The organism is Pseudomonas sp. TE3-3-F2023, from assembly GCF_036784815.1.
In the GTDB taxonomy this organism is placed as follows: domain Bacteria; phylum Pseudomonadota; class Gammaproteobacteria; order Pseudomonadales; family Pseudomonadaceae; genus Aquipseudomonas; species Aquipseudomonas pudica.
Window position 1 is genome coordinate 229,009 of the sequence record NZ_CP145113.1, and the last position, 114,984, is coordinate 343,992.

Below are 114,984 nucleotides of genomic sequence, written 5' to 3' on the forward strand. Positions count from 1 at the left end.
GCTGGAGAGGCTGTCGAGGCCTGAGCGCACATCTTGCCCGGCTTGCTCCAGCTCGCTGGCGAGCTGCCGGCTGTCATTGCCCAGGCGTTCACCCAAGTCGGCCTCCAAGGCGGTGACCGTGCTTCGGGTAAGCGCAACGGCGACCAGCACCTGCACCAAAAGAGCGATACCAAGGGCAACAAACACAGGCCGCAAAAGGCGGCTTCGTAACAGTGAGAGGATGGCAGACACGGTGTAACCCTCGTGTTTTCTGGCGCCACTATTTTGATGGCATCTTCAGAAACTTCTTACAGCAAGGGTTGTGCCGAGGGCAGCAGGGATAAACGCCAAGGTTCAGCAATGAGTTTTCCTGTACTGACCTCTTCGCGGGCTTGCCCGCTCCCACAGGTACTCCACATGTCTTGAGGCCTGTGGTGTACCTGTGGGAGCTGGCTTGCCGGCGATAGGGCCGGGACAGGCATACCCCACAAATGAAAACGCCGCAGCCCCTTTCAGGGCCACGGCGTCAGATCAGCCTGTATGGCGGATCAGGCGAACGGATGACGCAGCACGATAGTCTCGTTGCGGTCCGGACCGGTGGAGATGATGTCGATCGGCGCGCCGATCAGCTCTTCGATGCGCTTGATGTAGGCGCGAGCGTTGGCTGGCAGTTCTTCCAGGGCTTTCACGCCCAGGGTCGACTCGCTCCAGCCTGGCATCTCTTCGTACACCGGCTCCAGGCCGATGTAGCTGTCGGCGTCGGAAGGCGCGTCGATGACGGCACCGTTCTCGTTCTTGTAGCCAACGCAGATGTTGATGGTTTCCAGGCCATCCAGGACGTCCAGCTTGGTCAGGCAGATGCCCGAGATGCTGTTGACGTCGATGGCGCGACGCAGGATCACGGCATCGAACCAGCCGCAACGGCGCGCGCGGCCGGTGGTGGAGCCGAACTCATGGCCACGCTTGGCCAGGGTAGCGCCAGTCTCGTCGAACAGTTCGGTCGGGAACGGACCGGAACCTACACGAGTGGTGTAGGCCTTGGTGATACCCAGGATGTAGTCCAGGTACATCGGGCCAACGCCAGAACCGGTGGAGATACCGCCAGCGGTGGTGTTGGAGCTGGTGACGTACGGGTAGGTGCCGTGGTCGATGTCCAGCAGCGAGCCCTGGGCACCTTCGAACATGATGTCCTTGCCGGCGCGACGCAGGTTGTGCAGCTCGGCGGTGACGTCGAGCATCATCGGCTTGAGCTGCTCGGCGTAGGCCATGCATTCGTCCAGGGTCTGCTGGAAGTCGATGGCCGGCTCTTTGTAATAGTTCACCAGCTGGAAGTTGTGGTAATCCAGCAGTTCACCCAGCTTGGCGGCGAAACGCTCGCGGTGGAACAGGTCACCCACGCGCAGGCCGCGGCGTGCGACCTTGTCTTCGTAAGCTGGGCCGATACCACGACCAGTGGTGCCGATCTTGGCTTCGCCACGAGCTTTTTCGCGGGCCTGGTCCAGGGCAACGTGGTACGACAGGATCAGCGGCGCAGCCGGGCTGATGCGCAGGCGCTCGCGCACCGGTACGCCCTTCTCTTCCAGCTTGGTGATTTCACGCATCAGGGCATCCGGGGCAACGACCACACCGTTGCCGATCAGGCACTGTACGCCTTCACGCAGGATGCCGGACGGAATCAGGTGCAGAACGGTCTTTTCACCGTTGATCACCAGGGTGTGACCCGCGTTGTGGCCACCCTGGTAGCGCACTACGGCGGCAGCATGTTCGGTCAGCAGATCGACGATCTTGCCTTTGCCCTCATCACCCCACTGGGTGCCCAGGACGACGACATTCTTACCCATTACATTGGTCCTCATTCACGCAAACTTGGTTGCCGGCCTACTGCCGGCGCAGAAACTCACTGGGCCAGCGGCAGAACCTGCCAGCGCCCGTCTTGCTGAATCAATTGCCGATCACAATCCGCCTCGAGAGCAGCACTCAACGGCTGGCCAGGCAGGGCCTGGACCACACGCTGGCCCTCGTTGCGCAACTGGCAGACTTGCTGCCAGAGGGCCGCGTCGCCACTGTCCGGCATCCAGATGCCGCCAGTTGGCAATACGACCTCCGCTCGCCCCAGTGTGACCAGGGTCTTCAAATCCGTGGAGAAACCAGTGGCCGGGCGTGCCCGGCCAAAGTCGGCGCCGATGTCGTCATAGCGCCCGCCCTGGGCGATCGATTGACCTTCGCCCGGCACGAACACGGCGAACACCACGCCAGTGTGATAGTGGTAACCGCGCAGCTCGCCGAGGTCGAAGTACAGCGGCAGGTCCGGGAAGCGCGACGCCAGGCGATCGGCGATCGCCAGCAGGTCGTCCAGCGCCGCCAGCACACTGGCCGGGGCACGGCCCAGGCGCACGCGGGCTTCGGCCAGCACTTCGCGGCCACCGCACAGCTCGACCAGCGCGCGCAGCATGTTGCCCAGGTCCTTCGGCAGGTCGGCGGTCAGCACCTGAACTTCATCCACGGCCTTGCGCTGCAGGGCGTCGAACAGCTGTTGCTCGACCGCGCCGGACAGGCCGGCAGCACGAGCCAGGCCGCGGTAGATACCGACGTGGCCCAGGTCCATGTGCACATCTGGCACATCGGTAAGTTGCAGCGTGGCGAGCATCAGGCTGATGACTTCGACATCGCTGGTGGGGCTGGCATCGCCATACAGCTCGGCACCCAGCTGGATCGGGCTGCGCGAGGTGGACAGGGCACGCGGCTGGGCGTGCAGCACGCTGCCGGCATAGCACAGGCGGCTCGGGCCTTCACGACGCAGGGTGTGGGCATCGATGCGCGCCACCTGCGGGGTGAAGTCGGCGCGGAAGCCCATCAGGCGGCCCGACTGCGGGTCCACTACCTTGAAGGTGCGCTGATCCAGGTCCTGGCCGGCGCCGGTGAGCAGCGACTCCAGGTACTCGATATGCGGGGTGACGACCAGTTCGTAGCCCCAACTCTGGAACAGGTCCAACACCTGGCGGCGCGCGATTTCGATGCGCGCAGCCTCAGGTGGCAGTACTTCCTCGATGCCATCTGGCAGCAGCCAGCGGTCTACCGTTGCCATTACGCCATTTCCCCTCTGGTCCGGGCGGCTTGCCAGCAGGCGAGCCGTCAGTAAAGCCGGTATCGCGCACAGCAGCGGGCAGCACTGATCCCAGCGCAGCCACCGTACCCGACACCCTCGAATTGCCTTGCGACCTGACCAAACCGTCAACTGGCGGTTTGCCAATCAACCATGCAGACGCAAAAAAGCCGGGAAATTTCCCGGCTGCCTCATCATACACCCCTTTTCATTCAGGATGCACCCCGCCTGGTGTTTTAGCTGCCAGGCGGGGCGCCGCTGCATGAGAATCAGGGCTTGAGCATCACGGCCTGCTCTTGTCCAGGAAGCGGAAGAACTCGTTCTTCGGGTCCAGGACCAGCACGTCGCTCTTGCTCGAGAAGCTCTCGCGGTACGCCTGCAGGCTACGGTAGAACGCGTAGAAATCAGGGTCCTGAGTGTAGGCCTTGGCGTAGATGGCGGCCGCCTGGGCGTCACCGTCACCGCGGGTTTCCTCTGCTTCGCGATAGGCCTCAGCCAGCAATACGCGGCGCTGACGGTCAGCATCGGCACGGATACCTTCAGCCAGCTCGTTACCCTTGGCGCGGTGCTCGCGGGCTTCACGCTCACGCTCGGTGCTCATGCGATCAAACACGCTGCGGTTGACTTCCTTCGGCAAGTCGATGGCCTTGACGCGCACATCGACCACCTCGATACCCAGCTCTTTGGCGGCCATGCGGTTCAGCGAAGCAGTGATGTCAGCCATCAGCGCGTCACGTTCACCGGAAACCACTTCGTGCAGGGTACGTTTACCGAACTGGTCACGCAGGCCACTTTCCAGACGACGCGACAGACGCTCGTCGGCGATCTGCTTCATGCCGGACGTGGCGGTGTAGAAGCGTTCGGCGTCCTTGACGCGCCACTTGGCGTACGCGTCGACCATCACCGCTTTCTTCTCCAGGGTCAGGAACCGCTGGGTCGGGGCGTCGAGGGTCATCAGGCGGGCGTCGAACTTGCGCACCTGGTTCACGTACGGAATCTTCACGTGCATGCCCGGCTGTACATCCGCCTGGACTACCTTACCGAAGCGCAGCAATACCGCACGCTCGGTCTGGGACACGATGTAGAAGCTGTTCCAGGCCACGATGGCCAGGACAACGGCGGCGATCAGGGCGATCAGCGATCTGTTGCTCATCAGCGGCTCTCCCTAGTGCGCAGCGGCTGCTGTTGCTGTTGCAGGTCCTGCGCCGCACGGGCGGCCGCATCGTTGACCGATGGCGACACGCCAGTGGTCGGCGCGGACGGGTTGCGGCTGCCTTCGACCATCTTGTCCAGCGGCAGGTAGAGCAGGTTGTTCTGCCCGTCCTTGGTTGCCACCATGACCTTGCTCGAATTGCTGTAGACCTCTTGCATGGTTTCCAGGTACAGGCGCTGACGGGTCACGTCAGGTGCCTTGCGGTACTCGGCGACCAGCTTGGTGAAGCGGTCGGCTTCACCCTTGGCACGGGCGATGACTTCGTCGCGGTAACCGTTGGCGTCCTCGATGATGCGCTGGGCCTGACCACGGGCTTCCGGCACCACGCCATTGGCGTAGGACTCGGCCTGGTTGCGGGCACGCTGCTCATCTTCGCGGGCACGGATCACGTCGTCGAAGGCTTCCTGCACTTCACGCGGGGCTGCCGCGCTCTGGACGTTGACCTGGGTAACAGTGATACCGGTACGGTAGGTGTCGAGGAAGCGCTGCAGGCGTTCGCGGATATCCACGGCCATCTGCTCGCGACCTTCGGTGAGCACCTGGTCCATCGAGGTGGAACCCACCACGTGGCGCAGGGCACTTTCGGTCGCGTGCTGCAGGCTGACCTCAGGCTGGTCGACGTTGAGCACGAAGTCCTGCAGGTTGCTGATCTTGTACTGGACGGTCAGCGGCACCTCGACGATGTTCTCGTCTTCGGTCAGCATCTGGCCCTGCTTGGTGTAGGCACGCTCGCGCGTAACGTTCTCCATGTACTTGCGATCAATTGGCGGGAAGTAGATGTTCAGGCCGGGACCGACCGTCTCATAGTACTTGCCGAAGCGCAGCACCACGGCCTGCTCCTGCTCGTCGACCACGTACACGGCGCTGTACAGCCAGATTGCAGCCAGCACCGCCAGGCCGATGCCCAGCAGGCCCAGGCCACCGCCCTTGCCGACATTGCGGTCACCGCCGCCACGTTTCTTGCCGCTGCCGAACATGCCGTTCAGGCTGTCCTGCAATTTGCGGAAGGCCTCGTCCAGGTCCGGTGGACCTTTCTTGTCACCACCGCCGCCACCGCCATTACGGCGACCGCCCCAGGGATCCTGATTGTTCGAGTTGCCACCCGGCTCGTTCCAAGCCATAGCGCTCTCCATCTGATAAAGCAAAGACGCGCCCACGGCGCGCCGTCCAATGCTACAGAATGCCTGTCACTGCTGCCCGGCGACCTCGACGAGCATTTATTGCAAAGTGTGTTGCTCGACAAACACTTGCGGCTCCATGCCTTCGCGGCTGACCAGGCGATTCAGTTCGACCATGGGCAGTCGCACGCTCAGCAGGCTGCGCCCTTCTTCATCATGCTCTTCACTCTGCACGGCACCCAGGGCAAAGAATTGCGCGCGCAAGCGGGCAAAACGCTGCTCCAGACACAGGGTACCGACAAACAGATCATCCCCCAGCAACTCGGCAATCGCCTGGCCGACCAGCTCCAGGCCACGCCCATCGCGTGCCGATACCCAGACCCGTTCCGGCTTGCCATCGGCATTACGCTGGATCTGCGGCTCGACATCTTCGAGCAAGTCGAGTTTGTTATACACCTCGAGGATCGGCAACCCTTCGGCACCAATCTCGCCCAACACCGCCAGCACCTGCTCGATCTGCTCCATGCGCTCCGGCTCATGGGCGTCGATCACATGCAGCAACAAGTCGGAGTTGCTCGACTCTTCGAGCGTAGCCCGAAATGCCTCGACCAGCTTGTGCGGCAGGTGGCGAATGAAGCCCACGGTATCGGCAAGCACGATCGGCCCCAGGTCGTTCAGTTCGAGCCGGCGCAGGGTCGGGTCGAGAGTGGCGAACAGCTGGTCCGCGGCATACACCTCGGATTCGGTCAGGGCGTTGAACAGCGTGGACTTGCCGGCGTTTGTATAACCAACCAGCGATACCGACGGGATGTCCGCACGCTTGCGCCCGCGGCGTGCCTGCTCGCGCTGGCTGCGCACCTTCTCCAGGCGTGACTTGATCTGGCGAATGCGCACCCGCAACAGGCGGCGGTCGGTTTCCAGCTGGGTTTCACCCGGGCCACGCAGGCCGATACCACCCTTCTGTCGCTCAAGGTGGGTCCAGCCGCGCACCAGCCGCGTGCTCATGTGCTCGAGCTGGGCCAGTTCGACCTGCAGCTTGCCTTCATGGGTACGCGCCCGTTGGGCGAAGATATCGAGGATCAGCCCGGTACGGTCGAGCACACGACACTCGAACACACGCTCGAGGTTGCGCTCCTGACTGGGCGTGAGGGTGTGATTGAAAATCACCAGGTCTACCTGTTCGGCATGGACTAGGTCGTGCAACTCTTCGACCTTGCCACTGCCAATCAGGTATTTGGCGGAAGGCTGATGCCTTGCCACCGTGACCAGCGAGACGATGTCGGCACCGGCCGACAATGCCAGCTCCTGAAACTCCTGCGGGTCTTCGCGCGCCTCAGGGTTCTGACCTTCCAAGTGAACGAGCAACGCCCGCTCACCACCACCGTGGCGCTCAAAGAACAATGCAGGCTCCTATCAGGCGTTGCCTGGCTCGCTGTCGCCGTGTTCGGAATCGGACGGGCTTGGCAGACGAACCGGACGGGCAGGAACCACGGTCGAGATGGCGTGCTTGTAGACCATCTGGCTGACGGTGTTCTTCAGCAGTACCACGAACTGGTCGAAGGACTCGATCGAACCCTGCAGTTTGATGCCGTTGACCAAGTAGATGGATACCGGGACCTTTTCTTTTCTCAAGGTGTTCAAGTAAGGGTCTTGTAGCGAATGCCCTTTTGACATATGCCGCACTCCTGTAAGGATAAATAATAGAAAATCAAGAAAATCGATAAATTAGGCCGCCCCTTCGCAAGAATAGACGGCAATCAGCAGGGACTCAGCTCAATATGGAGATGGCCCCAAGGTATTTCAAGGTGCGGGACAGATTGTCGCAGGCCAGGCTGTCAAGCCAGTGTACTTCAGGCCAGCCACGCAACCAGGTGAACTGCCGCTTGGCCAGTTGCCTGGTGGCAATGATACCGCGTTCACGCATCTCATTCTCAGTCAGCTTGCCGTCCAGGTAATCCCAGACCTGCCGATACCCCACTGCCCGTATAGACGGCAGCCCGGCGTGCAAGTCACTTCTGGCTCGCAGCGATCGGACCTCATCGACGAAGCCCTGTTCCAGCATCTGTGAAAATCGTAACGCAATTCGCTGATGCAAAATGTGACGATCTGTAGGAGCAATCGCCAAACTCGCGACAGTATAGGGCAAATGTCCGCCAGCGCCTGCGTCTGCGCCGCGACTTTCCGCGAATTGACGTTGTCGATGTGCCGTCATGCTCTCGCCACTCACCCGGTACACCTCCAGTGCTCGGATCAACCGCTGCGGGTCGTTGGGGTGGATACGCGCCGCCGACTCTGGGTCAACCTCGGCCAATTGCCGGTGCAACTCGGCCAGGCCCAGCGCTTCGGCCTGGGCTTCCAGCTCGGCACGCACCACGGCATCGGCCGCCGGCATGTCGGCCAAGCCATCGATCAACGCCTTGTAATAGAGCATGGTGCCGCCCACCAGCAACGGGACCTTGCCGCGCGCGGTGATCTCGGCCATGGCCTCCAGGGCATCAGCACGGAACTGCGCAGCCGAATAGCTCTCGGCCGGGTCGCGAATGTCGATCAGCCGGTGCGGGTGAGCGGCGAGGATTTCTTTCGACGGCTTGGCCGAACCGATGTCCATGCCGCGGTAGACCAGCGCAGAATCGACGCTGATCAGCTCGCACGGCAGTACTTTGGTCAGTTCGATGGCAAGGTCGGTCTTGCCGGCCGCTGTCGGGCCCATCAGGAATATTGCAGGGGGCTTGCCGCTCATTTCATCGACCGCGCAGGAAGAGTTTGTCCAGGTCGTCCAGGCCCATCTGGGTCCAGGTGGGGCGACCATGGTTGCACTGGCCGCTGCGCTCGGTGTTTTCCATGTCACGCAGCAGGGCGTTCATCTCGGGGATCGCCAGACGCCGATTGGCGCGCACGGCGCCGTGGCAGGCCATGGTGCCGAGCAGCTCGTTGAGGTGCGCCTGGATACGGTCGCTGGTGCCGTATTCCATCAGGTCGGCGAGTACATCCTGCACCAGGCGGTTGGCCTCGGCCTGCTTGAGCAAAGCCGGGATCTGGCGGATGGCCAGGGTCTCGGGGCCCAGGCGCTGCAGTTCGAAGCCCAACCGCTGGAACCACTGCGCGTGCTCTTCGGCGCAGTCCGCTTCACGCTGGCTCAGGGCCAGGGTCTCGGGAACCAGCAGCGGCTGCCCGCTGAGGCCTTCGCTGGCCATGGCCACCTTCAGGCGCTCGTACATGATGCGCTCGTGTGCGGCATGCATGTCTACCAGCACCAGGCCGATGGCGTTCTCGGCCAGGATGTAGATGCCCTTGAGCTGCGCCAGCGCGTAGCCCAGCGGGGGAATGTCACCCTGGCTTTCAGGCAGCGCCGTTGTCGGCGCCGCGCCTTCATCCAGCGGCTTGTAAAATTCGCGATACACCGCCTGTGCCTCGGCGGCCGGCAGCGGTTGCGAGGGGCGCGGGGTGTACTGGTACTGGTAACCCGAGCCACCGCCGCCACTGGTAAACGACTGCTGCAGGGCACGCGGCTGCTCGAGCACTGGCGAGGCCAGGCGCATTTCGCCCTGGGGGCCGAATTCACCGGCCTGCTGGCCCGTGGGGCGGACCACTTCGGGCACGGCAGCAGGCGCTGCCAACTGGTCTTCCGGGCGCACATCGGCCAGGGCGCGATGCAGGGTGCCATACAGGAAGTCGTGCACCGAGCGCCCCTCGCGGAAACGCACTTCGTGCTTGGTCGGGTGCACGTTGACGTCTACGCCGTTGGGCTCCAGCTCAAGGAACAGCACGAAGGTCGGGTGCCGGCCATTGAACAGCACGTCGCGATAAGCCTGGCGCACGGCGTGGGCGACCAGCTTGTCGCGCACCGCACGGCCGTTGACGAAGAAATACTGCAGGTCTGCCTGGCTGCGCGAGAAAGTCGGCAGGCCGACCCAGCCCCACAGGCGCAGGCCATTGCGCTCCACATCAATCGGCAGCGCCTGCTCCATGAAGCCCGGGCCGCATATGGCGCCCACCCGCCGCGCTCGGGCGGTCTCATCGTGGGCCTCGTGCAGGCTGAGGATGCTCTTGCCGTTGTGACGCAGGTGGAAGCCGACATCGAAGCGCGCCAGCGCAAGACGCCGTATCACTTCCTGCAGGTGATCGAATTCGGTTTTCTCGGCCTTGAGGAACTTGCGCCGGGCCGGGGTATTGAAGAACAGGTCGCGCACTTCCACCGAAGTACCCACCGGGTGTGCCGCCGGCTGCACCCGCGGGGTCATGTCGCGGCCTTCGGTTTCCACCTGCCAGGCCTCGGTAGCGCTGGCGGTCCGCGAGGTCAGGGTCAGGCGCGCCACCGAGCTGATCGAGGCCAGGGCCTCACCACGGAAGCCCAGGCTCAACACCCCTTCCAGGTCTTCCAGCTCGCGGATCTTGCTGGTGGCGTGACGGGCCAGGGCCAGCGGCAGGTCGTCGGCGGAAATGCCGCTGCCATCGTCACGCACCCGCAGCAGCTTGACGCCGCCCTGCTCCACTTCCACGTCTATACGCCGGGCGCCGGAGTCCAGGCTGTTCTCCAGCAACTCCTTGGCGACAGAGGCCGGCCGCTCGACAACCTCGCCGGCGGCTATCTGGTTGGCCAGCCGCGGGCTGAGCAGCTGGATGCGCGAACCGCCACTCATTGCGAGGCCAACGTGGTAGCGGGGATATCGAGGCGCTGGCCGACCTTCAGCTCATCGGTCTTGAGGCTGTTGGTGCTGCGCAGGCTGGTCACGCTGACCTGGTAGCGCACGGCAAGCATCGCCAGCGTCTCGCCAGGGCGCACCGTGTGCTCACGCGGGCCAGCGGCAATCTTGCCGGTGTCGCGCAGCCAGGCGATGTAGGTGCCAGGCGGCGGATTCTGCTGGAAGTACTGGCGCACACCAGTGTGGATCGAACGGGCCAGGGCCTGCTGATGGCTTGCGGTGGCCAGCTTGGCGGCTTCGTTGTTGTTCGAGATGAACCCGGTTTCAACGAGGATCGACGGAATATCCGGCGACTTCAGCACCATGAAGCCGGCCTGTTCCACCCGCTGCTTGTGCAGCGAGGTGATGCGCCCCATGTTGCCCAGCACCTTCTGCCCGACATTGAGGCTGGAGCTGAGCGTGGCGGTCATCGACAGGTCCAGCAGCACGCCGGCCAGCATGCGGTCCTTGTCGTCGAGGCTGACGTTACCGGCACCACCGATCAGGTCGGAACGGTTTTCCGTGTCAGCCAGCCAGCGCGCTGTCTCGGAGGTAGCGCCGCGGTCGGACAGGGCGAACACCGAGGCACCAAAGGCAGCACGGGACGGCGCGGCGTCGGCGTGGATAGAGATGAACAGGTCGGCGCCCTTCTTGCGGGCGATTTCCGTACGTTTGCGCAGCGGGATGAAGTAGTCGCCGGTACGTGTCAGCTCGGCCCGGAAACCTTTTTCGCTGTTGATCTGGCGCTGCAGTTCCTTGGCGATCTGCAGCACGATGTCTTTTTCATGTTGGCCACGCGAGCCGGACGCACCCGGGTCTTCGCCGCCGTGACCGGCGTCGATGGCAACCACGATGTCACGCTTGCCGTTGGGAACCGGCGGCAGCTTGATGGCAGGCTGGGCCGGGGTCACCGGCACTGCTGGCGTGGTTGCGGGCGTTGGTGCCGGAGTCGGGGCCGGAGCCGGCGCGCTGGCAGCGATGGCGTCAGCTTCCTGGTCGTAGAGGTCGACCACCAGTCGGTTACCGTACTGGGCGTTGGGCGCCAGGGTGAAGCTTTTTGGGGTGACCGACTTTTTCAGGTCGACCACCACGCGCAGGTCGGTCGGGGTGCGCTGAGCCGAACGCACGCTGCTGATCGGCGTATTGGAGGTAGCCACGTTCAGTGGCGCGGCCAAGGTCGCACCATTGATGTCGATAACCAGACGATCAGGTGCGCTCAGGGTGAATACGCTGTGCTGCACGGGACCAGACAGGTCGAAGACCAGCCGCGTGTTGTCCGGCGCGCGCCACAGGCGCATGCTCTTGACTTGAGTGACGGCCAGAGCGTCAACGGTCACCGTTGTCAGCAGCAGCCCAACGATGGCGACCAGTGCGCGTATGCGCATACCTACCCCACTTACTGTTTATAGTGTTTGGCCAGTGCCACGCACCAAGCCTCGCCGCGAGCCCCCTGCGGCGAAAGGATCAGCGAGCGTCCGCCCGCTTGGGGGCTTATGGTAATGGTCAGGTCGGGCTTTGGCAAAACGCCCGCACCCTTTTGTGGCCACTCGAACAGGCACAGCGGGTCGCCCTCGAAATAGTCACGAATGCCCATGAACTCCAGCTCTTCCGGATCGACCAGGCGATACAGGTCGAAATGGAACGCCCGCACCTCACCGATCTCGTAAGGCTCGACCACGGTGAAGGTCGGGCTTTTCACTGCACCAGTATGGCCCAGACCACGAATCAGGCCACGCGACAGCGTGGTTTTGCCCGCGCCCAGGTCACCTTCCAGAAAAATCACGCCGTGACCGCCGGTCACCTCGGCCAGTTGTGCGCCAAATTTGACCGTGGCCGCTTCATCGGCCAGAAACAGGTTTAAGCCAGACACGCAGAATGCTCCTCCAACAACTCACGAATGACCGGCGCCAGATCACTGGCCGCCAGGCCTCTACCTTTTACGCCCAGACGCTCGCCGGCACAGGCGTGCAGCCATACCCCCAGCCCTGCGGCATGCCAGGCATCCAGGCCTTGGGCCAGCAGAGCCGCCAGCACGCCGGTCAGCACATCGCCAAGGCCAGCACCGGCCATGGCCGGGTGACCGCGTTCGCACAGCAGCAGCTGCCCGGCCGGGTCGGCTACCAGAGTGCCGGCCCCCTTGAGCACGCAGACGCTGTTGTAACGGCGCGCCAGCTTGCGTGCGGCGCCCGCGCGGTCCGCCTGCACAGCCTCGGTGGAAATGCCCAGCAGCCGCGCCGCCTCCCCAGGGTGCGGGGTAAGGATGCTGCCACTGGGCAGCGCCAACGGGGTGCGCGCCAGCAAGTTAAGGGCATCGGCGTCCCACACCTGCGGGCGCTCGGCATTGGCCACCGCCGACAGCAGGCTGCGGCCCCAGGCTGCCTGGCCCAGGCCGGGACCGACAACCAGCACCGAGGCGCGCTCCAGCACGCCCATCAGCTGGTTGGCCGAACTGGCGCCCAGGCACATGACCTCGGGCAGGCGCGCCAGGCTGGCAGTCACGTGTTCGGGCCGGGTCACCACGCTTACCAGCCCAGCGCCACAGCGCAGGGCGGCTTCGGCACTGAGCAGCACGGCGCCGCCGGTACCGAGGTCGCCACCGACCACCAGTACATGGCCGAAGTCGCCTTTATGGGCATGCGCAAGCCGTGCCGGCAGATGCGCGACAGTCACGCTGCTGAGCAATTGAGAGGTATGGCTGAGGTGTTTGGTCTGCGGCATGGGGTCAAAGGCTCCAATGTCTGGCAGAATTATACGCACCTGAGCCCGTATTGCCTTGCCCATCCATGTCCGCCTGTACGCCTGACCTCGCCCAACTGGCCCAATCGATCAAGATTTGGGGCCAAGAACTCGGTTTTGCCCATGTCGGCATCGCCGGGGTCGACCTTGGCGAACACGAACACCACCTGCAGCGCTGGCTCGACGCCGGCTACCAGGGCGAGATGGATTATCTGGGTGCTCACGGCAGCAAGCGCGCGCACCCAGAGCAACTGATCCCCGGCACGGTACGTGTGGTATCGCTGCGCATGGATTACCTGCCCGGCGACACGCAGATGGCCCAGCGCCTGGCTCAGCCGGAAAAAGCCTACGTGTCGCGCTACGCCCTGGGCCGGGATTACCACAAGCTGGTGCGCAAGCGCGTGCAGTTTTTGGCCGATCGCATTCAGGAAGCCATCGGCCCGTTCGGCTACCGCGCCTTCGTCGACAGCGCTCCGGTGCTGGAAAAGGCCCTGGCCGAGCAGGCCGGGCTGGGCTGGATCGGCAAGAATACCCTCCTGCTAAACCGCAAGGCGGGCAGCTACTTCTTCCTCGCCGAGCTGTTCGTCGACCTGCCGCTACCGGTTGATGAAGCCACCACCAGCGAACACTGCGGGCGCTGCCAGGCATGCCTGGACATCTGCCCGACCCAGGCCTTCGTCGGGCCGTATGTGCTGGATGCACGGCGCTGCATCTCCTACCTGACCATCGAACTGCGGGGGCCGATCCCTGTAGAGTTGCGCTCGAAGATGGGCAACCGGGTGTTCGGTTGCGATGACTGCCAGATCGTCTGCCCCTGGAACCGCTTTGCCAGGCACAGCCAGGAACAGGACTTCCAGCCACGGCACGGGCTGGAGAATGCCGAGTTGGCGGAGATGTTCCTGTGGGATGAAAGGACCTTCCTGCGCAAGACCGAAGGCGGGCCATTGCGCCGGGCCGGTTATGAGCGCTGGTTGCGCAACCTGGCGGTGGGGCTTGGCAATGCGCCATCGACGATCCCGGTGATCGAGGCGTTGAAGGCGCGGCGCGATGATGCATCGGAGCTGGTGAGGGAGCATGTGGAGTGGGCGCTGGCGCAGCACGGCGCTCGATAGCGACCCAGCCCCAGAGCTTGCGCCACCCTTGTGGGAGCGGGCGTGCCCGCGAATCGACAACGCGGTGGATGGCACCGGCTCTGCCGGTGTTCGCGGGCTCGCCCGCTCCCACAGGGGCCATGTTGTGCCGGAACTGCGTTACTGCTGGTCGTTGTAGTGGAACTTGGGCATTTCCCAATGGAACCGAATCGCCAGCAACCGCACAAGGAACCCGCCAAACAAGGTCAGCAGCATCGCCTGTTCCGCCGGCACCTTGAAATGCACGCAGCCCAGGTAGAACCAAGCCGCCGCGAATGAGACGCTGGCGTACAGCTCGCGGCGGAACACCAGGGGAATGTCATTGCAGAAGATATCCCGCAAGATCCCGCCGAATACCCCGGTGATCACCCCGCTGATCGACGCCACCAGCATGCCCTGCCCCATCTCCAGTGCGGTCATGCAGCCGATCAGGGTAAAGGCCACCAGCCCAAGAGCATCGAGCACCAGGAACAGCGAGCGTAGCCGGCGCATCATCGGCGCGATGAAAATGGTCAGCAGTGCTGCACAACTGGTCAGCACCAGGTACTCAGGGTGCTTCACCCAGGTCAGCGGGTAATGCCCGAGCAGCACGTCACGCACCGAGCCGCCACCCAGGGCGGTGACGCAGGCAATCAGCACAACGCCGAACCAGTCCATGCCGCGGCGGCCGGCAGACAACGCGCCGGTCATGGCTTCGGCGGTGATGGCAATGAGGTAGAGCATCAACAACATGGTGCGGGGTCCGTGCGGGCGTGCGAGAAAGGCGCGCAGTCTAACCAGTTGCCCATGGCACCAAAAGAGGGCGCAGATACAATATCCGCGCCTTTTCGGCTCACACCTTGATGAAGTGCTCGCGATAGTGGCGCAGTTCGGCGATGGATTCGCGGATGTCGTCCAGCGCCAGGTGGGTGTTGCCCTTCTTGAAGCTGTCACGCACATCAGGCGCCCAGCGCGCAGCCAGCTCCTTCAGAGTCGAGACATCCAGGTTGCGGTAGTGGAAGTAGTTCTCCAGGTCGCGCATGTGCCGGTACAGGAAACGGCGGTCCTGGCAGATACTGTTGCCACAGATCGGCGACTTGCCTTTCGGCACCCACTGCTCGAGGAAAGCAATGGTCTGCGCCTCGGCTTCGGCCATGTCGACCTTGCTCTCGCGTACGCGCTGGGTCAGGCCCGAAGCGCCATGGGTGCGAGTGTTCCACTCGTCCATGCGCGCCAGCACTTCGTCACTGTGGTGAATGGCGATCACCGGCCCTTCGGCCAGGGTGTTCAGTTCGCTGTCGGTGACGATGGTGGCCATCTCGATGATGACGTCGCTGTCCGGATCCAGGCCGGTCATTTCCAGGTCGATCCAGATCAGGTTCTGTGGGTTTTGCATGCGGGGGCTCCTCGTATAGGCCGTCATAGTAGCGTAGTGGTCAAGGCACGCCCATTCACGGCGCGAAGGTAAGCCAAATGGTCCGGCGCCTGGCGTGCTAAACTGCCTGCCGTTTTCAACCTGCCCCCACGCACGGAACCTTCATGGCCAAACGCCAGCTCAATCGCCGCCAGAACTGGCGCATCGAAAAAATCCAGAACGAGCGCGCCGCGCGTGCGGCCAAACGCGAACAACACGTGTTACAGGAACTGGAGGGTGGCGACCTGGGGCCGGAACAACTGGGCCTGGTGATTGCGCACTTCGGTGTGCAGGTAGAAGTGGAAGCCCAGGACGGTGAAGCCGCAGGCCAGGTGTTCCGCTGCCACTTGCGCGCCAACCTGCCGGCGCTGGTTACCGGCGACCGCGTGGTATGGCGTGCGGGCAATCAGGGCATTGGCGTGATTGTCGCGCAGATGCCGCGCAGCACCGAGCTGTGCCGGCCGAACAACCACGGTCAGCTGAAGCCGGTGGCGGCCAACGTCGACCTGATCGTGATCGTCTTCGCCCCCGCGCCCGAACCGCACCCCAACCTGATCGACCGTTACCTGGTGGCAGCGGAACATGCAGGCATTCGCCCACTGCTGCTGCTGAACAAGGCCGACCTGATCAACGACGAGAACGGCCCGGGCCTGCATGCGCTGCTGGAGGTGTACCGCGAGCTGGGCTACCCGCTGCTGGAAGTCTCGGCACATCACGGCGACGGTATGCAACGCCTGCAACAGATGCTCGACGGCCACATCAGCGTGTTCGTCGGCCAGTCGGGGGTGGGCAAGTCGTCGCTGGTCAACAGCCTGCTGCCGGACGCTGGCACCCGTGTCGGCGACCTGTCGGAATGGTCTGGCCAGGGCACCCACACCACCACCACCGCGCGGTTGTACCACTTCCCCAATGGTGGCGACCTGATCGACTCGCCAGGCATCCGCGAGTTCGGCCTGGGTCACGTCAGCCGCAGTGATGTGGAGGATGGTTTCATCGAATTCCGCGACCTGTTCGGCACCTGCCGCTTCCGCGACTGCAAGCATGATCGCGAACCGGGCTGCGCGCTGCTCAAGGCGCTGGACGAAGGGCGTATCAAGCAGCAACGGATGAACAGCTACCGCTCGATCATTGCCAGTTTGCCGGAAGACGCTTACTGACCCCCTGTGGACGCGAGGCTTAGCTGCAGCACGCGCCTGTAGGAGCGGCCTTGTGTCGCGATCGGGCCGCAAGGCGGCCCCCGGATTTCTGCTTTTTTGCAAAAATTGCCGGGGCCGCTCTGCGGCCCTATCGCGACACAAGGCCGCTCCTACAAGGACCGTGCAGGGCGCGCCAAGAACCTACTGGTCCTTGGCCTCATCCATCTTCAGCGTCCCCTCTTCGAAGATGTTCAGCTTCTGGCGCAGTTCACGCGGCTGCATGGGGGCCTGCCCGGCTTCCCCTGGCGCCGCCGGTGCCGCAGCGGCCGGCGGCGCAGGCTCGGCAGCCGGTGCTTCCGGCGCGCCCTGCTCGCCTTCGATATTGCGCTGGGCCTTCTTGGTCAGCACGATGATGTCGATGCGGCGGTTGACCGGGTTGAACGGGTCCTTGCGGTCGAACAGCGATGACGAGGCGTAACCCACCACCCGCGCCACCTGGCCATCCGGGTAGCCGCCGGCCACCAGTGCACGGCGCGCGGCGTTGGCGCGGTTGGCCGACAGTTCCCAGTTGCCGAACTCGCCACTGCCGGCATAAGGCTTGGCGTCGGTGTGGCCACTGATGCTGATCTTGTTCGGCACCGCCTTGATGGTGTCGGCCATGGCCAGCAGGATGTCCTCGAAGTACGGCTGCAGGCGCGCACTGCCAATGTCGAACATCGGCCGGTTCTCGGCGTCCATGATCTGGATGCGCAGGCCGTCCTGGGTGATCTCGAACAGGATCTGGTCCTTGAACTTCTGCAGCTGCGGGTTCTCTTCCACCTTGTTCTGCAGTTCCTGCAGCAGCAACTCCAGGCGCTCACGCTCGACCTGCTCGGCCATGGTCTCTACCTGGTCCTTGTCCAGCTGGATGCTGGTATCAGGCGTCGGTTCCGACTTGGCTTCGGGGTTGATGGTCTTCTCCGGAGCCAGCTGAGGCGAGCCCCCCAGGTCGATGACGTAGGGCGTTCCGCTTTCCGAGAAACCGATCGGGTCCTTGAAGTAGCCGGCAATGGCAATCTTCTGTTCCGGGGTGGCTGTGGACAACAGCCACAGCACCAGGAAGAACGCCATCATCGCCGTGGCGAAGTCGGCGAAGGCGATTTTCCAGGCGCCGCCGTGGTGGCCGCCGCCAAAGCGCTTGACGCGCTTGACGATGATGGGCTGATTGTTCTCCATGACTCAGCGACCGCGAACCGCTTGTTCCAGTTCGGCGAAGCTTGGGCGGTGCTTGGGATACAGCACCTTGCGCCCGAACTCGACCGCCAGCGAAGGCGGCATGCCCGAGGCCGAGGCCACCAGCGAAGCCTTGATCGATTCGTAGAGGTTCAGCTCTTCCTTGGCATCGTGCTCCAGGCACTTGGCCAATGGGCCGAAGAAGCCGTAGGCCGCCAGAATACCGAAGAAGGTACCCACCAGTGCCGCACCCACATGAAGGCCGATGGAGGCCTGGTCACCATCGCCGAGCGAGGCCATGGTCACCACGATCCCCAGTACGGCCGCAACGATACCGAAGCCGGGCATGCCGTCGGCGATGCCGGTCACCGCATGGGACGGGTGCTCCAGTTCTTCCTTCATGCTCAGCAGTTCCATGTCGAACAGGCCTTCGAGTTCGTGCGGGGCCATGTTGCCGGTGGACATGATGCGCAGGTAGTCGCAGACGAACGCGGTCATGCGCTCATCGGCAAGCACCGTCGGATACTTGGCGAAGATCGGGCTGGCGGCGGCATCCTCGATGTCGGCCTCGATGGCCATCATGCCTTCGCGCCGGCTCTTGTTGAGGATTTCGTACACCAGGCCCAGCACTTCCAGGTAGAAGGCATGAGTGAAGCGCGAGCCGAACATCTTCATCGACTTCTTGATGACGTGCATGGTCATGTGGCCGGGGTTGGCCTGCAGGAATGCACCAAAGGCCGCACCGCCGATGATCAGTACTTCGAACGGCTGGATCAGCGCCGCGATCTTGCCGTGGGAAAGCACGTATCCGCCGAGCACGCTCGCGAATACGACGATGATGCCGATAATTTTAGCCATAGGTTCAAAGCACTTGCTGTCGTGGTCAGGGGAAGAGACGGGAGCTTTAAAACTCTTCTTCTACTTATCGGCAGAACTGCGCCAGACTATAGCCACTCAATGCGAAAAGCCAGTTCGGACTGATGTCAAAATGCCAATTGAAACCAAGGTGCCCGCTCAGGCTCCACGTACGCTAGAGGCCTGGGTAAAGCTGCTCGAGAGTGTTCGCATCCCCGTGCCGAAGCATAGCTACGACCGGGTCATGGCCGCCATCCACGATAACCGCCGCTCGCTGCGGGATATCGCCGAACTGATGCAGGATAGCCCGGCACTGGTGCTGTCGGTGATGCGCGAAGCCAATCATCCCACCAATGCCAGCCTGGCAGAGCCCGCCGAAAGCCTGGAAGTCGCCCTCAACCGCCTGGGCCTCGAGCGTAGCGAACAGCTGCTCAAACGCCTGCCAGCGGTGCCCGTAGAAGAAATCCCACCGGTACTGTGCCAGTTTCAGCTGATCAGCCAGCACGCCTCGCAGCAGGCCAGCGGCCTGTTCGCCAGCCGTCTGGCACGGCTGTGGCAGGAAATCCACTGGGGCAGCCTGTTGTTCCTGTCGCCACTCTGGCCGCTGGCGTTGGCCTACCCCAAGCTGCTCGATACCTGGGAGCTGCGGGTTATCCACAAGGGTGAAGACGCCGCCCATGTCGAGGAAGAACTGTTTGGCGTGCGCATCATGGAACTGTGCCAGACCATGGCGGAGTACTGGCGCCTGCCACAATGGGTGACCCAGGGTTACCGCCTGCTGCTGGAAGAGCGCGAACAACTGGCCCAGGTGCTCAGTATTGCCCGCGACCCGGACCTGCTAAGCCAGCAACACCGCCTAGACGCCGAGCCTGGCCTGCGCCGCTGGTTCAACCAGCCGGCCAACACCGTGCTGCTGGCCAACAACCTGGCCCTGGCGGCACAAGTGGGCTGGGATAACCCGCACCTGTTGCGCTGGCAACTGTTGACCGCCCTGTACCTGCAGACCTCGCTGGACGACGTGCAACAGCAAGTGCACCAGCAGGCTGCGGCCAGCGCCCGCCGTCATGCCCAGCATGCCCTGTTCCACCCAGCCGAAGCGCTGATCTGGCCCTGGCACCAGCGCCGCCCGCACCCCGACATGCTGGCTCCGCCACCGCCCACCAGCGACGAATTGGCGCGCTGGCGCAAGCTGTGCCAGGACCTTCTGGCCCAGCCCAGCCCGTTCACCAACAGCGTGCACCTGGCCACCCATGTTATCGAGGCCCTTCTGGTCTCTGGCATGCAGAGGATCCTGCTGCTGAGCCTGGACAAGGCAAACGACCAGCTGCGCGTGCAGCAGATGGCCGGCCTGCCCAAGGAAGCCGGGGCGCTGGTACTGCCGGTGGCGCAGAACAAACTGCTGCAAAAGCTGCTGGCAAAGGCCGGTCAATTACGTATTACCCCGGAAAACCACAGCCAGTTCTCGGCCCTGCTGCCGGCCCCGCTGCGCGCCTTGTTCCGCAGCGAGCACGTGCTGCTGCGCTCGCTGGCGGTGGCGGACCAGGTACTGATGCTGATGGTGGCTGACCAGGGCTGCCGGCCGCTGGCCGATGTCAGCGTTCAAGCCTTCGGCAAGACCGCACAGTGCACTGAACGGGCGCTGTCGGTGTTTGCCAACCGCAAGGCCTGAGCCTTGCGCTACAATCGCCCCTCTTTCCACACTGGAGACCGTGGATGACTGACTTTTCAGGCCTGCCCCTGGTGATCGAAGCCGCGGACCTGCTACCGCGCCTGGATTCGCCACAGCTGATCCTGGTCGACCTGAGCAGCGCCAACCGCTATGTCAGCGGGCATATTCCCGGCGCACGCTTTGTCGAAGGCAAGCGTACCCAGCTCGGCCAGCCCCCCGCACCCGGCCTGCTGCCGGCCCTGGGTGAGCTGGAAAAACTGTTCAGCGAACTCGGCCACCGCGACGATGCCGTGTATGTGGTGTATGACGATGAGGGCGGCGGCTGGGCCGGGCGTTTCATCTGGCTGCTCGACGTGATCGGCCACAAGCGTTACCACTACCTCAATGGCGGCATCCAGGCCTGGCCCGCCGACAAGCTCTCCACAGAAGTGCCCGCCAGCGGCAACACGCCGGTGCACCTGCGCATCGACAGTTCGCCAACCGCCACCCGCGAGTACCTGCAAAGCCGCCTGGGCGCCGACGATCTGGTCATCTGGGACGCCCGTGGACCGCAGGAATTCAGCGGTGAGAAAGTACTGGCAGCCAAGGGCGGCCACATCCCCGGCGCGATCAACTTCGAATGGACCGCCGGCATGGATCTCAACGACCACCTGCGCATCCGCAAGGACATCGCCGAAGTTCTGCAGAAGCTGGGTATCACCCCCGACAAGGAGGTGATCACCCACTGCCAGACCCACCGCCGCTCCGGTTTCACCTACCTGGTGGCCAAGGCCCTAGGCTACCCGCGCGTCAAGGCCTACGCCGGCTCGTGGAGCGAATGGGGCAACCACCCGGACACGCCTGTAGAAGTCTAAGGAACCTGAATGAAATCCCGTTTGTTCATCATCAGCCAATACCTGCTGCCGCACCACCTGCTGTCGCGGCTGGCCGGCTGCATCGCCGAGTGCCGCGTGCGCTGGTTCAAGAACGCCTTCACCGCCTGGTTCGCCAAGCGTTATCAGGTCAACATGAGCGAAGCGCTGGTCGAGGACCTGAGCGCCTACGAGCACTTCAATGCCTTCTTCACCCGCGCCCTGAAGCCGGGTGCCCGCCCACTGGACGAGACCCCGGGCGCCATCCTGTGCCCCGCCGACGGTGCCGTCAGCCAGCTTGGCCCGATCGAGCACGGCCGCATCTTCCAGGCCAAGGGCCACGGTTTCAGCGCGCAGGAGCTGCTGGGCGGTGACCCGGCCATGGCCGCGCCGTTCATGGGCGGCGAGTTCGCCACCATCTACCTGTCGCCCAAGGATTACCACCGCGTGCACATGCCGCTGGCCGGTACCCTGCGGGAAATGGTCTACGTGCCGGGCCGCCTGTTCTCGGTCAACCAGACCACCGCAGAGAACGTCCCCGAACTGTTTGCCCGCAACGAGCGCGTGGTTTGCCTGTTCGACACAGAGCGCGGGCCGATGGCCGTGGTGCTGGTTGGCGCGATGATCGTCGCTTCGATCGAAACCGTGTGGGCCGGGCTGGTAACGCCACCCAAGCGTGAACTGAAGACCTTCCGTTACGACGAAGCCAGCCGCACACCGATCCACCTGGAGAAAGGCGCCGAACTGGGCCGCTTCAAGCTGGGCTCGACCGCCATCGTGCTGTTCGGGCCGGAGCAGGTGAAGTGGGCGGAGAACCTGGGTGCCGGTTCTGCGGTGCGCATGGGGCAGCAGTTGGCGGTGCCTGTACAGGCTTGATTGCCTGATGGAACATGGGGCCGCTTTGCGGCCCCGGGTTCTCGAATCAGCCGCGCGCGTCGCGGTCCCGCAGGCCCAGCAGATACAACACACCATCCAGCCCCAGGGTAGAAATCGCCTGCTTGGCCGACTGGCGCACCAGCGGCTTGGCACGGAATGCCACGCCCAGGCCGGCCAGCGACAACATCGGCAGGTCGTTGGCACCGTCACCCACAGCAATGGTCTGCTCCAGCTGCAAGCCTTCTTCGCTGGCCAACTTCTGCAGCAGGTCGGCCTTGCGCTGGGCATCCACGATCGGCTCCACAGCCACGCCGGTAACCTTGCCATCGACCACTTCCAGCTCATTGGCGAAGACATAGTCGATGCCCAGGCGCGCCTGCACCTGGCGGGCAAAGTAAGTGAAGCCACCGGACAGGATCGCCGTCTTGTAGCCCAGGCGCTTGAGCTCGGCAAACAGGTTCTCGGCGCCCTCGGTCAGGCGCAGCGACGCACCGATCTCGTCCAGCACGCTTACATCCAGGCCCTTGAGCAGGGCCATGCGCTCCTTGAAGCTGGCGCGGAAGTCCAGCTCGCCGCGCATGGCACGTTCGGTGATCGCGGCCACCTGCTCACCTACGCCAGCGGCCTTGGCCAGTTCGTCGATGACTTCGGCTTCGATCAGCGTCGAGTCCATGTCGAACACCGCCAGGCGGCGGTTGCGGCGGAACAGGTCGTCCTTCTGGAAGGCGATGTCGATGCTCAGCTCTTCAGCCAAGGCGAAGAAGTCGGCACGCAGCGCCTGGGCATCGCTCGGCACGCCGCGCACGGAAATCTCGATGGCCGCCTTGCCCTTGTCGGTATCGGCATCCAGCGCCACACGGGCCGACAGGCGCTCGATGCGCTCGATGGTCAGGCCGTACTGACTGATCACCGCACTCACCCGCTGCAGTTGCTCGGGGGTGATCTTGCGGCTGAGCAAGGTGACGATGTGGCGCGCCTCGCCGTGGCCATCGGCCCAGTGCTGGTAGTCCGCCTCGGAAATCGGTGTGTAGCGGGCCTGCAGGTTCAGTTCATGGGCCTTGGCCTGCACGCTCTGCAGCAGGGAGGTGGCCACTTCGTTGTCCGGGATATCGACCAGGATGCCGAACGACAAGGTACCGTGCATGACCGCCAGGCCAATGTCGAGGATGCTCACACCGCCCTGCAGCAGGACGCCGGTGATAGCCGCAGTGAGACCGGGACGATCCTCACCGGTGATGTTGATCAGGACGATTTCGCGCACAACCTGGCTCCGACTTCGATGAAAAATGCGCATTCTACCGATTTTCCGTGACCATCGGGCGCCAACGATACTTTGCCGACAAAACCCGGCTCGCTATACTGCCCCACACTTTCATGCCATTAAGAGCCGAGCTCAGTGAACCGGCCCACGCCCGTCAAAGCAGACAACTTCTTCCTGATGATCTATCGCGCCCTGAGTCAACGTCGCGTGCCACTGGCACTGCGCATCGCCTGCACCAACATTTTCCTGGTGGCGCTGGCGTTGGTGATCTACGCCTGCGTGATGGGCCTGCAGTTCAAGCAGGCCATGCACGAGCAGGCCGATGCCCTGGGCCAGAGCCTGACCACCCAGACCGCCACCTCGGCGACCGAGCTGCTGGTGGCCAACGACATCCTCAGCCTCAACGTGCTGCTCGGCAACCTGGTGAAAAACCCGCTGGTGGCCCATGCGGCGATCTACAGCGTGGACAACCGTATCCTCGCCGAGGCCGGCCAGCGCCCACGCAACAGCCTGCTGGGCGAGGCCGAAGGCCTGTACCAGACCAAGATCACCTTCCAGGACGTGACCGCCGGGCAACTGCGCATCAGCCTGGACATGAGCCAGTTCCAGCAGCCGATGCTGATCAGCCTGCAGAGCATGGGCATCCTTGCCGCCATCCTGCTGGTGCTGGCACTGACCCTGAGCCTGCGCCAGGGCCGCTTCATCACCCTGCCGCTGCTGCAACTGCGGGTGTGGCTGCGCGACCCGCAACCCTATACCCCGGCCACCGACCGCCAGGACGAGATCGGCGACATCGCCCGCCAGCTGCACGCGCGCCTGGCCCCGCCGCCGCCACCTGAGCCGGAGCCTGAAGAAGACGACGACGAGCAATTCGACGACCTGCACGACGCCATCCCGGCAGCCAAGGCTGCACCGCGCGCCAAGCTTGCCGCTCAGGCAGACGAGGATGACGACGAAGCCTTCGCCGGGCTGCTGGACGACGAAAGCGCGCCCAAGGCCGCCGTGGTCGAATCCGACGAGCCGCAGTACAGCGCAGTGCTCGCCGTGCAGCTGGGTTCGCAGGAGCAGCTGCGTCGCCTGCCGCGCACGCGCCTGACCGAACTGACCGAGCGCTACCGCGATTGCCTGGAGCACGCCGCCTCGCTCTACGACGGCGAAACTCACACACTCAACGACGGCAGCACCTTGGTGCTGTTCCACAGCCGCGACTGCGGCGAGGACTACCTGACCAACGCCATCTGCTGCGGCGAGTTGTTGCGCGCGCTGGGCCATGCCCTGCAGATCGAGGTGGCGGACAGCGGCATTACCCTGCAGTTGCAACTGGGCCTGGCCCTGGGCAACGACCTGCAAGGGCTGGAGCTGGTAGACCTGCTGATGGCCGAAAAGGCCCAGGACGCGTTGGCGCTGTCGCAGCACAGCCGCAACCTGTTGCTGGTGGAGCGGCAGATCAGCGATGACACCCTGATTCGCCAGCGCGCCCGCATTCGCCCGATTGCCAGCCCCGAAGGCGCCTGCTGCGTGGAGCGCCTGATGGAACCCTACCCGTCGATGCTGGAGCGGCAGTTGGCGCGGATGCACGAACGCCGGGCCTGATACCGGGCTGGCCCCATCGCAGGTCAACCCGCTCCCACAGGGCCTGCACCAACCTGTGGGAGCGGGTTTACCCGCGAAGAGGCCAGCACAGACAGTACAAAAACAGCAGATACGAAAAAGCCCGCATCATTGCGGGCTTTTTCGTATCTGGCAGTTCGATCAGAACCGATAAACTTCCATATCGGTACGAATCGGTGCCGCCATCGGGATCTTGGATTTCTCCGGCGCCTTCTTCACCTGCACCGGCGCAGCCGGCTTTTTTGGCGACTCTTCGGCGATCGCTGGCTGGTTGGCCAACGGCTTGACCGCAGTGCTCAGCTGCTCGGCCAGCTTCTGCAGCAATTGGCCCTGGGCCTGCACCTGCGACGCCTCGCTGCCCGCATGTGGCTGCTCGAGATGAACGATGCGGTTGTCACGCACATGGCCACGGCGATCCAGCAGACGCCATTGAGCATCCAGAATGGCCGGCTGGTCCTTGCCCGAGTCCAGGCGAGTGATCGATAGCAGTACTTGTACATCCGGGTTGAAACCGGCCGCTGCCGGGGCCAGCACCACGCGCTGGCTGTCCAGGCGCCATGCGAGCTGGCGTACCAGGAGCTGGTCGATATCCGACGAAAGGCTGCCGGCCCAACGACCGTCGGTCGCCGAACTCAGGCTGCCATCGGCCTGACGCTGCAGAAATGTCTCACGTTGCAGGTAATCGGCAACCGATACCGGGCCGAGCACCACGGCCATGCCCGCGCTCTGCGAAGGCTGGCCAGGATCACCACTGTCGAGCTGGTACAGGGCAACCGGCTTGTGCATGGTGCACCCGCCAAGGCCCAGCAGGCCAGTCATCAACAGCGCAAATGGAAGGCGCAGAAATTTCATCATCCCATCCAGGCGGTCGCCAAAAGGCCAACCGCAGTGATACACATAGATTCAAACGGGCACACGGCCACGCCGGCACCGCAAGGGCCATATCATCCGCGAAATAACCGTCCGACTCCAGCATTTCTGCCCGGAACGACGCTGAAATTGCCGTTCCAGACATTAAAACCGTTTATGTCGGCACTTCCACCTGCAATCCATCGACCCGCTGGAACCCGCGTGGCAGCTTGCTGCCACGCCGTCCGCGCTCGCCCTTGTAATGCTCCAGGTCATCCGCTTTCAGAGATAGGGTACGCTTGCCGGCTTGCAATACAAGTGTCGCACCATCGGCAATCACGGCAAGATCGGTAACAAATTCTTCACGGCTGGCTACCCGGTCGCCCGGTACCCCGATGATCTTGTTGCCCTTGCCCTTGCCCAACTGAGGCAGGTCGCTGACCTTGAACACCAGCAGACGGCCTTCGGTGGTCACCGCCGCCAGCCAGTCCTGCTCGCGGTTGGCCACCGGGCGCGGGGTCATGACCTTGGCACCGTTGGGCAGGCTGAGCAGGCCCTTGCCGGCCTTGTTCTTGGCCTGCAGGTCTTCACCTTTGACCACGAAGCCATAACCGGCGTCCGAGGCCACTACGTACAGCGCATCGTCGTCCGGCAACAGCACGCACTCGAAGGTGGCCCCCGGTGGTGGCGTCAGGCGGCCGGTTAGCGGTTCGCCCTGGCCGCGCGCCGATGGCAGGCTGTGAGCGGCCAGCGAGTAGCTGCGGCCAGTGGAGTCGATGAGCACGGCAAACTGGTTGGAGCGCCCGGCGGCGGCGGCCTTGAAGCCATCGCCGGCCTTGTACGACAGGCCGGTGGCATCGATGTCGTGGCCCTTGGCGCAGCGCACCCAGCCCTTTTCCGACAGCACCACGGTAACCGGCTCAGTCGGCATCAGCTCGTTTTCCGACAGCGCCTTGGCCTCGGCACGCTCGACGATAGGCGAGCGGCGGTCGTCGCCATAGGTTTCGGCATCCTTGATCAGCTCGCTACGTACCAGTTTGCGCAGCTTGGCATCGCTGCCCAGCAGGGCGAGCAGCTTGGCCTGCTCTTTCAGCAATTCATCCTGCTCGCCGCGGATCTTCATCTCTTCCAGGCGCGCCAGCTGCCGCAGGCGGGTCTCGAGAATGTAGTCGGCCTGGATTTCGGTCAGGTCGAATCGGGCGATCAGGGCCTGCTTTGGCTGGTCCTCGGTACGGATGATATGGATCACTTCATCCAGGTTGAGGAACGCGGTGAGCAAACCTTCCAACAGGTGCAGGCGCTTCTCCACCTTGTCCAGGCGGTGCTGCAGGCGGCGGCGGACGGTAGCGGTACGGAACTCCAGCCACTCCAGCAGCAGCGCGCGCAAGTTCTTCAGCTGTGGCCGGCCGTCCAGGCCGATGATGTTTATGTTGACCCGATAGCTGCTTTCCAGGTCAGTGGTAGCGAACAAGTGCTGCATCAGTTCATCGGCATCCACGCGGTTGGAGCGCGGGATAATGACGATGCGGCACGGGTTCTCGTGGTCCGACTCGTCACGCAGGTCGGCAACCATCGGCAGCTTCTTGGCCTGCATCTGCGCAGCGATCTGCTCCAGCACCTTGGCCCCGGAGACCTGGTGCGGCAGCGCGGTGACGACGATGTCGCCATCCTCGACGCGGTATACGGCGCGCATGCGGATGGAGCCGCGCCCGCTTTCGTACATCTTGAGGATTTCTGCCCGCGGCGTGACGATCTCGGCCTCGGTCGGGTAGTCCGGCCCCTGGATGTGCTCGCACAGCTGCTCGATGGTGGCCTTGGGCTCGTCGAGCAGACGCACACAGGCCGTGGCCACTTCACGCAGGTTGTGCGGCGGCACGTCGGTGGCCATGCCCACGGCGATACCAGTGGTGCCGTTGAGCAGAATGTTGGGCAGGCGCGCCGGCAGCACAGCCGGCTCCTGAAGGGTGCCGTCGAAGTTTGGCACCCAGTCCACGGTACCCTGGCCGACTTCGCTGAGCAGCACTTCGGCGTAGCGCGAAAGGCGGGCTTCGGTATAACGCATGGCGGCGAAGGACTTCGGATCGTCCGGCGCACCCCAGTTGCCCTGGCCGTCGACCAGGGTATAGCGGTAGCTGAACGGCTGCGCCATCAGCACCATGGCCTCGTAGCAGGCCGAGTCGCCGTGGGGGTGGAACTTGCCGAGCACGTCACCGACGGTACGCGCGGACTTCTTGTGCTTGGCATCGGCATCGAGCCCCAACTCGCTCATGGCGTAGACGATGCGTCGCTGCACCGGCTTCAGGCCATCGCCGATGTGCGGCAAAGCGCGGTCCATGATCACGTACATGGAGTAGTTGAGGTAGGCCTGTTCGGTGAAGTCAGCCAGCGAGCGGCGTTCAACGCCGTCCAGGCTGAGTTCCAGTGAGTCGCTCATGCGGGCCTCGTCATTTCAGGTTCTGGCGCAGCAGCATGGTGCCGCCGCGCTGGGAAAATTCAAGTTGTTTCAGGGCACTCATGCCCAGCAATACGGTTTGCCCGTCCAGGCCCGGCACCACGATGGCGCGCACGTCGCGCAGGCGGATATCCCCCAGCTGCAGGCTGGCCAGGCGCGTGCGGTAGCCTTCTGTACGGCCGTTGGCGGTACTGAGCTGCACCGGGCTGCCGCGCTCCAGGCCAAGCTCGCGGCCCAACGCCTCGGGGATGGCCACGTCGGTGGCACCGGTGTCGAGCATGAAATGCACCATCTGGCCGTTGATCGCGCCATCCACCACGAAGTGGCCCTGGCCGTTGCCCAACAGGCGCACCTCGATGAAGCCTTCGCCATGCGACGACTGCACCTGGGCATTGGGGTTGCGCTGGCTGTCTTCCCACTGGCCAAAGAAACGCGTTGCGAGGAACAGTGCCGCCGCCCAGGCGACGATCATCAATACCCTGCCCGCCCGCTTGCCCGGTGCCTGGCTCATGGTTTGGCGCTCCATCCGCCTTCCGGCGCATCGAAGCGCCAGACGATCGGGCGTGCCTCGCCATCGGCGCGGGTGCCGTTGTTGTTGTCGATACCGATCCAGGCGCCCTTGGCATCGATCACCAGTGCCTCGGCCAGGCCGAACGGCTGTTGATAGCGGCGCGACTCGACCAGGGCATCGGCAGCGAACGACCAACAGCGCTCGACCTTGCCACTGTCGGTATCCCGACGGCAGACCCGGTAGGCGTTACGTTCGAGGGTGAACAGCTTGCCTTCGAACCAGGCCAGGTCGGCGAAATCGCGCGACAGTGCCTGGGCATTGGGCATCTGCGCCGGCTGCATTTCGACGCCAGCCTCGCTCAACAGCACGCAGCTGCGGCCGCAGGTCCACACCGATTGCTGGCGCTCGATGGCCACCAGGCCCCGCCGCTCGCGCTCGGCGGCCAGCCACAGGCGGTCGCCCGCCGGGTTGATCGCCAGGCCTTCGAACAAGGCGTTGAAGTTCAGCAACATGCCGCTGGCACGGGCCTGGCGAACCATGGCCGGGTCGATCTTCAACCAGTTTGTCTCGCCTTCCAGCGGCAGTTGCAGCACTGCGGCATGCGCCTCGCTGACCAGGTACAGGTTACCCGCCTGGTCACAGCTGATGCCCTCGAAATCCAGCTCGCCACCACGGATATACGACGCCGCCCAGTTACGCGACTTCAGGCCCCACGGCAGGCCGCTTTCCGGCACTGCCGGCGGGGTGAAGGTAAGCGGCTGCGCGCGCCAGGTCGGGCTTTGCTGGTCGAAGCGGTAGATACGGTCGTCGTCGCGGTCGGACACGCCCCACAGCCCGCCCCGGCATTCCACCAGGCCAGACAGGTTGCCACCGCGCATGCCTTCGATCGGGTGCTCGGCGCTCAGCTTCAGCTCTGGCCAGTTGCCCGCCAGGCTCGGCAGGGAAACCAGCGCCAGGCAGGCAGCCAGAAGCCGCCGAATCAAACCATGACCTCGGCCAGGTTGCCTTTGGTTTCCAGCCAGCTCTTGCGGTCGCCCGCGCGCTTCTTGGCCAGCAGCTTGTCCATCAGCTCGCAGGTGGCCTGCACGTCGTCCAGGGTCAGCTGCACCAGGCGCCGGGTGTTCGGGTCCATGGTGGTCTCGCGCAGCTGTGGCGGGTTCATTTCACCCAGGCCCTTGAAGCGGGTGACCTGTGGTTTGCCGCGCTTCTTCTCGGCCACCAGGCGATCGAGGATACCGTCACGCTCGGCCTCGTCGAGGGCGTAGTAGATTTCCTTGCCCAGGTCGATGCGGTACAGCGGCGGCATGGCCACATATACGTGCCCGGCCTCGACCAGCGCACGGAAGTGCTGGACGAACAGCGCGCACAGCAGCGTGGCGATGTGCAGGCCGTCGGAGTCGGCGTCGGCGAGGATGCAGATCTTGCCGTAGCGCAGCTGCGCAAGGTCGGTGGCCCCCGGGTCGACGCCAATGGCCACGGCGATGTTGTGCACTTCCTGGCTGGCCAGAACTTCGCCACCGTCCACTTCCCAGGTGTTGAGGATCTTGCCACGCAGCGGCAGGATCGCCTGGAATTCCTTGTCGCGTGCCTGTTTGGCCGAGCCACCGGCGGAGTCACCCTCGACCAGGAACAGTTCGGCTCGCATCGGATCCTGCCCGGCGCAATCGGCCAGTTTGCCGGGGAGCGCCGGGCCTTGGGTGATGCGTTTGCGCTCGACCTTCTTGCTGGCCTTCAGGCGGCGCCCGGCGTTGCTGATGGCCAGCTCCGCCAGCTGCATGCCCAGCTCGGGGTGGGCGTTGAGCCACAGGCTGAAGGCGTCCTTGACCACGCCGGAAACGAAGGCAGCCGCCTCACGCGACGACAGGCGCTCCTTGGTCTGCCCGGAGAACTGCGGGTCCTGCATCTTCATCGACAGCACGAAGGTGATGCGCTCCCAGACGTCTTCCGGCGCCAGCTTCACGCCGCGCGGCAGCAGGTTGCGGAACTCGCAGAATTCGCGCATGGCATCCAGCAGCCCCTGGCGCAGGCCGTTGACGTGGGTGCCGCCCTGGGCGGTAGGGATCAGGTTGACGTAGCTTTCCTGGATGCTGTCGCCGCCTTCTGGCAGCCACAGCAAGGCCCAGTCCACCGCCTCCTTGTTACCGGCCAGGCTGCCGCAGAACGGCTCGTCGGGCAGGCGCTGGAACTCGTTGACCGAATCGACCAGGTAGGAGCGCAGGCCGTCTTCGTAATGCCATTCGACCTTCTCGCCGGTGGCCTTGTCCTCGAAGCTGACCAGCAGGCCCGGGCACAGCACGGCCTTGGCCTTGAGCACGTGCTTGAGGCGGCTGATGGAGAACTTCGGCGAATCGAAGTACTTGGGGTCGGGGCTGAAGTACACGCTGGTACCGGTGTTGCGCTTGCCGACCGAGCCGACCACTTCCAGTTCGCTGGCCTTGAAGCCATCGGCGAAGGTCATCTGGTATTCGTTGCCGTCACGTTTGACACGCACGCGCACCTGGGTCGACAGGGCGTTGACCACCGAGATGCCCACGCCGTGAAGGCCGCCGGAGAACTGGTAGTTCTTGTTGGAGAACTTGCCGCCTGCGTGCAGCTTGGTGAGGATCAGCTCTACCCCGGACACACCCTCTTCCGGGTGGATGTCCACCGGCATGCCGCGACCATCGTCGCTGACTTCCAGCGAGTGGTCGGCATGGAGGATGACCTGCACCGAACGGGCATGACCGGCCAGGGCTTCGTCGACACTGTTGTCGATGACTTCCTGGGCCAGATGGTTGGGGCGGCTGGTATCGGTGTACATGCCCGGCCGCTTGCGGACCGGGTCAAGGCCCGAGAGGACTTCGATGGCGTCTGCGTTATAGGCGCTAGCGCTGGGAGTGGCCATAGGGTCTCGTCGTCAGTCTGGTGAATGCAAAAAAGTCAAAATACAGAAAAATCGAGCGCTGCGTACTGCCCACGGGCAATGCCGGCGAAGGCCAGCAGAGCCGGCAGGCGCTCGGCGAAGCCCTGGAAGCTGTGGTCGCCACCGGCCTGGATGCGCAGGGCGCAAGCACGGTAATAGCGCTCGGCGTGGCGATAGTCCAGGGTTTCATCGGCGGTCTGCAGCCACACTTGATAGCGGCTGGCGTCCACCGGGGCTGGTACTTCCAGCTCGGCCAGGGCCTGCACGTGATCGTGGGTCAGCTCCCAGGCCTCACCGGTGTAGTGATTGTGCTGGGTGCCCAGGTAGCCGTCGAAATGCTTGTGCGGTGTTACCGCCGGGTTCACCAGCAGGGCCTTGAGGCCGTGGCGCTCGGCCAGATAGGTGGCATAGTAGCCGCCGAGCGAACTGCCCACCAGCAATGGCGCGCCCAGTTCGGCGATGGCGGCTTCGAGCTGGGCGATGGCCTGCCGTGGGTGGTGGTGCAAAGCGGGCACCCGCAGTTGGGCCGACAGGCCCAGTTGCTGCATCACGGCCTCGAGCTGGCGCGCCTTGGTGGAAAGCGGCGAGCTGTTGAAGCCGTGGATATAGAGGATGGAACCCGACATGCTGCCCCCGGAATCTTTGGCTTCGCGCCCGGTGATATGGGCGCAGGGACGCGCAGTGTAGCGCGTTCGCCGGGTTTTGACGCAGTGTCACGGGTTTCGCAACAATTTCTTCACCGAAGTCGCAACCACAGTTCCCTGTAGGAGCGCGTCTGCAGCCGCAGCTCAATACCCCGGGCTATCGAAGTCGAGCTTCACTTCGAAATCCAGTGCCCGCTCCACCCCGGTCTCCAACCGCCCGTCGGCATGCAGGCGCAACCAGCGGTAGCCCGGCTGCTCCTCGCTCACCTGGAAATCCTCGCTGCGCGCAGCGAACTGGATACAGGTCGACGGCGTAGCCAGCAGGCGCAGGCCGTCGCGCACTTCATCCCATTCCTGATGCACATGCCCCCACAGCAGCGCCCGCACCTGTGGATAACCCTCGACGATATCGAACAGCGCCTGGGCATTGCGCAAGCCGATCGGCGCAATCCAGGCACAGCCGATATCCACCGGCTGATGGTGGAAGCACACCAGGCAATGCCGTTCACCCGCCTCTCGCAAGGCCGCTTCCAGCACTGCCAGCTGGTCATCCTCCAGCAGCCCGTGCGTTGCCCCGGGGACGGCCGTATTGAGCATGACGATGCGCCACGCACCGATATCGGTCACAGCCTGTACCAGCTCCGGCGCCACTTGCGCCATGACTCGGGCCTCGTCATGGTTGCCAGGCAACCAGCGGGTGGGCACGGCAAACGGCGCGGTCAGCTCACGGAACGCTTCATAGGATGCCACACTGGCGTCCTGGGACAGGTCGCCAGTGCACAGCAGCAGGTCGACAAGCGGCTGCTCCCGCCGCACCTGTGCCACTACATGGCGCAGGCTGTCACGGGTATTGAGGCCCAGCATGCTGCCGGCCGGGTCGGCGAACAGATGGGCATCGGTCAGTTGCACCACATGCACGAGGCGCGATTGGTCTGTCTGAGGCAACGGCCGTCTCCTGGAACGGATTCAGCGCGAATTATGGCTGCACAACGGGTGCGAGCAAACACCCACGAACGACCTGCGTCACACTTCAGCGAACGCTCGCCAGTTCGTGACCACAAGCCAGGCAGTGGCTCAGCCATTCACCGAGGAACAAGTTGAGCTGGGCCTTTTCGTCCGGCTGGTGCATGGCCTCGTTCGGATACGGGTAGATGCTGCGCAGGCGCCGGGTGTGTTCGGCACTGACCACTTCGGCCATGCGCGCATCGTGGTACACCTGCACTTCCAGGTGCGGCACCGGCAACCAAGGCAGGCTGTGCTCCTGGCGCACGTGCAGGGTGGTGGTGTACGGGCAGGCCAGCACCACGTCGAGTACCAGCACACCGAGCATCTGATCGCCCTGGGTCATGCCGATGCGGCGCGAGCTTTGGGTGGTGCGCATGTCTGGCAACAGGCGCATCAGCCGGGCGTAGTTGGCCTCGCAGGCTGCCTGCAGCCCGACCAGGTCGACCCGATAACGCTCGCGCAGCAGGTTCACTTCCACATACCTCGTACTTCATCACGGTTCAGCGCCAGCCATTGCAGGCCGATGATGGTCGCCGCGTTGCAGATGCGCCCGTCGCGCACCGCCTGCATGGCATCCTCGAACGACCACACGCGCACGCGAATGTCTTCGCCCTCTTCTTCCAGGCCATGCAGGCCGCCCGCCCCTTCGCTGCTGCAGCGTCCGAGAAACAGATGAACGTATTCGTCACTGCCGCCGGGCGACGGGAAGTAACGGGTCATCGGCCACAGGGCGCTGAAAGCCAGGCCGGCCTCTTCTTCGGCTTCGCGATGGGCGACTTCCTCGGGTTGCTCGTCCTTGTCGATAAGCCCGGCCACCATCTCGATCAGCCAAGGGTTGTCGACCTTGTCCAGCGCCCCCACACGGAACTGCTCGATCAGCATCACTTCATCGCGCAACGGGTCGTACGGCAGCACGCACACCGCATCATGGCGCACGAACAGTTCGCGGCTGATCTCGCGGCCCATGCCCCCGGCAAACAATTCGTGGCGCAGGCGTAGCTTGTCGAGCTTGTAAAAGCCCTGGAAGCAGTTGGCCCGCTCGATGATTTCGAAGCCCTTGGGCACTGAGTTCAACGCGTCTGACATGGAAATCCTCATTACCTCGAATACCGCATCGCGCCATCCTACTCTGCACGCCTGCCGGTTTCATCCCTTTCCGGCAACCGTTCGCGCACTCGGGACAGCGCGCCTTGTCTCTGTTAGCTTAGTGGCGAACTGAAGGCCGCGCAGACGGTCAAAGGCCGACTTTTCCCTGTTCTGCAAGGATCCTCATGACACTTGTCAAACTGACGTCCGTGGCTGTGCTGGCCCTGGCCCTGGGTGCCTGCCAAAGCCTGTTCACGCCCAACTACCGGGCGCCGCTCGAGGTCAAGCGTGATGCCTGGGAGCATGTCAAACCCGGCTGCAGTGAAAGCGACTGCCCGCTGGTGAACATCGACATGATCCACTTCCCGGCGTTGCCCAAGCTTGATGGCATCGTCGAGAAACGCCTGCTGCAACTGACCGAAGACAACCAGCGCGGCAACGCACCGGCCACACTGCAAGCCTACGAGCAGCAGTACCTGGCCAGTGCCGATAAGCGCAACAGCAGCTACCTGCAGGCCAAGGTACGCGAGCAGCATGACGGACTGGTGATCATCGAACTGTCCAGCTACCTGGACAGCGGCGGCGCCCACGGCATGCCCGGGCGTGGTTTCATCAACTATTCGCGCAAGCTGGACAAGGTGCTGACCCTGCAGGACATGCTGGTGCCTGGCCAGGAAGACACCTTCTGGAAAACCGTCGAGGAATCACACCGCGCCTGGCTGATCAGCGTAGGCATGGACAAGGACGCCGAGTTCATCAAGACCTGGCCGTTCAAGCAGTCGCCGCACATCGCCCTGACGTACGGCGCGGTGCTGGTCAAGTACGAGGTCTACTCCATCGCGCCCTACTCCATGGGCCACGTGGAGTTGAAGATCCCGTACCCACGCCTGAATGGCGTGCTCAAGCCCGAGCTGTTTCCCGGCCGCGGCTGAAGCTCAACAGCCCGTGCAGTAGCCCTGCCAGCAGCAATGCCGGCAGGGTCGCACCCAGGTCGGGCGCTTGCGCGGCGATCAGATGGTACGCGGCAACGCCCACCGCCCAGGCCAGCAGTGCCTGCCAATGCAAGCCATGCACCTGTGCTGGCAAGCGGCGGCGACGGATCACGTAATGGTCCATCAATACCACACCGAACAGCGGTGCAAACACCGAGCCGATCAGCAGCAGGAAATTCTCGTACTGTGCCAGTGGCGCCAGCAGGGCGATCAGCGTGCACAGCACGCCAATGGCCAGCGCCAGGTGCTCGACCTTCAGGCGCACCAGCACACCGGTGGAAACGGCCGCCGAATGAATGTCGGCAAAAGCCTTTTCCGACTCGTCCAGCAGAATCAGCAGCAGTGGAATGCCCATGCCGGCGCCCGCCAAGGCCAGCAGCAGGGCGTTGGCTTCGCCACTGCCGGCGAAGGCCAAGGTGTAGCCCACGCCCAGGCTCATCAGCCAGGTGTTGCCGATGAAGTAGCCCACCACCGTACCGCCGAATACATGTTTGCCGTTACGGGCAAAACGCGAATAGTCGGCGATCAGCGGCAACCAGGACAGCGGCATGGCGATGGCGATATCGAAGCCCACGGCCAGCGACATCGAACCGTCACCGGCACGGTTCCACAGTACGGCCAGGTCGGCCTTGGCGAACAGGTTCCAGGTCAGCCACAGGCAAGCGCCCAGCAGCAGCCAGATGCCCCAGGTGCGCAGCACCTTGCGCACGAACGCCAGCGGCCCACCGACCGCGAGCAAGGTGGCCAGGGCGCCGAAGCACAGGGTCCAGAGCACAGGGCTGTTCCAGGCGCTGGCTTCGCCGAACACCCGCGCGCCCAGAAGGCTGGCGGCATCGCGCATCACGATGATCTCGAACGCGCCCCAGCCCACCAGTTGCAGCAGGTTGAGCAGCGCCGGCAAGCGCGCGCCGTGGCCCCCCAGGCTCAGCTTGAGCGTGCCCATGGCCGACAGGCCGGTATCGCTGCCAATGACACCGGCAGCCCCCAGCAACAGCACACCCACACCGGTGCCCAGAGCGATGGCCAGCACTGCGCCGGCAAGGCCCAGGCCAGGGGCGAGCATGGCGCCGACCTGCAGCACCATCAGGCCGATGCCGAGGGAGAACCATAGCGAGAACAGGTCGCGGGCGCCGAAGATACGCTGGGCGATTGGGACCGGGTGGTCGGGGGAGAATTGGCTGGGTGATGTCATGGTTGGCGCTCGCCGGCAATGTTGTTGGTGTTCCTGGCGAGGACTGCGTCCTCGTATCGCGACACAGGCCGCTCCCACAAAAACCGCGCTGGCCTCAAGCCTTGCGCAGTACCTGTGGGAGCGGCCTTGCGTCGCGAAAGGGCCGCAAAGCGGCCCCAGCGGTCTTAGACTTTGTGATACAGCTGGCTACCTTCCTGGCGGAACCGCTCGGCCTGCTCACGCATGCCTTGTTCGACCGTCACATCCACGGTTTCGATCTTGGCAGCGTATTCACGCACTTCCTGGGTAATCTTCATCGAGCAGAACTTCGGCCCGCACATCGAGCAGAAGTGCGCAACCTTGGCCGATTCCTTCGGCAGGGTCTCGTCGTGGTAGGCACGGGCAGTGTCCGGGTCCAGGCCGAGGTTGAACTGGTCTTCCCAACGGAACTCGAAGCGTGCCTTGGACAAGGCGTTGTCACGAATCTGCGCACCCGGGTGGCCCTTGGCAAGGTCGGCGGCATGAGCGGCGATCTTGTAGGTGATGATGCCGGTCTTCACGTCATCCTTGTTTGGCAGGCCCAGGTGCTCCTTGGGCGTGACGTAGCAGAGCATGGCGCAACCGAACCAGCCGATCATCGCCGCACCAATGCCCGAGGTGATGTGGTCGTAGCCAGGAGCGATATCGGTGGTCAGCGGGCCGAGGGTGTAGAACGGCGCCTCGTCGCAGCACTCCAGCTGCTTGTCCATGTTTTCCTTGATCAGCTGCATCGGCACGTGGCCCGGGCCTTCGATCATGCACTGAACATCGTGCTTCCAGGCGATCTTGGTCAGCTCGCCGAGGGTTTCCAGCTCACCGAACTGCGCGGCATCGTTGGCGTCGGCAATCGAGCCGGGACGCAGGCCGTCGCCCAGCGAGAAGCTGACGTCGTAGGCCTTCATGATTTCGCAGATTTCGTCGAAGTGGGTGTACAGGAAGTTTTCCTTGTGGTGCGCCAGGCACCACTTGGCCATGATCGAGCCACCACGGCTGACGATACCGGTGACGCGCTTGGCAGTCAGCGGTACATAACGCAGCAGCACACCAGCGTGGATGGTGAAGTAGTCCACGCCCTGCTCGGCCTGCTCGATCAGGGTGTCGCGGAACAGCTCCCAGGTCAGGTCTTCGGCCACGCCGTTGACCTTTTCCAGGGCCTGGTAGATCGGCACGGTACCAATCGGCACCGGCGAGTTGCGGATGATCCACTCACGGGTTTCGTGAATGTGCTTGCCGGTGGACAGGTCCATGACCGTGTCCGAACCCCAGCGGATACCCCAGGTCAGCTTGGCCACTTCTTCCTCGATAGAGGAACCCAGGGCGCTGTTGCCGATGTTGCCGTTGATCTTCACCAGGAAGTTGCGGCCGATGATCATCGGTTCCAATTCCGGGTGGTTGATGTTGGCCGGGATGATCGCGCGACCACGGGCGATTTCCTGGCGAACGAACTCGGGGGTGATTTCTTTCGGGATGTTGGCCCCAAAGCTGTGACCGGCGTGCTGCTCGTCGAGCAGGCCGGCGGCGCGCGCCTCTTGCAGCTTCATGTTTTCGCGAATGGCCACGTATTCCATCTCGGCGGTGATGATGCCCTGACGGGCATAGTGCATCTGCGAGACGTTGGCGCCGGCCTTGGCACGGCGCGGGTTGCGCACGTGGGCGAAACGCAGCTTGGCCAGTTCGGCATCGTTCAGGCGCTGCTGGCCGAAGTGCGAGCTCAGGCCGGGCAGGCGCTCGGTGTCACCGCGTGCTTCGATCCACGCCGAACGCACATCGGCCAGGCCCTTGCGCACATCGATGACAACGTTGGGGTCGGTGTACGGGCCGGAAGTGTCGTAGACCAGCACAGGGGCATTGGACTCGCCACCGAAATCGGTCGGGGTGTCGTCCAGGCTGATTTCACGCATGGGCACGCGGATGTCCGGGCGCGAGCCTTCGACATACACCTTGCGCGAACGCGGGAACGGTTGCACGGACTGCTGATCGACTTGTGCCGATTCGCTGAGGTTGATCGCTTTTTCTTGTTTGGTCATCACAGGCTCTCCAGACGGCTTCCTAGCAGTGGAATGTCGGGGTGAACCTGAAAGGCGCGGACGCACCCTTGATGGGTGCAGTGCCGGATATGAGGGTGCCTGAAGCTGCATGCAGCTGTGACATTCCCGGACCTGGCACAAGAGGCTCCCCGGGAAGGCGAGCAATCTTGTTCCCTACGCAGGCGCTAACCTGATCAGGTTCAACGGGATCCGCAACTTTGCGATCTCAGCCTTTGCTTCAAGGCACCCCGACAAGAACATGCGCAGTCTAGACTGGAGTGGTCGGCAAAGCCAAGCGGGTAAATACGCGGATGATGAAAGGCACTCGAGCGATTGTTGCCGGGGGCGCATGGCACTACACTGGCCCGTCGATCGATACTCAACAGTTCAGTAATTAAATTTCGTACAAGGATTGCCTCTATGCTGCGCAAACTCTCACTGGCGATAGCCGTGTCTTGTGCGTCCACCGGAGTGGTCTGGGCAGCGGACGTGCCCCAAACAGTCAAGACCGACCTGGTCAGCGTCTACCAGGAAGCGGTCGACAATAACGCTGACCTGGCTGCAGCCCGCGCCGATTACGGCGCCCGCCGTGAAGTGGTACCACAGGCTCGCGCCGGGTTGCTGCCTAACCTTTCGGCCGGTGCCGAAATGCTGAACACCCGCACCAAGCTGGACGAACCATCGGCCACCAGCAACCGCAGCGGCAATACCTGGAGTGCGACCTTGGCGCAACCTATCTTCCGCGCTGACCGCTGGTTCCAGTTGCAGGCGGCCGAGGCGGTCAACGAACAGGCGGCGCTGGAGCTGTCGGCGACCGAGCAGAACCTGATCCTGCAAACCGCGCAGAATTACTTCGCCGTGCTCCGTGCCCAGGACAACCTGGCCGCGACCAAGGCCGAGGAAGCTGCCTTCAAGCGCCAGCTGGACCAGTCCAACGAACGATTCGACGTCGGCCTCTCCGACAAGACCGACGTGCTGCAATCCCAGGCCAGCTACGACACGGCGCGGGCCAACCGGATCATTGCCGAGCGCCAGGTACAGGATGCCTTCGAGGCCCTGGTAACCCTGACCAACCGGGAATACACGTCGATTCAAGGCGTGGTCCATACCTTGCCGGTGCAGGTCCCTACACCCAACGACGCCAAGGCCTGGGTCGAAACCGCCGGGCGCCAGAACCTCAACCTGCTGGCCACCAACCACGCGGTCGTCGCTGCCGAGGAAACCCTGCGCCAGCGCAAGGCCGGCCATGCGCCGACCCTGGACGCGGTTGCCAAGTATCAGAAGGGTGACAACGACAACTTCGGTTTCACCAACCCCGCACCGGCCCCCGTTTCGCGCTATAGCGGCGACGTCGAGCAGACCAGCATCGGCCTGCAGTTGAACATCCCGATCTACAGCGGCGGCCTGACCAGTTCGCAGGTGCGCGAGGCCTACCAGCGCCTGAGCCAGAGCGAACAGCAGCGTGAAAGCCTGCGCCGCCAGGTGGTGGAAAACACCCGCAACCTGCACCGCGCGGTAAACACCGACGTGGAACAGGTGCAGGCGCGCAAGCAGTCGATCATCTCCAACCAGAGCGCGCTGGAAGCCACCGAGATCGGCTACCAGGTGGGTACCCGCAATATCGTCGACGTGCTTGACGCCCAACGTCAGCTGTACACCTCGGTGCGCGACTACAACAACAGCCGCTATGACTACATCCTCGACAACCTGAGCCTGAAGCAGGCGGCCGGCACCTTGAGCCCGCAGGACCTGCAGGACCTCAAGCGGTACCTGAAGCCGGACTACAACCCGGACAAGGACTTCCTGCCGCCGGACCTGGCGGCTGCAGCGGCAAAGAACTTCGAGCGTCGCCCCTGAAAGTGCTGGACCAAGGCGAGCGCGGGCGCTGTAGGAGCGGCCTTGTGTCGCGAAAGGGCCGCAGAGCGGCCCCAGGGAATCAGCAGTGATGCACAGATTGCTGGGGCCGCCCTGCGGCCCTTTCGCGACACAAGGCCGCTCCTACAAGGACCGCACCAATGCTGACATCTTTAGAACTCAGCTGATGAGTTTGCCCAACCCATCGAGCAACCGCTGCAAAGCTCCTTGATTGGCCCGCATCACCGCCCTGCCCGCTTCGCCAATGCGCTGTGCATCCTGCGGCAATTCGACCAACCGCCGCACCGCTTCGGCCAGCCCGTCGGCATCGTCCACCTGCTGCAGCGCCCCTGCCTCGCGCAGCATCGCGCTGATTTCGAGGAAGTTGAACACATGCGGCCCCATCAGCACCGGCAAGGCCAGCGCCGCGGGCTCAAGCGGGTTGTGCCCGCCGGTCGCCACCAGGCTGCCGCCGACGAAGGCAATGTCGGCCAGGGCATAGAGGAACAGCAGTTCGCCCATGGTATCGCCGAGCAAGACGCGAGTCTGTGCATCGACCGGCGTGCCGGCAGAGCGGCGCACGGTGGTGAACTGTTCGCTGCACAGCGTATGCACCGCAGCGAATCGCTCGGGGTGGCGCGGCACCAGAATCAGCAGGGCATCACCATGCACCTGCAACAATTGCCGATGTGCCTGCAGGATCAACGCATCTTCACCTTCGTGGGTGCTGGCGGCGATCCACACCGGGCGCTGTGCAGCCCCCCACTGTTCACGCAATGCCCTGGCACGCGGCAACAGTTGATCATCGATCTTCAGGTCGAACTTGATCGAACCGGTGACCTGCACGCACTCCGGACGCGCGCCCAGGTCACGAAAACGCTGAGCCTCGGTTTCGGTCTGCACGGCAATCAGACTCATCTCGGCCAGCATCGGCCGGGTCAGCCCGGCAAAACGCCCATAGCCACGAGCCGAGCGCTCAGACAAGCGTGCGTTGGCCAGCGCTACCGGAATGCCACGCTTCGCACACTGGTGGATGTGGTTGGGCCACAGCTCGGTTTCCATGATGATGCCCAGCTTCGGCTGCACATGGTCGAGAAAGCGCCCTGCCGTCCAGGGCAGGTCGTAGGGCAGGTAGCAATGTTGCACGCGCGGTTCGTCGGCGAACATGGCGCGAATGCGCTCGGAACCGGTCGGGGTCATGCAGGTAAGCGTAATCGGCAATTCCGGGTAGGCCTTGAGCAAGGCACGCACCATCGGCGCCGCCGCAATGCTCTCGCCCACCGATACCGCGTGCACCCAGATGCCGCCGCGGCGCATGGCCGGCAGGCTGAAGCCAAAGCGCTCGCCAATGCGTTGACCATAGGCCGGTGCCTTGCGCGCGCGTAGATACAGGCGCAGCGCAACCAGCGGCAGGCCCAGGTGAAACAACAAGGTATAGAGAGTTCTGTTCATGGCCGCGGAGTTTACCCGATCGCGCGCAGGTGCACCGCAAAGCGCTCGGCCAGCCACTGCGCGGCAGGCCCCAGTGGCTCGTCGCGGCGCCAGGCCAGCTCCACCACCAAGGCCGGTGGCCGCCACTCGCTGTCCAGTTCGACCATGTGCGCCTGATAGGTCGGGTACTGCACCACGTGTCGCGGCAGCCAGGCCCAGCCCAGGCCGCGCATCAGCAGTTCGGCCATGGCATAGAAGCTGTCGGCGCGCCATACCTGCGGGCTGATCGCTTCGCCGCCTGGGTAGCCGCTTTGCTGCGGGGCAATCAGCAATTGACGGTGGCGCGCCAGCTGCTGCCGGGTAACCCGGCCTTCGCCGGCGAGCGGGTGGCCGACCGCGCACACGGTGACCATTTCCACACTGCCCAGGGCGCGCCGCTCCAGCGAGGCCGGGATGCTCTCGTGGTGGAAGAACAGGCCAAGATCGGCGCGCCGCTCCACCAGCTTGCGCGCCACATCGCCCTGGGCACCGCTGGCCAGCTGCACCTCCAGAAACGGGTAGCGGCTGGCCAGCTCGTCGAGGCTGTCGATGACCGGCTGGTAGGGCATGGCTTCGTCCTGGGCGACCCGCAACAAGGCCTCCTGCCCGCGCATCAGCGCCAACGCACGGCCATCCAGCCGCTCGCACTGGCGCAACAGTTCACGGGCATCTTCCAGCAGGGCGCTGCCGTTCTCGGTCAGCTTGGGTTGCCGGCCGCTGCTGCGCTCGAACAAGGTGACCCCCAGGTCGGTTTCGAGCAGGGCGATCGCGCTGCTGATCGCCGACTGGGCCTTGCGCTGTTCGCGGGCCACGGCAGAGAACGAGCGCAGCTCCGCAACGCGCAGGAAGGTACGTAGCTGTTCAAGATTCCACTGCTCGGCCATCGACCTATCTCCCCTGGTGATAGGTAATGACTTTACCCCATCCAGGCAACGTCTAGAATGCCCGACCAGTTACCGGAGGAACCCGCCATGAATGCCTACACCTACCTCGCCATCGCCATCTGCGCCGAAGTCATCGCCACCGCTTCCATGAAAGCGGTGAAAGGCTTGAGCACGCCCTTGCCGTTGCTGCTGATGGTGGTTGGCTATGGCATTGCTTTCTGGATGCTGACCTTGGTTGTGCGCAGCATTCCGGTGGGGATCGCCTATGCCATCTGGTCGGGGCTGGGTATTGTGCTGATCAGTGTGGCGGCGTTGGTGATCTATGGGCAGAAGCTGGATGTTCCGGCGATGCTGGGCATGGCCATGATTGTGGGTGGAGTGGTGGTGATTCAGCTGTTTTCGAAAACGGCTGGGCATTGAGGCAGCCCGTACGGGCCTCATCGCCGGCAAGCGAGCTCTCACAGAGTGAATACAGGCCGCTGGGTCAATGCCATCCTGTGGGAGCTGGCTTGCCGGCGATAGGGCCATCACAGGTATACCCTGTATACTTGCCAGCTGTCCCAGTCTTCGAGGTACCGCCATGCCATCCGCCATTTCCACTGACGTGCTGATCGTTGGCGCCGGAGTCGCAGGCCTCTGGCTCAATGCCCGCCTGCGCCGGCTGGGCTACTCGACAGTACTGGTGGAACGCGCCAGCCTTGGCGGCGAGCAGACCATCAAGTCCCAAGGCATCATCCATGGCGGCACCAAGTACGCCCTGCACGGTGCCCTGACCGGCGCCTCGGAAGCCATCGCCGACATGCCGCGACGCTGGCGCGAAGCCCTGAGCGGCAGCGGCGAGCTGGATCTCACCCGCACTCGCCTGCTGTCCGACGCTCACTACCTGTGGTCACCAGGCACCCTGGCCGGCAACCTCACCAGCTTCTTCGCCAGCAAGGCCGTGCGCGGCCGGGTCGACCAGGTGAAGGGTGAGCAACTGCCACCGGCGCTGCAGGACCGCGCCTTCAAGGGCAAGGTCTATCGCCTGGCCGAACTGGTAATCGATGTACCCAGCCTGCTGGCCAACCTGGCCGAACTGGCAGGCGACAGCCTGCTGGCTGGTGAGCGCATCGAGCCACTGCGCGAGGGCGCCGACCTGGTCGGCCTGCGCGTCGACGAGCGCGACATCCGCGCCCAGCGCATCGTGCTCAGCGCCGGCGCCGGCACCGAAGAGCTGCTGCATGCCCTGGGCCTTAACCAGCCAGCCATGCAGACACGCCCGCTGCACATGGTGATGGCCAAGGGTGCCAACCTGAAACCGCTTTACGCCCATTGCCTGGGTGGCGGGCCAAAGCCCCGGGTGACGGTTACCACCCACCCGGCCGCCGATGGCCAGTGGGTCTGGTACCTGGGCGGCGACCTGGCCGAGGCCGATGGCGTTGCCCGCGAACCGGCTGCGCAAATTGCCGCGGCACAGAAAGAAATCGCCAGCCTGCTGCCATGGGTCGACCAGAGCCAGGTGCGCTGGGCCACCCTGCGGGTCAACCGTGCGGAACCGGCGCAATCGGGCCTGGTCCGCCCGGACAACGCCTTCCTCGCCGACCAGCAGCGCCTGCTGGTCGGCTGGCCGACCAAGCTGGCCCTGGCACCGGACTTCAGCGACCGGGTCATCAGCCACCTGGAGCGCGACGGTATCCGCCCACAGGCGCAAGCCGACCTGGCCGACCTGCCACGCCCACCGCTGGGCGTACCGGCCTGGGAGCAACTGCTGCCATGAGCCTACCAACCCTGCACGACTTCCATCGCCCCTTGGGCAGCACCGGCCTCAAGGTTTCGCCGCTGGGCCTGGGCACGGTCAAGCTGGGGCGCGACCAGGGCGTGAAGTACCCCACCGGCTTCACCATCCCCGGCGATGACGAAGCCCGCCTGCTGCTGGCCCAGGCCCGCGAGCTGGGTATCAACCTGATCGACACCGCCCCGGCCTACGGCCGCAGCGAAGAGCGCTTGGGCCCGCTGCTGCGCGGCCAGCGCGATGAATGGGTGATCGTCAGCAAGGTTGGCGAAGAATTCGAAAATGGCCAATCGCACTTCGATTTCAGCGCCGCCCACACCCGCCGTTCGGTAGAGCGCAGCCTGCGGCGCCTGGAAACCGACCGCATCGAGCTGGTGCTGGTGCATTCCGACGGCAACGACCTGGCCATCCTCGAACAGCAGGAGGTCTACCAGACCCTTGCCGAGCTCAAGCAGGAGGGCAAGATCCTCGGCTTCGGCCTTTCCGGCAAGACCGTCGCCGGCGGCCTGAAAGCGCTGGAGCAAGGCGATTGCGCCATGGTCACCTACAACCTCAACGAACAGGCAGAACGCCCAGTGCTGGACTACGCTGCCGAACACGGCAAGGCCATCCTGGTGAAGAAGGCCCTGGCCAGCGGGCATATCTGTCTGGCCCCGGGCGTTGACCCGGTGCAGGCCAGCTTCGAGCTGCTGTTCGCCCACCCGGGCGTCAGCAGTGCTATCGTCGGCACCATCAATCCGTTGCACCTGGCCCACAACGTGGCCACCGTCGCCCGTATTCTGGGCCAGCATTGAGTTGCCCCAGGCCCACGGGCCCGGACTGACCCGACGCAAGGAGGAGCCTCGTGGCGCGAACGCTGATCCGCAAGAACCCGAGTAACTTCAAGACACTGCCGCTGCATGTCGAGGCCACGCCCGAAGGGCTGATCTACCAGAGCATCGGCATGCCGCTGAACTTCGCCCAGATCCAACAACGGCGCAAGGCCATCCAGCTGCCCGACGTGCAGCGCTTCGTGGTCGAACTGGCCAACCTGGGCGTGTCGGTGCGGCTGACCCTGCATTGGCAGAACCGCGATTACTGGGTGCTGGTACGTCAGCGCCGGCAAGACCGTGGTGATGTAGTACTGAAACTGATTTCCGGCTATGTGCCGGCGCAGGAGCTGAACCTGCCATTGCACACGGCCGTGCAGGAAGTGGCCGAGGAATGCCTGTTGGAAACTCCGGAAGGCTGGCTGGGCGGGCGCTTCAACGAAACCTGGTTGCCGGTGCCCTACGCTGCCGCCCTGCACTACCGCGAAACGCCGCACTTCGTGCTGGCCCCGGAGTCCGGTGCCGCCCGCCCGGTTCACTGCGGCAAGCTGATGCTGCTGGAACGACCACGGGCGTATGTGCACTTGCCGACCGCCTCATTGCAACTGATCTATGACATGCGTTTGCAGGTACCTCGGGACGCCAAGAAGCTCAGCCTGTTCCACGTCGATGAGCGGCTGGAGGGCGACCAACTGGTGGCGCGACTCAACCGCAAACGGCCAGACCTTTACCTGATGCCGTTGGAGGAAGGCCAGCCGCTGGCTGAGCTGTATACCCTGAAGAAGGATGAACTGGTGCCGGCGAGCACGCGCGGGCTCTACCTGGCCGAAAGTTTTGCACGGCAAGAGGGCTGGGTGGTCACGGACGAGCGGGTGCGCTGGAAGGATTGGGTGAAGCAGCAGGGGTTGGTGGAGAGCAAGCCGGTGCGGGCGTCACATCTGCAGCGGTTTGGAGACAAGGCGCGGGAACTGCTGGAGCGGGCGCGTACTTCACTACACAAGTGAGATTCCGAGGCCTGCGCCGCCCCTGCAGGAGCAGCCTTGTGCTGCGAAGAGGCCGGTAGAGCCAAAGAAACACTTTTGCCCTACCGGCCTCTTCGCAGCACAAGGCTGCTCCTACAGGTAATGAGGCAGCCTCAGAGGTTCGATCAGTTCTTGCGAATCTTCTCGACGATCGCCGTGGTCGAGCTGTTTTCGACCAGCCCCAGCACCTTCACGGTACCGCCATAGGCCTTAACGATATCGGCACCCACCACCTGGTCGATACCATAGTCGCCACCCTTGACCAGCACGTCCGGCTTGACCTGGCTCAGCAGGTTCTCCGGAGTGCCCTCGGGGAAACTGATGACCCAGTCCACCGCCCCCAACCCGGCCAGTACGGCCATGCGCCGGTCGACGCTGTTGATCGGCCGGCCCGGGCCTTTCAGGCGGCTGACCGAGGCATCGTCGTTGACCGCGACGATCAGCCGATCGCCCTGGGCCCGCGCCTGCTCCAGATAGGTGACATGCCCGGCATGCAGGATGTCGAAGCAGCCGTTGGTGAAGACGATCTTCTCTTTGTGAGCCCGTGCGTCGTCGATGGCCAGCAGCAGTTGCTCAAGGCCCAGCACGCCGCGCTCGGAGCCTTCCTCACGCTGGATCGCCCGGCGCAGCTCGGGAGCACTGATCGCAGCCGTACCCAGCTTGCCGACCACGATGCCCGCCGCTAGGTTGGCCAGGGCCACCGCATGGGGCAGGTCCTCGCCGGCAGCGATAGCCGCGGCGAGGGTGGAGATGACGGTATCACCGGCACCGGTCACATCGAACACTTCACGGGCCCGTGCCGGCAGGTGCAGCGCCGGCTGGCCGCTGCGCAACAGGGTCATGCCGTGCTCGCCACGGGTCACCAGCAAGGCGCCCAGGTCCAAGTCTTGAAGCAGCTGCAAGCCCTTGGCGACCAGCTCGGCCTCATCGGCGCAACGGCCGACGATGGTCTCGAACTCGCTGAGGTTGGGAGTGATCAGGCTGGCGCCACGGTATATGGAAAAGTCCTTGCCCTTGGGGTCGGCCAGCACCGGAATGCCCTTGGCCCGCGCCGCCTGGATCAGGCTCTGGTGGTTTTTCAGTGCGCCCTTGCCGTAGTCGGAAAGGACCAGCACCTTGACGCCCTCAAGCAGGCTGTCGACCTCCGCACCCAGCGACAACGGGTCGGTGGCGAACGGTTCCTCGAAATCGATGCGCAGCAACTGCTGGTGACGGCTCATGACCCGCAGCTTGACGATGGTCGGCTGGTGCGCGATGCGCTGGAACACCGAGCGCACGCCTGCAGCCTGCAGGCTGTTGGCCAGGCTGTCGGCAGCCTCGTCCTGGCCGGTGACGCCAATCAGCGAAGCCGGTGCGCCCAGGGCGGCGATGTTCAAGGCAACGTTGGCCGCGCCGCCGGGGCGATCCTCGATCTGATCGACCTTGACCACCGGGACTGGCGCTTCAGGCGAGATACGCGAAGTACCGCCATGCCAGTAGCGGTCGAGCATGACATCGCCGACCACCAGTACCGGGGCTTGATCGAAACGCGGCATGGACAACTTCATGGGCAACCCATATGGAAATAATGAACAGGGGCAGGATATTAGCACAGGGTAGACGACGGCTTTATGGCCAGATCACCCCAGGAAAATTCCCGTGACAATCGGGGCCGCAATGGCCCCGATCAACGAGGGTTCAGGTGATATCGGCCTTGGCCGGCTCATCCAGCCCCATGGCATGCAGGCGGGCATAATGGCCATTGGCCGCAAGCAGCTCGGCATGGGTGCCGCGCTCGACAAGGCGCCCTTGGTCCATGACCAAGATCTGGTCGGCCTTTTCGATGGTCGACAGGCGGTGGGCGATCACCAGCGTTGTACGGCCCTGCATCACATGGTCCAGGGCAGCCTGGATATGCCGCTCGGACTCGGTATCCAGCGCCGAGGTGGCCTCGTCGAGGATCAGCAGAGGCGCGTTCTTCAGCAGTGCCCGGGCGATGGCCAGGCGCTGGCGCTGGCCGCCGGAGAGCAGCACGCCGTTTTCACCCACTTCGGTATCGAAGCCTTTTGGCAGCCGGTCGATGAACTCCTTGGCGTAGGCATCAGCCGCAGCGGCTTCTATGTCGGCGCGGGGGGCGCCGGCCAGGTCGCCATAGGCGATGTTGTTGGCCACGGTATCGTTGAACAGGGTGACATGCTGGGTCACCTGCGAAACATGGCGGCGCAGGTTGCGCAGGCGATAGTCCTCTATCTCCACGCCATCGAGCAGGATCTGCCCCTGGTCGTGGTGATAGAAGCGCGGGATCAGCGCTGCCAGGGTCGACTTGCCGCTGCCAGAGCGGCCGACCAGTGCAATCATCTGCCCTGGCTCGGCGACGAAGCTGATATCGCTCAGCACTTCACGCTCGGTACCTGGGTAGGTGAAGCTCAGGTTGCGCACTTCCAGGCGCCCTTCCACCCGCTCCTTCTCGACGGTACCGCTGTCCACTTCAGGTGCTTCGTCCAGTTGCTCGAAGATGCTCTCGGCACCGGCCAGGCCCTTCTGGATGGTCGAGCTGACTTCCGAAAGCTGACGAATCGGCTTGGGCAACAGGCCGGCGGCCGTAATGTAAGCCACCAGATCACCGGCAGTGGAATCGCCACGCAGGAACAGCACCAGGAACATCAGCGCGGCCATGGCGGTGTAGATCACCAGTTGCAGCATCGGCGTGTACAGCGAGCCGGTCTTGGTCATTTGCAGCTGCTTGTCGGTGTTGCTCTGGCTGGCCTTGCCGAAACGCTGCTCTTCGTAGGCCTCACCGCCAAAGCTGCGCACCACGCGGTAGCCCTGGATAGTTTCCGAGGCAACGTGGGTGACGTCGCCCATGGCCACCTGGATCTTCTTGCTCTGCTTGCGGAATTTCTTGCTGGCGACGCTGACCATCACTGCGATCACCGGCAGGATGGCGACCATCACCAGCGTCAGGTGCCAGTTCATCCACAGCAGGTAGCCGAAGAGAAAAACCACGGTCAGGCCTTCTCGGATCACCACCTTGATCGCATCGGTGGCGGCACCGGTGACCATGGTCACGTTGAAGGTGATTCGCGAGATCAGGTGCCCGGAGTTGTGGTTGTCGAAGTAGCGGTTAGGCAGCACCAGCAGCTTGTTGAAGAGTTCCACACGCAGGTCGTGCACCAGGCACAGGGAAACCTTGGCCAGGAAATAGTTGCCGAGGAACGAACCCAGGCCCTGCCACGCGGCGATCAGGATGATCAGCAGCGGCACAGCCTGCAGCAGTTGCAGGTCGCGCAGGTAGGGGACGTTGGGGAACAACACTGCTTCAGGGTTGCTCAGCCCATCAACGAAATACTTCAGAATCCCGGCCAGCATCGGCTGGGTCGAAGCAAATATCACGAAACCGATGATGCTCAGCAGGAAAATGCCGACATAGGGTTTCACATAGCTCAGCAGCCGGAAGTAGATCTTCAGGCTGGAGGTGTGTTCCGCCGGTCGCGGTGTTTCGGCCATTATCAAGCTCGCTGTTCAGGTTGAACCGGAAATTTTACCACAGGCATCATTTTCGGCACTCCCCCATGGCAGCAACATGGCCAGGCCCACTGGCAGCCAGCTGATGAACCATTCGGCACGTGGCGTACCGGTGAGGCTGGCGGCATCGAACTGCATGGCCAGAGTGGAGTACACCCAGAAACCGAGCAGGATCTTGCCGAACAACGTGCCACGTGCGCGGACGATTTCGCCGAAGGTGTACAGCCACACCATGACCCACAGCAGCATCCCGGGCAGGCCCATCTCCACTGCGATGTGAGTGAACATGTTGTGGGTATGGTCGAAGTGCTTGCCCACTGCACTCACGTCGTAGGCAGCACCCAAACCAAGGCCGGTCCAGGGGTGTGCGGCGATCATGTCGACTACGGCATGGAATATTTCCGGTCGGTAGGACGAGCCGCGCTTGGCGATCAGGTCGTAAACAAGATAGAAGGCCAGACAGGTGGCGATGGCCGCCAGCACGGCAAACACCCGGCTGTGGCGGTCACGGAACCACAACGGGGCCAGGATCACGGTGAGCACCAGGGCCAGGATTGCCCCACGGCTCTGGCTGAGCATGGCAAACAACCCCAAGCACACCAGCGCCACCAGCCACAACAACTGCAGGCCACGTTGCTGCGGCGGCTCGTAAAGCAGGAAAAGCACGGCTGCACCGATGACATAGGCACCCAGGATCGGGTGCGATATTTCGCCGATGCCCTCCAGGCGGGCCAGCAAAGGCATGCCCAGCACGCCGTAGAAATGGATGACCGAAACCATCGCGGCAACGGCCAGCAAGGCACTTGCGGCCAGCAGCAGCTGACGTATGCGGACCTGGCCAAGCTGGCCCAGCAGCGGGAACGCCAGCAGGAACACCAGGATGTAGAGCAGGCGTTTGGCCTCGCGCCCCGGGTTTTCCGCGGCCGACCAGACCAGACTGAGCCCGCTCCACGCCAGCAGCAACAACACACTCCCCCACAAGGCCGGCTGACGCCGCCAGGCCTGCACTATTACTTGCCTTGCGGACCACGCCATTACCAGCGTCGGCAACCACAGGAACAGCACCAGACCTTGCTGATAGACCTTGTTGCTCGGTGCCAGGGCGATAGCTGCCAGAAACCAGACCAGGCCAAACCCCAACCAGGCTCGCGCCCAGTTTTTTTGATACAACATCCTTTCCCCCGATGAATCAAAGACACCATCCAATGGTGCTACAACATTATTTTCGGCATTATTGCCGGCCATTCCATTCGCCCGACGACAAGGCTCTATTCATGCAATGCTCCCGGCTCCCCCAGGTCGACTTCGATCAGCTGACAAAAGGCGCACAGGTGCTTGAGGCAGATAGCCATGGCGCCAAAGTCTACCTGCTCGCGGATGGTAATTTCCTCAAGGTTTTTCGGAGGAAGCGGCTGATTTCATCTGCACTGCTGCGCCCGTACTCACAGCGCTTCGTCGACAACGCCGCACGCCTTGCACAATTGGGCATCCCCACCCTGGAGGTTATCAGCCAGCACAAGCTCGACCTGCCAGGGCGTACCGCCGTGCTGTACCGCCCGCTGCCAGGGCGCACCTTGTTGCAGATGTCGCGCGATGAAGGTTTCAGCTGGGGGGCCTACCTGCCGCGCCTGGTCGAACTGATCCGCCAACTGCATCGCAGCGGCGTGTACTTCCGCTCGTTGCACCTGGGTAATGTGGTGGTCACCCCCGACCAGCAGCTGGGCCTGATCGACGTGGCCGACATGCGCTTTCTGCGCCCGCCGCTGTCGGCGCGCATGATTCGGCGCAATGTGCAGCATATGGTGCGCTACATCGAGCGGGAGAACCTGGGCGACCGCTTCCCCCTTGCCGCCTTCGAGGCAGCCCTGCTGGCGCGCTGAGCGTCAACTGCGCAGCAGGCTCTGCGAGCCGCTGCAGAATGCCTGCCAGGCTTGCTCCGGGGCCAGCGCCTGGCGTTGCCGAGCGGCTACCGCCGGGGCACTGAGCGCCGCACATCGCTCGATAGCCTCGGCCCAGGCATTTTCATTGGCAATGGGCAGGTAGCCACCGGTGTCCTGCAACTGCTCGCGGAACACCTGCAGGTCGCTGCACACCACCGGCACGTCGGCCATGACCGCCTCCTGCACCACCAGCCCCAGGCCTTCGGAGCGCGAAGGCACCAATAGCCAGTCGAATGCCCGGTACAACTGCTGCAGGTCGTCGCGGTGACCGCTCAGGTGAACACGCCCGGCCAAGCCCAGCGCGTCGATACGAGCCTGCAGCACCGCACGCAGAGGCCCTTCGCCAATGATTGCCAATTGCAGGCCCGACTGGCGCGCACTGGCCTTGGCGAACGCCTCGATCAGCATCTCGAAACCTTTGCTCTCCACCAGTCGCCCGACCGCGCCCAGCATGACCCCGGCCACCTGTTGCAACTGCAGGGCCTGCCTGGCCGCATCCCGGCTCAACAACGGCTCGGCGAACGCCAGCGGGTCAAGGGCCATGCGCAAGGTCTGCACCGGCCTGCCAAGATCGTGTTCGAGTGATGTGGCAAGCGTCTGCGAAACGGCGGCGATGCTCAGCCGCTCGGCCGGGAACATACGCAGCAGGCGAACGTCACCGGCACTCAGGCGCGTCTTGCCGTGAAACAGCACCTTGGCACGCAACTGCGGAACCTGCTGCAACAACGGCAACACCAACCGCGCCACACCGACACCATCGAGCAGCACGACTTCAGCCTGGGCCTCGTTCAGCGCCTTGCGCAAGCGCATACGCAACCATGGGCGCAACAGGCGCCAGAAGTGCCGCCCTTTCAGCGCCCGTGACGGCATATGCCACTCCCGGGTCGAGCCAAGCCCACAGCAGAGGCCGCTACCCAGCAGCAACCAGTTACTGATCCGGGCATCGGCACCCGCGTGCGACAGTACCTGCCGATGTACCTTGTGGATGGACATGTACGGCGTTCCACCCGCCCACATCATATTGACTATGTTCATGGGCCCTCTCCCGCTCATGTCAGGTGGGACAGCGACTTCATTGAACAAAAATGGTGATTCCCATGCCGATCACGGCACCCGCCACCAGCGTCAATGCCAACTTTATCCGATCACGTCTACGACGTTTGGCCTTGCGCTCCACTTCGATGGGCAAGGTCACGTGATTACCAAATCCAGTGTGCAATACTGCATCACCCTCCAAGGTGACCGCTGTCAGATTTAACTCAGCATAGCGTCGGGAAAGTGCCTTCTCTCCAGCATAGGCGGCAAATGGTGCGCAACGCTGGTAATCGCTCAAACGACGCAGCCCCGGGTTGAGCGAGAACGCCTGCCACTCGGCCTTGTCGGACAGTAGGGGATAGCAAGGCACCCCGGCGATCACCCGGCGATCACCCAGATGGATGTAAGGGCTGTGGATGGCCAGGTCATGGGCATGACTGCGAAGCCACACCTGCAACAGGTCGGGGCTGACCTCCAGTATGGCCCGGGAGTCTTCGACGAAGCCCTGGCGATAGAAGTGCCAGTCGTCCTCGCAGTGAAAGATGTAGGGCGTCTTGACGTGGCTGTAGGCCAGGTCGATAGACGGAAGCTGGCCCAGTTTTGGCCGGTTGACGAACACCTTGCAGTGGGGTTTCCAGTGCTCAGGCACAGCGGCATGCACGGCATCGTCACCGGAGTCTTCGGTGATGAACACTTCGCGAATGGGCGCGGTATTGTAGCGATCGAAACTCTCAAGGGTATCTTTGAGCAGATCAAACCGCCCACAACTGGTCACGACGAGCGTGACGTCACTCTCATTTGAAAAGCGCACCGGACTCCCTCCGCATTGCGACTATCGACTTCAACGCCCTTTCCTCAGGCGCGAAAGTTCTTATGTTAGATGCCCAGCCTCAGGCGCAGCCGCTGCCATGCAGACAACGGCGGATGGGGCCTGAGCGCCGGGCGCATGTGGTCGACGATGCTACGTCCAACTGCGCCGAAACTGAAACGGGAAACCGCCAGGTGGCGGCCATTTTCTGCAATCTGCCGCGCCAGTTCAGGGTCCGCACGCAAACGGCGGAGCTTCTCCTGGAGGGTCGGGATGCAGTCATAGAACACCACGTTGTGCATGTCCTGCAGGCCCAGCGCGCGGTTCTCTTCCTCGCCCTGGTCATACGCCAACAGCACACAGCCACAGGCCATGGCTTCGAAATTCTTGATCATGTATTCGCCCATGCCAACGTCGGCACTGACGAAGAAGCGGATCCGGTTGAGCGTATTGCAGTAGTCTTCACCCGACTTGGTCCGGGTGACCACCAGGTTCTCGACGCGGCCCAGCTCGTCCAGCAATGCCTTGCGGCCGCTGTAGGCCACGCTGTTGGTACTGCCGACGAAGGCCAGTTCGATATCGCGCTCACGCCCCTGGTCGGCCAGCAACTGCTCGTCGTAACCCTTGGGCACGAACACGGCGTCGAAACCTTCCTGGCGCAGGCGCTCGCTGACCATATAGCCGGAGCTGATCACCCGCGCCCAGGGCAACTTGCGGTAATGGGCGCTGAACTTGCCGGTGTACTTGCACGGGATGTAGTTCTGGTAGGCATCATGCTCGAGGATGACCAGGTTCGGCACGGTACGGATGAACGCCGCCTGACGGATTTCCTGCTTGAAACGCAGGAAGAAGACAATGCGGTCATAGCGCTCGACCTGCACTTCACGCTTGAAATAGCGGCGCAGGTTGCGCTGGTCTTCGCTGGTCAGCCAGCGCAGGTCGCACTCGCAGTTGGCCGCGACGCCATCGTACAGGCGATCAAGAATCGCCCGCTGTTCCTTCTGCACCAGAAATAGGACTTTCATTGCGTTCCTTGGGCGCTCTGCGCCATCGCGGTCAACCATGGGGGCGCGGCTACAACTCACGCCGCCAGAACAGTTCATGTCGGCGCACGGCCTTGCGGAAGAATTCGTTCTCGCCGTAAGGCGACGGCCGCCGCCCGGCCAGCCAGCGCTGCAACAAGCGACGCAGCCGGCGCTTGAACGGCGCCGGTGGCTGCAGGTCGTGCATCATGCCCAGGGCCATGGCCTTGTCGCGCTGGGTTGCCACGTCCAGTACCAGACTGCAAGGTGCCCACGCCTGAGCGGCGCTCAGCTGCGGTGGCAAGGCCACGCCATCACCACTGTCGCCCATCGGCCAGCGGTCGTTGTCGTGCAGGTGATTGGCGTAGCACAGCAGGGTTTGCGGCTGCCAGGCCAGGCCTTGCAAGGCTTCCAGCACCGCTGCCTGGGCACATATATGGTCGGGGTGCGGGTCGAGCTGCGGGTGCGGCATAACCAGCACCTCTGGCCTGGCCATTTCCAGCAAGGCCCGCAGATCGGCCAGCAGGTTGCGCCAGGTCGGCGCGCCATCGCCGTCGGCCGGCAGCGGGAATGGGTTGAACCGGCGGAAGACGCGAATGTCGGCGAGGTCGGCCTCGCGAGAAGCGGCCGGCTGGTCGGGCGCAGCCTGCATGGCAGGCAGTTGCAGGCAGAAGTAGCCCAGCTGCACGCAACGCGATTCCGCCACACCGGCCCAGCGTGGCACGGCGATACTGTCCCAGGCCCGCAGGCGGCCCTTAAGGCGTGCGGCTTCGGCCTTTGCCAGTCCCATCTTCTGATAGTGTTCGGCCTCGATCTCACCTGCGGTCAGCGTCACTACCCAGGTTTCGTCGGCCTGGCTGTAGAGCCCGTAAGCGGCCAGTTCGGCGTCATCGGCATGCGGCGCGATCACCATCACTCGACGCCGTTGCAGCTCGACCGCCGGGGTTATCCACAAGCGCGGCCGGCCCAACAGCCCACAATGCCGGCCACGCAGGCGCAACGCGCCTGCCTGCAGAGGTGCGGCGAGGCCGGTCAGATTGAGGAAGCGCACGCCATCGACGCCGCGCTCGAAGGTTTGCCGGTCGGCCTGCTCGCCAGCCACCAGCTCGACCTGCGGGTCGAGGAAGCGCCCCAGCCAGCTGCTTTTTACCCGCAGCTCGAGGATCAGGGTGTCGTTGCCCTGCAGCGTGCATTCAGCCTTGAGCAGGCCGCCGCTCAGGGTGGCAGGAACCTCCAGGGTCTGCTCGCCGAATTCGTACGCGTAGTCCTCGCCTGGCGCATAGAACAAGTGGTCGGCAAACCAGGCTTCATGGGCCGCCCACAGCAGCGGCAACAGCAGAAGTGGCAACCACCACCAGCTGAACACCCCTACGGTCACCAGCGCGGCCAGGCCCACCAGCAGGCCCAGGCGCTTGTTGCGCCGGTGGCGCTTGAGCAACTGCTGCTTGCGACTCACGCCTGATACACCGGTACGGGGTTGCACCAGCGGTCCTTGTACTCGCGGTCGGCACGGCCGAACGAGAACCGCAGCGGCTTGTTGCGCGCACGGGCGTCCTCCCAGGCGGCCTGGGTATTGAGGAAGCTCAGCACGCTGCCGGGGCTGAAGGCCTTGGTTTCAGGGTCGACACCGCCATTGATGTACTCGACGCTGATCCATTCCGGCGCTTCGACACGGTATACCAGCTGGATGGCAATCGGCTTGCCGTCCAACAGCAGCACCGAGCCGATCAGCAGCTCGCGCAGGCGCTCCAACACCTCGGCCATGCGCTCGGCGCCGGTGGCAGGGAAGCCCCAGCGGCGACGGAACAGGTCGCAGTACATGCTGGCGATTTCCTGCGCGCTGAAGTCGCTGATCGGGCGCACCACACCGCCCGCCTCTTCCAGCAGGCGCAGTTCGCGGCGCTGGTTGTAGCGGAACTTCTTCGACAGGTCTTCGTGGGCGCGGGCCATGGCCAGCTGTTCCTTCTGTGCCTTGAGGCCACTGAAGCGGCCTTGGTTCAGTTCGGACAGGTAGCGCGCGGCATGGCGCAACGGCGCAGCGGCATCGGCGGCCGCCGGCAGGATGATTTCGGCGTTGCCCAGGTCGAACAGAGCCTTTTTCCCGGCACGCTTGAGCACATCCTTGGACAGCGCAAGGTGGCGCCCCCAGGTGGGGATGGCGGCCTTCAGCTCGCCGGCCTGGTGCCAGCCCAGATAACGCACCGGGATCTGTGCCAGGTCCGCCAACTGCTCGACCACCAAAGGATGAGTGGCGACACTGCCACCAAAGCGGGCCCATGCCTCGGCGTAGGCCTTGGCGTCGATAACTTGCCAACCGCGCTCACGGAAGGCCTGGATACAGTTGAGCATCAGGCCTGCCCCACCAGCACACGGACTTGCGGCAGCTGCCAGAAGGCCTCGCGCACCGCCTGGTCGGAAAAGCGTTCACGCAGGCGCTGCAGCATGTGCTCGGCACAGGCCTGGCGCTGCTGCCCATCGAGCATAGCCATGTGCTTCAGGCCCTGAGCCAGTTGCCCGGCATCACCCAGCGGAAACAGTACGCCAACACCCTCGACCACTTCACGGGCACCGCCACAGGCCGTGGCCAGTACCGGTACACCTGCCGCCATGGCTTCGAGCAGGACCATGCCGAAGGGCTCATGGTCGGAGCTCAGCGCGAATACGTCGAACGCCTGGAAGTAACGGCGCGCATCAGGCACCTGGCCAAGGAAGTCCACTTGCCCGGCAATGCCCAGCTCGGCAGCCTGGGCCTTGAGCCTGGTTTCCAGGCGCCCCTTGCCGAGAATCGCCAGGCGAGCGCCGGCTGGCAGCCCCGGTAGGGCTTCGGCAAAGCCACGCAGCAGGGTGGCCTGGTCTTTGTCCGGGTGCAGGCGCCCTACGTTACCGACAATCCACGCCTGCGCATCCAGGCCCAAGGCCTGACGGGCCTCGGCGCGTGGCACCAGGGCCGCTTGCAGGGCGTCAATGTCGATGCGGTTGTACAGGGTCTGGATACGCTCTGCCGGCCACTGCGGCAAGCAGCGGCGCATGTCGTCACGCACTGCGTCCGACACGCCCAGCAAGCTCAGGCGCTTGCTGAACAGGTTGGCGAAGATGCGTCGCCCCTTGCGCTCGTAGTCACCGAAAGCGTGGTGCACGCCGATCACCGGCAAGCCGGTGCCCAGCAACGCCACGTAGATCGGCTTGAAGCGATGGGCAATGCAGAAGGCGAAATTGCGCTCGGCCGCGATCCGCCGCAATGCGCGGATGGCGCCGAGTTTCAGGCCGCGCACGGCCTTGGAGCTGAACTCCAGGAACAGCACCTCGTCCGACGCACAGCCAGCCGCTACCTGCGGGTCGGCAGCGCCGGTGAGGAACACCGTGGTGACCTGGTAGCCACGCCCATGGAACAGGCTGGCGTATTGACGGGCGCAGTCCAGGAACGGCCCGTCATAGCCATGGCAGAACTGTAGAATACGCGGCTCAGAGCGGCTGGTCATACGGGGCCGCGCCGTCCTTCACAACCAGGATGTCTTCCATGATCAGGTACTGCAGGTCCGAGCCGAAGAACATGTTCAAGGCGTCGGTCGGCGAGCAGATCATCGGTTCACCACGGCGGTTCAGCGAGGTGTTCAGCGACACGCCGTTGCCGGTCAGGTCTTCCAGCGCCTTCATCATGTCGTAGTAGCGCGGGTTGTACTCGCGCTTGAGCACCTGGGCACGCGAAGTGCCATCCTCGTGGACCACTTCCGGCACGCGGGTCTTCCACTCTTCAGCCACTTCGAAGGTAAAGGTCATGAATGGCGCCGGGTGGTCGACCTTGATCATTTGCGGGGCGACGGTGTCGAGCATCGACGGGCAGAAAGGTCTCCAGCGTTCGCGGAACTTGATCTGCTCGTTGATGCGGTCGGCTACGCCCGGCACGCTCGGGCAACCGATGATCGAACGGCCGCCCAGGGCACGAGGGCCGAACTCCATGCGGCCCTGGAACCAGGCCACCGGATTGCCGTCGACCATGATTTTGGCGATGCGCTGCGGCATGTCGTCGAGTTTTCGCCACTTCGGCGCGTTTGGGTGACGGGCACAGGCGGCAATCACATCTTCGTTGGAGTACGAAGGGCCGAGGTAGACGTGTTCCATCTTCTCGACCGGCACGCCACGGGCGTGGGAAACGTAGGCGGCAGCACCCACGGCGGTACCGGCGTCACCGGAGGCCGGCTGCACGAACAGCTCTTTCAGGTCTGGGCGGGCGATGATCTTCTGGTTGAGCTTGACGTTCAGCGCGCAACCGCCGGCAAAGGCCAGCTTGCCGGTTTCACGCAGGACGTCACCCAGGTAGTGATCGATCATCTGCAGAGCGATCTTCTCGAACAGCGCCTGCATGCTGGCCGCGTAATGGATGTACGGCTCGTCGGCGATGTCGCCTTCACGCTTGGGGCCCAGCCATTCGATCAGCTTCGGCGAGAAGTAGAAGCCCTTGCCCTTCTCTTTATAGCGGCGCAGGCCGATGACGTTGGCGTATTCGGTGTTGATCACCAGCTCGCCGTTTTCGAAGCTGGCCAGGCGCGAGAAGTCGTACTTGCTCGCGTCGCCATACGGCGCCATGCCCATGACCTTGAACTCGCCATCGAGCATCTCGAAGCCGAGGAATTCGGTGATTGCGCCGTACAGACCGCCCAGCGAGTCAGGGTCGAAGAATTCCTTGATCTTGTGGATCTTGCCGTTTTCGCCGTAGCCAAAGAAGGTGGTGGCGTATTCGCCCTTGCCGTCAATGCCGAGGATTGCGGTTTTTTCCTTGAAGCCCGAGCAGTGGTAGGCACTGGAGGCGTGGGCCAGGTGGTGCTCGACCGGTTCGATCTTGACCTTTTTCGGGTCGAAGCCCAATTGCTCCAGGCACCAGACGATCTTCTTGCGGTAGCGCTTGTAGCGACGATTGCCCATCAGGATCGCGTCGAGGGCGCGGTCCGGGGCGTACCAGTAGCGCTTGGCATAGTGCCAGCGCGCCTTGCCGAACAGGCTGATCGGGGCGAACGGGATGGCTACCACGTCGACGTCGGATGGCTTGATGCCTGCCTGTTCCAGGCAGAACTTCGCCGACTCGTAGGGCATGCGGTTCTTCGCATGCTTGTCACGCACGAAGCGCTCTTCTTCGGCGGCGGCAATCAGTTTGCCGTCAATGTACAAGGCCGCGGAAGGGTCATGGCTAAGGGCGCCGGACAGGCCAAGAATCGTCAATGCCAAGGGATTAGCCTCTTCATTCGGTAGAAATGCGCCAGCGGCCTCTTGGGCGGGTGGCGGCTAAAGGGCGGGATTATAACGCAAACATCAGGAACTGCGCGGTCGTTGTAGGAGCGGCCTTGTGTCGCGAAAGGGCCGTGCAGCGGCCCCAGGCTTTCAGCTCCGCAGCAGAAATTGCCGGGGCCGCTTTGCGGCCCTTTCGCGACACAAGGCCGCTCCTACAAGGGATCGCAGCGCGGCTTATTCAGCGATCAGCCAGTCCATGCGGAAACTGCCGGCGGTTTGCGCCAGCTCTTTGGCCAGCCATGGCAGCAGCTCCTTGAGTTCTTCCTCCAGCCCCCAGGGCGGATTGGCGATGGCCAGACCTGAGCCGTTGAGCCCCTGCGGGCTGTCCTGGTGGTGCACATACAACTCGACCCGCAGCAGTTTCGGTGCGCCGGTGCTGGTCAGGTCCTGGTAGAAGCGGGCCAGCGAGCGCTGGTCCTTGATCGGGTACCAGATGGCCGCGACGGTCTGGCGCATGCGGCCGATCGCCTCTTTCATGGCGGTAGTGCAGCGCTTGAGTTCGTCAGCCTGTTCGAACGGTGGGTCGATCAGCATGATCGCGCGCTTCTCCTGCACCGGCAGCAAGGCCCGCGGCACGTGCCAGCCTTCGCCCAGGTGCACGACCACGCGCGGGTCTTTCTTCATGTTTTCCTTGAGCAGCGGCCCGTCTTCGGGATGCTTCTCGTTGAGCAGGGCACGGTCCTGCCCGCGCATCAGACGGCGGGCCAGCTCGGGCGAACCGGGGTAGTAGCGCAGCTCGCCATCTGCATTCAGGCGCTTGATGATGCGCAGATAGTCGCCAGCCATGGCCGGCAGGTCATCGCGATTCCACAGGCGGGCGACACCTTCCAGGTACTCGCCGGTGCGGGTTGCCTGGTCGCCCTGCAGGTCGTAAAGGCCGAGCCCTGCATGGGTATCGATGTAGGCGAACGGCTGCTCCTTGCGCGACATCAGGGCGATGAGGCGGGTCAGCACGATATGTTTGAGGACGTCGGCGTGGTTGCCGGCGTGGAAGGCGTGACGATAGTTCATGGCAACTCCTGCGGGGGTGGCAAGTTTACCTTGCCTTGCAGGCGGAGTCAGGCCTGGCTGCTGATCGGCGGTGACCTCTTCGCGGGTAAACCCGCTCCCACAGGTACCTCACAGAATTTGAGTTCTGTGCAATCCCTGTGGGAGCGGGTTCACCCGCGAAGCAGGCGCCGCCGACTCAACGGGTATTACTTGTCAGCGTGATACGCCGCATCAGCAGTCTCGAAGCGCTTGACCATTGCCTGCGACGGGCTGCCCAGCTTGCTCACCACGATGATGGCGATGCTGGCGAACAGGAAGCCCGGGATGATTTCGTACAACCCAAGGGTGTCGAAGTTCTTCCACAGGATCACGGTCAGTGCGCCAACCACGATACCGGCCAGTGCGCCGTTACGGGTCATGCCTTTCCACAGTACCGAAATCAGCACCACCGGACCGAAAGCAGCACCGAAGCCGGCCCAGGCGTAAGCCACCAGGCCCAGCACGCGGTTTTCCGGGTTGGAGGCCATGGCGATGGCGATCAGGGCGACGGCCAGCACCATCAGGCGGCCGACCCACACCAGCTCGACCTGCGAAGCGCTCTTGCGCAGGAACGCCTTGTAGAAGTCTTCGGTCAGGGCGCTGGAGCACACCAGCAGCTGGCAGCTCAGGGTACTCATTACCGCCGCCAGGATGGCCGAAAGCAGCACACCGGCAACCCATGGGTTGAACAGGATCTTGGCCAGCTCGATGAACACCCGCTCGCGGTTCTCGCTGACCGGGCCTGCCAGGTCAGGATGCGCCGAGAAGTAGGCGATACCGAAGAAGCCCACGGCGCAGGTACCGACCAGGCAAAGGATCATCCAGGTCATGGAGATACGACGAGCGTTGGCGATCGACTTCACCGAGTCGGCAGCCATGAAACGCGCCAGGATGTGCGGCTGACCGAAGTAGCCCAGCCCCCAGCCCATCAGCGAGATGATGCCGATGAAGGTGGCGCCCTTGAACATGTCGAAGTGGGCCGGGTTGACCGCATCGATGGCAGCGAAGGTGGTATCGAAGCCGCCAGTGGAGATCAGCACGATCACCGGAGTGAGGATCAGCGCAAAGATCATCAGCGAAGCCTGCACGGTATCGGTCCAGCTCACCGCCAGGAAACCACCGATGAAGGTGTAGGCGATGGTCGCAGCAGCACCGGCCCACAGGGCCGTTTCGTACGACATGCCGAAGGTGCTCTCGAACAGACGAGCACCGGCAACGATGCCGGAGGCGCAGTAGATGGTGAAGAACACCAGGATCACGATGGCCGAGATGATCCGCAGCAGGCCGCTATTGTCTTCGAAGCGGCTGGAGAAGTAGTCCGGCAGGGTCAGCGCATCGCCGTTGTGCTCGGTCTGCACGCGCAGACGACCAGCAACGAACAACCAGTTCAGGTAGGCGCCGACGGTCAGGCCGATGGCAATCCAGGCTTCGGACAAGCCGGAGAAGTAGATGGCGCCTGGCAGGCCCATCAGCAGCCAGCCACTCATGTCGGAAGCACCAGCGGAAAGCGCGGTGACCACGCTACCCAGGCTGCGGCCGCCGAGGATGTAGTCGGAAAGGTTATTGGTGGAGCGATAGGCGGCGAAGCCGATCAGCACCATTGCGGCGATATAGACCACGAAAGTGATCGTTAGAGGATTGCCCATGCGTGTGCCCTGGCGTTTGTTTTTATGTCATGCACAACCGCAGCCATGGCGGTTGCACCCAGGCCGCGAATCGTATGCAACAACGCAAAGTGGGTGCAACCATTTTTCATTTGCAAGTTGCACCTCTTCGTGCAATTTCCGACAAATCTGATTTTTTGCTCCTTTTTGGAGCAAAAAGCCCGCTTTCAAGAATAAAACGCACCGAAGCGGCCCCTTTCAAGGCTGTGGAAATGGTTGCCGGACGAGTTGCACCTTTTCCGTGAAAAATTCGGGTTGCACCTGGTTGCACCCGAATTGTCCTACAGCTACTCTTGGCGTCAGCTTAGGCCACGACCGTGGCAATAACGAGGATAAGAAATGGCGACGACCACCCTTGGGGTCAAACTCGATGACCCGACCCGTGAGCGACTCAAGGCAGCTGCGCAGTCGATTGACCGCACCCCGCACTGGTTGATCAAACAAGCGATCTTCAACTACCTGGAGAAGCTCGAGGGTGGTGCCACCCTGACCGAACTCAACGGCCATGCCAGCAACGTGGCCGACGACGCCGGCGAGATCCAACCCGACCACGGCCACCAGTGCTTCCTCGAGTTCGCCGAGAGCATCCTGCCGCAGTCGGTACTGCGCTCGGCGATCACCGCCGCCTACCGCCGTCCCGAACAGGAAGTGGTACCGATGCTGCTGGAGCAGGCGCGCCTGAGCGCCCCGCTGGCCGAAGCGACCAACAAGATGGCCGCCGGCATCGCCGAGAAACTGCGTAACCAGAAGAGCGCTGGCGGTCGTGCCGGCATCGTCCAGGGCCTGCTGCAGGAATTTTCGCTGTCGTCCCAGGAAGGCGTGGCATTGATGTGCCTGGCCGAAGCCTTGCTGCGCATTCCCGACAAGGGCACCCGTGACGCACTGATCCGCGACAAGATCAGCACCGGCAACTGGCAACCACACCTGGGCAACAGCCCGTCGCTGTTCGTCAACGCCGCCACCTGGGGCCTGCTGCTGACCGGCAAGCTGGTGTCCACCCACAACGAATCCGGCCTCACCTCCTCCCTCACCCGCATCATCGGCAAGAGCGGCGAGCCGATGATCCGCAAAGGCGTCGACATGGCCATGCGCCTGATGGGCGAGCAGTTCGTCACCGGCGAAACCATCGCTGAAGCCTTGGCCAACGCCAGCCGCTTCGAGTCCAAGGGCTTCCGCTATTCCTACGACATGCTCGGCGAAGCCGCACTGACCGAGCACGACGCACAGAAGTACCTGGCGTCCTACGAGCAGGCCATCCACTCGATCGGCAAGGCCTCCCATGGCCGCGGCATCTATGAAGGCCCGGGCATCTCGATCAAGCTGTCGGCGTTGCACCCGCGCTACAGCCGCGCCCAGTACGAGCGCGTGATGGAAGAGCTGTACCCGCGCCTGCTGTCGCTGACCCTGCTGGCCAAGCAGTACGACATCGGCCTGAACATCGACGCCGAAGAAGCCGACCGCCTGGAGCTGTCGCTCGACCTGCTCGAGCGCCTGTGCTTCGAGCCTTCGCTGGCCGGCTGGAATGGCATCGGCTTCGTTATCCAGGCCTACCAGAAGCGCTGCCCGTATGTGATCGACTATGTCATCGACCTGGCCAAGCGCAGCCGCCACCGTCTGATGATCCGCCTGGTGAAAGGCGCCTACTGGGACAGCGAAATCAAGCGCGCCCAGGTTGAAGGCCTGGAAGGTTACCCGGTCTACACCCGCAAGGTGTACACCGACGTGTCCTATGTCGCCTGCGCCCGCAAGCTGCTGGCCGTGCCGGAGGCCATCTATCCGCAGTTCGCCACTCACAACGCCCACACCCTGTCGGCCATCTACCACATTGCCGGCCAGAACTATTACCCGGGCCAGTACGAGTTCCAGTGCCTGCACGGCATGGGCGAGCCGCTGTACGAGCAGGTGGTCGGCAAGATTTCCGAAGGCAAGCTGAACCGTCCGTGCCGCGTCTATGCACCGGTCGGTACCCACGAAACGCTGCTGGCCTACCTGGTGCGTCGCCTGCTGGAAAACGGCGCCAACACCTCCTTCGTCAACCGCATCGCCGACCACTCGATCTCCATCCAGGAACTGGTCGCCGACCCGGTCGCCAGTATCGAGCGCATGGGCACCCAGGAAGGCAGCATCGGCCTGCCGCACCCTCGCATCCCGCTGCCTCGTGAACTGTATGGCAGCGAGCGGGCCAACTCGGCCGGCATCGACATGGCCAACGAACACCGCCTGGCGTCGCTGTCCTGCGCCATGCTGGCGACCGCCCACAACGACTGGAAAGCCACGCCGCTGCTGGCTTGCGCTGCCAGCGAAGGCACAGCCGCACCGGTGCTGAACCCGGCGGACCACCGCGACGTGGTCGGCCATGTTCAGGAAGCCACTGTCGCCGACGTCGACAACGCCATCCAGTGCGCACTGAATGCCGCACCGATCTGGCAGGCCACCCCGCCAGCCGAGCGTGCTGCCATTCTGGAGCGCACTGCTGACCTGATGGAGGCCGAAATCCAGCCGCTGATGGGCCTGCTCATCCGCGAAGCCGGCAAGACCTTCGCCAACGCCATCGCCGAAGTGCGTGAAGCCGTGGATTTCCTGCGCTACTACGCGGTGCAGGCACGCAATGACTTCAGCAACGACGCCCACCGCCCGCTGGGCCCTGTGGTCTGCATCAGCCCGTGGAACTTCCCGCTGGCGATCTTCACCGGCCAGGTAGCCGCAGCGCTCGCCGCCGGCAACCCGGTACTGGCCAAGCCGGCCGAGCAAACCCCGCTGATCGCCGCCCAGGCCGTGCGCCTGCTGCTGGAAGCCGGCATCCCTGAAGGCGTGCTGCAACTGCTGCCAGGCCGCGGTGAAACCGTCGGTGCCGGCCTGGTAGGTGACGAGCGCGTCAAGGGCGTGATGTTCACCGGCTCCACCGAAGTGGCCCGCCTGCTGCAGCGCAACGTAGCCGGCCGCCTGGACAACCAGGGTCGCCCGATCCCGCTGATCGCCGAAACCGGTGGCCAGAACGCGATGATCGTCGACTCCTCGGCACTGACCGAGCAGGTGGTGATCGATGTGGTGTCCTCGGCCTTCGACAGCGCCGGCCAGCGTTGCTCGGCATTGCGCGTGCTGTGCCTGCAGGAAGACTCCGCCGACCGCGTGATCGAAATGCTCAAGGGCGCCATGGCCGAAAGCCGCCTGGGCTGCCCGGACCGCCTGGCCGTGGACATTGGCCCTGTGATCGACGCCGAAGCCAAGGCCGGCATCGAGAAGCACATCCAGGGCATGCGCGAGAAAGGTCGCTCGGTCTACCAGGTGGCCATTGCCGATGCTGCCGAGCTCAAGCGCGGCACCTTCGTCATGCCGACCCTGATCGAACTGGAAAGCTTCGACGAGCTCAAGCGTGAAATCTTCGGCCCGGTGCTGCACGTGGTGCGCTACAACCGTCGCAACCTGGATCAGCTGATCGAGCAGATCAACAACTCCGGCTACGGCCTGACCCTCGGCGTGCACACCCGCATCGACGAGACCATCGCCAAGGTGGTGGAAACCGCCAACGCCGGCAACATGTACGTCAACCGCAACATCGTCGGTGCAGTGGTGGGCGTGCAGCCGTTCGGTGGTGAAGGCCTGTCCGGCACCGGCCCGAAAGCCGGCGGCCCGCTGTACCTGTACCGCCTGCTGTCGACCCGCCCGGCTGACGCGATTGGCCGCCACTTCCAGCAGCAGGACGGCGAAGGCAAGCCTGACCGCGCCCTGCACGAACAGCTGATCAAGCCACTGCACGGGCTGAAAGCTTGGGCCGAGAGCAATCAACTGGCCGACCTGGCCGCGCTTTGCAGCCAGTTCGCAAGCCAGTCGCAGAGCGGCATAGCCCGCTTGCTGCCAGGCCCGACCGGCGAGCGTAACAGCTACACCATCCTGCCGCGCGAGCACGTGCTGTGCCTGGCCGACAACGAAGCCGACCTGTTGGCGCAATTTGCCGCAGTGCTGGCCGTTGGCAGCTCGGCGCTATGGGCCGACAGCGAGCCGGGCAAGGCACTGCGCGCCCGCCTGCCGCGAGAGCTGCAGGCCAAGGTCAAGCTGGTGGCGGACTGGAACAAGGATGAAGTGGCATTCGACGCCGTGATCCACCATGGCGACTCGGATCAGCTGCGCGGCGTGTGCCAGCAGGTGGCCAAGCGTGCCGGGGCGATCGTGGGCGTGCACGGGCTGTCCAGCGGCGACCACCAGATTGCGCTGGAGCGCCTGGTGATCGAGCGGGCGGTAAGTGTGAACACTGCTGCTGCCGGTGGTAATGCCAGCTTGATGACCATTGGCTGAGGCTGAGGGTTGTTGAAGAAAAGGGAGAGCTTCGGCTCTCCTTTTTTATGGGCGTGTTTGCCACAAAATATTCTGCGCCTGTGAGATCGAGCGCCGCCCGCACGGCGCTTCGCGGGGCAAGCCCGCTCCCACATTTACTGTGCAAATCTTGAAGAATGTAACGGTCCTGTGGGAGCTGGTTCACCCGCGAAAGGGCCCGTTCAGGCGATATATCAATGAAGCCTTGTAGAGGGCATCTGCCCCAGCATCGGGTTGTCTGCAGGCAGGGTTCATTTTTTGCGGTGTTGCGGCAATCGTTCGAAATCAGGAAAGAGAGCCAAGGCCCTGCACCGATGCCCGCGCTTTCGCCAGAGCCACAATAAGCACCAGCCTTTCGCAGCCTCCGAAGTCAGCATCAGCCCAATCCACACCCAGTTACTGATACTGGAAGCCAGCATCGGCAACAACAGGATTGTGGATATCGAAGGAACGATAAAAAAGATTCGAAAGGGGATCTGCACCATCGCCAAGTAGACAGCCAACCGGCAACGCATAAAAAACAACGCGCAGGTCGCTATCAACGAAAGCTGCAGAACCAGGCCTAGCCAGACGACTAGCTCCAGCCCTCCTCCCCAGGTCTGCATGTTGCTCAATGCGTCCTCGAAATCCGTCCAGAAAGGTATGGCACCTCGCTCCATACTGCGCAAGACATGAAAGCAGATGTAGAACGCGTCCATGCCTCCCCAAAACAGAAAAGCGATCGCATGCCAGCTCAAATTCGAGTTCTTCAATATGCTCCCTCTTCGAACCGCGCCGCTGCTCAAACCATGGGAGATAGTATGATCAAAGCAAACAGCTGCGCTGCTGTAATTGCGGCAACCAGCAGTATCCACAACCAATTGGACAGCGTGAAACCGCTGTTGGCCAGCCCCGCCTCATCCCTCGAGCTGAAATTGACGCCTTTCTGCATGGGCATCAGGATGAACAACCAAGCTGCTTGAATGACTACGCCCGCAAAATAAGCCGCCCACGACTGATCATCCAGAATCACACTGGCAGCCACCGAGGCAGCACACATACCGTAATAGCCCAGCGTGAGCCCCATAATGGACCAAGGGTAGGATCTGCCTGACTCGCGAATATGATCATTCACCCTTCTCAATAATGGGTAGATGAAGAACACTGCAAAAGCGCTTCGCCAGAATGGGCTGACCTTTTCTCCTGTTCTCGCTCCATGCAGCTTCCAGCTCTGATAAAAGCAATACAGCCAGTAGAAACCCAGGGTGAAGAAGGTCATTACGCCAAACTTCACGGGCGAAACTACGAAGAAGGGAAGTTGCTTGTCTTCGGAACCAGTCAAGTCGTTTTTGTGGACATCACTCATCAGAAAAGCCTCATTACGAACACCAAAGCACACATTCAAGGCCAAATGGCATTCGATCCGCAGTAGGCCAGTTCCGCTCTGAGTTGTGGGAAACGTCTCTACATTTTCCTGCGCCTGTTCCGGCCTTTTTCACGGGTAAAACCGCCCCTACAGGTGCAGCGTTGATGGCTGGAGCTGCGCAGTACTTGTGGGAGCGGGTTTACCCGCGAAAGGGCCCGAACAGGCAAAACAACAACTGCCCCTACGCGTGAGCTGTGCGACCAACCACCAGCATCCCGGCGTTCTCAACCCATATCACCCAAACCTATTAACCTCCCCCACCTAACTCTATCCGCCTAGACTCGCAGCATCCCGCCTCAGGACCGCGACCATGCCCGAGACCCTGCTCAGCCCCCGCAACCTCGCCTTCGAGCTCTACGAAGTCCTCGACGCCGAGGCCCTCGCCCAACGCCCACGCTTCGCCGACCACAGCCGCGAAACCTTCGATGCGGCGCTATCAACTGCCCGTACCATTGCCGAGAAGTTCTTCGCCCCGCACAACCGCAAGGCCGACGAAAACGAGCCGCGCTACGTGGACGGCCGCGCCGACCTGATCCCCGAAGTGAAACCCGCCGTCGACGCTTTTCTCGAAGCCGGCTTCCTCAACGCCAACCGCGACTTCGAAGTCGGCGGCATGCAGCTGCCAAGCCTGGTTTCGCAGGCCTGCTTCGCCCATTTTCAGGCGGCCAACGCCGGCACCACGGCCTACCCGTTCCTGACCATGGGCGCGGCCAACCTGATCGAGAGCTTCGGCAGCGATGAACAGAAGCGCCTGTTCCTGCAGCCGATGATCGAAGGCCGTTACTTTGGCACCATGGCCCTGACAGAACCCCACGCTGGCTCGTCGCTGGCCGATATCCGCACCCGTGCCGAACCTGCCGCTGACGGCAGCTACCGGCTCAAGGGCAACAAGATTTTCATTTCCGGCGGCGATCACGAGTTGTCGGAAAACATCGTGCACATGGTGCTGGCCAAGCTGCCGGATGCGCCGCCCGGCGTGAAGGGCATCTCGCTGTTCATCGTGCCCAAGTACCTGGTCAGCGAAAATGGCAGCCGTGGCCCGCGCAACGATGTGCTGCTGGCCGGGCTCTTTCACAAGATGGGCTGGCGCGGTACCACCTCCACCGCGCTGAACTTCGGCGACAACGGCCGGTGCGTCGGCTACCTGGTCGGCCAGCCGCACCAGGGCCTGGCCTGCATGTTCCAGATGATGAACGAGGCACGCATCGGTGTCGGCATGGGCGCAGTGATGCTCGGTTACGCCGGCTACCTGTATTCGCTGGAGTACGCCCGCCAACGCCCGCAGGGTCGGTTGCCGGACAACAAAGACCCGCACAGCCCGGCGGTGCCGATCATCGAGCACAGCGATGTGAAACGCATGCTGCTGGCACAGAAGGCCTACGTGGAGGGCGCTTTCGACCTGGGCCTGTATGCCGCACGCCTGTTCGACGACACCCAGACTGCCAGCGACGACAGCGCCCGCAAGCAGGCGCAGGAGCTGCTCGACCTGCTGACCCCGATCGTCAAATCCTGGCCCTCGACGTTCTGCCTCAAGGCCAATGAACTGGCGATCCAGATCCTCGGCGGCCACGGCTACACCCGCGAATACCCGGTCGAACAGTATTACCGCGACAACCGCCTGAACCCGATCCATGAAGGCACCGAGGGCATCCAGTCGCTCGACCTGCTGGGCCGCAAGCTGGCGCAGAACAATGGCGCCGGCCTCAAGCAGTTGATCCGGTCGATCGCCGCGACCGGCGAGCGCGCCAGCCACCACCCGAACCTCGACCCACTGCGCCAGCCGCTGGAGCAACTGGTCAACCGCCTGCAAGGTGTGACCCTGGCCTTGCTGGGTGACCTGGCACAGGGCAAAGTCGCCGGCGCCCTCGCCAACTCGGCCCTCTACCTCAAGGCCTTCGGCCACTGCGTGATCGGCTGGCGCTGGCTGGAACAGGCGATTCATGCCGAGCTTGGACTGCTCAAGGGCAACCCTGCCGACCGCGACTTCTACCTCGGCAAGCTACAGGCCGCGCGTTATTTCCTGACCTGGGAAGTACCGGGCTGCCATAATGAGCTGGCATTGCTCGAGGCGCGCGACGATACCTGCCTCGCCATGCAAGACGGGTGGTTCTAGGGGGAGCCACCGTGTACACGGAGGCTTCCGAATGTTCGATTCCAGCGCCCTGCTGCGCCAGCGCTTCGCTGCGCTGCGCAGTACGGCCGAGTTGTTTTCCCTGCGCCATGTGAAACAGTCGCACCAGGCGCTGTCGGTTCGCCGCAACGTCGCGGAACCACCCTTCTTCAGCCAGGACGAGGGCGCCATGCTCACCGTGCGGGTGAATGGCGTGGAAGCCTACGCGGCCACCGCCGACCTGTCCCAGGCAGGCCTGCAGCGTGCGCTGGAGCAGGCCGAGGCGCTGGCCCGGCAAATCCTTCGGTACAACCTGCTGGACCTGCGCGAGCAACCGGTGACCAGCGCACGCCACGACCACATTTCGCCCAACTTCGACCAGCCCGTGCCCAACCTCGCCGACTGCCTCGGCCTGCTCGCTGCCGAATCGGCCAGCGTGCCCAAGGACAGCCGCCTGGTGGACTGGCAGGCCAGCCTGGGCCTTAGCCTGGTCGAGCAGACCTATCTGAACTCGGCCGGCGCCGAGCTGCGCCACGCCCAGCGCTTCCTGTTCCCAGGCCTGGGCGTGACCGCCAGCGACGGCCAGGATAGCCAGAGCCGCAGCCTGGGCCGCGACAACTTCGGCCAGCAGGGCGGCTTCGAGATCATCGAGCGCTGCGGCCTGGTCGGCGCGGCCCGCCGGGTGGCCGACGAAGCGCTACAGCTGCTGCTGGCACCGAACACCCCCAGCGGCCCGCGCGACCTGCTGTTGATGCCGGACCAGATGATGCTGCAGATCCACGAATCCATCGGCCACCCGTTGGAGATGGACCGCATCCTCGGCGACGAGCGCAACTACGCCGGCACCAGCTTCGTCAAGGCCGGCGACTTCGGCCACCTGCAGTACGGCTCCGCACTGCTCAACGTGACCTTTGACCCGACCATCGGCGAAGAGCTGGCCAGCTACAGCTTCGATGATGACGGCACCCCGGCCAGCAAGCAGTTCCTGATCCGCGCTGGCCTGCTGCTGCGCCCGCTGGGTGGCGCGCTGTCGCAGTTCCGCTCCGGCCTCGACGGCGTGGCCAACAGCCGCGCCTGCGGCTGGAACCGTGCGCCGATCGACCGCATGGCCAACCTCAACATCGAGCCGGGCGACCAGAGTCTGGATCAGCTGGTGAAGGGCATCGAACACGGCATCCTGATGCGTACCAACCGCTCCTGGTCCATCGACGATGCACGCAACAAGTTCCAGTTCGGCTGTGAATGGGGGCAGTTGATCGAAAACGGCGAGCTCAAGGGCATCGTCAAGAACCCCAACTACCGCGGCATCTCCGCGCAGTTCTGGCGCAACCTGGCGGCGGTCGGCGACAGCAGTACCTTCCAGGTGCTGGGCACGCCCAACTGCGGCAAGGGCGAACCCAACCAGGTGGTGCGGGTCGGCCACGCCTCGCCGGCCTGCGTGTTCCGCCAGATCGACGTATTCGGAGGAGACGCCTGATGAAGCACGCTTTCGAAACCCTGGTCGGGGATGTGCGCAAAGCCCTGCAGACGGGCGAACAATTCACCCTCGGCTACAGCGCCGAACAGTCGCAATTCGTGCGCTTCAACCATGCCAAGGTACGCCAGGCCGGCGAGGTGACCCAGGCCAGCGCGCAACTGAAGCTGATCCACGATGGCCGACAGGCAGAGCAACAGGTGACCTTGAGCGGTGACACGCAACTGGATAGCCAGCGCCTGATCGCTGCCCTGGCGCAACTGCGCCAGACCTTGCCGCTGCTGGCTGTCGACCCCTATCTGCGCCTGGACGAAAATACCTGGAACAGCCACAGCCAGCAGGAGCAGGCGCTGCCCGAACTGAGCGACGTGCTGACCCTGCTCGAGCGTGAAGCCGGCGACCTGGACCTTGTCGGCATCTACGCCGCCGGCCCCATCTGCCGAGGCTTCGCCAGCTCGTTCGGGGCCTTCGGCTGGCATCAGGCCAACAGCTTCAACTTTGACTGGAGCCTGTTCCACCAGAACGGCGAGGCGGTGAAGGCCAACTATGCCGGGCAGGCCTGGAACGCTGACGACTTCGCCGCACGCCTGCGCCAGGCGCGGGAGCAGCTGGGTTTCCTTGGCCGCCCGGCCGTCACGTTGAAACCTGGCAGCTACCGCGCCTACCTGGCCCCGGCGGCCATGGACGAAATAGCCGGCATGCTGTGCTGGGGCGGTTTTTCCGCACAGGCCCTGGCCACTGGCAACAGCGCCCTGCAGCGCCTGTACAACGGCGATGCGCGGCTGAGCCCGCTGGTAAGTTTCACCGAGCAGGTCAGCGGCTCGTTGAGCCCGGCGTTTTCCGATGAAGGCTCACCGCGCCTGGATGTGCCGTTGATCCAGCAAGGTGAGGCCGTGCAACGATTGATCAGCGCGCGCAGTGCGGCCGAGTTCGAGCTGCTGGCCAATGGCGCCGATAGTTACGAGTCGCCGTGTGCGCTGAGCCTGGCAGCAGGTAGCCTGCCGAGCGAGCAGATTCTGGAGCGGCTCGGTACCGGGCTGTACATCAGCAACCTGTGGTACCTGAACTATTCCGACTTGCCGGCGGCACGCATGACCGGGCTGACCCGCTTCGCCACCTTCTGGGTGGAGAACGGGCAGATCCAGGGCCCGGTGAGCACCATGCGCTTCGATGACAGCCTGTACAGCTTGCTCGGCAGCCAGCTGGAAGACCTGACAAGCGAGCGCGAGATGATCCTGTCGACCAGTACCTATGGACAGCGCAGTACCGGGTCGAGTCATTTACCGGGGGCACTGGTCAAAGGCCTGACCCTGACATTGTGACTGGACTTACCGGCCCTTTCGCGGCTAAAGCCGCTCCCACAGGATCTCCACTGCCCTTGAATGTGGTGATATCCCTGTGGGAGCGGGTTCACCCGCGAAGAGCCCGGCACTGACAAACGAGGAAGTCATGCCCGAACGCACCCCGCTGGACCCTGTCACCGCCCGCTGGATCCCTTGGGTGGTGGCCATCGCCTTCTTCATGCAGTCCCTGGACGGCACCATCCTCAACACCGCGCTACCGGCCATGGCCCGCTCACTGGCCGAAGACCCGCTGCGCATGCAGGGCGTGATTATCGCCTACATGCTCACCGTGGCCCTGCTGATCCCCGCCTCAGGCTGGATCGCCGACCGCTTCGGCACCAAGCGCATCTTCTTCAGCGCCATTCTGCTGTTCAGCTTCGGCTCGCTGCTGTGCGCCGCCGCCAACAGCCTCGGTTTCCTGATCTTTGCCCGTGTCGTGCAAGGGCTGGGCGGTGCGCTGATGCTGCCGGTCGGGCGGCTGGTGGTCCTGCGTGCCTACCCGCGCACCGAGCTGGTGCGCATAATGAGCTTCATCACCATCCCCGGCCTGCTCGGGCCGCTACTGGGCCCTACGGTTGGCGGCTGGTTGGTGGAAATACTGAGCTGGCACTGGATCTTCCTGCTCAACCTGCCGGTCGGCCTGATCGGCTGCTACGCCGTGTGGAAGTTCATCCCCGACCTGCGCGGCGCCGAGCGCACCACGTTCGACGGCCCCGGGTTCCTGCTGTTTGGCGCAGCGATGGTATTGATCACCATCGCCATGGAAGGCCTGGGCGAACTGCACCTGCCGCACCTGCGGGTGATGTTGCTGCTGTTCGCCGGCATGGCCTGCCTGGCGGCCTACTGGCTGCGCGCCGGGCGCGACCCGGAGCCGCTGTTCTCGCCCAGCCTGTTCCGCGTGCGCACCTTCGCCATCGGCATCCTCGGCAACCTGTTCGCCCGTCTGGGCAGCGGCGCCCTGCCGTTCCTGGTGCCGTTGCTGCTGCAGGTGGCGCTGGGCTACTCGCCGGCCCAGGCCGGCATGAGCATGATCCCGCTGGCGGCGGCGGCGATGCTGGCCAAATCCATTGCCCGGCCACTGATCGAACGTTTCGGCTACCGCATCATCCTCACCGGCAACACCCTGCTGCTGGGCCTGCTGCTGGCCAGCCTGGGGCTGGTGGACGAACAGACACCCTATTGGCTGTTGCTGGTGCAACTCGGTCTTCTGGGTGCAGTGAACTCCATGCAATTCACCGCGATGAACACCGTTACGCTCATCGACCTCGACGACGCCAGTGCCAGCAGTGGCAACAGCCTGCTGTCGGTGGTCGCGCAGTTGGCCCTGAGCCTCGGCGTGGCGTGTGCGGGTGCCTTGCTCGGCGGCTTCACCGCGGCGGGCAGCGCCGAGGGTGTGGAAACCACCTTGGGCGCGTTCCAGCTGACATTCGTCACCATCGGCGTGATGGCCATGCTGGCGGCAGCGATCTTCCTGCAGCTGTCGCCGACGGACGGAAGGCGTGCCCGTCGTCCGGAACAACACATGGAGTCGTAGGGCGAATGGCCACGAGGCTGGTAGACTGTGCGGCATTTTTCGCTTCGCACCGCAGGCCCGCCTCGTGACCACCGAACCCACCGCCTTTGCCACCTTGCCGCTGTCCACTGCCATGCTGGCCAACCTGGACGCCCTCGGCTATGCCTCGATGACACCAATCCAGGCCCAGAGCCTGCCGGTCATTCTCAAGGGCCAGGACCTGATCGCCCAGGCCAAGACCGGCAGCGGCAAGACCGCCGCCTTCGGCATCGGCCTGCTCAACCCGATCAACCCGCGCTACTTCGGCTGCCAGGCGCTGGTGTTGTGCCCCACCCGCGAACTCGCCGACCAGGTGGCCAAGGAGCTGCGCCGCCTGGCCCGCGCCGAGGACAACATCAAGATCCTGACCCTGTGCGGCGGCGTTTCGCTGGGCCCGCAGATCGCTTCGCTGGAGCACGGCGCGCACATCATCGTCGGTACCCCAGGGCGCATCCAGCAGCACCTGGACAAGGGCACCCTGGTGCTCGACGGGCTGAACACACTGGTGCTGGACGAAGCCGACCGCATGCTCGACATGGGCTTCTTCGATGCCATCGCCAGCATCATCGGCAAGACCCCGTCGCGCCGCCAGACCCTGCTGTTCTCGGCCACCTACCCGGCGGGCATCAAGCAACTGGCCGCTGATTTCATGCGCAACCCGCAGCAGGTCAAGGTCGAGAGCCTTCACGCCGACAACCAGATCGAGCAGCGCTTCATCGAGATCGACCCGCAACAACGCCTCGAGGCCGTCACCCGCGTGCTCGGCCACTACCGCCCGCAGTCCTGCGTGGCATTCTGCTTCACCAAGCAGCAGTGCGAGGATGTGGTCGCCCACCTGGCCGCCAAGGGCATCGTTGCCCAGGCCCTCCATGGCGACCTGGAGCAGCGCGACCGCGACCAGGTGCTGACCATGTTCGCCAACCGCAGCACCTCGGTGCTGGTGGCTACCGACGTGGCCGCACGCGGCCTGGACATCGATGGCCTGGACATGGTCATCAACGTCGAACTGGCGCGTGACGCGGAAATCCATGTGCACCGTGTGGGCCGCACCGGTCGTGCCGGCGAAAAAGGCATCGCGGTCAGCCTGGTGGCACCGGCCGAAGGCCACCGCGCCCAGGCCATCGAAGACCTGCAGAAGAGCCCGCTGCGCTGGGACCAGCTGGACAGCCTGAAGCACAAAGGCGGCGAGCCGCTGCTGCCGCTGATGAGCACCTTGTGCATCGCCGCCGGGCGCAAGGACAAGCTGCGCCCGGGTGACATCCTCGGGGCGCTGACCGGTGATGCAGGCATCCCCGGCAAGCAGGTGGGCAAGATTGCGATCTTCGATTTCCAGGCGTTCGTCGCCGTGGAGCGACCGCTGGCCAAGCAGGCCATGCAGCGCTTGAACAGCGGCAAGATCAAGGGGCGCTCCCTGAAAGTCCGCATCGTCTGATGATTTTTGGGGCTGCTCTGCAGCCCATCGCCGGCAAGCCAGCTCCCACAGGCTTACCACAGGCCCCAGGCTTGTGTTGTACCTGTGGGAGCTGGCTTGCCGGCGATGGGCCGCTCAGCGGTTCAAGCTAACAATGAGGTAACACCGTGCACTCTACCGACGTGATCATCCTCGGCGCCGGCGCCGCCGGCCTGATGTGCGCACAGCTCAGCGCCCGCCGTGGCCGCCGGGTACTGGTGCTCGACCACGCCAACAAACCGGGCAAGAAAATCCTCATGTCCGGCGGCGGTCGCTGCAACTTCACCAACATGTATACCGAGCCAGGCAACTTCCTCTCGCAGAATGCACACTTCTGCAAATCGGCCCTGGCCCGCTACACCCAATGGGACTTCATCGAGCTGGTGTGCAAGCACGGCGTGGCCTACCACGAGAAGAAGCTCGGCCAGCTGTTCTGCGACAACAAGGCCAACGACATCCTCGACATGCTGCTGGCCGAATGCGACGAGGTCGGCGCCGAGATCCGCATGCACACCAGCATCGAGCAGATCGAGAAGACCGAAAGCGGCTACCTGCTGCAGACCAGCGGCGGCCAGTTCGCCTGCCAGTCGCTGGTGATCGCCACCGGCGGCCTTTCGATCCCGACCCTTGGTGCCACCGGCTTCGGCTACCAGGTGGCCCGCCAGTTCGGCCACACGCTGCTGCCGACCCGCGCAGGGCTGGTGCCGTTAACCATCACCGAGCCCCAGCTTAAGGCACTGTGCACCGAGCTTTCGGGCACTTCGCTGGATTGCACCGCCAGCTGCAACGGCACCAGCTTCCGCGAGAACCTGCTGTTTACCCATCGCGGCCTCAGCGGCCCGGCGATTTTGCAGATATCGTCGTTCTGGGAAGCCGGTGACACGGTCGAGATCAACCTGCTGCCCGACCGTGATGCACTGACCTGGCTGCAACAGATGCAAGCCGAACGCGCCAACGCCGAGCTGAAGACCGTGCTGGGCGAGGTGTTTACCCGCAAGCTGGCCAACCTGCTGGCCGAGCAGTGGTTCGAGTCCCGGCCCATGAAGCAGTACACCCCGGCAGAACTGGCACAGATCGCCGAGAAGCTGGCGAGCTGGCAGGTGGTGCCGGCCGGCACCGAGGGTTATCGCACAGCCGAAGTGACCCTGGGCGGCGTGGATACCCGCGAGGTGTCGTCCAAGACCATGGAATCGCTGAAGAGCCCCGGGCTGTATTTCATTGGTGAGGTGTTGGATGTGACTGGCCACCTGGGCGGTTTCAACTTCCAGTGGGCCTGGGCCTCCGCCAACGCCGCGGCGCAGTTCGTGTAGAGTAGAATCCATTCAGCAGCACGGAACGCTTCTTGCTGGCCGTGCTGCAATGCATTCCATTTGCTCACTGCCTAGCAGGCCATCATGTCATCGAGCTCGTTCCGTCAGTCACTGCGTCGCCTGTGGGGTCAAGACAAGTTCAGCTACAGCATCCGGGTCACCATCGCCCTCACCGGCAGCCTGGCCCTGTGCTGGTACCAGAACGAAATGGCCCTGCTGATTCCGCTGTTCCTCGGCATCATCGCCAGTGCCCTGGCCGAAACCGATGACAGCTGGCAGGGCCGCCTCAGCGCGCTGGCCGTCACCCTGGTGTGTTTTGCCATCGCCGCACTGGCGGTCGAACTGCTGTTCCCCTACCCGTGGGTATTCGCCATTGCCCTGGCCTTGGCGGCCTTCGGCCTTACCATGCTCGGTGCCTTGGGCGAACGCTATGGCGCCATCGCTTCAGCGACCCTGATCACTGCGGTGTACACCATGATCGGCGTGGACCAGCGCGGCGGCCAGGTCACCGACTTCTGGCACGAACCACTGCTGCTGGTGGCGGGTGCAGCCTGGTACGGGCTGCTGTCGGTGCTGTGGCAGGCGCTGTTTTCCAACCAGCCGGTGCAGCAGAGCCTGGCCAAGCTGTTCTTCGAGCTGGGCAGCTACCTCAAGCTCAAGGCCAGCCTGTTCGAACCCATCCGCACCCTCGACGTCGAAGCCAGGCGCCTGGAGCTGGCCCAGCAGAACGGCAAGGTAGTGGCGGCGCTCAACGCGGCCAAGGAAATCATCCTGCACCGGGTGGGCAACAGCCAGCCGAACTCCAAGGTCAGCCGCTACCTCAAGCTGTACTTCCTGGCCCAGGACATCCATGAACGGGTCAGTGCTTCGCACTATCCCTACAACGCCCTGACCGAGGCCTTTTTCCACAGCGACGTGATGTTCCGTTGCCAACGCCTGCTGCGCAAGCAAGGCTCGTCCTGCCAGGAACTGGCCCGCTCGATCCGCCTGCGCCAGCCATTCGTGCTGGCCAGCGGTTATCCCGAAGCCCTCGAAGACCTCAACGCCTCGCTGGAACACCTGCGCACGCAGAACAACCCGGCCTGGCGTGGCCTGTTGCGCTCGCTGCGCGCGCTGGCGGCCAACCTGGCGACGCTCGACCGCCTGCTCAGCGCCGCCAGCAACCCGGACAGCCTGGCCGACACCAGCGACAGCAGCCTCCTCGACCGCTCGCCACGCTCACTGAAGGACGTGTGGACCCGCCTGCGCACCCAACTGACTCCGACCTCGCTGCTGTTCCGCCATGCCCTGCGCCTACCCCTGGCGTTGTCGATCGGCTATGGCATGGTGCACCTGATCCACCCCACCCAGGGCTACTGGATCATCCTCACCACGCTGTTCGTGTGCCAGCCCAACTACGGCGCGACCCGGCGCAAGCTGGTGCAGCGGATAGCCGGCACCGCCGTCGGCCTGACAGTGGGCTGGGCATTGTTCGACCTGTTCCCCAACCCGATCATCCAGTCGTTGTTCGCAGTAGTCGCCGGGGTAGTGTTCTTCGTCAACCGCACCACCCGTTACACCTTGGCCACGGCCGCGATCACCCTGATGGTGCTGTTCTGCTTCAACCAGATCGGCGATGGCTATGGCCTGTTCCTGCCGCGCCTGTTCGATACCCTGGTCGGCAGCCTGATCGCCATTCTCGCGGTGTTCCTGTTCCTCCCCGACTGGCAGGGGCGGCGGCTGAACAAGGCGCTGGCCAATACGCTGGCCTGCGCCAGCGTGTACCTGCGGCAGATCATGCAGCAATATGCCCACGGCAAGCGCGATGACCTGGCCTACCGCCTGGCCCGGCGCAACGCCCACAACGCCGACGCGGCGCTGTCCACCACCCTGGCCAACATGTTGATGGAACCGGGGCATTTCCGGAAGGAGGCCGACGTCGGCTTCCGCTTCCTGGTGCTGTCGCATACCTTGCTCAGCTACCTCTCGGGGCTGGGCGCGCACCGCGACACGGCCTTGCCGGCGGAGGTGCAGGAGCAGTTGATCGAAGGTGCCGGGCAAAGCCTGGCCAGCAGCCTGGACGAGATTGCCAACGGCCTGGCCGCGCGGCTGCCGGTGGCGATTCACAGTGATGCCGAAGAAGCGCTGGCCAATGCCCTGGAGCAGATGCCGGAAGAGCTGGACGAGCACCAACGGCTGGTGCAGACGCAGTTGGCGTTGATCTGCCGGCAGTTGGGGCCGCTGCGGACCCTGGCCGCGCATTTGATCAAGGAAGGTGCACCGGCCTGAGTTGTATATCGCCTGTGCGGGCCACTTCGCGGGTAAACCCGCTCCCACAGGTATTACACAGGTCTTGAAACTGGTGGGGCTCCTGTGGGAGCGGGTTTACCCGCGAAGAGACCGGCACAGGCGATATAGATCAGAAACCATGCTGGCGCATGAGCCGCGCATAGCTGCCATCCGCCTTCATCGCCGCAATCGCCTGCTCGAAGCGCTCGACGATCCGCTCGTGCTCCGGGTTTTTCAGGCTGACCAGGATATGCAGGGTATTCTCCCCCAACGGTGGCTCCACCAGCATCACCCCATCGCGTACCTCCGGCAGTTCGCGCTGCAAGTTGTAACGGGCCACGTACTCGTCTTCCACCGCCAGGTCCACCCGCCCCGCCGCCAGCATGCGTACCGCAGAAGGAAAGTTGCGCACCGCCACCTTGTGCAGGCGGGTGTCGCGGTCGAACTCGGGGGAATAGGCGTAATCACGCACCACAGCGATACTGTACGGGTACAAGTCTGACTGGCGCTTGTAGCGAAACGCCTCGCCCTTGCGCTGCAGCAGGCGAATACGGTTGACCAGGTAGGCTTTGGAAAACTGCCCGATGCTGGCGCGCGAGTCGTTGTACCAGGCGTTGATCAACACGTCGTAACGCCCCTCGCTCACCCCCAGCAGAGCCCGCGCCCACGGTGCCTCTTCGACCCCGCTGGGGTAGCCGGCGCGGGCCAGTGCCGTGGTGACGAGGCTGGTCGCCAGGCCACCGCCCGGCATGTTGGCATCGGTGAACGGCGGCCAGCTGTCGGCCACCAGGCGCAGCTTTTCGCGACCCAGGGCGGGTGTTGCAAGCATTATCGCCAGCAATCCCAGAACACAAAACAGTGGCCGCATGCTCACGTCCTTTTGCAGTGGAGGGCACACACTGGCGATGAGATTACACAAAGCCGTTGCCGAGGGCAGCGGCCAATAGTGTCATTTAGCCTCTATTTTGGCCGTGACACATACATCATGCGATGATCGACGGCCCACCCAAGGAGTTCGCGCCAATGTCCATCGACTGGCTCTGCAAGCACCACACCGATCTTAGTAAGGACCAGCTCTACGCCATTCTGCAATTACGCACTGAAGTGTTCGTGGTCGAGCAACGCTGCGCCTATCAGGAAGTCGATGGCCAGGACCTGACCGGCGATACCCTGCACCTGATGGGCTGGCAGGATGACAAGCTGGTGGCCTACCTGCGCCTGCTAGACCCGCAATCCCAGGGCGGGGACGTGGTGATCGGGCGGGTGGTGACTGCACCTGCGGCACGTGAGCTGAAGCTGGGGCATACCTTGCTGCTCAAGGGGTTGGAGGCAGCGGAGCATTGCTGGCCGGGGGTGCCGGTCTATCTGTCGGCGCAGGCGCATTTGCAGGCGTTCTATGCCCGGCATGGGTTCGAGGTAGTGGGCGAAGAATATCTTGAGGACGACATTCCGCATATCGGGATGCGCAAGGGTTGAAATCGCCGGGGGGCTTCGCCCCCTCAGGGATACCCCAGCACTTCGCGAAGCTGCCGCAGGTGCTGGATGATCCACTGCTTGTCGATCGCCCCCCAGTCATGAATTCGGTAATGCCCGGCGTGGTTGCGCGCGCCTTCCTGCTGTTCGAACTCGCAGACGATATCCAGGTCGGCCAGCGCCGCAATGGTGTCCTGGGCGGTGCGCCGGGGCATGCCGGTGGCCTCCATCAGGGCCGGCACGCTGGTCGCGGTCTGGCTGTCGATCAGCCAGGCCACGTACAGGCGGCGGTAGAAGCTGCTCTTGGTCTTGCTCACTTCCATGCTGCGTGGTCCTTAACAGTTGCCCGGCAGCTCCCGATAGGTCAGGTAGACGCGCAGGTCGAATTCCAGTTGATGATAGTCCGGCTCCATGTGCTGGCAGAGCTGGTAGAACGCCTTGTTGTGGTCGCGCTCGCGCAGGTGTGCCAGTTCATGCACCACGATCATGCGCAAGAATTGCGGCGCGGCCTCCTTGAACAGCGAGGCAATGCGGATTTCCTTCTTCGCCTTGAGCTTGCCGCCCTGCACCCTCGATATCGCCGTATTCAGGCCCAGGGCCCGATGGGTCAGGTCGAGACGATTGTCGAACAGAACCTTGTCCAGGTTCGGCGCGCTGCGCAGGTATTGCTGGCGCAAATCCTGGGCATAGCCGTACAACGCCTTGTCGCTCTGCACGTCATGGCGGTCGGGGTAACGTCGCTGCAGGTACTCGCCGAGACGGTCGCTGTCGATCATCTGCCGCACCTGCTGCTGCAGGTGCGGTGGGTAGGCTTGCAAGTATCGTAATACGGTCATGGGGCTGCATTCGGTGTAACGAAAGCCGATTCTAGCCAATCATGGCCCCGGCCAGGAGAAAATTGCCGGGAAGCTGCTGGCATCCGTGGCGGTCATCGGGTATGCCACCAGGAACCCCTGCACGTACTCACAGCCATTGGCCTTGAGCCAGGCCGCCTGGGCCGGGGTTTCCACCCCCTCGGCGATTACCGTGATGCTGTAGTCGGCGCACAGGCCGATGACGCTGCGCACCAGCGCGGCATCCTCCGCCGAGTCGGGCAGGCGCGCCACCAGGTGGCGGTCGAGCTTGAGGGTATCGATCGGCAGGTCGCGCAACATGCGCAACGAACAGTCGCCGGCACCAAAGTCATCCAGCGCCACCCGCACCCCCAGCTCGCGCAAACGATGTATCTGCTTCACCGCCGCATCGATGTTGTACATCAGCGAGGTTTCCGCCACCTCTACTTCCAGCTGCGCCGGGTCCAGCTGGTAAAGCTGGATGACCCGGTGCAGTTCGTCGACCAGGCTGGGCATGGCGAACTGCGCGCGGCTCAGGCTGATACCCAGCACCAGGTCCGCCGGGAAACGCTGGCACCAGGCCTGGCGCTGAGCCGCGCCCTGGCGGTAGATCCAGCTGGCCAGGCGGTTGATCAGGCGCGCCTCTTCCAGCAACGGGATGAACAGCCCCGGCGGAACGTCGCCGACACTGGGATGCTGCCAACGCAGCAAGGCCTCGAAGCCACGCAGGCGGCCATCGTTGAAGCCAACCTGCGGCTGGTAAACCAGAGTGAAGTCTTGTTGCTCCACGGCCGCGCGTACACTGTCCTCGAGCATCAGCCGCGAACGCGCCCGACCATTGAGCTCCTGATCGTAGAAGCGATACTGCTGGCGCCCGGCTTGCTTGGCCGCGTACATAGCCGCATCGGCCGCACGCAAGAGGCCTTCGACATTGGCGCCGCAATCCGGATAGGTGGCGATGCCGATGCTCACACCAAGGCTCACATCCAGCCCTTCCACCTGGTGGCTGATGGAAATGCGCTCCAGCAACCGCTCGGCATAGCGCCCGGCCTGCTCCGGGTAAGGCAGGCTGTCGAACAGCGCGGTGAACTCGTCGCCGCCCATGCGCGCCAACAACGCTTCACTGCCCAGGCAATCCTTGAGCTGTTCGGCCACCCAGTGCAGCACCCGGTCGCCAGCGTCGTGGCCGAGCGAGTCGTTGATGCGCTTGAAGCCATCCAGGTCCATGTACATCAGTGCCTGCGCCTTGTCCGAGCGCTCGTTGCGCAGCAGTGCACCTTCGGCGGCCTGATAGAACCCGCGGCGGTTGAGCAAGCCGGTAAGCGGGTCGGTGACGGCCTGGTATTCCAGCTGCTGGTGCAGGTTGCGCACCACCGACATGTCCAGCACGGTAACCACCATGGCTTGCTGTTCTGTCGGCAGCGGTGCACAAGACAACGCGACCGGCACCAGCTCGCCGCCAAGGGTGCGCAACTGGGCATCGTGCACGCGGAAGATGCGCCGCCCCAGGTAGGCCTGGTAGAACTCCGATTCGCTCCACAGGCTGGCACTGGCCAGTTGCACCAGGTCGAGCAGTTGTGCGCCCTGCAACTGCTGCACCGGAGCTGACAACAAACGGGAAATGGCCGGGTTGGCAAAGCTGATGATGCCCTGGGCATCCACTACCAGAATCCCCTCGGCAGCGTTCTCCAGGATCGACGCGTTGAACGCCCTGGCCGCTTCCAGCTCACGGGTCAGGCGCTGCAGCATGCGTCGGTTGCGCTGCTGGTCAAGCAGAGCCTGGACCTTGGGCTTGAGAATCTGCGGGTCGAAAGGTTTGAACATGTAGTCCACGGCGCCGCTGGCGTAGCCCTTGAGCACGGCCGCTTCGGACTGTTCATTGGCGGTGAGGAAGATGATCGGGGTCAGCCTGGTACGCTGGCTGCCGCGCATCAGCCGGGCGACTTCGAAGCCGTCCATCTCCGGCATCTGTACATCCAGCAGGACCAGGTCGACATCATGCTCGAGCAACGCGCTCAGGGCTTCCATCCCCGAGCTTGCCGTCAGCACCTGCCAATCCTGGCGGGCCAGCAATGCCCGCATGCTGATGAGGTTTTCGGGGTAATCGTCTACCACCAGAAGAACCGAGCAGCCATCCAGTGGCTGAGGTTGGGGGTGAGGGTGAGCGCCATCCATGCTGCTTCTCTATTATGTGACCGACTTCAAGATACGGTTGGATCCACTAGTACTCTAGACCTGAGCGGATAACACGCAATGCAATCAGAACGCTATCAGTGCCTCAACTATACGGTAGCCGACTAACGGTCGCTTTGCCGGCACAGGCATGAGGTTCTAACACCCAAAAATGAAAAAACCCGCATCGCTGCGGGCTTTTTCATTAATGCCAGAAGATTAGTTGACCTTGGCGGCCAGCTCACCTTTCAGGTAGCGCTGGTACATGCCTTCCAGGGAGATCGGCTTGATCTTCGAGGCATTGCCAGCGGTGCCGAAGGCTTCGTAACGGGCGATGCACACGTCACGCATGGCCTTGACGGTTTCACCGAAGAACTTGCGAGGGTCGAACTCGCTCGGGTTCTGCGCCATCAGGCGGCGCATGGCACCGGTGGAAGCCAGACGCAGGTCGGTATCGATGTTGACCTTGCGCACGCCATGCTTGATACCTTCGACGATTTCCTCGACCGGTACACCGTAGGTTTCCTTGATGTCGCCGCCGTACTGGTTGATGATTGCCAGCCACTCTTGCGGTACCGAGGACGAACCGTGCATCACTAGGTGGGTGTTCGGGATGCGCTTGTGGATTTCCTTGATGCGGTCGATGGCCAGCACGTCACCGGTTGGTGGCTTGGTGAACTTGTAGGCACCGTGGCTGGTACCGATTGCGATCGCCAGGGCGTCGACCTGGGTCTTCTTGACGAAGTCGGCAGCCTCTTCCGGGTCGGTCAGCATCTGGCTGTGGTCCAGCACGCCTTCGGCGCCAATGCCGTCTTCTTCACCGGCCATGCCGGTTTCCAGCGAACCCAGGCAGCCCAGCTCGCCTTCTACCGAAACGCCGCAGGCGTGTGCCATGGCAACGGTCTGCTGGGTAACGCGGACGTTGTACTCGTAATCGGTCGGGGTCTTGCCGTCTTCACCCAGCGAGCCGTCCATCATCACCGAGCTGAAGCCCAGCTGGATAGAGCGTTGGCAGACGTCAGGGCTGGTGCCGTGGTCCTGGTGCATGCACACCGGGATATGCGGGAATTCTTCGATGGCCGCCAGGATCAGGTGACGCAGGAACGGGGCACCGGCGTATTTGCGAGCACCGGCCGAGGCCTGCACGATCACCGGGGAGTCGGTCTTGTCGGCCGCTTCCATGATGGCGCGCATCTGCTCGAGGTTGTTGACGTTGAAAGCTGGTACGCCGTAACCGAACTCGGCGGCGTGGTCCAGCATCTGGCGCATGCTAATGAGTGCCATTGTGTATCTCTCTCCCGACAAGCGTCGTTTGTTTCGTGCAAGCCTGCCGCAGGGGCGGTTGCTGTTCAAGTAGTGTGGGCCACCCTCGCGGCCCGGCCAGTCACGGTGCCTTGCAGCCCCGCCCAATCAGATCGTTGGTTGCCACCCAGTACACCAGGCCTTCTTCGCCCTTGGTGTGGAAGGCCAGCATGCCATCGCTGTACAGCGCACCCGAAGCACCCGGCTCGGCCTTGAGCCGGTAGACCTGGTCGCCGCCACCAAGGCGCACATCGACCTGGTCGCGCTGCGCATCGGCGAAGCGCCACAGCACCTCCGCCTGGGTGTCGCAGACCCAACGGGTCCAGTCGTCTGCCGGGGCGGGTTGCGCCGGCTTCAGCAGCGAGCATCCTGCCAGTGTCGCCAGGGCCGTCACGGCCAAAAGCGCTTTCATTACATATCCTCTAGATGACCACGCAGCGGTCGCTTGGTTGCCCGCCCCGACGAAATGCCGGACTCAAGGACAACCCGGTGCCTTGCGCTGGTGGTCTTCGTCGTACTTTTCCAGGCCTTCCGGGCCCACGCGCTTGCTGATGACCGGCACGGTCTCGGCCTGCCACTCGGACTGGTAGCAACCGCCCTTGGGCGGCTGCGCCGTGTCGGCATCCGAGGCCGGGCCGCCAGCGCATGCGCTCAGCAGGCCAGCCAGCATCATCACAGGCAATTGCTTGACCATCAGGCCGCTCCCTTTGCCAAGCGCCGCCGTCATCAGGCCTTGGCCCGCTCTTCCAGGATTGCCACGGCCGGCAGGACCTTGCCCTCGACGAACTCGAGGAAGGCGCCACCACCGGTAGAAATGTAGGAGATATCGGCGCCAACGCCATATTTGTCGATGGCTGCCAGGGTGTCACCGCCACCGGCGATGGAGAACGCGGCGCTGTCAGCGATGGCCTTGGCCAGCACTTTGGTGCCGTTGCCGAACTGGTCGAACTCGAATACGCCGACCGGGCCGTTCCACAGGATGGTCTTGGACGACTTCAGCAACTCGGCGAATTGGGCTGCGGTTTTCGGGCCGATGTCCAGGATCATGTCGTCAGCGGCAACGTCGGCAATGGCCTTTACGGTGGCTTCGGCGCTCTCGGCGAACTCCTTGGCAACCACCACGTCGACCGGCAGAGGCACACTGACCTTGGCGGCGATGGCCTTGGCTGTTTCGACCAGGTCAGGCTCGTACAGCGACTTGCCCACCGGGTGGCCGGCTGCGGCCAGGAAGGTATTGGCGATACCGCCACCAACGATCAGCTGGTCGCAGACCGAGCTCAGGCTGTTCAGCACGTCCAGCTTGGTGGAGACCTTGGAGCCGGCAACGATGGCTGCCATCGGCTTGGCCGGGGCCTTCAGGGCCTTGCCCAGGGCGTCCAGCTCGGCTGCCAGCAGCGGGCCGGCAGCAGCGACCTTGGCGAACTTGGCAACGCCATGGGTCGAACCTTCTGCACGGTGGGCAGTACCGAAAGCGTCCATGACGAACACGTCGCACAGGGCTGCGTACTTCTGCGCCAGCTCGTCGGCGTTTTTCTTTTCGCCCTTGTTGAAGCGCACGTTCTCGAACAGCACCAGGTCACCAGCCTTGACCTCGACACCATCCAGGTAGTCGGCGACCAGCGGAACATCGCGGCCCAGGGCCTTGCTCAGGTAGTCGGCGACCGGTTTGAGGCTGTTCTCGGCAGAGAACTCACCCTCTGTCGGGCGGCCCAGGTGCGAGCAGACCATTACCGCCGCGCCCTTCTCCAGGGCCAGCTTGATGGTCGGCAGCGCTGCCAGGATACGCGCGTCGCTAGCTACCACACCGTCCTTCACAGGCACGTTGAGGTCTTCGCGGATCAGTACGCGCTTACCTTGCAGGTCGAGGTCGGTCATCTTCAACACGGTCATGAATGCAGTCCTTCAGGGCTGTTTGTTGCGGGTTGGGTGGACGACGTGCAGATAGTGTTCGGCAACGTCGAGCATACGGTTGGCGAACCCCCATTCGTTGTCGAACCAGGCCAGCAGGTTCACCAGGCGGGGGCCGGAAACACGGGTCTGACTGGCATCGACGATCGCCGAGTGCGGGTCATGGTTGAAATCACAGCTGGCGTGGGGCAACTCGGTGTAGGCCAGCAAGCCTTTCAGCGGGCCTTCCAGCGCCGCCTCGCGCAGCACCCGGTTGACTTCGGCCGCGCTGGTATCGCGGGCGGTCTGCAGGGTGATGTCCAGGCACGAGACGTTGACGGTCGGTACGCGTACCGCTTTGGCCTGGATTCGCCCGGCAAGTTCCGGAAGCAGGCGCTCGATGCCACGCGCCAGACCAGTGGACACCGGGATCACCGACTGGAAGGCCGAACGCGTGCGGCGCAGGTCTTCGTGGTGGTAGGCGTCGATCACCGGCTGGTCGTTCATCGCCGAGTGGATAGTGGTGATCTGCACATACTCGATGCCGAATGCCTGGTCCAGTACACGCAACAGCGGCACGCCGCAGTTGGTGGTACACGAGGCGTTGGACACCAGGCGCTCGTTACCGGTCAGGCAGGCCTGGTTCACGCCATAGACCACCGTGGCATCGACGTCGGCCTCGCTGGCCATCGGCTGTGAGAACAGCACCCGCGGCGCGCCGGCATCGAGGAAGCGCTGGCCATCGGCGCGGGTGTGGTAGGCGCCGGAGCACTCCAGCACCAGGTCGATGTCCAGGGCGGCCCAGTCGATGCCTTCCGGGGTGGCACTGCGCATCACCTTCACGCAGTCACCATTGATATGCAGACAGTCACCATCGACCTTCACCTCACCGGGGAAACGCCCATGGGTGGAGTCGAAGCGTGTCAGGTATTCCAGGCTGGCCTGGTCGGCCAGGTCGTTCAGCGCGACGATCTCGAAACCGGCCTTTGCCCCCCGCTCGAACAGCGCGCGCAGGACACAGCGGCCGATACGGCCATAACCGTTGAGTGCAACTTTGTAGGGACGCAGGTGGGGCATAGGTAGCTCTTGAACTCCGGCAGTTGAACGGGGCCGCTGCGCAGCCCATTCGCGGCACAAGGCCGCTCCTACAGGGGACGGCGTACGCAATACCCTGTAGGAGCGGCCTTGTGCCGCGAACGAGGGCCAAGGGCCCTCGCCTTCCTTGTATCAGTCTTCCAGCAGCTCTTCAGCAGTACCGAGGATGTTCTCCAGGGTGAAGCCGAACTCTTCGAACAGTGCCGAAGCCGGCGCCGACTCACCGTAGGTGGTCATGCCGATGATACGACCTTCCAGGCCGACGTACTTGTACCAGAAGTCGGCGTGAGCGGCTTCGATGGCAATGCGCGCCCCCACTTCCAGTGGCAGCACGGACTGCTTGTAGGCAGCGTCCTGGGCATCGAACACGCTGGTGCACGGCATGGAAACCACACGCACCTTGCGGCCTTGTTCGGTCAGCTTGGCGTGCGCCTGAACAGCAAGGCCCACTTCGGAACCGGTGGCGATCAGGATCAGCTCAGGCTCGCCGGCGCAATCCTTGAGCACGTAGCCGCCACGGCTGATGTCGGCGATCTGCTGGGCGTTGCGGTCCTGGTGCTGCAGGTTCTGGCGCGAGAAGATCAGAGCCGAAGGGCCGTCCTTGCGCTCCAGGGCGTTTTTCCAGGACACGGCGGATTCCACCGCATCGGCTGGGCGCCAGGTGTCCAGGTTCGGCGTGCTGCGCAGGCTGGTCAGCTGCTCGATCGGCTGGTGAGTCGGGCCGTCTTCGCCCAGGCCGATGGAATCGTGGGTGTAGACGTGGATCACGCGCTGCTTCATAAGCGCCGACATGCGCACGGCGTTGCGGGCGTATTCCATGAACATCAGGAAGGTCGCGCCGTAAGGCACCAGGCCACCGTGCAGGGCAACGCCGTTCATGATGGCGGTCATGCCGAACTCGCGCACGCCGTAGAACACGTAGTTGCCGCTGGCGTCGTTGGCTTCGACACCCTTGCAGCCCTTCCACAGGGTCAGGTTGGAACCGGCCAGGTCGGCCGAACCGCCGAGGAACTCCGGCAGCAGTGGGCCGAATGCGTTCAGGGCGTTCTGGCTGGCCTTGCGGCTGGCGATGGTTTCACCCTTGGCGGCCACTTCGTTGATGTAGGCCTGGGCTTTCTCGCTGAAATCGGCAGGCAGGTCACCGGCGGCGCGGCGCTTGAACTCGGCAGCCAGCTCCGGGTAGGCCTTGGCGTAGGCGTCGAAGCGCTGGTTCCAGTCGGCTTCGGCCTTGGCACCGGCAGCCTTGGCGTCCCACTCGGCGTAGATCTCGGCCGGGATTTCGAACGGGCCGTGGTTCCAGTTCAGTTCCTTGCGGGCCAGGGCGATTTCGTCGTTGCCCAGCGGTGCGCCGTGGCAGTCTTCCTTGCCCTGCTTGTTAGGCGAGCCGAAACCGATGATGGTCTTGCAGCAGATCAGGGTCGGGCGATCGCTCTTGCGAGCGGTCTCGATGGCGGTCTTGATCTCGTCGGCGTCATGGCCGTCGACGTTGCGGATCACCTGCCAGTTGTACGCTTCGAAACGCGCCGGGGTGTTGTCGGTGAACCAGCCGTGCACTTCGCCGTCGATGGAAATGCCGTTGTCGTCGTAGAAGGCGATCAGCTTGTTCAGGCCCAGGGTGCCGGCCAGCGAGGCGACTTCGTGGGAGATACCTTCCATCATGCAGCCGTCGCCGAGGAACACGTAGGTGTTATGGTCGACGATGGTGTGGCCGTCACGGTTGAACTGGGCGGCGAGCACTTTTTCGGCCAGGGCGAAGCCCACGGCGTTGGCGATACCCTGGCCGAGCGGGCCGGTGGTGGTCTCGACGCCCGGGGTGTAGCCGTATTCCGGGTGGCCCGGGGTGCGGCTGTGCAGCTGGCGGAAGCCTTTGATGTCATCGATGGTGACGTCGTAGCCGGTCAGGTGCAGCAGCGAGTAGATCAGCATCGAACCGTGGCCGTTGGACAGCACGAAGCGGTCACGGTCGGCAAAGTTCGGGTTGCTCGGGTTGTGCTTCAGATAGTCGCGCCAAAGCACTTCGGCGATATCCGCCATGCCCATGGGGGCACCTGGGTGGCCGCTGTTGGCCTTTTGCACGGCATCCATGCTGAGGGCACGAATGGCGTTGGCACGTTCACGACGGCTGGGCATCGCTGATCTCCTGGGGGGCTTGAATAGGTGGTGTCACGAAAAAGGCGGCCATTTTCGCCCACTGGGGGGGCTTGGGGCAATGACGTATGGTCGCAGTCGGGGGATTTTCCTCTGATTGGCACTGATTTCGGGTAAAAATCCGGGGAACGGTGCTGGCTTCTTCGCGGGCTCGCCCGCTCCCACAGGTTCGGCACAGTTCCCAAGCCCCGTGATGAATCTGTGGGAGCGGGCGAGCCCGCGAAGAGGCCAGCAATGGCAGCCTCGCCCTCCGCCCATCAGCCAATATCAAAACTTTTTGATATTGGCCTTGCTAGGGCAACGATGCCTGTCTAGACTGCCGCACCATGAACCTCCGTGCGCAATCGATCCCCGAGCAACGCGAAGCATTGGCTGCCTTGTGCAAAGCCAGTGGCGACGAGTTGCGCCTGAACGTATTGCGCGCCCTGGCCAACGACTCGTTCGGCGTGCTGGAGCTGGCGCAAATCTTCGACGTGGGCCAGTCGGGCATGAGCCACCACCTGAAGGTGCTGGCCCAGGCCGAGCTGGTGGCGACCCGTCGCGAGGGCAATGCCATCTTCTACCGCCGCGCCCTGCCCGACAGCCTGCGCCTGGGCGGTCGGCTGCACGCGGCGCTGCTCGAAGAGGTGGATGACCTGGCCCTGCCGCCCGACGTGCAGGCACGCATCGCCCAGGTGCAGCAACGCCGCGCAGCCACAAGCCAGGACTTCTTCCTGCGCGTGGAAGAAAAATTCCGCGCACAGCAGGACCTGATCGCTGGCCTGCCGCAGTACCGCGAAAGCCTGCTGGCGCTGCTCGACAAACTGAATTTCGACCCGGCCGCCAGCGCCCTGGAGGTCGGCCCCGGTGACGGTGGATTCCTGCCCGATCTGGCCCGGCGCTTCGCCCAGGTCACCGCCCTGGACAACAGCCCGACCATGCTCGAGCTGGCGCGCCAGGTGTGCCAGCGCGAAGGGCTCGACAACGTGAACCTGCAGTTGGCCGATGCACTGGGTGCAACGGATGTGGCCGCCGACTGCGTTGTGCTGAACATGGTGCTGCACCATTTCAGCGACCCGGCCCTGGCCTTGCGCCAGCTGGCCAAACGGGTGAAGGCAGGCGGCAGCCTGCTGGTAACCGAACTGTGCAGCCATGACCAGGGGTGGGCGCGCGAAGCCTGCGGCGACCTGTGGCTTGGCTTCGAACAGGACGACCTGGCCCGTTGGGCCAATGACGCCGGGCTGGCCCCCGGGGACAGCCTGTACGTGGGCTTGCGTAACGGTTTCCAGATCCAGGTCCGCCATTTCCAGCGGACGGCTGGCGACATACACCATCGGTAAATTTCAGGAACCTTCGAGATGAGCGAATACTCCCTTTTCACCTCCGAGTCCGTGTCCGAAGGGCATCCGGACAAGATCGCCGACCAGATTTCGGACGCCGTCCTTGATGCCATCATCGCCCAGGACAAATACGCCCGCGTAGCCTGCGAAACCCTAGTCAAGACCGGTGTCGCCATCATCGCCGGCGAAGTCACCACTTCCGCCTGGGTCGACCTGGAAGAGCTGGTACGCAAGGTCATCATCGACATCGGCTACAACAGCTCCGACGTCGGTTTCGACGGCGCCACCTGCGCCGTGATGAACATCATCGGCAAGCAGTCGGTGGACATCGCCCAAGGCGTAGACCGCTCCCGTCCGGAAGACCAGGGCGCCGGTGACCAGGGCCTGATGTTCGGCTACGCCAGCAACGAAACCGACGTGCTGATGCCAGCACCGATCTGCTTCTCGCACCGTCTGGTCGAGCGCCAGGCCGAAGCGCGCAAATCGAAACTGCTGCCATGGCTGCGCCCGGACGCCAAGTCGCAGGTAACCTGCCGTTACGAAAATGGCAAGGTGGTCGGCATCGACGCCGTGGTGCTGTCGACCCAGCACAACCCTGAGGTTTCGCAGAAAGACCTGCAGGAAGCCGTGATGGAGCTGATCGTCAAGCACACCCTGCCTGCCGAACTGCTGCACAAGGGCACCCAGTATCACATCAACCCGACCGGCAACTTCATCATCGGCGGCCCGGTGGGTGACTGCGGCCTGACCGGGCGCAAGATCATCGTCGACTCCTACGGCGGCATGGCCCGCCATGGTGGTGGCGCGTTCTCTGGCAAGGACCCGTCCAAGGTCGACCGTTCCGCCGCCTACGCCGGCCGCTACGTGGCCAAGAACATCGTCGCCGCCGGCCTGGCCGAGCGTTGCGAGATCCAGGTGTCGTACGCCATCGGCGTGGCCCAGCCGACCTCCATCTCGATCAACACCTTCGGTACCGGCAAGGTCTCCGACGACAAGATCATCCAGCTGGTGCGCGAGTGCTTCGACCTGCGCCCTTACGCCATCACCACCATGCTCGACCTGCTGCACCCGATGTACCAGGAAACCGCTGCCTACGGCCACTTCGGCCGTACCCCGCAGCAGAAGACGGTCGGCGACGACACCTTCACCACCTTCACCTGGGAACGCACCGACCGCGCCCAGTCGCTGCGTGACGCTGCCGGTCTGTAAGTTTTCCTGCAGCGGAAACTGAAAGCCCCTGCCGAGCGATCGGCAGGGGCTTTTTTGTGACATATGGGCTGACAAACGCTGCATGGCGACCCGCACGCTACCTGCCTAGGCTGAGGGCTCCCACCCGCCATGCAAGGATGCTGGCCATGCCGCTCATGCTGCTTTTCGCCCTGCTGTTGACGTTGAATGCTCCCCTGGCCCGTGCTGCCACATGCCCCTCCTGGAAACCGCAACAAGTCGAGACTGAAGTGAGCCGACTGCGCGCCACGCTTGCTCGCTGGGACGACCACTACCATCGCCAGGGCGTTGCGCTCGTACCCGATGAGCTCTATGACCAGAGCCGCCAGCGCCTGGCGCACCTGCAGCAGTGCTTTGGCATTGCCGCTACTCCGTCCCCGCTTGCCAGTGCTCGCGGTCCAATCCCGCATCCGGTCCCGCATACCGGTGTCGACAAGCTGGCCGACCGCCTGGCTGTAGAACGTTGGCTGGCCGGCAAGGCCGATGTCTGGGTGCAGCCAAAGGTCGATGGCGTAGCGGTTTCCCTCATCTACCGACAAGGCCGGCTGGTGCAGTTGATCAGCAGGGGGGACGGCGTGCAGGGGCACGACTGGAGCCGCCACATCCCTCTGCTCGACGCAATCAACCGGAAGTTGCCCCAGGACATCGACCTGCAACTTCAGGGCGAACTGTACCTGCGCCGGGACGCACATGTGCAAGCCCAGGCAGGCAGCGCCAACGCCCGAGGGACGGTAGCGGGGCTGCTGGCTCGCAAGCAGCTGAGTCGTGAACAGGGCGAGCGCATCGGCCTGTTCGTGTGGGACTGGCCGCAGGGCCCTGAGCAGCAGGCCGAACGCCTCGCGCAGTTGACGGAACTGGGTTTCGCGCACAGCCAGGATTACAGCGTCGCCATAGAAACAGCGGACGATGCCGCGCACTGGCGTGACTACTTGTACCGCTCACCCCTGCCCTTCGCCACCGATGGCGTGGTGTTGCGCCAAGGCGTACGGCCCTCGGCCGAGCGCTGGCAGGCCAAGGCACCCTATTGGATCGCGGCGTGGAAGCACCCTTACACGCAGGCCCTGGCCGAAGTGCGCGAAGTACGCTTCCGCGTTGGCCGCACTGGTAGGGTGACGCCAGTCTTGCACGTGCTGCCGGTCACCCTGGATGACCGGAGAATCACCCAGGTCAGCCTGGGCTCACTGGCACGCTGGCTCAAGCTCGACATCCGCCCCGGTGACCAGGTAGCCGTCAGCCTTGCCGGGCTGACCATTCCACGCCTGGAGCAAGTGGTGCACCGCACCGCCGAGCGCCAACCGGTGACCGCACCAGTGCCTGGTCAACACCATGCACACAGTTGCTGGCAGGCCAGCGAAGGCTGCGAGGAGCAGTTCATTGCCCGCCTCACCTGGCTCAGCGGCAAGCAGGGGCTGGCACTGCCGCGCACCGGGCCTGGCACCTGGCGCCGACTGGTGGCTGCCGGGCTGGTGACTTCGATGACCGACTGGCTGCACCTGGATGCCAACCGCCTGGGCCAGGTTGCAGGTATCAGTGACGCAACGGCTTCGCAGTTGCTGAGCAGTTTCGACCAAGCCCGCTCACGGCCCTTCGCTCAATGGCTGCGCGGACTGGGCGCCCCCATACCCACCGGCATGCAGGTGACAGGCGGCTGGCGGGAGCTTGCTGCCCGCACGAATCTCGAATGGCAAACCATGCCCGGCATCGGCGAAAAGCGCGGGCAACAGCTTGCAGTTTTTTTTGCGACCACCGAGGTTCAAGCCATTGCTACGCAGCTGGCCAAGGCAGGGATCGACGGTTTCCCCATCGACCGGCAACGCGTTGAGCAATGATTATTTACCAATTTACCTGTAGGAAAATCCCGAGATTAAGCCGGAAAACCCCAGCAAGGGTTTCTAAATGGGCAAAACCAAGGCAGGATTTCCCCCAACTTTTGCTGCCCCGCCCCGTCAAGGAGGCTTTTCATGAAACGTATTTCGTCCCTTTTCCTGTTTGCGACACTGGGCCTGGCCGCTGGCGCCGCACAAGCCGCCCAGCCGGATGCCGGCCTGACCGGTTGCGCCGCCAAACGCAGCGCCATCGAGAATCAGTTGAAGATTGCCCGCGAACACGGCAACACCGCCCAGGCCGCAGGGCTTGAAGAGGCCCTGCGAGGGGTCGACAACTGCACCGATGCCGGCCTGCGCAAAGAACGTGAGCAGAAGGTGCTCGACGCCCGTCACGAAGTGGCGCAGCGGGAAAGGGACCTGAAGAAAGCCGAAAAGAAGGGCGATTCGGAGAAGATCAACAAGCGCAAGGACAAGCTGGCCGAGTCGCGCAAGGAACTGCAGGAAGCGGTGGATGATCTGGATCGCTGACAGAGATCCGAATACTGCGTCGCCTTTACTGGCCTCATCGCCGGCAAGCCGGCGATGAGGCCAGTAAAGGCCATCAATGATTACGAAACTCGGTATGACAGGCCTTGCAAGCCGCTTCGACCTTGTCCATCGGCGCCTTCAACTGCGCAGCGTCCAACGGCTGGCCACGGGTGACATCGACCAGTTCGCCAGTGACGCCTTCCAGCTGCCGGGCCAGGTCATGAAAGCGTGCCTGACGCTCCCACACCTCGGCACGCGCACTACTGTCGCCACCATCGCGCACCTGTGGGAAGTGCTGCCAAGGCTGGTGCGAAAGGTTGTCCAGCTTCAGCGCACCGTCGGCGAACTTCACCCCGTCGAACGGCAAACGCCCGCGCAACATGCCGCCAAGGTCTTCGCTGGTCTTGAGCATGTCCTTGAAGATCACCTTGCGCTTGCCCAGCGGGGAGTTAGGGTCAACCCGGTCACAACCACCCAGGGCCAGCACCGCCAGCAGAACAACAGTCAATCGCTTCAACATCACGGTCTCTTCGGCCAATGCAAATGGGCGGCCAGTATCGCTGCCAAGTGGCCAAAGACCAATAGCCACAAAAAACCAGGGGTGAATATCCGTGTTCACTCATGACAGGAACGTACTCATGAAATCTGCCCTGCGCCACCTGGCCTGGACACTCCCGGCGCTGGCCCTGCTGGCCGGCTGCAACGGCGGCGAAAGCGCCAAACCCGAACCCCATGCCATCGCCACCTACGCCAATGCCACCTGGCAGGACCTGCCCACCGTCAGCGACAGCGACCTGGTGGCGGGCTTCCAGGCCTGGCGCAACGGCTGTGAAAAGCTCAAGCGCGACACCGTCTGGGCCGGTACCTGCGAAGCAGCCGCCAGCGTGCCCGACGATGCCTTGCAGGTGCGCGCCTTCCTGCAACAGAACCTGCAGGTATACGGCCTGCGTTCGGCCGAAAACAATGCCAACGGCCTGATCACCGGTTACTACGAACCGGTCTACCCTGGCAGCCTGAGCCAGTCGGCAACCAACCATGTGCCGGTCTATGGCATTCCCGACGACATGATCGTGGTCGACCTGGCCAGCGTGTACCCAGAACTCAAGGGCAAGCGCCTGCGCGGCCGCCTCGATGGCCGGGTGCTCAAGCCTTACGACACCGCCGAGGTGATCAACCGCGACGGCGCCAAGGCGCCGGTACTGGCCTGGCTGACCGACCCGATGGACCTGCAGTTCCTGCAGATCCAGGGTTCCGGCCGGGTACAACTGGAAGATGGCCGCCAGCTGCGCCTGGGTTACGCCGACCAGAACGGCCACCCCTATCGGCCGATCGGGCGCTGGCTGGTGGAACAGGGTCAGTTGAAGAAGGAAGAAGTGAGCATGGGGGCCATTCACGCCTGGGCCCAGGCCAACCCGCAGCGGGTACCGGAACTGCTCGCCAGCAACCCCAGCTACGTGTTCTTCAGCACCCGCCCGGACAGCAACGAAGGGCCGCGGGGTTCGCTGAACGTGCCGCTGACGGCTGGCTACAGCGTGGCCATCGACCGCAAGGTGATTCCGCTGGGCAGCTTGCTATGGCTGTCCACCACTCGCCCGGACGGTACGCCGGTGGTACGCCCGGTGGGTGCTCAGGATACTGGCGGGGCAATTACGGGCGAGGTGCGCGCGGACCTGTTCTGGGGCACCGGGCCGGAAGCAGGGGAACTGGCCGGAAACATGAAGCAGCAAGGGCAGATCTGGATGCTGTGGCCCAAGGGCAAGCCGCTGCCTGAGGTGCCAAAAGTGCCTTGATCGGTGCTTGGATTCTTCGCGGGTGACCCCGCGAAGAAGGCGACGCGGTCTCAGATGGAAACCACGAAGAACGCCACGATCATGGCCATCCCGGCAAACCACACCAGCGATCGCAGCATGGCCCAGTCGGCCAGGTAACAGATGATGTAGAGCAGCCGGCTGGTGATGTACATCACCCCCAGTACATCCTGGGTCACCTGCTCGGCATTGCCGACGATATCCGCCACCAGCACCGCCGCGGCAAATGCCGGGAAGGCTTCGAAACTGTTCTGCTGGGCAGCATGTGCGCGCCGCGGGAGCCCGGATAGGGTATCCAGGAACGCGCGCGGGTCGTGGTTGTCGCGCAGGCGGAAGCGGCCACTACCAACTTTGGCTATCAACGCACACAGAGGCGGCAAGAACAGCGCGATCAGGATGCACCACAGGGCAACAGTCATGGACAGGACTCCTTGTTCAGTCTTCGGGTCAAAGCTTCATTACCAGCATGCCGGCCAATACCAGCCCGCAAGCTAGGAGTCTCGGCCTGCCAAAAGGTTCTTTCAGGTAGCGCATACCCAGCAGCACCACCAGGATCACGCTCAACTCCCGCAACGCCGCCGCTTCGGCCACTGACCCAAGATGCATGGCCCACAGCACCAGCGCGTAACTGAGCAATACACACAGCCCCACCGCAAGCCCCAGGCGCCACTGCAGGCGCCAGAACAACACGAACGGCGCACGCCGCGCCACGCTGGCCAGCAACGGGAAGGGCCAGGCACTGAGCAAGGTCAGCCACACCAGGTAATCCCAGGGCTTGCCCCACAAGCGCACCGCCTGGCCGTCGAACCAGGTGTAGCAACCAATGCACAGGCCGATCAGGGCAACCACCGGCAGCATCGACCAAGGTAGCCGGTCACCCCCACCGCCCTGCCACAACAGGCAGGCCATGCCACAGGGGATCAACAGGATGCCGATTATCTGCTGCTGGCTCAGCGATTCACCGGCAAAGGTCAGGGTCAGCCCCAGCACAATCAGCGGCGACAGCCCGCGCATCAGAGGATAGACCAGCCCCAGATCGCCCACGCGGTAGGCCTGGATCAGCAGAAAGCGGTACAGCTGCTCGGCCAGCGCCGAAGCCAGCAGCCAGGGCCAGACGTTGGCCGGCGGCACCTCGACAAAGGCCACCGCAAGGACCGCGAAGGCCAACGCCACCGTATCCATGCTGGCGATTACCAGCAGGCGCTCGCCGCTGAATTTGATCAGGGTGTTCCAGGTCGCGTGCAGCAGGGCGGCGATCAGTACCAGGGAAGTTGCCAACACGCCTTCTTATCCTTGTGGCTATTTATGGCTGGGACTATATAGCGTTCGCGGGCCGCTGTGCGGCCCCTTACATGGGAACGATTCAAACGACTCTGGTCAAACCTTGTGTCCCGAACCCCGCGCCAGGTCATCAAAGAACTGCCCGAGTAATTCGGGTTACGACTTGGAAGCCACTGTTACAGGATTCGGGATGCTTGAACTAGTTGCCGCGTTTATCTGCCTTACCACCCTTCTCACCTATGTAAATTACCGTTTTATCGGCCTGCCCCCTGCCATCGGCGTGATGGTCACGGCGCTGCTGTTTTCACTGATACTGCAGGGCTTGAGCCTTATCGGCTTTCCTGGTCTGGAAGCGCGCGTCGAAGGGTTGATGAACCAGATCGACTTCAACGACCTGCTGATGCACTGGATGCTGGCGTTCCTGCTGTTCGCCGGCGCCTTGCACGTCAACCTCTCCGACCTGCGCAACTACCGCTGGCCCATCGGCCTGCTGGCCACCGTCGGCGTGCTGATTGCCACCGTGGTCATCGGTTACCTGTCGCACTGGGTGTTCGCCCTTTTCGGCTGGCAGGTGCCGCTGATCTACTGCCTGTTGTTCGGTGCGCTGATCTCGCCCACCGACCCGATTGCCGTGCTTGGTGCGCTACGTACCGCCAATGCCTCCAAACCGCTTAAAACCACCATCGTCGGCGAGTCGCTATTCAACGACGGCACTGCGGTGGTGGTGTTCACCGTGCTGCTGGGCATCATCCAGCTGGGGGAAACACCGAGCATGACCGACACGGCGATCCTGTTCGCCCGCGAGGCCATCGGCGGTGTGGTGTTCGGCGGCCTGATCGGCTACGCCACCTACCGCATGATCAAGAGCGTCGAGCAGTACCAGGTGGAAGTGATGCTGACCCTGGCATTGGTCATCGGCGGCTCGGCGATGTGCTACGAACTGCACGTTTCGGCGCCGATCGCCATGGTGGTGGCCGGGCTGATCATCGGTAACCTGGGGCGCAACCTGGCGATGAACGACATGACCCGTCGCTACATGGACGGTTTCTGGGAACTGATCGACGACATGCTCAACGCCCTGCTGTTCGCGCTGATCGGCCTGGAACTGTTGCTGCTGCCATTCAACTGGATGCACCTGGCGGCCGGTAGCGTGCTGGCGCTGGCGGTGCTGCTGTCGCGGCTGCTGACCGTGGCCCCGGCGATAGTGCTGCTGCGGCGCTGGCGCCCGGTGCCCAAGGGCACGGTACGTGTGCTGACCTGGGGTGGCCTGCGCGGTGGGGTATCGGTTGCCCTGGCACTGTCGCTGCCACTGGGCGAGGAGCGTGACCTGCTGCTGTCGATCACCTACATCGTGGTGCTGTCGTCGATCCTGGTGCAGGGGTTGAGCATCGGGCGAGTGGTAGGCAAGGTCAGCGCTCAGCCGTGAGCAATTGTGCCGGCCTGTTTGCGGGTAAACCCGCTCCCACAGAATCTCCGCTACCTTTCGGGCAGTGAAAACCTTGTGGGAGCGGGTTTACCCGCGAAGAGGCCAGCACCTACAACCGGGATCTATTCGACTGCACTGTCCGGGAACTGGTCCTGGATGTACTTGATCTCGGTCCGCCCATGCGGTGCCGGCAACCCGTCCTCGCCAAGGTTGACGAAGACCATCTTGTCGACCGTGAGAATGGCCTTGCGAGTGATCTTGTTGCGCACTTCGCACTTGAGGGTGATCGAGGTACGGCCGAACTCGGTGGCGGTGATGCCCAGTTCGATGATGTCGCCCTGACGCGAGGCACTGACGAAGTTGATTTCCGATATGTACTTGGTCACCACGCGCTGGTTGCCCAGCTGGACGATGGCGTAGATCGCCGCCTCCTCGTCGATCCAGCGCAGCAGGCTGCCACCGAACAAAGTGCCGTTTGGGTTGAGGTCTTCGGGTTTAACCCACTTGCGGGTATGAAAGTTCATCTGTACTCCTGACCTGCTTGGCTAACGTGCAGCAATGATGGCAGAGCTGCCGCTGCCGCTCCATTGAACATCGACTATCGTCGCGATTAATCGACAGAAAACCTTGGGCAAGCCGACGGGCACGGCTATAATCTCCGCCGCTTCACATGGCCGCCCACAGCGGCGCCATGCCCGCCACCCGTCCGAGGGGCGCTGCAGCAGGCTAGGCCTGTCAGGCTCGGATGGGGCGTTGCTCGCTCTCGCGAGCGCTTAACGCACAACGGCGCCCATTCGCACACTACGAATGGAGGCTCTCATGAGCGCTGCAAACATGCCTGCTGGTTTTACCGATTACAAAGTCGCCGACATCTCCCTGGCCGCCTGGGGTCGTCGCGAAACCATCATCGCCGAATCGGAAATGCCTGCACTGATGGGCCTGCGTCGCAAGTACCTGGCCGAGCAACCGCTCAAGGGTGCGAAGATCCTGGGCTGCATTCACATGACCATCCAGACCGCCGTGCTGATCGAAACCCTGGTTGCCCTGGGTGCCGAAGTGCGCTGGTCGTCCTGCAACATCTTCTCCACCCAGGACCAGGCCGCCGCGTCCATCGCCGCCGCCGGTATCCCGGTGTTCGCCTGGAAAGGTGAAACCGAGCAAGAGTACGAGTGGTGCCTGGAGCAGACCATCCTCAAGGATGGCAAGCCATGGGACGCCAACATGGTCCTCGACGACGGTGGCGACCTGACCGAGCTGCTGCACAAGAAGTACCCGCAAGTACTGGAGCGCGTGCACGGCGTGACCGAAGAGACCACCACCGGCGTGCACCGCCTGCTGGACATGCTGGCCAAGGGCGAGCTGAAAGTCCCGGCGATCAACGTCAACGACTCGGTTACCAAGAGCAAGAACGACAACAAGTACGGCTGCCGTCACAGCCTGAACGACGCCATCAAGCGTGGTACTGACCACCTGCTGTCGGGCAAGCAGGCCCTGGTGATCGGCTACGGTGATGTGGGCAAGGGCTCGGCCCAGTCCCTGCGCCAGGAAGGCATGATCGTCAAGGTCACCGAAGTCGACCCGATCTGCGCCATGCAGGCCTGCATGGACGGCTTCGAAGTGGTTTCGCCATTCATCGACGGTATCAACAACGGCACCGAAGCCAGCATCGACAAGGCCCTGCTGGGCAAGATCGACCTGATCGTGACCACCACCGGCAACGTCAATGTCTGCGACGCCAACATGCTCAAGGCGCTGAAGAAGCGCGCCGTGGTATGCAACATCGGCCACTTCGACAACGAAATCGATACCGCCTTCATGCGCAAGAACTGGGCCTGGGAAGAGGTCAAGCCGCAGGTGCACAAGATCCACCGCACCGGCGCCGGCAGCTTCGACCCGCAGAACGATGACTACCTGATCCTGCTGGCCGAAGGCCGCCTGGTCAACCTGGGCAACGCCACTGGCCACCCAAGCCGCATCATGGACGGTTCGTTCGCCAACCAGGTACTGGCGCAGATCTTCCTGTTCGAGCAGAAGTTCGCTGACCTGCCGGCCGAGAAGAAAGCCGAGCGCCTGACCGTTGAAGTACTGCCGAAGAAGCTCGATGAAGAAGTGGCCCTGGAAATGGTCCGCGGCTTCGGCGGCGTGGTCACCCAGCTGACCAAGCAGCAGGCTGACTACATCGGTGTCACCGTCGAAGGCCCGTTCAAGCCGCACGCCTACCGCTACTAAGCGGCCAGCTTGAAGCTTCAAGCGGCAATCAAAGGCAGACCATGCCATTGCCGCTTGCAGCTCGAGCATCAAGGATCTTGAACGATGCCCAAGCCAGGCCGGCCATGACCGATCTGGCTTTTACTTGCAGCCTGCCGCTTGAAGCTTGCTGCCAGAGGAACGCCCGATGTCCCAGGAACGCCGTTACAGTTTCGAGTTCTTCCCGACCAAGACCGATGCCGGCCACGAAAAGCTGATGGGCGTCGCCCGCCAGCTGGCCGCCTACAACCCGGACTTCTTCTCCTGCACCTACGGTGCCGGTGGCTCTACCCGCGACCGCACGCTGAACACCGTGCTGCAGCTGGAAAGCGAAGTGAAGGTACCTGCCGCGCCGCACCTGTCGTGCGTAGGCGATACCAAGGCCGAACTGCGCGCCCTGCTGGCCGAATACAAGGCTGCAGGCATCAAGCGCATCGTCGCCTTGCGTGGAGACCTGCCATCGGGCATGGGCATGGCCAGTGGCGAACTGCGCTACGCCAGTGACCTGGTCGAATTCATCCGCCAGGAAACCGCGGATCACTTCCACCTGGAAGTGGCCGCCTATCCGGAGATGCACCCCCAGGCCCGCAATTTCGAGGCTGACCTGGCCAACTTCGTGCACAAGGTCAAGGCCGGTGCCGACAGTGCCATCACCCAGTATTTCTTCAACGCCGACAGCTACTTCTACTTCGTCGAGCGCGCACAGAAGCTGGGTGTGGACATCCCGGTGGTACCCGGCATCATGCCGATCACCAACTACAGCAAGCTGGCGCGCTTCTCCGACGCCTGCGGCGCCGAGATCCCGCGCTGGATCCGCAAGCAGCTGGAAGCCTATGCCGACGATACTGCCAGCATCCAGGCATTCGGCGAAGAAGTGATCACCCGCATGTGCGAACAGCTGCTGCAAGGCGGCGCTCCAGGGCTGCACTTCTATACCTTGAACCAGGCCGAGCCGAGCCTTGCGATCTGGAACAATCTGAAGCTGCCACGCTGAAATTTTTTGCAAAACCTGTTTAAGATTTGATTAAGGCTTTGGTCATAGACTAAAGCCTTATTCATTTTCCGGTTACACAGGTCTTGCCTGCCATGCAGCCCCACCAGCCATCGCGTCCCCAGCTCGTCTACCTGGCTTTTGGCCCGGCAACCTACCATCAGGAAGCCTGTTTCAGCATCATCAGCGCCCTCGCCCACCTGGGCACGGCAGCAGACGAAGCCATGGACATCCAGGTCTACACCGACAACCCGCAGCCCTATACCGGCCTGCCTGTCACCGTACACCTGCTGGACGAAGCCACGCGCCAGGCATGGAACGCCCCTCACGGTTATCACTTTCGCAGCAAGCATGTGCTGTTGCGCCAGGTGCTGCAGCAACACCCGCTGGCAGTGCTGATCGACACCGACACCTTCTTCCGCAAGTCGCCGCTGGAGCTATTCGCCCGGGTGGCCCCAGGCCGCCTGCTGTGCAATGCCATCGGTGCGCGCTATGGCAGCAACCAGAAGTGCCTGCTGTACAAGAACCTGCTGGCCATCCTTGAATCCCGCGGTCTGGCCGATTGCCAGATGCCACTGGTCAATTCCGGGGTGATCGGCCTCACCGCCGAAGACGCCGGCGCCCTGGACCGCTCCATCGCCATGATGGACGAGTTCCACCCCTTGGCTCGCGAAGCCTATACCCTCGAGGAGTTCTGCCTGGCGGTGGCGGCCTACCGCACGCTGGAGTTGGCCGAGTGCACAGATGTCATCCACCACTACTGGAGCCGCAAGGCGCAGTTCCGCGCCAAGATCCAGGCCTGGCTGCGCAAGCACGGCCATGACCCGCTGAGCCACGCGGCGCTGGCCGACGTGTCCCTGGTCAATGACCAGCTGCCACGGCCACCAGCCCTGCAACGCCTGGGTTACAAGGCGCTGAGCATGACCCTGCCCAGCCACGAGCGCCAGTTCGCCCGCGAGCTGCTGTATGGCTGCTACCCCTACCCTAATGAATTCGACCGCGCCTGCGCGCCGGCCTGGTGGGACAAGGCCCTGGAAAACCTCAACGCCCGCCATGGCCATATGGGGCCCGAGCAACTGCGCCAGTGCCTGCGCCACCCGGGGTTGCGCCTGTCATTGGGCGAACGGCGCAAGGATATCGAAGCGCATCTGCTGAGGTCATCCCACACTTGAGTGATCCTGTGTCGGCCTCTTCGCGGGTAAACCCGCTCCCACAGGATCTGCTGGCTTGCAGGCTGGTGCTGTACTTGTGGGAGCGGGTTCACCCGCGAAGAGGCCAGCACAGGAGAACATCATCCTCACTGGCCTTGAACAGGCCGAGCGCGTAATCTCCGGCCATGCCACACGTCGCCCGTCTGTTCTGGATCCTGTTGCTTGCCTGCCTGAGCCCGCTGGCCCTGGGCGAGCGCCTGCGCCTGGTGACCGACGACTGGGCACCCTATGCATACCAGCACGACGGCGAGCCGCACGGCATCGACTACGAAGTCACCACACGGGTGTTCGAACGCCTTGGCGTCGAGGTGGAGTGGGAATTCCTGCCGTGGAAGCGCTGCCTGGCAATGATCGAGCAGGGCCAGGCCGACGGCATCATGGACATCTTCCAGACCGAGTCGCGCCAGCCATACCTGGTGTACGCCCCCGAGCCCATGTCGGAGGTCGAGTTCGTCCTGTTCGAGGCCAGTGCACGCCCCCATGCCGTCAAGGCGCTGGAAGACCTTGCCGGCCTCACAGTCGGTACCTCACCCGGCTACGTCTATGGTGCCGCGTTCAATGAGGCCGTACATTTCACGCGCGAAGCCGCGCCTACCCATGAAGCCAACTTCGGCAAGCTGGTGCTAGGCCGCATCGACCTGGCAATCACCGACCGCAGGGTCGGCCATTACCTGCTGCGGCATCTGGGCCTGCAACAGCAGGTCAAGGAGCTGCCACTGGTGATCAGCCGCCAGGCGCAGTACCTGGGGCTCGCGCGCAAGCCGGGGCGGGAGGCACTGGCCCAAGCCTTCGCCGCGGAACTGCGTCGCTTCAAGCAGGAACCGGCCTATGCAGCAATCAGCAACCGCTACACAGGCGACATCGGAAACATTCTCAACGCCGTTGAGCAGCAGGAAAGCAGCACAGCGCGATAGCTCTGTTATACTCGGGCCTTCCCGCCCGGCTCACGCCCGGACGCTCGGCCTCGCAACAGGCATCCCGATCGGCATCGACGCGCCTTCGCGTTACCCTCCGCTACCCGGATGTGCAGTGAAAGCCCAGCTGGACCGGACGCGATCGCATCCCACCGATGCCCGTCGCGCCAGGCAGAACATCCCAAACGGGCCCAGCCCACACGAGAACAGGATTGCCCATGTCCTTTGCTTCCCTCGGTCTCTCCGAGGCTCTTGTCCGCGCTATCGAGGCTGCGGGCTACACCCAGCCGACCCCCGTGCAACAGCGGGCGATTCCCGCCGTGTTGCAAGGCCGCGACCTGATGGTCGCCGCACAGACAGGTACTGGTAAAACCGGCGGTTTCGCCCTGCCGATCCTCGAGCGCCTGTTCCCGGCCGGCCACCCCGACAAGTCGCAGCGCCATGGCCCGCGCCAACCTCGCGTGCTGGTCCTGACCCCGACCCGCGAACTGGCAGCCCAGGTGCATGACAGCTTCAAGGTCTATGCCCGTGACCTGCCACTGGTCAGCGCCTGCATTTTCGGCGGCGTCGGCATGAACCCGCAGATCCAGGCCATTGCCAAGGGTGTGGACGTGCTGGTCGCCTGCCCGGGTCGCCTGCTCGACCTGGCAGGCCAAGGCAAGGTTGACCTGGCCCACGTGGAAATCCTGGTGCTGGACGAAGCCGACCGCATGCTCGACATGGGCTTCATCCATGACGTCAAGAAGGTCCTAGCCCGCCTGCCGGCCAAGCGCCAGAACCTGTTGTTCTCGGCCACCTTCTCCAAAGACATTACCGACCTCGCCGACAAGCTCCTGCACAACCCGGAGCGTATCGAGGTCACCCCGCCGAACACTACCGTCGAGCGTATCGAGCAGCGCGTATACCGCCTGCCCGCCAGCCACAAGCGCGCGCTGCTGGCACACCTGATCACCCAGGGTGCCTGGGAACAGGTACTGGTGTTCACTCGCACCAAGCACGGCGCCAACCGCCTGGCCGAGTACCTGGAAAAGCACGGCCTGACCGCCGCCGCGATCCACGGCAACAAGAGCCAGAACGCCCGCACCAAGGCCCTGGCCGACTTCAAGGCCAACAGCGTGCGCGTACTGGTCGCCACCGACATCGCCGCCCGAGGCCTGGACATCGACCAATTGCCGCACGTGGTCAACTTCGAGCTGCCGAACGTCGAGGAAGACTACGTCCACCGTATCGGCCGTACCGGCCGTGCCGGGCGTTCGGGCGAGGCCATTTCCATGGTCGCGCCGGATGAAGAGAAGCTGCTCAAGAGCATCGAACGGGTGACCAAGCAGAAGATCCCGGACGGCGACCTGATGGGCTTCGACGCCAGCCAGATAGAAGCCGAAAAGCCTGAAGTACGCGAACGCCAGCAGAACAACGGCCGTGGTGGCCGCAACCAGCAGGCCCGCGGCGAAGGCGGCAAAGACGCCAACGGCGGCCGCAAGGACAAGGGCAAGGATAAAGGCAAGGCCAAGCAACAGGCTGCTGACAAGCCGGCCGACAAGGAAAAGAGCGGCGACAAGCAGCAGCAACGCAAGCCGCGTGACAAGAAGCCACGCCAGCAGCAACAGCAGGCCAGCAACAGCAGCGTGCCGAAAGTGCCTGTCGACCGTGATCCGGAAGAGTTCCTGGACGACGAAATCGACAACTTCGGCAACCGTGCCGACTACGTCAGCCCGTATCAGGGCAAGAACCAGGGCCGCAATCGCCGCCCGGGTGGCAGTGCCGGCCAAGGTCAGGGCCAGGGTAATGGCCAGCGCAGCAATGCCGGTGGCCAGGGTCGCAACAGCGGCCAGCCGCGCAGCGGCGGGGGCGGCGAGAAACGTCCGGCCCGCGGCAACAACGGTGGCGGTGCCCGTCGTGATGGCGGTGGCCGTGGCCGCCCGGCCCGTGACGATGCCGCCCGGCAAGAACCGGCCGTGCGCAACCCGCGTCAGCCGGAAAAACAGCCGGTGATCATCCGCAAGGAATCGAAGCTCGACCGATACCCGACGCCGGAGCAACTGGATGACCTGCCAAGCCGTCCGCGCGGTGAGCGCCCGGCGCTGCTGACCCGCAAGGGCTGACAAAAAGCATGAGGGGGCCGCTTTGCGGCCCTTTCGCGACACAAGGCCGCTCCTAAAGGTTTTGCGCAGTTTTCACTTGCAGCGCAATACCTGTAGGAGCGGCCTTGTGTCGCGAAAGGGCTGCGAAGCAGCCCCCTCGGTCTTTCAGCTAAGCCGAATTACTTCTGCTTCACGCCTTCAACACTGATATCCAGGTCCAGGGTCTGCGAAGTAGCGCCCGGGCCCTTGATGCCGAAGTCGTTCAGGTTCAGCGTGGTGGTAGCGTTGAAACCAGCGCGCTCGCCGCCCCATGGGTCTTTGCCTTCACCGTTGAAGGTGGCCTTGAAGGTGACCGGCTTGGTCACACCATGCATGGTCAGGTCGCCTGTCACATCAGCAGTCTTCTCGCCAGTCGGCTTGACGCTGGTGGAAACGAACTTGGCTTCGGGGTACTTCTTCACGTCGAGGAAGTCGGCGCTGGCAATGTGCTTGTCACGCTCGGCGTGGTTCGACCACAGGCTGGCGGTTTTCAGGTCGACGTTGATCTTGCTGGCTTCAGGCTTGGCGCTGTCCCAGGTGAAGTTGCCGTCGAAGTCCTTGAAGGTACCGTGAATGAAGCTGTAGCCCAGGTGGCTGATCTTCCAGTCAACGAACGCGTGCTGGCCTTCCTTGTCGATCTTGTACTCGGCAGCCATGGCCTGGCCGGCGGAGAACAGAGCGGTACCGAGCGCCAGGGCGGCAAAAGTCTTTTTCAACATCCTTACTTCCTTCCTATGCAATTGAGGTTGAGAGTCAAGCTTTGCGGCCCAGCATGCGGGTCAGGGTCGCGTCACGGTCGATGAAATGGTGCTTTAGCGCTGCCAGGCCATGCAGCACGGCAAAAATCACCAAGCCCCAGGCCAGCCAGAGATGAATCACGCCAGCCAGGTCTGCCTGGTCGGGCAGGTCGCTGACCAGTGCCGGCACTTCGAACAGGCCGAACACCGGAATGCCGACACCGTCGGCGGTAGAAATCAGGTAACCGGCGATCATTACCGCGAACAACCCCAGGTACAGGGCCAGGTGGCCCAACTTGGCTGCCAGGCGGGTGAGTGCGCCATGGTTGGCCAGTGCAGGTGGTGGCGGGCTGATGAAGCGCCAGACCACCCGCAGCAGCATCACCGCCAGCAGCAGCAGGCCGATGCTCTTGTGCAGGTCCGGGCCGGCCTTGCGCCAAGGGCTGTAATAGTCGAGGCCGACCATCCACAGGCCCAGGCCGAACAGGCCGAAGACAGCCAGAGCCACGCCCCAGTGCAGGACAATGCTGACCACGCCGTAGCGAGAAGGTGAATTGCGCAGTTGCATGTTGACGTGTTTCCCCGTGAAAGCTGTGCACAGACTAACGCGTAACGTATCGAAGAAAAGCGGAAAAAATTGCTTTGGATTATCGAGAAATCCGATATGTATTGTGTGGGTTTCCCATTAAGGAAACATTAACGATAGTTGGGTAATCGGCGGTTGCCAGTGCCGACCCTTCGCAGCACAAGGCTGCTCCTACAGGACAGCGCAGTACGTGTAGGAGCAGCCTGGTGCTGCGAATAGGCTGGCAATAAATCAACCCGCTTTGGCCTGGGTATTGGCTACAGCTTTCCTGGCAGGCTCGGACTTGGCAGTTGCCTTCTTGGTCTCGGCAGGCTTGTGGGCCGGTTTGTGCGCCGGTGCATGCTTGCCAGGTGCAGCCTTGGTAGCAGCAGGCTTGGCCGCCGCTTCCTTGACCACAGGTGCTGGTGCAACCGGGGCCGGTGCTTGCGGCGCAGGCACAGGTGCCGGCGCCACTTCCTCGGCCTTGGCAATCGGCTCGGCCTTCATCTCAGGCTTGTCGGCCCCGCCGAACAGGCGCTTGAAGAAGCCCGGCTTGTCCTGCTTGGCCTCATCGACCGCCTTCGGCTCAGCTTTGGCCGGGGCCTTTTCAACCTTGTCGCCCTTGCTGGAAGAGCCGCCAAACAGGTTGGAGAAGAACCCACCCTTGCTCTCCTTGGCCGCCACGGCGCCTGCAGCTGCTGCCGCCGCCACCGGCGCCGCCTTGGCCGGGTCGAACGACTTGCCGGCCAGCAGGTCCTGCACCTGGTTGGCCGCGCGCTGGCCGCTGCGCAGCGCGCCCTCCAGAGTGCCTGGGTAGAGGGCGTCAGTATGCTCACCAGCAAAGGTGATGCGCTGCACCGGGCGCTCCCACAGGCGCCAGTACTTGCTGATCTGGCCCGGGCCATAGGCCAGGTAGGCGCCGCCGGTACCGGCGTCGGTGCTGTAGCGCTTGACCTCGTAGCCTGTGAACGAGCCACGGGCCTGTGGGTAGAACGCATGCAGGCGGATCAGCACCTGGTCGACCATCTGCTTGTCGCCGAACGCCTGAAGCAGGCGAGCGTTGTCACCCGACAGGTTGATCACCACGTTGGCGCCACCCTTGAGCGCAGGTTCGATCCACAGCATGCCCAAGCCAGCGTTACTGAAGATTTCGCCCGACATCCGCGCGCGGCTTTCCCACACCGGCTTCTTGAACTTGAGCATCAGCTGGTCACGCCAGCCATAGTTGGTGCCCTTCAATGCCGCCAGGTGCTGGCTGTCCAGGCCCGGGGTCATCTGGATCTTGGCCAGGGCACGCAGGGGCACGGCCATGACCAGGTAATCGGCCTGGTAGCCGACACTGCCGACTTTGACCGTGACGCCGTCCTTGTCCTGGACGATGGAGGTCACCGGCGAACTGGTCTTGATGGTCTTCAGTTGCTTGACGAAAGCCTGGGCCAGCACCGGGCTGCCGCCGGGCAGGCGAGCGGCACGCAGGTCACGGTCGCTGACGCCGCGATACACGCGGTTCTGCTGAGCGAAGTACAACAGCGACAGGCGCGATGGCTCATCGTAGCGGGTACGGATCTGCTGGTTCACCAACTGACGGGCGGTGGCCGGCAGTTGCAGCTTGTCCAGCCAGGTGGAAACGTTGATCTGGTCGAGGGCGAACAGCGTGCTGTTGGCTTGCGGGTTCAGCGGGTCATCAATCGAACGGGCCAGGTCATCGAGGGTTTTCTCGTAACGTTTGAGCGCATCGGCAGTAGCCGGCTGCTTGGTTGCCAGGTCGGTGGCGCTGAAATACTCGCCGTCGATCAGGTAACCGGGGGTACGTACGAATTCCGGTGCCGGCAGTGTTTCAAGTTTGAAACGGTCAAGGTACTGGTTGAGCACCGGCTGCGCCTTGGCGTTGCCGATCCACTCGCTGGTGGCCAGGCCCGAGCGCCCGCCCATGCCCGGTTTGGCTTCCAGCAGCGTCACCTGCCAGCCTTTGTTCTGCAGCTCATAAGCGGCGGTCAGGCCCGCCAGGCCGCCACCCACGACGATCGCCGAAGGTGTCTTGTCCTTTGCCAGCGCGGCGCCGCTGGACACACCAATCAATACCAACGCGCACAGGCGCACCCAAGCAGCAGCCATGTCGGCGAACTCCGAGTCAGGGGGTTACAGAAACGGGGAGAGGCAGGAATGCCCCGGGAGAGATGCGTTAAGAATACGTCAGGTCTGCGGACCCTGCCAGCGCAGTGACATCAAGTCCTTTTGGCCACTGACAATTTTGCCTGCGACGATTCGGCACGGTAGCAAGCGAAGCTGGCAACCCGGTGAACAGCAGCGGTTGTCCTGCCCTGCGGCATTGCTTAGGCTTACGCGGTCGAACCAAGCCGCAAAGCCAGGAGAAGTGCCCATGGGCCTCAATGATCAGTGGATGCAACGCGACCTCAAGGTCCTGTGGCACCCCTGCACCCAGATGAAAGACCACGAGCAGCTGCCGCTGATCCCGATCAGGCGCGGCGAAGGCGTGTGGCTGGAAGACTTCGAAGGCAAGCGCTACCTGGATGCGGTGAGCAGTTGGTGGGTCAACGTGTTTGGCCATGCCAACCCGCGAATCAACCAGCGCATCAAGGACCAGGTCGACCAGCTGGAGCACGTGATCCTGGCCGGCTTCAGCCACCAACCGGTGATCGAGCTGTCCGAGCGCCTTGTAGCCATGACTCCGGCTGGCCTCGACCGGGTGTTCTATGCCGACAACGGTTCGTCATGTATCGAAGTGGCGCTGAAGATGAGCTTCCACTACTGGCAGAACGTCGGCAAACCGGGCAAGAAGCGCTTCGTCACCCTGACCAACAGCTACCACGGCGAAACCATCGCCGCCATGTCGGTCGGTGATGTGCCGCTGTTCACCGAAACCTACAAGGCGTTGCTGCTCGACACCCTCAAGGTGCCCAGCCCCGACTGCTACCTGCGCCCCGAGGGCACGAGCTGGGAAGAGCACTCGCGCACCATGTTCCAGGCCATGGAACAGACCCTGGCCGAGCACCACGCCTCGATCAGCGCGGTGATCGTCGAACCGCTGATCCAGGGTGCCGGCGGCATGCGCATGTACCACCCGGTGTACCTCAAGCTGCTGCGCGAGGCCTGCGACCGCTACGACGTGCACCTGATCCACGACGAAATCGCCGTGGGCTTCGGCCGCACAGGCACCATGTTCGCCTGTGAACAGGCCGGCATCCGCCCGGACTTCCTGTGCCTGTCCAAGGCCCTGACCGGTGGTTACCTGCCACTGGCTGCCTGCCTGACCACCGACAAGGTGTATCAGGCGTTCTACGACGACTACCCGACCCTGCGCGCATTCCTCCACTCGCACAGCTACACCGGCAACCCGCTGGCCTGCGCCGCAGCGCTGGCGACCCTGGACATCTTCGAGCAGGACAACGTGATCGAGGCCAACAAGGCCCTGGCCACCCGCATGGCCAGCGCCACCGCGCACCTGGCCGACCACGAGCATGTGGCCGAGATTCGTCAGACCGGCATGGCTCTGGCCATCGAAATGGTCCAGGACAAGGCCGGCAAGGTCGCCTACCCGTGGCAGGAGCGCCGTGGCCTTAAAGTGTTCGAGCATGCCCTGACGCGTGGCGCCCTGCTGCGCCCGCTGGGCAGCGTGGTGTACTTCCTGCCGCCCTATGTGATTACGCCGGAGCAAATCGACTTCCTGGCAGAAGTGGCCAGCGAAGGCATCGACATTGCCACCCGCGACAGCGTCAGCGTGGCCGTACCAGCCAACTTCCACCCCGACTTCCGCGACCCGGGCTAGGTCCTACAGCCTGCCGCCTAACCCTGTGGGAGCGGGTTCACCCGCGAATGCGATAGTGGACTCACCGCCGCATTCGCGGGTAAACCCGCTCCCACAGGGTCACATGTCCCCTTTTCGTCCGAGCTGAACCATGAGACTGTCCCGCTTTTTCATCGACGCCCCCCTGAGCCTTGGCGAGCACGACCTGCCCGAAGCCCAGGCCCACTACATCGGCCGCGTATTGCGCATGGCACCCGGCGACCCCGTGCAGTTGTTCGACGGCAGTGGCCAGGAATACCGCGGCCAGTTGCTCGAAGTGGGCAAGAAAGCCGTGCGCGTCAGCCTCGACCAGGCCCTCGCTGGCCAAGCCGATTCACCACTGCACGTGCACCTCGGCCAAGGCCTGTCCCGTGGCGAGCGCATGGACTGGGCAGTCCAGAAAGCCACCGAACTGGGCGCCAACGAAATCACCCCGATCGTGAGCGAACGCTGCGAAGTGCGGCTGAAGGACGAGCGCGCCGACAAGCGCCTGGCCCACTGGCGCCAGGTGGCGATCAGCGCCTGTGAACAATGCGGCCGCTCGACCTTGCCGGTCATCCACCCGCCAGTGACCCTGGCTGAATGGCTGAACACCGCCAAGGCCGACCTGAAACTGGTCCTGCACCCGGTGGCCGAACCGCTCACCAGCCACGCCAAGCCTGCTACCCTGGCCTTCCTCATCGGCCCCGAGGGCGGCCTGAGCGAGGCGGAGGTCGACCAGGCCAAGGCTGCCGGCTTCCATGCAGCACGCCTGGGCCCACGCGTGCTGCGCACCGAAACCGCACCGGTGGTGGCATTGGCGGTGGCGCAGCAACTGTGGGGCGACTTTTAACTAACGCACGTAGAACGACACCGCCACGAAGTGCATGAGGCTGCCGGCGATCACGAACAGATGCCAGATGCCATGCCAGTGGCGGAAGCGGCTGTCGAAGGCGAAGAAGATGATGCCGACGGTATAGAACACCCCGCCGGCGGCCAACCAGGCAAAGCCTGCGCTGCCGAGCGAGTGCAGCAATGGCTTGACCGCCACCAGCACGATCCAGCCCATCACCGCATAGATGATGATCGACAGGATGCGCGCCTCGGATCGCGGCTTGATCTCCTGCAGCATGCCGATCACCGCCAGCCCCCAGACCACCCCGAACAGGCTCCAGCCCCAGGGGCCGCGCAGGCTGACCAGGCAGAATGGCGTGTAGCTGCCGGCGATCAGCAGGTAGATCGACAGGTGATCGAGCTTGCGCATGATCACCTTCGCCCGCCCGCGAGTGCTGTGGTACAGGGTAGAAATGCTGTACAGCAACAACAAGGTGCTGCCGTAGATGGAGAAACTGACGATCTTCCACGGGTCGCCCTGCAGGCCCGCGACCACGATCAGCCAGATGGCACCGATACAGGCCAGGACGGCACCGACCAGGTGGGTCCAGGCGTTGAAGCGTTCACCGTAGTACATGCAAACACAGACCTCCTGAGGTGGGCTGGGTTCCTGCGTCGTTCTGTTCCGGCCTCTTCGCGGGTGAACCCGCTCCCACAGGTACGGCACTGCCCTCAGGCTTTTGGGGGCCCCTGTGGGAGCGGGTTCACCCGCGAAGAGGCCCTATGGCTTACATCCTACCCAAAGTCAGGTTGCAGTTCCGCGTCACGCACCAGCCGTTCCAGCCCGACCAGGTCCGGCACCCGCGCCACCTGCTCGCCCACCTGCACTGCCGCCAGCTCCAGCCGGCCCAGCGCCACGTCCACGTAGTTCAGTTGGCTGTCGAGCTTGCACGAGCGCGGTATGTCTTGCAGCAACAACGCCAGGTAGCGCAGGCCGGTATCACCCAGGGCATTGAGCACCACCACGCGGGCCCGCTCGCCGCAGGGTGTCTCGCCACCGCACGCGGCTTCGAAGCCGATCAGCGGCAGGCGCTGCTGGCGCCAGTCGATCCAGCCCAGGTGCCAGGCCGGCTCGCCGCGTTGACACACCAGGTTGCGCTGACCACTCAGTTCGGCCACCGCCACGTTGGGCAACACCAAGGTACGGTCGCCCAACGGCAGCAAAAGCCCGGTCAGGCTGCTGCGCTGGCCGGCGATCAGTTCAAGCATGGGTCTGGCTCCAGTGGGCAATGCTCTGCAACAGGACCGACTCCTGATAAGGCTTGCCCAGGTATTCGTTGACGCCGATGGCCATCGCTCGGTCGCGGTGCTTCTGCCCGGTGCGCGAGGTGATCATGATGATCGGCAAGTCTTTCAGCCGCTCGTCACGGCGGAT

100 protein-coding genes and 2 riboswitches (2 of these 102 cut by a window edge) are annotated in these 114,984 nt (G+C 63.6%); of the genes, 36 read left to right on the forward strand and 64 right to left on the reverse strand.

The window, feature by feature from the left end; genetic code table 11:
* The 12 genes from V3314_RS01065 to V3314_RS01120 all read right to left on the reverse strand — a co-directional run.
* A protein-coding gene (locus V3314_RS01065) for a methyl-accepting chemotaxis protein (RefSeq protein ID WP_085587928.1) crosses the window boundary here: on the reverse strand, nt 1-231 show its start. The gene continues 1,704 nt to the left of window position 1, outside the view; only the first 231 of its 1,935 coding nucleotides appear in the window; the start codon lies at nt 229-231; the stop codon falls past the left edge of the window.
* Nucleotides 232-527: 296 nt separating this feature from the next.
* On the reverse strand, nt 528-1,820 hold the full coding sequence (locus tag V3314_RS01070; RefSeq protein WP_046613320.1) for an adenylosuccinate synthase: 1,293 nt from the start codon (nt 1,818-1,820) through the stop codon (nt 528-530).
* Between the two features lie 56 nt (nt 1,821-1,876).
* The gene (locus V3314_RS01075; RefSeq protein ID WP_013974431.1) at nt 1,877-3,064 is read right to left on the reverse strand and encodes an ATP phosphoribosyltransferase regulatory subunit; all 1,188 of its coding nucleotides are present in this window, start codon (nt 3,062-3,064) and stop codon (nt 1,877-1,879) included.
* Nucleotides 3,065-3,365: 301 nt separating this feature from the next.
* The gene (gene hflC / locus V3314_RS01080) at nt 3,366-4,235 is read right to left on the reverse strand and encodes a protease modulator HflC (RefSeq protein ID WP_063911924.1); all 870 of its coding nucleotides are present in this window, start codon (nt 4,233-4,235) and stop codon (nt 3,366-3,368) included.
* Nucleotides 4,235-5,416 (reverse strand): FtsH protease activity modulator HflK, encoded by a 1,182-nt coding sequence (hflK, locus tag V3314_RS01085; RefSeq protein WP_063911925.1) that lies wholly within the window; start codon nt 5,414-5,416, stop codon nt 4,235-4,237. The genes hflC and hflK overlap by 1 nt, the downstream gene beginning before the upstream one ends.
* A 96-nt stretch (nt 5,417-5,512) precedes the next feature.
* Nucleotides 5,513-6,814, reverse strand: a complete 1,302-nt coding sequence (gene hflX, locus V3314_RS01090; protein ID WP_015272005.1) for a ribosome rescue GTPase HflX — start codon at nt 6,812-6,814, stop codon at nt 5,513-5,515.
* A 12-nt stretch (nt 6,815-6,826) separates the two neighbouring features.
* Entirely contained in the window at nt 6,827-7,087 is a 261-nt protein-coding gene (hfq, locus tag V3314_RS01095) for an RNA chaperone Hfq (RefSeq protein WP_003258160.1), read from the reverse strand.
* A 94-nt stretch (nt 7,088-7,181) separates the two neighbouring features.
* The gene (miaA, locus tag V3314_RS01100) at nt 7,182-8,153 is read right to left on the reverse strand and encodes a tRNA (adenosine(37)-N6)-dimethylallyltransferase MiaA (protein ID WP_046613326.1); all 972 of its coding nucleotides are present in this window, start codon (nt 8,151-8,153) and stop codon (nt 7,182-7,184) included.
* Between the two features lies 1 nt (nt 8,154).
* A complete protein-coding gene (gene mutL / locus V3314_RS01105; RefSeq protein WP_046613328.1) occupies nt 8,155-10,053 on the reverse strand; it encodes a DNA mismatch repair endonuclease MutL in 1,899 nt (632 codons plus the stop codon).
* A complete protein-coding gene (locus tag V3314_RS01110) occupies nt 10,050-11,480 on the reverse strand; it encodes an N-acetylmuramoyl-L-alanine amidase (protein WP_075046528.1) in 1,431 nt (476 codons plus the stop codon). Before V3314_RS01110 ends, mutL begins: the two co-directional genes overlap by 4 nt.
* A gap of 11 nt (nt 11,481-11,491) precedes the next feature.
* The gene (gene tsaE, locus V3314_RS01115; protein WP_135001317.1) at nt 11,492-11,965 is read right to left on the reverse strand and encodes a tRNA (adenosine(37)-N6)-threonylcarbamoyltransferase complex ATPase subunit type 1 TsaE; all 474 of its coding nucleotides are present in this window, start codon (nt 11,963-11,965) and stop codon (nt 11,492-11,494) included.
* Nucleotides 11,953-12,813, reverse strand: a complete 861-nt coding sequence (locus tag V3314_RS01120; RefSeq protein WP_046613333.1) for an NAD(P)H-hydrate dehydratase — start codon at nt 12,811-12,813, stop codon at nt 11,953-11,955. Before V3314_RS01120 ends, tsaE begins: the two co-directional genes overlap by 13 nt.
* 65 nt (nt 12,814-12,878) lie before the next feature.
* On the opposite strand from V3314_RS01120, the gene queG reads away from it, so the two are divergent.
* Complete coding sequence (queG, locus tag V3314_RS01125) at nt 12,879-13,943, forward strand: tRNA epoxyqueuosine(34) reductase QueG (RefSeq protein WP_046613335.1); 1,065 nt, start codon at nt 12,879-12,881, stop codon at nt 13,941-13,943.
* Nucleotides 13,944-14,081: 138 nt separating this feature from the next.
* Here queG and V3314_RS01130 read toward each other — a convergent pair whose 3' ends face one another.
* On the reverse strand, nt 14,082-14,693 hold the full coding sequence (locus V3314_RS01130) for a trimeric intracellular cation channel family protein (RefSeq protein ID WP_046613337.1): 612 nt from the start codon (nt 14,691-14,693) through the stop codon (nt 14,082-14,084).
* A 100-nt stretch (nt 14,694-14,793) separates the two neighbouring features.
* The gene (gene orn, locus V3314_RS01135; protein WP_046613338.1) at nt 14,794-15,336 is read right to left on the reverse strand and encodes an oligoribonuclease; all 543 of its coding nucleotides are present in this window, start codon (nt 15,334-15,336) and stop codon (nt 14,794-14,796) included.
* Between the two features lie 143 nt (nt 15,337-15,479).
* Here orn and rsgA point away from each other — a divergent pair, with 143 nt between their 5' ends.
* Nucleotides 15,480-16,511, forward strand: a complete 1,032-nt coding sequence (rsgA, locus tag V3314_RS01140) for a small ribosomal subunit biogenesis GTPase RsgA (RefSeq protein ID WP_046613339.1) — start codon at nt 15,480-15,482, stop codon at nt 16,509-16,511.
* Nucleotides 16,512-16,691: 180 nt separating this feature from the next.
* On the opposite strand, the gene motB is transcribed toward rsgA, so the two are convergent.
* The gene (gene motB / locus V3314_RS01145; RefSeq protein ID WP_013974445.1) at nt 16,692-17,705 is read right to left on the reverse strand and encodes a flagellar motor protein MotB; all 1,014 of its coding nucleotides are present in this window, start codon (nt 17,703-17,705) and stop codon (nt 16,692-16,694) included.
* Nucleotides 17,706-17,708: 3 nt separating this feature from the next.
* Nucleotides 17,709-18,560: a flagellar motor stator protein MotA gene (motA, locus tag V3314_RS01150; RefSeq protein ID WP_015272014.1), complete on the reverse strand. Its 852-nt coding sequence runs from the start codon at nt 18,558-18,560 to the stop codon at nt 17,709-17,711.
* Nucleotides 18,561-18,690: 130 nt separating this feature from the next.
* Here motA and V3314_RS01155 point away from each other — a divergent pair, with 130 nt between their 5' ends.
* The 3 genes from V3314_RS01155 to asd are packed head-to-tail and all read left to right on the forward strand — an operon-like array spanning nt 18,691 to nt 21,953.
* Nucleotides 18,691-20,226 carry an HDOD domain-containing protein gene (locus V3314_RS01155; RefSeq protein ID WP_322492374.1) on the forward strand — a complete coding sequence of 512 codons (1,536 nt, stop codon included), beginning with the start codon at nt 18,691-18,693 and terminating at the stop codon, nt 20,224-20,226.
* Nucleotides 20,227-20,270: 44 nt separating this feature from the next.
* Nucleotides 20,271-21,080 (forward strand): rhodanese-like domain-containing protein, encoded by an 810-nt coding sequence (locus V3314_RS01160; protein WP_046613344.1) that lies wholly within the window; start codon nt 20,271-20,273, stop codon nt 21,078-21,080.
* 9 nt (nt 21,081-21,089) lie between these two features.
* Nucleotides 21,090-21,953: an archaetidylserine decarboxylase gene (gene asd, locus V3314_RS01165; protein ID WP_046613345.1), complete on the forward strand. Its 864-nt coding sequence runs from the start codon at nt 21,090-21,092 to the stop codon at nt 21,951-21,953.
* Nucleotides 21,954-21,999: 46 nt separating this feature from the next.
* Here asd and serB read toward each other — a convergent pair whose 3' ends face one another.
* On the reverse strand, nt 22,000-23,214 hold the full coding sequence (serB, locus tag V3314_RS01170; RefSeq protein ID WP_085599738.1) for a phosphoserine phosphatase SerB: 1,215 nt from the start codon (nt 23,212-23,214) through the stop codon (nt 22,000-22,002).
* A 135-nt stretch (nt 23,215-23,349) separates the two neighbouring features.
* Between serB and V3314_RS01175 the strand changes: the two genes are divergently transcribed.
* Nucleotides 23,350-24,807 carry an AhpA/YtjB family protein gene (locus V3314_RS01175; protein ID WP_196188368.1) on the forward strand — a complete coding sequence of 486 codons (1,458 nt, stop codon included), beginning with the start codon at nt 23,350-23,352 and terminating at the stop codon, nt 24,805-24,807.
* A 159-nt stretch (nt 24,808-24,966) separates the two neighbouring features.
* Here the strand turns inward: V3314_RS01175 and V3314_RS01180 are convergent, their stop codons facing one another.
* From V3314_RS01180 to V3314_RS01220, 9 genes are all read right to left on the reverse strand, one after another.
* On the reverse strand, nt 24,967-25,677 hold the full coding sequence (locus V3314_RS01180) for a PqiC family protein (protein ID WP_085599741.1): 711 nt from the start codon (nt 25,675-25,677) through the stop codon (nt 24,967-24,969).
* Between the two features lie 172 nt (nt 25,678-25,849).
* Nucleotides 25,850-28,108 (reverse strand): DNA topoisomerase IV subunit A, encoded by a 2,259-nt coding sequence (gene parC, locus V3314_RS01185; RefSeq protein ID WP_135001315.1) that lies wholly within the window; start codon nt 28,106-28,108, stop codon nt 25,850-25,852.
* A 10-nt stretch (nt 28,109-28,118) separates the two neighbouring features.
* Nucleotides 28,119-28,637, reverse strand: coding sequence for a TIGR02281 family clan AA aspartic protease (locus V3314_RS01190; RefSeq protein ID WP_135001314.1), 519 nt, complete (start codon nt 28,635-28,637; stop codon nt 28,119-28,121).
* On the reverse strand, nt 28,634-29,620 hold the full coding sequence (locus tag V3314_RS01195; RefSeq protein WP_135001313.1) for an esterase-like activity of phytase family protein: 987 nt from the start codon (nt 29,618-29,620) through the stop codon (nt 28,634-28,636). The genes V3314_RS01190 and V3314_RS01195 overlap by 4 nt, the downstream gene beginning before the upstream one ends.
* On the reverse strand, nt 29,617-31,521 hold the full coding sequence (gene parE, locus V3314_RS01200; protein ID WP_046613353.1) for a DNA topoisomerase IV subunit B: 1,905 nt from the start codon (nt 31,519-31,521) through the stop codon (nt 29,617-29,619). The genes V3314_RS01195 and parE overlap by 4 nt, the downstream gene beginning before the upstream one ends.
* A 35-nt stretch (nt 31,522-31,556) precedes the next feature.
* Complete coding sequence (locus V3314_RS01205; protein ID WP_003258136.1) at nt 31,557-32,165, reverse strand: YqiA/YcfP family alpha/beta fold hydrolase; 609 nt, start codon at nt 32,163-32,165, stop codon at nt 31,557-31,559.
* Between the two features lie 162 nt (nt 32,166-32,327).
* Nucleotides 32,328-33,128: a 3',5'-cyclic-AMP phosphodiesterase gene (cpdA, locus tag V3314_RS01210; RefSeq protein ID WP_080958393.1), complete on the reverse strand. Its 801-nt coding sequence runs from the start codon at nt 33,126-33,128 to the stop codon at nt 32,328-32,330.
* Between the two features lie 85 nt (nt 33,129-33,213).
* Nucleotides 33,214-33,666 (reverse strand): DUF1249 domain-containing protein, encoded by a 453-nt coding sequence (locus V3314_RS01215; RefSeq protein WP_016501905.1) that lies wholly within the window; start codon nt 33,664-33,666, stop codon nt 33,214-33,216.
* Nucleotides 33,657-34,274, reverse strand: a complete 618-nt coding sequence (locus V3314_RS01220; RefSeq protein WP_338459839.1) for an NUDIX domain-containing protein — start codon at nt 34,272-34,274, stop codon at nt 33,657-33,659. The genes V3314_RS01215 and V3314_RS01220 overlap by 10 nt, the downstream gene beginning before the upstream one ends.
* A gap of 185 nt (nt 34,275-34,459) precedes the next feature.
* On the opposite strand from V3314_RS01220, the gene V3314_RS01225 reads away from it, so the two are divergent.
* Complete coding sequence (locus V3314_RS01225; protein ID WP_338459840.1) at nt 34,460-35,206, forward strand: RsiV family protein; 747 nt, start codon at nt 34,460-34,462, stop codon at nt 35,204-35,206.
* Here the strand turns inward: V3314_RS01225 and cytX are convergent.
* Together cytX and thiC are read right to left on the reverse strand one after the other, a co-directional pair.
* Nucleotides 35,175-36,458: a putative hydroxymethylpyrimidine transporter CytX gene (gene cytX, locus V3314_RS01230; RefSeq protein ID WP_046613358.1), complete on the reverse strand. Its 1,284-nt coding sequence runs from the start codon at nt 36,456-36,458 to the stop codon at nt 35,175-35,177. The genes V3314_RS01225 and cytX overlap by 32 nt on opposite strands.
* A 164-nt stretch (nt 36,459-36,622) precedes the next feature.
* Nucleotides 36,623-38,503, reverse strand: a complete 1,881-nt coding sequence (gene thiC, locus V3314_RS01235; RefSeq protein ID WP_108480760.1) for a phosphomethylpyrimidine synthase ThiC — start codon at nt 38,501-38,503, stop codon at nt 36,623-36,625.
* A gap of 154 nt (nt 38,504-38,657) precedes the next feature.
* A riboswitch (TPP riboswitch) is annotated at nt 38,658-38,764 on the reverse strand.
* A gap of 159 nt (nt 38,765-38,923) precedes the next feature.
* On the opposite strand from thiC, the gene V3314_RS01240 reads away from it, so the two are divergent.
* Nucleotides 38,924-40,360: a TolC family outer membrane protein gene (locus tag V3314_RS01240; RefSeq protein ID WP_196182431.1), complete on the forward strand. Its 1,437-nt coding sequence runs from the start codon at nt 38,924-38,926 to the stop codon at nt 40,358-40,360.
* A gap of 177 nt (nt 40,361-40,537) precedes the next feature.
* Here V3314_RS01240 and waaA read toward each other — a convergent pair whose 3' ends face one another.
* The gene (waaA, locus tag V3314_RS01245) at nt 40,538-41,809 is read right to left on the reverse strand and encodes a lipid IV(A) 3-deoxy-D-manno-octulosonic acid transferase (protein WP_046613362.1); all 1,272 of its coding nucleotides are present in this window, start codon (nt 41,807-41,809) and stop codon (nt 40,538-40,540) included.
* An 11-nt stretch (nt 41,810-41,820) separates the two neighbouring features.
* The gene (locus V3314_RS01250) at nt 41,821-42,711 is read right to left on the reverse strand and encodes a LysR family transcriptional regulator (RefSeq protein WP_025340850.1); all 891 of its coding nucleotides are present in this window, start codon (nt 42,709-42,711) and stop codon (nt 41,821-41,823) included.
* A gap of 87 nt (nt 42,712-42,798) precedes the next feature.
* On the opposite strand from V3314_RS01250, the gene V3314_RS01255 reads away from it, so the two are divergent.
* The 4 genes from V3314_RS01255 (at nt 42,799) to V3314_RS01270 (ending at nt 46,295) form a co-directional block, all read left to right on the forward strand.
* Complete coding sequence (locus V3314_RS01255) at nt 42,799-43,131, forward strand: multidrug efflux SMR transporter (RefSeq protein WP_008095055.1); 333 nt, start codon at nt 42,799-42,801, stop codon at nt 43,129-43,131.
* Nucleotides 43,132-43,291: 160 nt separating this feature from the next.
* On the forward strand, nt 43,292-44,467 hold the full coding sequence (locus V3314_RS01260; protein WP_046613364.1) for an FAD-dependent oxidoreductase: 1,176 nt from the start codon (nt 43,292-43,294) through the stop codon (nt 44,465-44,467).
* On the forward strand, nt 44,464-45,276 hold the full coding sequence (locus V3314_RS01265; RefSeq protein WP_046613365.1) for an aldo/keto reductase: 813 nt from the start codon (nt 44,464-44,466) through the stop codon (nt 45,274-45,276). The genes V3314_RS01260 and V3314_RS01265 overlap by 4 nt, the downstream gene beginning before the upstream one ends.
* A 50-nt stretch (nt 45,277-45,326) precedes the next feature.
* Nucleotides 45,327-46,295: a hypothetical protein gene (locus V3314_RS01270; protein ID WP_046613366.1), complete on the forward strand. Its 969-nt coding sequence runs from the start codon at nt 45,327-45,329 to the stop codon at nt 46,293-46,295.
* 143 nt (nt 46,296-46,438) lie between these two features.
* Here V3314_RS01270 and hldE read toward each other — a convergent pair whose 3' ends face one another.
* The 3 genes from hldE to V3314_RS01285 form a co-directional block, all read right to left on the reverse strand.
* Nucleotides 46,439-47,860: a bifunctional D-glycero-beta-D-manno-heptose-7-phosphate kinase/D-glycero-beta-D-manno-heptose 1-phosphate adenylyltransferase HldE gene (gene hldE, locus V3314_RS01275; RefSeq protein WP_013974472.1), complete on the reverse strand. Its 1,422-nt coding sequence runs from the start codon at nt 47,858-47,860 to the stop codon at nt 46,439-46,441.
* A gap of 130 nt (nt 47,861-47,990) precedes the next feature.
* On the reverse strand, nt 47,991-49,799 hold the full coding sequence (gene msbA / locus V3314_RS01280; RefSeq protein WP_046613368.1) for a lipid A export permease/ATP-binding protein MsbA: 1,809 nt from the start codon (nt 49,797-49,799) through the stop codon (nt 47,991-47,993).
* Nucleotides 49,800-49,814: 15 nt separating this feature from the next.
* The gene (locus tag V3314_RS01285) at nt 49,815-50,990 is read right to left on the reverse strand and encodes an O-antigen ligase family protein (protein ID WP_046613369.1); all 1,176 of its coding nucleotides are present in this window, start codon (nt 50,988-50,990) and stop codon (nt 49,815-49,817) included.
* Between the two features lie 101 nt (nt 50,991-51,091).
* On the opposite strand from V3314_RS01285, the gene V3314_RS01290 reads away from it, so the two are divergent.
* On the forward strand, nt 51,092-51,697 hold the full coding sequence (locus V3314_RS01290; protein ID WP_338459841.1) for a toluene tolerance protein: 606 nt from the start codon (nt 51,092-51,094) through the stop codon (nt 51,695-51,697).
* A 3-nt stretch (nt 51,698-51,700) separates the two neighbouring features.
* Here V3314_RS01290 and V3314_RS01295 read toward each other — a convergent pair whose 3' ends face one another.
* From V3314_RS01295 to putP, 9 genes are all read right to left on the reverse strand, one after another.
* Nucleotides 51,701-52,792, reverse strand: coding sequence for a glycosyltransferase (locus tag V3314_RS01295; protein WP_046613371.1), 1,092 nt, complete (start codon nt 52,790-52,792; stop codon nt 51,701-51,703).
* A gap of 37 nt (nt 52,793-52,829) precedes the next feature.
* Entirely contained in the window at nt 52,830-53,603 is a 774-nt protein-coding gene (locus tag V3314_RS01300) for a glycosyltransferase family 2 protein (protein WP_338459842.1), read from the reverse strand.
* 65 nt (nt 53,604-53,668) lie between these two features.
* Nucleotides 53,669-54,625, reverse strand: a complete 957-nt coding sequence (locus V3314_RS01305) for a glycosyltransferase (protein WP_108480767.1) — start codon at nt 54,623-54,625, stop codon at nt 53,669-53,671.
* Between the two features lie 49 nt (nt 54,626-54,674).
* Nucleotides 54,675-56,078 (reverse strand): PIG-L family deacetylase, encoded by a 1,404-nt coding sequence (locus V3314_RS01310; RefSeq protein ID WP_135001308.1) that lies wholly within the window; start codon nt 56,076-56,078, stop codon nt 54,675-54,677.
* The gene (locus tag V3314_RS01315; protein ID WP_046613377.1) at nt 56,075-56,971 is read right to left on the reverse strand and encodes an antimicrobial resistance protein Mig-14; all 897 of its coding nucleotides are present in this window, start codon (nt 56,969-56,971) and stop codon (nt 56,075-56,077) included. Before V3314_RS01315 ends, V3314_RS01310 begins: the two co-directional genes overlap by 4 nt.
* On the reverse strand, nt 56,971-58,101 hold the full coding sequence (locus V3314_RS01320) for a glycosyltransferase (protein WP_046613378.1): 1,131 nt from the start codon (nt 58,099-58,101) through the stop codon (nt 56,971-56,973). The genes V3314_RS01315 and V3314_RS01320 overlap by 1 nt, the downstream gene beginning before the upstream one ends.
* Nucleotides 58,085-59,842: a carbamoyltransferase gene (locus tag V3314_RS01325; protein ID WP_013974482.1), complete on the reverse strand. Its 1,758-nt coding sequence runs from the start codon at nt 59,840-59,842 to the stop codon at nt 58,085-58,087. Before V3314_RS01325 ends, V3314_RS01320 begins: the two co-directional genes overlap by 17 nt.
* Before the next feature lie 237 nt (nt 59,843-60,079).
* Nucleotides 60,080-60,916 carry a 23S rRNA (adenine(2030)-N(6))-methyltransferase RlmJ gene (rlmJ, locus tag V3314_RS01330; protein WP_338459843.1) on the reverse strand — a complete coding sequence of 279 codons (837 nt, stop codon included), beginning with the start codon at nt 60,914-60,916 and terminating at the stop codon, nt 60,080-60,082.
* A 185-nt stretch (nt 60,917-61,101) separates the two neighbouring features.
* A complete protein-coding gene (gene putP / locus V3314_RS01335; protein WP_046613382.1) occupies nt 61,102-62,580 on the reverse strand; it encodes a sodium/proline symporter PutP in 1,479 nt (492 codons plus the stop codon).
* Between the two features lie 74 nt (nt 62,581-62,654).
* On the opposite strand from putP, the gene V3314_RS01340 reads away from it, so the two are divergent.
* Both V3314_RS01340 and putA read left to right on the forward strand, forming a co-directional pair.
* Complete coding sequence (locus V3314_RS01340) at nt 62,655-62,843, forward strand: hypothetical protein (protein WP_135001306.1); 189 nt, start codon at nt 62,655-62,657, stop codon at nt 62,841-62,843.
* 94 nt (nt 62,844-62,937) lie between these two features.
* A complete protein-coding gene (gene putA, locus V3314_RS01345) occupies nt 62,938-66,891 on the forward strand; it encodes a trifunctional transcriptional regulator/proline dehydrogenase/L-glutamate gamma-semialdehyde dehydrogenase (RefSeq protein WP_046613384.1) in 3,954 nt (1,317 codons plus the stop codon).
* 269 nt (nt 66,892-67,160) lie between these two features.
* Here the strand turns inward: putA and V3314_RS01350 are convergent, their stop codons facing one another.
* Both V3314_RS01350 and V3314_RS01355 read right to left on the reverse strand, forming a co-directional pair.
* Nucleotides 67,161-67,661: a hypothetical protein gene (locus V3314_RS01350; RefSeq protein WP_230385129.1), complete on the reverse strand. Its 501-nt coding sequence runs from the start codon at nt 67,659-67,661 to the stop codon at nt 67,161-67,163.
* Between the two features lie 29 nt (nt 67,662-67,690).
* A complete protein-coding gene (locus V3314_RS01355) occupies nt 67,691-68,254 on the reverse strand; it encodes a hypothetical protein (RefSeq protein ID WP_338459844.1) in 564 nt (187 codons plus the stop codon).
* Nucleotides 68,255-68,624: 370 nt separating this feature from the next.
* Here V3314_RS01355 and V3314_RS01360 point away from each other — a divergent pair, with 370 nt between their 5' ends.
* The 7 genes from V3314_RS01360 to yccS all read left to right on the forward strand — a co-directional run bounded on the left by V3314_RS01360 (nt 68,625) and on the right by yccS (nt 79,821).
* Nucleotides 68,625-70,427, forward strand: coding sequence for an acyl-CoA dehydrogenase (locus tag V3314_RS01360; RefSeq protein ID WP_338459845.1), 1,803 nt, complete (start codon nt 68,625-68,627; stop codon nt 70,425-70,427).
* Nucleotides 70,428-70,458: 31 nt separating this feature from the next.
* Nucleotides 70,459-71,901, forward strand: a complete 1,443-nt coding sequence (locus V3314_RS01365) for a TldD/PmbA family protein (protein WP_338459846.1) — start codon at nt 70,459-70,461, stop codon at nt 71,899-71,901.
* Entirely contained in the window at nt 71,901-73,220 is a 1,320-nt protein-coding gene (locus tag V3314_RS01370; protein ID WP_135001304.1) for a TldD/PmbA family protein, read from the forward strand. The genes V3314_RS01365 and V3314_RS01370 overlap by 1 nt, the downstream gene beginning before the upstream one ends.
* Nucleotides 73,221-73,347: 127 nt before the next feature.
* A complete protein-coding gene (mdtD, locus tag V3314_RS01375) occupies nt 73,348-74,775 on the forward strand; it encodes a multidrug transporter subunit MdtD (RefSeq protein ID WP_046613392.1) in 1,428 nt (475 codons plus the stop codon).
* 112 nt (nt 74,776-74,887) lie between these two features.
* The gene (dbpA, locus tag V3314_RS01380; RefSeq protein ID WP_230385130.1) at nt 74,888-76,225 is read left to right on the forward strand and encodes an ATP-dependent RNA helicase DbpA; all 1,338 of its coding nucleotides are present in this window, start codon (nt 74,888-74,890) and stop codon (nt 76,223-76,225) included.
* 146 nt (nt 76,226-76,371) lie between these two features.
* A complete protein-coding gene (locus tag V3314_RS01385) occupies nt 76,372-77,553 on the forward strand; it encodes an NAD(P)/FAD-dependent oxidoreductase (RefSeq protein ID WP_046613395.1) in 1,182 nt (393 codons plus the stop codon).
* An 84-nt stretch (nt 77,554-77,637) separates the two neighbouring features.
* Nucleotides 77,638-79,821 (forward strand): YccS family putative transporter, encoded by a 2,184-nt coding sequence (gene yccS, locus V3314_RS01390; RefSeq protein ID WP_046613397.1) that lies wholly within the window; start codon nt 77,638-77,640, stop codon nt 79,819-79,821.
* A 130-nt stretch (nt 79,822-79,951) separates the two neighbouring features.
* On the opposite strand, the gene V3314_RS01395 is transcribed toward yccS, so the two are convergent.
* On the reverse strand, nt 79,952-80,689 hold the full coding sequence (locus V3314_RS01395; protein ID WP_046613399.1) for a transporter substrate-binding domain-containing protein: 738 nt from the start codon (nt 80,687-80,689) through the stop codon (nt 79,952-79,954).
* Between the two features lie 155 nt (nt 80,690-80,844).
* On the opposite strand from V3314_RS01395, the gene V3314_RS01400 reads away from it, so the two are divergent.
* Complete coding sequence (locus V3314_RS01400; protein WP_046613401.1) at nt 80,845-81,297, forward strand: GNAT family N-acetyltransferase; 453 nt, start codon at nt 80,845-80,847, stop codon at nt 81,295-81,297.
* A gap of 23 nt (nt 81,298-81,320) precedes the next feature.
* Here the strand turns inward: V3314_RS01400 and V3314_RS01405 are convergent, their stop codons facing one another.
* From V3314_RS01405 to tkt, 9 genes are all read right to left on the reverse strand, one after another.
* The gene (locus V3314_RS01405; RefSeq protein WP_046613403.1) at nt 81,321-81,617 is read right to left on the reverse strand and encodes a winged helix-turn-helix domain-containing protein; all 297 of its coding nucleotides are present in this window, start codon (nt 81,615-81,617) and stop codon (nt 81,321-81,323) included.
* Nucleotides 81,618-81,629: 12 nt separating this feature from the next.
* Nucleotides 81,630-82,130, reverse strand: coding sequence for a M48 family metallopeptidase (locus V3314_RS01410; RefSeq protein WP_024087829.1), 501 nt, complete (start codon nt 82,128-82,130; stop codon nt 81,630-81,632).
* Between the two features lie 39 nt (nt 82,131-82,169).
* The gene (locus V3314_RS01415; protein WP_046613406.1) at nt 82,170-84,302 is read right to left on the reverse strand and encodes an EAL domain-containing protein; all 2,133 of its coding nucleotides are present in this window, start codon (nt 84,300-84,302) and stop codon (nt 82,170-82,172) included.
* Nucleotides 84,303-84,518: 216 nt separating this feature from the next.
* Nucleotides 84,519-85,583 carry a class II fructose-bisphosphate aldolase gene (fba, locus tag V3314_RS01420; protein WP_016501943.1) on the reverse strand — a complete coding sequence of 355 codons (1,065 nt, stop codon included), beginning with the start codon at nt 85,581-85,583 and terminating at the stop codon, nt 84,519-84,521.
* A gap of 100 nt (nt 85,584-85,683) precedes the next feature.
* Entirely contained in the window at nt 85,684-86,013 is a 330-nt protein-coding gene (locus tag V3314_RS01425) for an MliC family protein (RefSeq protein ID WP_013974499.1), read from the reverse strand.
* Nucleotides 86,014-86,076: 63 nt separating this feature from the next.
* On the reverse strand, nt 86,077-86,328 hold the full coding sequence (locus V3314_RS01430) for a hypothetical protein (RefSeq protein WP_046613408.1): 252 nt from the start codon (nt 86,326-86,328) through the stop codon (nt 86,077-86,079).
* The gene (locus V3314_RS01435) at nt 86,328-87,491 is read right to left on the reverse strand and encodes a phosphoglycerate kinase (RefSeq protein ID WP_046613409.1); all 1,164 of its coding nucleotides are present in this window, start codon (nt 87,489-87,491) and stop codon (nt 86,328-86,330) included. The genes V3314_RS01430 and V3314_RS01435 overlap by 1 nt, the downstream gene beginning before the upstream one ends.
* 12 nt (nt 87,492-87,503) lie before the next feature.
* Nucleotides 87,504-88,565, reverse strand: coding sequence for an erythrose-4-phosphate dehydrogenase (gene epd / locus V3314_RS01440; protein WP_013974502.1), 1,062 nt, complete (start codon nt 88,563-88,565; stop codon nt 87,504-87,506).
* Nucleotides 88,566-88,715: 150 nt separating this feature from the next.
* Nucleotides 88,716-90,713: a transketolase gene (tkt, locus tag V3314_RS01445; RefSeq protein ID WP_046613410.1), complete on the reverse strand. Its 1,998-nt coding sequence runs from the start codon at nt 90,711-90,713 to the stop codon at nt 88,716-88,718.
* Nucleotides 90,714-91,057: 344 nt separating this feature from the next.
* Between tkt and V3314_RS01450 the strand changes: the two genes are divergently transcribed.
* From V3314_RS01450 to V3314_RS01465, 4 genes are all read left to right on the forward strand, one after another.
* Nucleotides 91,058-92,050, forward strand: a complete 993-nt coding sequence (locus tag V3314_RS01450; protein ID WP_046613411.1) for a metalloregulator ArsR/SmtB family transcription factor — start codon at nt 91,058-91,060, stop codon at nt 92,048-92,050.
* Between the two features lie 18 nt (nt 92,051-92,068).
* On the forward strand, nt 92,069-93,259 hold the full coding sequence (gene metK, locus V3314_RS01455) for a methionine adenosyltransferase (RefSeq protein WP_015272060.1): 1,191 nt from the start codon (nt 92,069-92,071) through the stop codon (nt 93,257-93,259).
* A gap of 146 nt (nt 93,260-93,405) precedes the next feature.
* The gene (gene ligB / locus V3314_RS01460) at nt 93,406-95,106 is read left to right on the forward strand and encodes an NAD-dependent DNA ligase LigB (RefSeq protein WP_338459847.1); all 1,701 of its coding nucleotides are present in this window, start codon (nt 93,406-93,408) and stop codon (nt 95,104-95,106) included.
* Nucleotides 95,107-95,238: 132 nt separating this feature from the next.
* On the forward strand, nt 95,239-95,631 hold the full coding sequence (locus tag V3314_RS01465) for a DUF1090 domain-containing protein (RefSeq protein WP_085599799.1): 393 nt from the start codon (nt 95,239-95,241) through the stop codon (nt 95,629-95,631).
* Between the two features lie 73 nt (nt 95,632-95,704).
* Here the strand turns inward: V3314_RS01465 and V3314_RS01470 are convergent, their stop codons facing one another.
* On the reverse strand, nt 95,705-96,151 hold the full coding sequence (locus tag V3314_RS01470; RefSeq protein ID WP_046613415.1) for a cytochrome c: 447 nt from the start codon (nt 96,149-96,151) through the stop codon (nt 95,705-95,707).
* Between the two features lie 118 nt (nt 96,152-96,269).
* On the opposite strand from V3314_RS01470, the gene V3314_RS01475 reads away from it, so the two are divergent.
* Complete coding sequence (locus tag V3314_RS01475) at nt 96,270-97,421, forward strand: murein transglycosylase A (protein ID WP_046613416.1); 1,152 nt, start codon at nt 96,270-96,272, stop codon at nt 97,419-97,421.
* Between the two features lie 50 nt (nt 97,422-97,471).
* Here V3314_RS01475 and V3314_RS01480 read toward each other — a convergent pair whose 3' ends face one another.
* Nucleotides 97,472-97,858 carry an MAPEG family protein gene (locus tag V3314_RS01480; protein ID WP_025340889.1) on the reverse strand — a complete coding sequence of 129 codons (387 nt, stop codon included), beginning with the start codon at nt 97,856-97,858 and terminating at the stop codon, nt 97,472-97,474.
* Nucleotides 97,859-97,886: 28 nt separating this feature from the next.
* A complete protein-coding gene (locus V3314_RS01485) occupies nt 97,887-98,720 on the reverse strand; it encodes an EamA family transporter (protein ID WP_338459848.1) in 834 nt (277 codons plus the stop codon).
* Between the two features lie 190 nt (nt 98,721-98,910).
* On the opposite strand from V3314_RS01485, the gene V3314_RS01490 reads away from it, so the two are divergent.
* Complete coding sequence (locus V3314_RS01490) at nt 98,911-100,146, forward strand: sodium:proton antiporter (protein WP_338459849.1); 1,236 nt, start codon at nt 98,911-98,913, stop codon at nt 100,144-100,146.
* Nucleotides 100,147-100,268: 122 nt separating this feature from the next.
* Here V3314_RS01490 and V3314_RS01495 read toward each other — a convergent pair whose 3' ends face one another.
* Entirely contained in the window at nt 100,269-100,670 is a 402-nt protein-coding gene (locus V3314_RS01495) for a hotdog domain-containing protein (protein ID WP_009399312.1), read from the reverse strand.
* Nucleotides 100,671-100,848: 178 nt separating this feature from the next.
* Nucleotides 100,849-100,945, forward strand: a riboswitch (S-adenosyl-L-homocysteine riboswitch).
* A gap of 20 nt (nt 100,946-100,965) precedes the next feature.
* On the opposite strand from V3314_RS01495, the gene ahcY reads away from it, so the two are divergent.
* The 5 genes from ahcY to V3314_RS01520 all read left to right on the forward strand — a co-directional run bounded on the left by ahcY (nt 100,966) and on the right by V3314_RS01520 (nt 107,611).
* Nucleotides 100,966-102,375, forward strand: coding sequence for an adenosylhomocysteinase (gene ahcY, locus V3314_RS01500; protein WP_046613422.1), 1,410 nt, complete (start codon nt 100,966-100,968; stop codon nt 102,373-102,375).
* Nucleotides 102,376-102,541: 166 nt separating this feature from the next.
* The gene (gene metF, locus V3314_RS01505) at nt 102,542-103,387 is read left to right on the forward strand and encodes a methylenetetrahydrofolate reductase [NAD(P)H] (protein WP_025340893.1); all 846 of its coding nucleotides are present in this window, start codon (nt 102,542-102,544) and stop codon (nt 103,385-103,387) included.
* A gap of 92 nt (nt 103,388-103,479) precedes the next feature.
* Nucleotides 103,480-104,556, forward strand: coding sequence for a hypothetical protein (locus V3314_RS01510; RefSeq protein WP_046613423.1), 1,077 nt, complete (start codon nt 103,480-103,482; stop codon nt 104,554-104,556).
* A 164-nt stretch (nt 104,557-104,720) separates the two neighbouring features.
* Entirely contained in the window at nt 104,721-105,509 is a 789-nt protein-coding gene (locus V3314_RS01515; RefSeq protein ID WP_046613424.1) for a transporter substrate-binding domain-containing protein, read from the forward strand.
* Nucleotides 105,510-105,727: 218 nt separating this feature from the next.
* Nucleotides 105,728-107,611, forward strand: coding sequence for a DEAD/DEAH box helicase (locus V3314_RS01520; RefSeq protein WP_046613425.1), 1,884 nt, complete (start codon nt 105,728-105,730; stop codon nt 107,609-107,611).
* A 158-nt stretch (nt 107,612-107,769) separates the two neighbouring features.
* On the opposite strand, the gene V3314_RS01525 is transcribed toward V3314_RS01520, so the two are convergent.
* From V3314_RS01525 to V3314_RS01535, 3 genes are all read right to left on the reverse strand, one after another.
* Complete coding sequence (locus tag V3314_RS01525; RefSeq protein WP_046613427.1) at nt 107,770-108,348, reverse strand: YceI family protein; 579 nt, start codon at nt 108,346-108,348, stop codon at nt 107,770-107,772.
* A gap of 34 nt (nt 108,349-108,382) precedes the next feature.
* On the reverse strand, nt 108,383-108,934 hold the full coding sequence (locus V3314_RS01530) for a cytochrome b (RefSeq protein WP_046613428.1): 552 nt from the start codon (nt 108,932-108,934) through the stop codon (nt 108,383-108,385).
* A gap of 249 nt (nt 108,935-109,183) precedes the next feature.
* The gene (locus V3314_RS01535; protein ID WP_196182416.1) at nt 109,184-111,046 is read right to left on the reverse strand and encodes a flavin monoamine oxidase family protein; all 1,863 of its coding nucleotides are present in this window, start codon (nt 111,044-111,046) and stop codon (nt 109,184-109,186) included.
* A gap of 265 nt (nt 111,047-111,311) precedes the next feature.
* On the opposite strand from V3314_RS01535, the gene V3314_RS01540 reads away from it, so the two are divergent.
* Both V3314_RS01540 and V3314_RS01545 read left to right on the forward strand, forming a co-directional pair.
* Nucleotides 111,312-112,718, forward strand: a complete 1,407-nt coding sequence (locus V3314_RS01540; RefSeq protein ID WP_046613430.1) for an adenosylmethionine--8-amino-7-oxononanoate transaminase — start codon at nt 111,312-111,314, stop codon at nt 112,716-112,718.
* 130 nt (nt 112,719-112,848) lie between these two features.
* Nucleotides 112,849-113,568 (forward strand): 16S rRNA (uracil(1498)-N(3))-methyltransferase, encoded by a 720-nt coding sequence (locus V3314_RS01545; protein WP_338459850.1) that lies wholly within the window; start codon nt 112,849-112,851, stop codon nt 113,566-113,568.
* Here the strand turns inward: V3314_RS01545 and V3314_RS01550 are convergent, their stop codons facing one another.
* From V3314_RS01550 to V3314_RS01560, 3 genes are all read right to left on the reverse strand, one after another.
* Complete coding sequence (locus V3314_RS01550) at nt 113,569-114,186, reverse strand: hemolysin III family protein (RefSeq protein WP_013974522.1); 618 nt, start codon at nt 114,184-114,186, stop codon at nt 113,569-113,571.
* Nucleotides 114,187-114,344: 158 nt separating this feature from the next.
* Nucleotides 114,345-114,818, reverse strand: a complete 474-nt coding sequence (locus tag V3314_RS01555; protein ID WP_046613432.1) for a chemotaxis protein CheW — start codon at nt 114,816-114,818, stop codon at nt 114,345-114,347.
* Nucleotides 114,811-114,984 carry the final stretch of an Hpt domain-containing protein gene (locus V3314_RS01560; protein WP_338459851.1) on the reverse strand. 4,779 nt of this gene lie beyond the right edge of the window, so 174 of the gene's 4,953 nt are visible here — the last part of the coding sequence; its start codon lies beyond the right edge, outside the window — the gene reads right to left on this strand; it ends in the stop codon at nt 114,811-114,813. The genes V3314_RS01555 and V3314_RS01560 overlap by 8 nt, the downstream gene beginning before the upstream one ends.

What these genes read in the sequence shown, in the direction of transcription:
- V3314_RS01405 (WP_046613403.1), bottom strand. Translation starts at nt 81,617, where the DNA reads ATGGAAGTGAGCAAGACCAAGAGCAGCTTCTACCGCCGCCTGTACGTG.
- tkt (WP_046613410.1), bottom strand. Translation starts at nt 90,713, where the DNA reads ATGCCCAGCCGTCGTGAACGTGCCAACGCCATTCGTGCCCTCAGCATG.
- V3314_RS01415 (WP_046613406.1), bottom strand. Translation starts at nt 84,302, where the DNA reads ATGGATGGCGCTCACCCTCACCCCCAACCTCAGCCACTGGATGGCTGC.
- V3314_RS01155 (WP_322492374.1), top strand. Translation starts at nt 18,691, where the DNA reads ATGCCAATTGAAACCAAGGTGCCCGCTCAGGCTCCACGTACGCTAGAG.
- epd (WP_013974502.1), bottom strand. Translation starts at nt 88,565, where the DNA reads ATGCCCCACCTGCGTCCCTACAAAGTTGCACTCAACGGTTATGGCCGT.
- V3314_RS01180 (WP_085599741.1), bottom strand. Translation starts at nt 25,677, where the DNA reads ATGAAATTTCTGCGCCTTCCATTTGCGCTGTTGATGACTGGCCTGCTG.
- V3314_RS01120 (WP_046613333.1), bottom strand. Translation starts at nt 12,813, where the DNA reads ATGCCGCAGACCAAACACCTCAGCCATACCTCTCAATTGCTCAGCAGC.
- hflK (WP_063911925.1), bottom strand. Translation starts at nt 5,416, where the DNA reads ATGGCTTGGAACGAGCCGGGTGGCAACTCGAACAATCAGGATCCCTGG.
- V3314_RS01395 (WP_046613399.1), bottom strand. Translation starts at nt 80,689, where the DNA reads ATGCGGCCACTGTTTTGTGTTCTGGGATTGCTGGCGATAATGCTTGCA.
- V3314_RS01465 (WP_085599799.1), top strand. Translation starts at nt 95,239, where the DNA reads ATGAAACGTATTTCGTCCCTTTTCCTGTTTGCGACACTGGGCCTGGCC.
- parC (WP_135001315.1), bottom strand. Translation starts at nt 28,108, where the DNA reads ATGAGCGACTCACTGGAACTCAGCCTGGACGGCGTTGAACGCCGCTCG.
- V3314_RS01410 (WP_024087829.1), bottom strand. Translation starts at nt 82,130, where the DNA reads ATGACCGTATTACGATACTTGCAAGCCTACCCACCGCACCTGCAGCAG.
- V3314_RS01490 (WP_338459849.1), top strand. Translation starts at nt 98,911, where the DNA reads ATGCTTGAACTAGTTGCCGCGTTTATCTGCCTTACCACCCTTCTCACC.
- V3314_RS01190 (WP_135001314.1), bottom strand. Translation starts at nt 28,637, where the DNA reads ATGAGCCAGGCACCGGGCAAGCGGGCGGGCAGGGTATTGATGATCGTC.
- V3314_RS01495 (WP_009399312.1), bottom strand. Translation starts at nt 100,670, where the DNA reads ATGAACTTTCATACCCGCAAGTGGGTTAAACCCGAAGACCTCAACCCA.
- metF (WP_025340893.1), top strand. Translation starts at nt 102,542, where the DNA reads ATGTCCCAGGAACGCCGTTACAGTTTCGAGTTCTTCCCGACCAAGACC.
- V3314_RS01220 (WP_338459839.1), bottom strand. Translation starts at nt 34,274, where the DNA reads ATGTCAGACGCGTTGAACTCAGTGCCCAAGGGCTTCGAAATCATCGAG.
- rsgA (WP_046613339.1), top strand. Translation starts at nt 15,480, where the DNA reads ATGGCCAAACGCCAGCTCAATCGCCGCCAGAACTGGCGCATCGAAAAA.
- V3314_RS01295 (WP_046613371.1), bottom strand. Translation starts at nt 52,792, where the DNA reads ATGAACATAGTCAATATGATGTGGGCGGGTGGAACGCCGTACATGTCC.
- V3314_RS01430 (WP_046613408.1), bottom strand. Translation starts at nt 86,328, where the DNA reads ATGACGGCGGCGCTTGGCAAAGGGAGCGGCCTGATGGTCAAGCAATTG.
- motB (WP_013974445.1), bottom strand. Translation starts at nt 17,705, where the DNA reads ATGGAGAACAATCAGCCCATCATCGTCAAGCGCGTCAAGCGCTTTGGC.
- V3314_RS01425 (WP_013974499.1), bottom strand. Translation starts at nt 86,013, where the DNA reads ATGAAAGCGCTTTTGGCCGTGACGGCCCTGGCGACACTGGCAGGATGC.
- V3314_RS01225 (WP_338459840.1), top strand. Translation starts at nt 34,460, where the DNA reads ATGACACTTGTCAAACTGACGTCCGTGGCTGTGCTGGCCCTGGCCCTG.
- putP (WP_046613382.1), bottom strand. Translation starts at nt 62,580, where the DNA reads ATGGGCAATCCTCTAACGATCACTTTCGTGGTCTATATCGCCGCAATG.
- msbA (WP_046613368.1), bottom strand. Translation starts at nt 49,799, where the DNA reads ATGGCCGAAACACCGCGACCGGCGGAACACACCTCCAGCCTGAAGATC.
- V3314_RS01480 (WP_025340889.1), bottom strand. Translation starts at nt 97,858, where the DNA reads ATGACTGTTGCCCTGTGGTGCATCCTGATCGCGCTGTTCTTGCCGCCT.
- V3314_RS01450 (WP_046613411.1), top strand. Translation starts at nt 91,058, where the DNA reads ATGAACCTCCGTGCGCAATCGATCCCCGAGCAACGCGAAGCATTGGCT.
- V3314_RS01435 (WP_046613409.1), bottom strand. Translation starts at nt 87,491, where the DNA reads ATGACCGTGTTGAAGATGACCGACCTCGACCTGCAAGGTAAGCGCGTA.
- V3314_RS01515 (WP_046613424.1), top strand. Translation starts at nt 104,721, where the DNA reads ATGCCACACGTCGCCCGTCTGTTCTGGATCCTGTTGCTTGCCTGCCTG.
- V3314_RS01255 (WP_008095055.1), top strand. Translation starts at nt 42,799, where the DNA reads ATGAATGCCTACACCTACCTCGCCATCGCCATCTGCGCCGAAGTCATC.
- V3314_RS01070 (WP_046613320.1), bottom strand. Translation starts at nt 1,820, where the DNA reads ATGGGTAAGAATGTCGTCGTCCTGGGCACCCAGTGGGGTGATGAGGGC.
- V3314_RS01545 (WP_338459850.1), top strand. Translation starts at nt 112,849, where the DNA reads ATGAGACTGTCCCGCTTTTTCATCGACGCCCCCCTGAGCCTTGGCGAG.
- V3314_RS01340 (WP_135001306.1), top strand. Translation starts at nt 62,655, where the DNA reads ATGCAACAACGCAAAGTGGGTGCAACCATTTTTCATTTGCAAGTTGCA.
- dbpA (WP_230385130.1), top strand. Translation starts at nt 74,888, where the DNA reads ATGCTGGCCAACCTGGACGCCCTCGGCTATGCCTCGATGACACCAATC.
- V3314_RS01250 (WP_025340850.1), bottom strand. Translation starts at nt 42,711, where the DNA reads ATGGCCGAGCAGTGGAATCTTGAACAGCTACGTACCTTCCTGCGCGTT.
- V3314_RS01240 (WP_196182431.1), top strand. Translation starts at nt 38,924, where the DNA reads ATGCTGCGCAAACTCTCACTGGCGATAGCCGTGTCTTGTGCGTCCACC.
- hfq (WP_003258160.1), bottom strand. Translation starts at nt 7,087, where the DNA reads ATGTCAAAAGGGCATTCGCTACAAGACCCTTACTTGAACACCTTGAGA.
- queG (WP_046613335.1), top strand. Translation starts at nt 12,879, where the DNA reads ATGTCCGCCTGTACGCCTGACCTCGCCCAACTGGCCCAATCGATCAAG.
- V3314_RS01075 (WP_013974431.1), bottom strand. Translation starts at nt 3,064, where the DNA reads ATGGCAACGGTAGACCGCTGGCTGCTGCCAGATGGCATCGAGGAAGTA.
- V3314_RS01205 (WP_003258136.1), bottom strand. Translation starts at nt 32,165, where the DNA reads ATGTCGGGTTCCATCCTCTATATCCACGGCTTCAACAGCTCGCCGCTT.
- putA (WP_046613384.1), top strand. Translation starts at nt 62,938, where the DNA reads ATGGCGACGACCACCCTTGGGGTCAAACTCGATGACCCGACCCGTGAG.
- V3314_RS01285 (WP_046613369.1), bottom strand. Translation starts at nt 50,990, where the DNA reads ATGTTGTATCAAAAAAACTGGGCGCGAGCCTGGTTGGGGTTTGGCCTG.
- waaA (WP_046613362.1), bottom strand. Translation starts at nt 41,809, where the DNA reads ATGAACAGAACTCTCTATACCTTGTTGTTTCACCTGGGCCTGCCGCTG.
- mutL (WP_046613328.1), bottom strand. Translation starts at nt 10,053, where the DNA reads ATGAGTGGCGGTTCGCGCATCCAGCTGCTCAGCCCGCGGCTGGCCAAC.
- V3314_RS01365 (WP_338459846.1), top strand. Translation starts at nt 70,459, where the DNA reads ATGTTCGATTCCAGCGCCCTGCTGCGCCAGCGCTTCGCTGCGCTGCGC.
- thiC (WP_108480760.1), bottom strand. Translation starts at nt 38,503, where the DNA reads ATGACCAAACAAGAAAAAGCGATCAACCTCAGCGAATCGGCACAAGTC.
- V3314_RS01355 (WP_338459844.1), bottom strand. Translation starts at nt 68,254, where the DNA reads ATGAGTGATGTCCACAAAAACGACTTGACTGGTTCCGAAGACAAGCAA.
- V3314_RS01535 (WP_196182416.1), bottom strand. Translation starts at nt 111,046, where the DNA reads ATGGCTGCTGCTTGGGTGCGCCTGTGCGCGTTGGTATTGATTGGTGTG.
- fba (WP_016501943.1), bottom strand. Translation starts at nt 85,583, where the DNA reads ATGGCACTCATTAGCATGCGCCAGATGCTGGACCACGCCGCCGAGTTC.
- V3314_RS01290 (WP_338459841.1), top strand. Translation starts at nt 51,092, where the DNA reads ATGCAATGCTCCCGGCTCCCCCAGGTCGACTTCGATCAGCTGACAAAA.
- hldE (WP_013974472.1), bottom strand. Translation starts at nt 47,860, where the DNA reads ATGAAGTTGTCCATGCCGCGTTTCGATCAAGCCCCGGTACTGGTGGTC.
- V3314_RS01130 (WP_046613337.1), bottom strand. Translation starts at nt 14,693, where the DNA reads ATGTTGTTGATGCTCTACCTCATTGCCATCACCGCCGAAGCCATGACC.
- V3314_RS01520 (WP_046613425.1), top strand. Translation starts at nt 105,728, where the DNA reads ATGTCCTTTGCTTCCCTCGGTCTCTCCGAGGCTCTTGTCCGCGCTATC.
- ligB (WP_338459847.1), top strand. Translation starts at nt 93,406, where the DNA reads ATGCCGCTCATGCTGCTTTTCGCCCTGCTGTTGACGTTGAATGCTCCC.
- V3314_RS01315 (WP_046613377.1), bottom strand. Translation starts at nt 56,971, where the DNA reads ATGCTCAACTGTATCCAGGCCTTCCGTGAGCGCGGTTGGCAAGTTATC.
- motA (WP_015272014.1), bottom strand. Translation starts at nt 18,560, where the DNA reads ATGGCTAAAATTATCGGCATCATCGTCGTATTCGCGAGCGTGCTCGGC.
- asd (WP_046613345.1), top strand. Translation starts at nt 21,090, where the DNA reads ATGAAATCCCGTTTGTTCATCATCAGCCAATACCTGCTGCCGCACCAC.
- V3314_RS01360 (WP_338459845.1), top strand. Translation starts at nt 68,625, where the DNA reads ATGCCCGAGACCCTGCTCAGCCCCCGCAACCTCGCCTTCGAGCTCTAC.
- miaA (WP_046613326.1), bottom strand. Translation starts at nt 8,153, where the DNA reads ATGAGCGGCAAGCCCCCTGCAATATTCCTGATGGGCCCGACAGCGGCC.
- metK (WP_015272060.1), top strand. Translation starts at nt 92,069, where the DNA reads ATGAGCGAATACTCCCTTTTCACCTCCGAGTCCGTGTCCGAAGGGCAT.
- V3314_RS01540 (WP_046613430.1), top strand. Translation starts at nt 111,312, where the DNA reads ATGGGCCTCAATGATCAGTGGATGCAACGCGACCTCAAGGTCCTGTGG.
- rlmJ (WP_338459843.1), bottom strand. Translation starts at nt 60,916, where the DNA reads ATGAACTATCGTCACGCCTTCCACGCCGGCAACCACGCCGACGTCCTC.
- V3314_RS01320 (WP_046613378.1), bottom strand. Translation starts at nt 58,101, where the DNA reads ATGACCAGCCGCTCTGAGCCGCGTATTCTACAGTTCTGCCATGGCTAT.
- ahcY (WP_046613422.1), top strand. Translation starts at nt 100,966, where the DNA reads ATGAGCGCTGCAAACATGCCTGCTGGTTTTACCGATTACAAAGTCGCC.
- V3314_RS01305 (WP_108480767.1), bottom strand. Translation starts at nt 54,625, where the DNA reads ATGAAAGTCCTATTTCTGGTGCAGAAGGAACAGCGGGCGATTCTTGAT.
- V3314_RS01555 (WP_046613432.1), bottom strand. Translation starts at nt 114,818, where the DNA reads ATGCTTGAACTGATCGCCGGCCAGCGCAGCAGCCTGACCGGGCTTTTG.
- parE (WP_046613353.1), bottom strand. Translation starts at nt 31,521, where the DNA reads ATGGCCACTCCCAGCGCTAGCGCCTATAACGCAGACGCCATCGAAGTC.
- cytX (WP_046613358.1), bottom strand. Translation starts at nt 36,458, where the DNA reads ATGACATCACCCAGCCAATTCTCCCCCGACCACCCGGTCCCAATCGCC.
- V3314_RS01475 (WP_046613416.1), top strand. Translation starts at nt 96,270, where the DNA reads ATGAAATCTGCCCTGCGCCACCTGGCCTGGACACTCCCGGCGCTGGCC.
- V3314_RS01110 (WP_075046528.1), bottom strand. Translation starts at nt 11,480, where the DNA reads ATGCGCATACGCGCACTGGTCGCCATCGTTGGGCTGCTGCTGACAACG.
- V3314_RS01400 (WP_046613401.1), top strand. Translation starts at nt 80,845, where the DNA reads ATGTCCATCGACTGGCTCTGCAAGCACCACACCGATCTTAGTAAGGAC.
- V3314_RS01530 (WP_046613428.1), bottom strand. Translation starts at nt 108,934, where the DNA reads ATGCAACTGCGCAATTCACCTTCTCGCTACGGCGTGGTCAGCATTGTC.
- V3314_RS01265 (WP_046613365.1), top strand. Translation starts at nt 44,464, where the DNA reads ATGAGCCTACCAACCCTGCACGACTTCCATCGCCCCTTGGGCAGCACC.
- V3314_RS01470 (WP_046613415.1), bottom strand. Translation starts at nt 96,151, where the DNA reads ATGTTGAAGCGATTGACTGTTGTTCTGCTGGCGGTGCTGGCCCTGGGT.
- V3314_RS01550 (WP_013974522.1), bottom strand. Translation starts at nt 114,186, where the DNA reads ATGTACTACGGTGAACGCTTCAACGCCTGGACCCACCTGGTCGGTGCC.
- V3314_RS01370 (WP_135001304.1), top strand. Translation starts at nt 71,901, where the DNA reads ATGAAGCACGCTTTCGAAACCCTGGTCGGGGATGTGCGCAAAGCCCTG.
- V3314_RS01525 (WP_046613427.1), bottom strand. Translation starts at nt 108,348, where the DNA reads ATGTTGAAAAAGACTTTTGCCGCCCTGGCGCTCGGTACCGCTCTGTTC.
- V3314_RS01510 (WP_046613423.1), top strand. Translation starts at nt 103,480, where the DNA reads ATGCAGCCCCACCAGCCATCGCGTCCCCAGCTCGTCTACCTGGCTTTT.
- orn (WP_046613338.1), bottom strand. Translation starts at nt 15,336, where the DNA reads ATGCAAAACCCACAGAACCTGATCTGGATCGACCTGGAAATGACCGGC.
- mdtD (WP_046613392.1), top strand. Translation starts at nt 73,348, where the DNA reads ATGCCCGAACGCACCCCGCTGGACCCTGTCACCGCCCGCTGGATCCCT.
- V3314_RS01160 (WP_046613344.1), top strand. Translation starts at nt 20,271, where the DNA reads ATGACTGACTTTTCAGGCCTGCCCCTGGTGATCGAAGCCGCGGACCTG.
- yccS (WP_046613397.1), top strand. Translation starts at nt 77,638, where the DNA reads ATGTCATCGAGCTCGTTCCGTCAGTCACTGCGTCGCCTGTGGGGTCAA.
- hflC (WP_063911924.1), bottom strand. Translation starts at nt 4,235, where the DNA reads ATGAGCAACAGATCGCTGATCGCCCTGATCGCCGCCGTTGTCCTGGCC.
- V3314_RS01260 (WP_046613364.1), top strand. Translation starts at nt 43,292, where the DNA reads ATGCCATCCGCCATTTCCACTGACGTGCTGATCGTTGGCGCCGGAGTC.